This window comes from Pseudomonas deceptionensis (genome assembly GCF_900106095.1).
GTDB lineage: Bacteria > Pseudomonadota > Gammaproteobacteria > Pseudomonadales > Pseudomonadaceae > Aquipseudomonas > Aquipseudomonas deceptionensis.
In genome coordinates this window covers 1223805-1339147 of sequence record NZ_FNUD01000002.1, presented here as the reverse complement: position 1 = coordinate 1339147, position 115343 = coordinate 1223805, and the positions used below count along the sequence as shown (strand labels likewise).

The window sequence follows — 115343 nt, the reverse complement described above, 5'->3', positions numbered from 1 at the left end:
CTGCCGTGGGTCTCGCTGGTCCTGGCGCTCAGCTTTGGTTTTTACGGACTGATCCGCAAACAGGCGCCGGTCAAGGCGTTGCCGGGGCTGGTAGTCGAAACCTGGATTCTGGTGCCGGTCGCCATTGGCTGGTTGCTGATGCATCCCGAAGCCAACAGTGCCCATGCGGCATTCTGGAGCACCTCGCAAGCCTGGTTACTGGTGGCCGCAGGCCCGGCCACGCTGATACCGCTGGTGTGTTTCAACGCCGCTGCACGGCATTTGCCCTACACCACCTTGGGCTTTATGCAGTACATCGCACCGACGCTGGTGTTGATTCTGGCGATATCGGTGTATGGCGAGCACCTGTCCGAAAGTACCCTGCTCGCCTTTGCGTTTATCTGGGCCGGCCTGGTGGTGTACAGCCTCGATGCCTGGTTCAGCATGCGCCAGCGCGGCTGAACCCTACTCCTCGGTGCTGAACTTAAGATCAACCACCAGTTCATCCGCCAGGGTTTCCAGGCGCTTCTGCAGTACATCCAGAGACAAGGTCAGGGGCACTGCCAAAATCGCCTCGGCATGAAACAGCGGCTCGTTGCTCATCGGCGCGGGCCGCACATCGGTCACCAGCCGCTCCAGGTTCACCCCCTGCTCCGTCAGTACCCGGGTAATGTCGCGCACAATGCCGGGGCGGTCGTTGCCCACCAGTTCCATGGCGATGGGCTTCCAGGTGCAGGATTGCTCGATGCCGCTTTCGGCAATCAATACCCGAATCCCTTCTTTGGCCAGACTGTGCAGCGCATCGACCAGCTCATCATGGGCTTCGGCAGGCACGCCTACGCGCAGAATCCCGGCAAATTGCCCTGCCATCCGCGACATTCGACTCTCCAGCCAATTACCGCCATGCTCGGCGATGCACTGAGCAATGCGCTCGACCTGCCCGGCCTTGTCCTGGGCAAAGACCGTTATCACAAGATGGTTCATGGCGGGGGTCTCTCTTATTAGGGGGGTCGGGTGAGTATAGGCCGCTATGCAATACCTGTAGCCGCTGCCGAAGGCTGCGATGGGTTGCGAAGCAGCCCTGCGGTTTAAAGGCCCTGTGGTCCTTATCGCAGCTTGCGGCCGCGGCTACAGAAACAAATTGTGTACTGTTTTTAGAATTATCTGGAACAACCTGCATGTTTCTTGAGAACATCTGGTTCTTCTGCGTGACCGATAGCGTAAAAATGGTCGCAGAACGACGTGATTAGTCTGATTTTCACATCTGCAATTGATCATGTAGTATGCCTCAGCGACCACTACATAATTTGCAACATGGTCCGCCAAGGCGTCTGCTACACCCCGCACAACCCCGCCAGCATGAGCCACGCGGTGTTTTAAGAAGCGCTCCAGGCTTTAAATAAAAATGAGTGAGGCAAGCAATGACTGAACACGTTCACGTCGGTGGCCTGCAGGTCGCCAAAGTCCTGTTCGACTTCGTAAACAACGAAGCTATCCCCGGTACCGGCCTCACCGCCGATCAGTTCTGGGCCGGTGCCGACAAGGTCATCAATGACCTGGCACCCAAGAACAAAGCACTGCTCGCCAAACGCGATGATTTGCAGGCGCGGATCGACGCCTGGCACCAGGCTCAGGCCGGCAAGGCCCATGACGCCGTGGCTTATAAAGCCTTCCTCCAGGACATCGGGTATCTGCAGCCAGAAGCCGCAGATTTCCAGGCAACGACGCAAAACGTCGATGACGAAATCGCCCGCATGGCAGGCCCCCAATTGGTGGTGCCGGTGATGAATGCGCGCTTTGCCCTCAACGCCTCGAACGCCCGCTGGGGCTCGCTGTATGACGCGTTGTACGGCACCGATGCCATCAGCGAAGCCGATGGCGCCGCCAAGGGCAAAGGCTACAACAAGGTCCGTGGCGACAAGGTCATTGCCTTCGCCCGCGCCTTTCTCGACGAAGCTGCACCTCTGGTCAGCGGGACTCACGTTGATTCAACCGGCTACGCCATCGTTGGCGGCGCCTTGCAGGTCACCCTCAAGGGTGGCGCCAGCACCGGCCTGCGCGACACCGCGCAACTGATCGGCTACCACGGATCAGCCGCTGCACCGACCGCCGTGCTGCTCAAGCACAACGGCCTGCATTTCGAAATCCAGGTCGACGCCGCAAGCCCGGTTGGCCAGACCGACGCAGCAGGCGTCAAAGACGTGCTGATGGAAGCGGCCCTGACCACCATCATGGACTGCGAAGACTCGGTTGCTGCCGTCGATGCTGACGACAAAGTGGTGATCTACCGCAACTGGCTCGGCCTGATGAAGGGTGACCTCAGCGAACAGGTGTCCAAGGGCGGTGAGACCTTCACCCGCACCATGAACCCGGATCGCGAGTACACCGCGCCAAACGGCGGCACCGTCAGCCTGCACGGCCGTTCGCTGCTGTTCGTGCGTAACGTTGGCCACTTGATGACCATCGACGCGATCCTGGACAAAGACGGCAATGAGGTGCCTGAAGGCATTCTCGACGGCCTGCTGACCAGCCTGGCCGCGATCCACAGCCTTAACGGCAAGGCAACGCGCAGCAACAGCCGCACGGGCTCGGTCTACATCGTCAAACCGAAGATGCATGGCGCTGAAGAAGCCGCGTTCACCAACGAGCTGTTCGGCCGCATCGAAGACGTGCTCAAGCTGCCACGCAATACGCTCAAAGTCGGGATCATGGACGAAGAGCGCCGCACCACGATCAACCTCAAGGCGTGCATCAAGGCCGCCAGCGAGCGTGTGGTGTTTATCAACACGGGCTTCCTGGACCGCACGGGCGACGAGATTCACACCTCGATGGAAGCCGGGCCGATGGTGCGCAAGGCGGACATGAAAGCCGAGAAGTGGATTTCGGCCTACGAAAACAACAACGTTGATGTCGGATTGAGCACCGGCCTGCAAGGCCGTGCGCAAATCGGTAAAGGCATGTGGGCCATGCCCGACCTGATGGCCGCCATGCTGGAGCAGAAAATCGCTCACCCGCTGGCCGGTGCCAACACCGCCTGGGTGCCATCGCCGACTGCCGCTGCGTTGCACGCACTGCATTACCACAAGGTTGACGTGTTCGCCCGTCAGGCCGAACTGGCCAAGCGCGCCCCGGCCTCGGTCGACGACATCCTGACCATCCCGCTGGCCGTTAACCCGCAGTGGACGCCGGAGCAGATCCAGAACGAACTGGACAACAACTCCCAGGGCATTCTGGGTTACGTCGTGCGCTGGATCGACCAGGGCGTGGGTTGTTCGAAGGTTCCGGATATCAACGACATCGGCCTGATGGAAGACCGTGCCACGCTGCGTATCTCCAGCCAGCACATCGCCAACTGGATGCGTCACGGCATCGTCAGCGAAACCCAGGTCATGGAAAGCCTCAAGCGCATGGCGCCGGTGGTCGACCGCCAGAACGCCAACGACGCGCTGTACCGTCCATTGGCGCCAGACTTCGACAGCAACATCGCCTTCCAGGCGGCGGTCGAACTGGTGATCGAAGGCACCCGGCAGCCTAACGGCTACACCGAGCCTGTGCTGCACCGTCGTCGTCGTGAATTCAAGGCCAAAAATGGCCTGTGAATAACGCCAAACGGTAACTAACAAAAAGCCCCGGTTTCCGGGGCTTTTTTGTATCTGCCAGCGGCAAACTGGCTAGATATTCAACTCCTTGCGGATCAGCGTCAGCAACTTGTCGGTATCGATCGGTTTAAGCAGAAAGTCCACCACACTCAGGTGCATCGCATCGATGGCATCACGCACACTCGCATCCCCCGACATGATGATCACCGGCAAGGCCGCCCGCTCTGATTCGCGCACTTTGCGGATCAGGTGCAAGCCATCGTGGGGCTGCATGCGCAGGTCGGTGAGCATCAGGTGAATCGGCTTGCCTGACGCCAGAAGCGCCAACGCCTGCGCTTCATCACACGCCTTCAGGCATTCGATTGCGTTCAGTTCCAAAAACTCGGCCAACAGATCACGGGCCAATGGATCGTCATCAACAATCAACACACAGGGCGAGGACGATTCAGACGTCTGCATCACCTCTTGTAGGGCCGCGCGCTCGGCGTCGGTCAAAATGTCATGTTCAGTCATACGTTTCTCAAATACATCCATGTAGGTGAAATTTCCCACCGGTGTACTCCGTTATTCCCACCGTGCGCCAATGTGCACGGTGGCGCATCTATTTCCAAGCCTTGCCGTACAACATTGTACAAAAATCATATCCGGCTTTTAGAAAGCATCAATAGAGCGCGGCCCCATAGACTTACGTCCAATGGGCACCCGCGCGCAGACCGCCGAGCATGAGGGATAGAAATACGCCATGGGGCCCTGCCCTGTCCGGTCATAACAACAACGGTTCACAACCAACAACGCGGTAACAGCAATGAGCAAATCGGATGCGTTTCTCCAGGCAGGGAAAACCGCGGTGCTGCAGAACATTCACGGCACCATGCAGTTTTTGCAGCGATTCCCGCCCTTCAACCAAATGGAAAACACTCACCTGGCTTACCTGGTCGAGCAGTGCCAACTGCGCTTCTATGCCCCGGGCGAAAGCATCATCCGACCGACGGACGGGCCGGTGGAGCACTTCTATATCGTCAAGCAGGGCCGTGTGGTGGGCGAACGTACCCACACCGGCCGCGAGGCCGCGCAGACCACCTTCGAGATCACTGCCGGCGAGTGCTTCCCCCTTGCCGCGTTACTGGGCGAGCGCGCCACCCGCACCGAACACCGAGCTGCTGAAGATACGTTTTGCCTGCAACTGAACAAATCCGCGTTCATCAAACTTTTTGCCCTGTCCGATGAATTCCGCGACTTTGCCTTGCGTGGCGTCAGCAGCCTGCTCGACAAGGTCAATCAACAGGTCCAGCAAAAAGCCGCTGAAACCCTGGGCACCCAGTATTCGCTCAATACGCGTCTGGGTGAACTGGCCATGCGTCACCCCGTGACCTGCGCACCGAGCACCGCACTGCGCGAAGCCGTAAGCCTGATGCATGAACAGCAAGTGGGCAGCATCGTCGTTGTCGACGACCACAAGGCCCCGCTGGGGATCTTTACCCTGCGCGACCTGCGCCAGGTGGTGGCCAATGGCATTGAGGATTTCTCCCAGGCCATCGAGCTGCACATGACCCCCGAGCCGTTTTACCTGAGCCCCGATCACAGCGCCTTCGACGCGGCCATCGCCATGACCGAGCGGCACATTGCACACGTCTGCCTGGTCAAGGATCAGCGCCTGTGCGGCGTGGTGTCAGAACGAGACCTGTTTTCCCTGCAGCGGGTCGATCTGGTCCATTTGGCGCGCACCATCCGCCACGCGCCACGGCTGGACACCCTGATCAACCTGCGCGGCGAAATCGGGCAACTGGTAGAGCGCATGCTGGCCCATGGCGCGTCCTCCACACAAATCACCCACATCATCACCCAACTCAACGACCACACCGTATGCCGGGTGATCGAGCTGGTACTGGCCGACAAGGGCGACCCGGGTGTGCCGTTCACCTGGCTGTGTTTTGGCAGCGAAGGGCGACGCGAGCAAACCCTGCATACCGACCAGGACAACGGCATCCTGTTCGAAGCCAAGGACGCCACCCAGGCAGCGGAGATTCGCCAGCGCCTGCTGCCCATCGCACAACAGATCAACCATCACCTGGCAGCCTGCGGTTTCACCCTGTGCAAGGGCAACATCATGGCCGGCAACCCCGACCTGTGCCTGTCACGTACCGAATGGGCGCGCCGTTTTGCCGCCTTTATTCGTGAGACCTCACCCGAAAACCTGTTGGCATCGAGCATCTATTTCGACCTGCGCGTGGTCTGGGGCGATGAGCAGGGGTGCGCGCAACTGCGTCGCGGCATCCTTGAACAGGTGGCCGACAACCGTCTGTTCCAGCGCATGATGGCCGACAACGCATTGCGCCATCGCCCGCCCGTGGGGCGTTTCCGTGAGTTTGTGCTGGAGCGCAAAGGCAGTGACAAAGCCACCCTCGACCTCAAGGTCCAGGGCCTTACGCCTTTCGTTGACGGTGCCCGCTTGCTGGCGCTGGCCAACGGGGTCGAAGCCAACAACACGCTTGAGCGCCTGCGCCAACTGGTCGCCCTCGAAGTGATCGAGCCGCTGGACGGCGCCGCGTATGAAGAGGCCTACCACTTTATCCAGCAGACCCGCATGCAGCAGCACCAACTGCAGACCCGGGAAAACCGTCCGTACTCCAACCGAGTCGACCCGGACAGCCTGAACCAGCTGGACCGGCGCATCTTGCGTGAAGCCCTGCGCCAGGCCCAGCGCCTGCAAAGCAGCCTGGCCCTGCGGTATCAGCTATGAGCCTGCTGTCATGGTTGTTGCCGCGCAAAAAACCGGTGCTGAGCCCTGAGCAGCAACAACACCTGCTGCAACTGCCGCCCGCATCGGGGTTGAGCGACACCACACTGCGCAAGCAGCGCTGGGTCGTGGTTGACCTGGAAACCAGCGGCCTGAACCTCAACCGCGATCAAGTGCTGTCGATTGGCGCGGTGGTGATTGAAGATGGCGCGATCGACTTGGGCCAGGCGTTTGAACGCACCTTTCTGCGCCCGGACGCCCCCCTCAACCCCAGCGTGCTGCTGCATGGGCTGGGGCCCGCCGCCATTGCCGCGGGCAGCGATCCGGCAGATGCCCTGCTCGATTTCATGGCCTTTGTTGGTGACAGCCCTCTGCTGGCGTTCCATGCGCCGTTTGACCAGCACATGCTTACCCGCGCCCTTAAAGAAAGCCTGGGCTACCGTCTGCAACACCCGTTCCTGGATGTAGCCGCACTGGCCCCGATGCTTTGCCCGCAGGTCAATTGGCGGGACGCCGGGCTGGACCAGTGGATCAACCACTTCAGCCTCCAGATCGAAGACCGCCACAACGCCAGCGCCGACGCCCTGGCCACTGCCGAACTGGCGTTGATCCTGTTCAGCCGCGCCCGCGCCCAGGGCATCGACAGCCCACAGACCCTGCAACAACGGTTGAACCAGTGGCAGCGGCGCAAGCAGGTGCACAGTTTTTAAATGACACACGCCCTGTAGCCGCTGCCGCAGGCTGCGATTGAGCCCGAAGGGGTCATGCCTTTCAAAGAGCGAAGGTCCTGCGGCCCTTATCGCAGCCTCCGGCAGCGGCTACAGGCTCTTTGCCTCCATCCGATGAGCGTCAATTGCGTAGGACCATTCCCTCTGACACAATCGCGAATAATTATCGTTAGTTAAAACTTGCAGTTGGTGAAGTCTTTGTCGTCAGTCCAAAACCCACACAGTGAGCTGGTTGGAGCGCTTTATCGCGACCATCGCGGCTGGCTGCTGTCGTGGTTGCGGCGCAACGTGGCCTGCCCGCAGCGGGCTGAAGACCTGAGCCAGGACACCTTTTTGCGCCTTCTGGGCCGCACCGAACTGCAAGCCCCCCGCGAGCCCCGAGCCTTTTTGGCGGCCATCGCCAAAGGGCTGCTATTTGACTACTTTCGCCGCGCCGCACTGGAGCAGGCCTGGCTCAACGAACTGATGCTGATCCCCGAGGCCGAGCAACCCTCGCCCGAAGAACAGCAACTGATCCTCGAAGACCTCAAGGCCATCGACCGCCTGCTGGGCAAGCTGTCCAGCAAGTCCCGCGCAGCCTTCCTCTATAGCCGCATCGACGGCCTGACCCACGCTGACATCGCCGAGCGCCTGGGCGTATCGGTGCCCCGCGTGCGCCAGTACCTGGCCCAGGGCATCCGCCAGTGCTACATCGCGCTGTATGGCGAGCCGACATGAAGCCGGTCAGCTCGAAACCGGTCTCGGCCCAGGTGCTGGACGCCGCCATCGCATGGCAGCTGTGCCTGGATTGCGGCAATGGCAGCGCCGTGGAGCAGGCCGAATTCACCAAGTGGTACAGCGCCAACGACGAACACGCCCGCGCCTGGCTGCAACTGGGCATGCTCGACCACCGATTCAGCACCGCCAGCGTCCCGGCACGTAATGCCTTGCTCAAAGCCCGCACCGGCGTGCAGGAACGGGTGCGCAAAATCGGCAGCGGCCTGGCCAGTGTCGCTCTGGCGTGCGGGCTGGCGTTGTTTGCCGGCAAAAATTACCTGCCGGTCGATTACTGGATGGCCGACCAACGCACCGCCACCGGTGAACAGCGCCAGTTGCGACTGGCGGATGGCACGCTGCTAAACCTCAATACCCACAGCGCAGTCGATGTGCGGTTTGATGACACGACCCGGCGAATCATCCTGCAAGAAGGCGAAATCATGGTTGAGACCGGCCATGGCGATCCCCGACCGTTTATCGTACAAACCCGCGATGGCAGCCTGCGGGCATTGGGCACACGGTTCATGGTCAAGCGCGAAGACGACGGCACGCGCCTGAGCGTGCTGCAATCGCGGGTCGAAGCGCACCCTGAAAACAGCGTCGAGCTGACCGTGTACAACGAAGGCCAGCAAGTGCTGATGCACCGCGACCGGCTTGGCCAGATGCTGGCCGTCAGCCCCGGGGCCGACGCCTGGACACGCGGCATGCTGGTACTCGACAACGTGCGCCTGGCCGACATGGTCAGCGAACTCAATCGCTACCAACGGGGACACCTGGGCGTAGACCCCGAAGTGGCCGACCTGCGCATCACCGGCAGTTTCCCGCTGAACAACATCGAACTGGCGCTCAATGCCCTGATACCGACCTTGCCGGTACAGATCCAGCAGCGCACACCGTGGTGGGTCACTGTCAGCCCCAAGCCTTTGGCGAACTGAATCTAAATTATTTTCAATCAGCCCTATCACTTTTCATATCTCATCCGGCAGATAGGCATTGAGAAACATTTCCATTCAGGAACCCGCCGAATGTCCCGCACCCTCGACACGTTTTTGCGCCCCAGCCTGTTAGCCGTCGCCATTGCCCTCAGCGCCCCGCTGACCAGCACCCTGCTGATCGCGGCCGAGCAGGCATCGTCTGCGCGCAGCTACAACCTGCCATCCGGACCTTTGGCGGCCACCCTGAACCAGATTGCCAGCCAGGCCGGCATCACCCTGGCCATCAACTCGTCCCTGCTGGCGGGCAAAACATCGGCGCCGGTCAACGGCCAGCTCGAAGCCACAACGGCACTGCGCGAAGCGTTGCGGGGGAGTGGGTTGCAGTTGCAACAGAGCGGCAGCGGCAGTTACACCCTGGTGCCCGTGGTTGAAGGTGCCTTGACCCTGGGCGACGTGAACATCAACGCCAGTGCGGTGGCAGAAGGCTCGGAAGCGGCCGGTTACGTCAGCGAAAACCTCAGCAACGTCGGCGCTCTGGGCGGGATGAAGCTGCAAGACACGCCGTACTCCATGAGCGTCACCTCCCAGGCCCTGCTCAAAAACATGCAGGCCACCTCACTGGACGACGTGTTCAAGCGCAACCCGTTCACTCAGATGTTTTCCCCCACCGGTGCGGGCTATGCCAGCGCAGTGAACATTCGCGGCTTCAGTGGCGCAGGCAACCTGAACATTGCCAACGACGGTTTGCGTTTTTCCACCCTCGCCGATGCGGGCAACTACCTGGAAGAAACCGAACAACTGGAAGTTATCACCGGCCTTACCGGTTTTTTGTATGGCCCCGCCTCACCCGGCGGCTTGGCCAACTACGTGCTTAAACGCCCAACCTACGAAAACTATCGCAGCGTGACCCTGGGCAATGCCGGTGGTGAGAACTATTACTTGCACGGCGACTTCGGCGGCAAAATCGACGATGAAGGCAAATTCGCCTATCGCCTGAACTTGCTGACTCAAGACGGCGAAACCGCCATCGACATGCAGAAGCGTCGCCGCGAGCTGATCAGCCTCGCCGTGGACTGGAACGTCAGCGACGACCTGCAAATCCAATTCGACGCATCGCACAAGAAAACCCAGATACGTGGGCTAACCAGCTATTGGTACTTTGGTGACCAAGCTCTGCGTCCACGGGCTTCGCAGCTCGACAACAACAAGCTGTACAGCCAAAAATGGTCGTTTTCGGATAACGAAACCGACAAGGGCGGTGTCCGGGCCAAGTGGCGCCTGAACGACACCTTCACCCTGCGCGGGGCTTTTGCCACCCAAAAGTTCACCGAAGAAAACACCTACACCGGCCCGACAGTCTCCAGCCCCGGGGTTTACACCCAGCCGCTGTACGCCTTCGCGCCGATTGAACATGTCGAGAACTCCGCCTACCTGTTCCTGGATGCCGCCTTTGCGACAGGTTCTATTGGCCACAAGATGACCTTGGGCTATCAGGGTAATAACTCGCGAATTCGTCAATACGAAGACCATGTTCCCAGCTCACCTCCGCAATACGTCGACGTGGGCGGCGGCGCCTTGCCGTTTGGCAGCAGTGAGCAAGTCGGCAAACCCAGCTACTCGATCGGCAATGGCAATCAGCGGCTGGCGAGCACCTCCGAAACCAACAACTTCCTGATCGGCGATGTCATCACGTTCAACGATCAATGGTCGAGCATCCTCGGCGTGACCCGCACCCAGATCAAGTCTTACGCCAATGACTTCATCTACTCCACGCCTGAGAAGAAAACCCGCTACGACGAGAGCAAAACTTCGCCCAGCGTATCGCTTATCTACAAACCTGTGCCTTGGCTGACCACCTATGCCACTTACATTGAAGGGCTACAAGCAGGTGGAACGGCTCCTTGGAACGCAATCAACGCAGGCGAAATATTTGCGCCCCAAGTCAGCAAGCAATACGAAGTAGGCGCCAAGGCCACCGTGGGCGAAACACTCTTTACCCTGGCCTTGTTCAACATCGAAAAGCCTAACGGTTTCCTCAACGAAACGATGACCTACACCGAAAGCGGCAAGCAGGTGAACAACGGACTGGAGTTCAGCGTAACCGGCAAGGTCACACCAGAGTTGACGGTGGTAGGCGGTTTTACCCTGCTTGATCCGAAGGTCAAGGACGCCGACTCCAAGGCCAACGATGGCAACGCCCCGGTGGATGTGGCCAAACAACTGGCCAAGGTCTACGCCGAATATGACATCAATACCGTCCCCGGCCTTGCGCTGACTGGTGGCGCGTTCTACACCGGCAAGCAATACACCGACGTCGCCAACGACTACCAACTGCCGTCGTTCACCACCTTCGATGCCGGTGCGCGTTACCGCATGAAGATTTCGGAAAACGATCTGACCTTGCGCATGAACGTCAGCAACCTGGCCAACAAAGAATATTGGCTCAACAGCCATTACATTGGCGACCCGCGCACCGTGCAATTTTCGGCGCAGCTGGAGTTCTAAACCACTCTGTTGAAATGTCCCCCGTGGGAGCGAGCCTGCTCGCGATGCAAACAACTCGGTGTACCTGACAAACCGGGGGAGATGCTTTCGCGAGCAGGCTCGCTCCCACAGAGACGTTATGGAGCTTCATGAAAAGCAAAACCATCCGCCGCTGGTCCTTTATCCACACCTGGACCAGTCTGATTTGCACCGCGTTTTTGCTGATGCTCGCGCTGACCGGCCTGCCGCTGATTTTTCACCATGAAATCGATCATCTGCTGGGTAACAGCCCCGAGCTTCAGGAGATGCCCGCCGATACGCCGCGCCTCAATCTGCAACAACTGGTCAGCGCCGCCCAGGCTCATCGTCCCAATGAGGTGATGCAGTACTTTGGCAGTGAAGACGACGAACCCAACGCGATCATCGCGATCATGGCCGCCACCGCAGGCACCGAGCCCAATTCGTCCCACACCTTTATGCTCGATGCGCGCACCGGCGAAGCACTGGAGCTGCCGTCAGCCAACGGCGGAATCATGATGGTCATACTGCGCCTGCACGTGGACATGTTTGCCGGGCTGCCCGGCAAGCTGCTGCTGGCCTTCATGGGGTTGTTGTTTGTGCTGGCGATCATCTCCGGCGCGGTGCTGTACCTGCCGTTTATGCGCCGCCACGAATTCGCAACCGTGCGCACCGACAAGTCCACGCGCCTGCGCTGGCTCGACCTGCACAACCTGATTGGCGTCGTGACCCTGACCTGGGCCCTGGTGGTGGGCGTGACCGGTGTGATCAGCGCCTGCGCCGACCTGATCATCGCCGCCTGGCGCACTGACAGCCTCAGCGCCATGACCGAGCCCTACCGGGGTGCTCCGCCGCTGACGCACCTGGCCCCCGCCGATCGCCTGCTGGACATCGCTGGCGAAGCAGCCCCCGGCATGCGCCCGGACTTTATTGCCTTCCCCGGCACCCGGTTCTCCAGCGAGCACCATTACGCGGTCTTCATGAAAGGCGGGACCCACCTGACTGCGCACCTGCTGACGCCGGTACTGATCGACGCCACCACCCTCAAGGTCACCGCCGTGGGCGAACGCCCGTGGTACATGGATGCCATGGGTATGTCCCAGCCGCTGCACTTTGGCGACTACGGCGGCATGCCGATGAAAATCCTGTGGGCGGCCCTCGACTTGCTGACCATTGTGGTGCTCGGCAGCGGCCTGTACCTGTGGTGGGTGAGGCGACGCGCGGCCAAGGAGTGCGCTCAATGAAACCGCGTCAGTCGAACTTCTGGAAGGTGTTCTCCATCCCGCTGGCGATCGGTCTCGTCAGCACGACGGGCTTGTTCAGCGCACTACTGGGGGATGGCGCCTGGGACGTGCTGAGCTGGATCGGGCTGGGAATCCCGGTGTGGATCAGTGTGCGCGGTTTGCTCAAGCGCTGAGCTAACCCGGTCAAGTAAGGAGAAGGTTGCGTAGCCGCTGACGAGCTCTGCGAGGCTGCGTTCGGCTGCGTAGCAGTCGTGAATTCAGCTTCCACGGGGCATCAGGTTAACCTCGTACGGAGCATTCTCGACCGCTGCACGCTCGGACGCAGCCTCGTTCCACTCGTCAACTGCTACGAAGCGCAATAGGACAAATCTGTAGTCGTGCCGAGGGCCCGTGTTATCAGCAATCCGGCTTGTCCGCCGTATAGCGACGCGCCGGGTTCACTGCTGCACCAAACTCACGCAAGGCCTTGGCGCCGATCAGCAGCGGGTAGTTGAAGCTGCTGCGGTCGGTGAGGTTGACCTCTACCGTGCGCTTGACGTTGCCCAGGCACATTTCCAGATCGACCACCGGGCGCTTGGCGCTTTCGGGGGTGTCTTTTTCGTCGTCTTCATCCGCGCGGCTTTTGATTTTGCTGATGCGCGCCACTTTGTGCTCGTACACCTTGTTGCTCGCGCCCTTGGTGGCGAGCTGGAAACGCACCCACTCATCACCATCGCGGGTGAAGGTCTGGATATTCCTGGCCGACAACGACGCGGTCAGGGCCCCGGTGTCCATCTTGGCCTGCAGGGTCTCGCCGATTTCCGGCAATTTGATGTATTCGTAACGCCCGTAAAGGGTCGGCTCGGCGGCCATCACCGGCAACGCCAACAGGGACAGCAAGGCTAGAACAGACTTCATGGAGGCAGTTTCCTTTTGAACGTGTTGAACGTGCAGGTTAGACACTCAGGCCGGATTTGGTTCGACCGCTCAAGCTCGAGACGGACGGCGCAGCGTTTGTGCTGACAGCGATGGGTGAACAACTGGATGCCGTTGTGGCAGGGCGATTACGAAAACGATCCGGTATTTCGTGAGCATGTCCAGAGCCGGGTCAACCCGCTCTGGATCAAGAAAGACCAGCGCATCGGCACCTTGCGTGCCGAGCGCGGTTAATCCTTAGACGCCCCAGGCACTGCCCAGTTTGCCCAGCAGCGAAGTGCCTACGCCCTGACCACCCAGGTACTGAAGAATGATCGGTGCGAATTGGCCAATCATGCCGCTGTCCATGCCCAGGGCTTTGAACGCGTCGTCCAGTTGTGCGGTGTTAGACACGTTGCTGACCGCACTGGTGGCAGCCGAGCTGACGCCATCGGACTTGCCCAGCAAGCCACCCAGCTGGCTCAACTGACCCAGAGCGCCTGCGCCAGACAGTTTGTTGATGCCCGGGACTTTATCGGTCAGTGCCGAGTAGTCCGTCGGCGCCAGCTGGTTCTTGGCCAGGCTCAACATCGCGCCCACACCGCCCGCAGCCTGTTCAGGCTTGACGTTCAACTTGGTCAGCTCGCTCAACAGACCCGCCGCCTGCATCGACTTGTCCGTGCTCGCGCCATTGCCGTTGCCGCCCTGCACCTGAGCGGCGATACCCGCCACATCGCTCATGCTGAAACCTGCAAACACCGGGCTCGCCGCCACAGTCATCAATGTTGCCAGTGCTACGCCGCTCAACTTTTTCATCGCATCAACCTCAGATAAACCAAAAAGCTGCCCGCAGCGGAGCAGCCAAACTAAAAAATAAGACCCGAAATCCCGGCAGATGTTCCCAAGTGCCATCATTGGATCAAAGGGTGCGCAATCTTAATTGAAAAATAGTTCAACCGCGCTGCATCCACTTGCCCCTTGCCTGCGTATATCAAGCACGGACAGACCTTACTGACCGCCTGATAACCGACAAGGACACACACCATGAAACGCACTTCGATCAAAGCCCCGTTGATTGCCAGCCTGCTGACCCTGGCCCTTGCCGGCGGTGCGCTCATCAATACCGTACACGCGGCTGACATGGGCATGAACCATGACAGCGTGATGGTCGGCGGGCAAAGCATGCTGCCCAGCAAAGACATCATCGACAACGCCGTAAACTCCGCCGATCACACCACCCTGGTGGCCGCCGTTAAAGCCGCAGGCCTGGTCGACACCCTTAAAGGCAAAGGCCCGTTCACCGTGTTTGCCCCGGTCAACTCCGCCTTCGCCGCCTTGCCTGCCGGCACTGTAGACACCCTGCTCAAACCTGAAAACAAAGCCACTCTGACCAAAATCCTCACCTACCACGTGGTGCCCGGAAAACTCGACATGATGGAATTGGCCAAGCGCATCAAGGCCGGTGGCGGCAAGGCTGAGCTCAGCACCGTCAGCGGCGGCAAGCTGTGGGTGATGATGAACGGCCCGCACAACATCGTTATCAAGGATGAAAAAGGCAACGTTGCCGACATCACCACCTACGACGTCAATCAGTCCAACGGAGTGATTCAAGTGATCGACAAAGTGCTGATGCCTCAATAACGGCAAGCCTGCCTGACCGGTTCGCCGCGTGCGACCGGTGCAGGCATCGAGGAACCGGCCATGAATGGAACAACCGCGTATCGTGGACTACGCTCAGCCTGCACCAGGGCCGATGCCACCGCCACGACTGACTGGAGAACGGTTATTACCATCGCCGACACCGATCACCTCACGCAGCTTTTGGCCCAGTGCGCACTGGGCAACAGACGCGCTTTCGAAAGCCTGTATCGCAACGTTGCTCCGTATCTGCACAGCGTTGCACTGCGCTGCATGGGCCGTCGCGATCTGGCCGAAGAGGTGGTGCAGGAAAGTTTTGTGCGCATCTGGCACAACGCCGTGCGCTACCAGGCGCACCTGTCTGCGCCCATGACCTGGATGGTCACTATCACCCGTCATCAGGCCATCGACCAACTGCGCAAATACCGCGAGCAGCCTCTGAGCGATGTGCAACAGGATGCCCTGGCCGACGAAACCCCCAGCGCCCACGACCAGTTGAACAGCGCCCGCGAAGCCAGCGCCCTCAACCATTGCCTGGAGTTACTCGACCGCCAGCAGCGCCAGTCCATCACCATTGCCTATTTTCACGGGCTCAGCGCCAGCGAGCTGGCAGAGCAACTGGCTGCGCCCCTGGGCTCAGTCAAATCGTGGATTCGTCGGGGCATGGAGCGTCTGCGCAGGTGCCTGGAATCATGAACTACCAAACCCCCAGCCTGCGCCGTGCGCTGGCCGCCGATTACGCCATCGGCCTGATGCCAGCCAGCGCCCGCAGACGCTTTGAAGCGTTAATGCTGGACGATGCAGCCCTGCGTGCCGAAGTGGCCGAATGGGAAGCCAGCCTGGTCAGCCTGACCGAACCGCTGGCCGAGCAACCGGTGCCTGAACATGTGTGGCAGGCCATCGTCGCCCGCATCGAGCCGCAAAAGCTCCACGTGCCTGAAAAGCGTCCGTTCTGGACCGGGCTGCGTATCGGCGCGGCGGCGTGTGCATTGGTCATCGCCGCGACCCTGGGCCTGCTCTACAACCACGACAGCGTTCAGTACAACGCCACCTTGCTCAGCGGCACGGCACACCCTGGCCTGCGCATCGAAGCACACGCCGATTACTTGAACATTGAGCCGCTGGAACTGGCCAGCGTAGAGGCAGGGCGTAGTCTGGAGTTGTGGGCGATCCCGGCGGATGGAAAACCGGTGTCTCTGGGGCTGATTCCCCACGAAGGTGGAGGCCGGCTGGCGCTTGGCCAAAGCCAGCAGCAATTGATCAGGTCTTCGGTGGTACTGGCCGTGAGCCTTGAACCGCAAGGTGGGTCGCCGACCGGGCAGCCAACCGGACCCGTTTTGTATCAGGGGCCGCTGGCGGCACTGTAAAACCCGTAGCCGCTGCCGCAGGCTGCGATGGGTTGCGCAGCGACCCTGAAAACTGAAGGTCCTGCGGCCCTTATCGCAGCCTGCGGCAGCGGCTACAAGGTCATGTTCAACTGAACATTTTGTGCGGGTCGATCACAAATTTCTTCGGTACACCGGCATCGAACTCGCCATAACCCCGTGGCGCGTCGTCAAGGCTGATGACTTCAACGCCGACGATGTCAGCGATTTTGATCCGGTCCCACATGATGGCCTGCATCAGTTGGCGGTTGTATTTCATTACCGGGGTCTGGCCAGTGTGGAAGCTGTGGGATTTGGCCCAGCCCAGCCCAAAGCGAATGCTCAGGCTGCCCATTTTCGCGGCGGCATCGGCTGCACCCGGATCTTCGGTGACGTACAACCCCGGAATACCGATTTTGCCTGCCACCCGCACCACGCCCATCAACGAGTTGAGCACGGTGGCCGGAGCCTCGTGTTTGACCCCGTCATGGCCGTGACCGCGCGCTTCGAAACCCACCGCATCCACCGCGCAATCCACTTCCGGCTCGCCCAGCAAATCGGCGATTTGTTCGTGCAGCGGAGTGTCTTTGGACAGGTCAGCAATTTCAAAACCCTGAGCCTTGGCATGGGCCAGGCGAATAGGGTTCACGTCACCGACAATCACCACCGCCGCACCCAGCAAGCGCGCCGATGCCGCTGCGGCCAGACCGACCGGGCCTGCGCCGGCGATATACACCGTGCTGCCGGGGCCAACGCCCGCAGTCACTGCGCCGTGGTAGCCGGTGGGCAGAATGTCGGAGAGGCAGGTCAGGTCGCGAATTTTTTCCATCGCGGCATCGCGGTCCGGCAACTTGAGCAGGTTGAAATCGGCATAGGGCACCAATACATATTCAGCCTGACCGCCGACCCAGTCGCCCATGTCCACGTAACCATATGCGCCGCCGGGACGGGCCGGGTTGACGGTCAGGCATACACCGGTGTTTTGCTCCTTGCAGCTGCGGCAACGCCCGCACGCCACGTTGAACGGCACCGACACCAGATCACCGACTTTCAGATGTTCCACATCGCGCCCGGCCTCGATCACCTCGCCGGTGATCTCATGCCCCAGTACCAGACCGGTTTGCGCCGTGGTACGGCCGCGCACCATATGCTGGTCGGAACCACAGATATTGGTCGACACCACACGCAAGATCACGCCGTGATGAATGGCCTTGCCTTGAGGGTTCTGCATCTTCGGGAAAGGAATGCTTTGCACTTCAACCTGGCCATTGCCCAGGTACACCACACCGCGGTTGTCAGCCATCGTATTCACCCTTAGTTGTTATTGGAGGGAATTACTTGCAGCTTGCTGCGTGCAGCTTAGAACTTGCGGTTGGCGTCAGAGCACCACCGTACGACCTCCATTTAGGAAAACGCGCCGCTCTATGTGATAGCCCACACCTCGGGCCAGTGTCTGGGCTTCGATGTCCCGCCCCTTGGCGATCAGGTCTTCGGGGTAATAGCTGTGATCAACCGCCTCGACCCCCTGAGCGATGATCGGACCTTCGTCCAGGTCGTTATTGATGTAATGCGCCGTGGCGCCTACCAGCTTGACCCCCTTCTCGTAGGCCTGGTGATAGGGCTTGGCGCCTTTGAAACCGGGCAGCAACGAGTGGTGGATATTGATCGCCTTGCCGTCGAGCTTGCGGCACAGCTCGGGGGACAGCACTTGCATGTAACGGGCGAGAATCACCAGTTCGGCGCCGGTGTCTTCGATCACTTGCCACACCTTGGCCTCTTGCGCCGGTTTGTTGGCCGGGTCCAGCGCGAAGTGGTGGTAAGGGATGCCGTGCCAGCTGGCCAGCGGTTCAAGATCGGGATGATTGGAGACCACGGCCACCACGTCCATCGACAACTGGCCGATGCGCTGGCGATACAGCAGGTCGTTAAGGCAGTGATCGGCCTTGGACACCATGATCAGCACTTTGGGCCGGTGATGGGGCGGCGTCAGTTCGAAAGTCATGCCGAAGGCCTGGCCACGCTCGGCCAGGCCCGCGCGAAACTGGTGTTCGTCGAAGCCGTCGGGCTGGCGGAACTCGACGCGAATGAAAAAACGCGACGAGCGCTGGTCGTCGAAAGAGTGGTGCTCGGTGACGTAGCAACTGTGCTCGAACAGATAACGCGTGACCGCATCCACCGTGCCCAGGAGGCTCGGGCAGTCCGCGGTAAGAATCCAGGTATCAGGGGCGCGGCTCATGACGGGAGTCCTTGTTGTTTTTTATGTGAAAAGCCAGAGCCCCTCACCCTAGCCCTCTCCCGGAGGGAGAGGGGACTAAAAGCAAAAGCAGGTTTGTGGCGCTGCACACATCAAGCCCCCTCACCCTCCGGGAGAGGGTTGGGGTGAGGGCCAGCCGTTACTCAGGCCTCGACACTCAACCCATACTCCGCCGCTGCATCCTGCAACCATAGCCACCAATAATCCGAAAAGCTGCGCCGGATAAGCAGTTCCCAGGTGTCTTCGCCGGTATGGCGGATCACCAGCTGCGACTTGGCGAACACCGTGCCCACCGCTTTGCCCACCGGGAAGTTGTCCGGATGTACGTCGTAGCTGGTGGACTTCATCAGCACTTCGCGCACCTTTGGCCCGCTCAGCTCCAGCAGTTGTTGCCCGCCGCTGACGTTCACCACCGAGATATGCAGCCCGGCCAGTGCCGCCCGCAACGCTTGTTCCACGGCGAATTCCTGGCCGCCGGGTACGATCAGCAACCACTCATCCGGCCCCATCCATTGCAACGAGGTGTCGTCCTTGGCCACCAGGCTCAGGGCAACGGGCAATTCCAGCCCCAGGGCCTTGTGCACGCCTTCGGCAAAAGCCGGATCTTTGGCGTCGCCGCGCAGGGTCAGATGGCCCAGCAATTTTTTCTCGCGCACGGTCACACCAGGGTTTTTTCGGCCCTTGCCGATCAGGCCCGCAAGATTGGCCTGGTGCAACGAAGACTCGGCTTTGGCGCCCGAGTCCGGGCGTTGTTGGTATACGTTGGCTGTGGTCATGGATCACCCGTTAGCAATGTTGTGTTGATTGACTCCCACCATTCACCGTGGGAGCGAGCCTGCTCGCGAAAGGGCTCCACTCAAATATTCTGCCGCTCGCCTTTCGGGTCGAAGAACACCGAAGACACGATCTCGGCCTCGATCACGCTGCCATCGGCCTGAGGCGAAAACACACGCTCACCGATGCGCTTCAAACCGCCTTTGACCACACCCATGGCAAACGAATAACCCAGTGAGTTGTGGGCATAGCTGGACGTCACGTGACCGACCATCGTCATCGGGATCGTCTGCTTCGGATCGAACACCAGTTGCGCGCCCTCCGGCAGCCATTGGGTCGCGTCAACCGGTTTAAGCCCCACCAGCTGCTTGCGCTGGTCACGCACGCAGTCTTCACGGTTCATACCGCGCCAGCCGAGCCACGAGAACGGTTTGGTGCGGCCCACGCACCAGCCCATGTTCAAGTCATCCGGGGTCATGGAGCCGTCGGTGTCCTGGCCGACGATGATGAAACCCTTCTCGGCCCGCAGCACGTGCATGGTCTCGGTGCCATAGGGGGTGAGGTTGTATTGCTTGCCCGCCTCGACGATTTTTTCCAGTACGCCCATCGCGTAGTCGGCCTGGATATTGACCTCGTACGACAGCTCACCGGTAAACGAGATACGGAAGACCCGCGCCGGTACACCGCCGACCAGACCTTCCTTCCAGGTCATGAACGGGAAAGCTTCGCGGTCCAGATCGATGTCGGTCACTTCGCTCAGCAGCTTGCGGCTGTTGGGGCCGGACAGGGTCAGGGTCGCGTAGTGGTCGGTGACCGACGTGAAGTACACCTTCAGGTCAGGCCACTCGGTCTGCTGGTAGATTTCCAGCCATTGCAGCACGCGGGCCGCACCGCCGGTGGTGGTGGTCATTACAAAGTGATTGTCGGCCAGGCAGGCCGTTACGCCGTCATCGAAGACCATGCCGTCTTCTTTGCACATCAGACCGTAACGCGCCTTGCCGACGTCCAGTTTGGTCCAGGCGTTGGTGTAGATGCGGTTGAGGAATTCCCGAGAATCCGGGCCCTGGATATCAATTTTGCCCAGGGTCGAAGCATCGAGAATGCCGACGCTGTCACGCACCGCCTGGCACTCGCGCTTGACCGCCGCGTGCAGGTCTTCGCCGTTACGCGGGAAGTACCACGGGCGTTTCCATTGGCCGACGTCTTCAAACTCGGCGCCCTGTTTGACGTGCCAGGCTTGCAGCGCGGTGTAACGCACCGGCTCAAAAATATGCCCGCAATGCCGGCCCGCCACGGCGCCGAAAGTCACCGGCGTGTAGTTGGGGCGGAACATGGTGGTGCCCATCTGCGGGATGGTCACGTTCAGCGAACGCGCCGCGATGGCCAGCCCGTTGACGTTGCCCAGCTTGCCTTGATCGGTGCCAAAGCCCAGCGCGGTGTAGCGTTTGACGTGCTCGACCGACTCGAAACCTTCGCGGGTTGCCAGTTCGATTGCAGCGGCAGTGACGTCGTTTTGCAGGTCGACAAATTGCTTCGGCGCCCGTGCAGTGCCCTTTTCGTGAGGCACGTGAAACAGTGCCAGCGTTGGCTCCTGATGCTGGTTCAGGGCTTTGGGCAACACGCCCTCCACCGCTTTGAAGCCGGCTTCGCTGGCAGCACGCACGCCACCTTCAAAACCATCGGCCAGGCTGTCGCCCAGCCCGTAGACACCATTGATACCGCCTACGCACACACGCTTTTGCGGGGCTTCGCCGGGTACAAAACCCAGAATATCTTCGCGCCAGGTCGGTTTGCCGCCCAGGTGCGAGGCCAGATGCACCACCGGGCTGTAGCCGCCAGACGTGGCAACCAGGTCGCACTCCAGCCATTCACCAGGGCTGGCGACACTGTTGGATTTAAGATCAATCGCCGCCACACGGGCGCCGGTCACGTGCTTGCTGCCACGGGTTTCGATCACCGCACTGGCGGTCAAAATGCGGATGCCTTTGGCACGCGCGGCCTCGACCAATGCGCCGCGAGGGTTGCTGCGCGCATCGGCGACAGCCACCACCTGCTGACCCGCATCGAGCCAGTCCAGCGCAACGCGGTAGGCATGGTCGTTGTTGGTACTGAGCACCAGTTTTTTGCCCGGCGCCACGCCGTAGCGGCGTACGTACGTAGACACTGCGCCCGCCAGCATATTGCCCGGCACGTCGTTGTTGCCGTACACCAATGGCCGCTCGCAGGCGCCGGTAGCCAGTACTACGCGCTTGGCCCGAACCCGGTGGATGCGCTGACGCACCTGGCCAATCGGGGCACGGTCGCCAAGATGGTCGGTGAGGCGCTCGTGGATGGTCAGGAAGTTGTGGTCGTGATAGCCGTTCACTGTCGCCCGAGGCAACAGCGTCACGCCCGGCAGTTCCTTGAGTTCAGCAATAACTTTGCCGACCCACTCCATGGCCGGTTTGCCGTCCAGGCTTTCACGGCTGTCGAGCAGGGTGCCGCCGAACTCTTCCTGCTCATCGGCCACGATCACGCGGGCGCCGCTGCGTGCCGCCGCCAGTGCCGCGGCCAAACCCGCCGGGCCTGCGCCGACGATCAGCACGTCGCAGTGGTGGTTCATGTAGTCATAGGTATCGGGATCGTTCTGCGTCGGCGAACGGCCCAGGCCTGCAGCCTTGCGGATGTACTTCTCGTAAGTCATCCAGAACGACTGCGGGTACATGAAGGTTTTGTAGTAGAAGCCCGGCGGCATCAGCTTGCCGCCCACCTTGCCCAAAATCCCCATCACGTCGTTGTTCACGTTGGGCCAGCCGTTGGTGCTGGTGGCAACCAGGCCCTGGTACAACGCCTGTTGCGTGGCGCGCACGTTAGGGATCTGGGTGGCTTCGGTGGCGCCGATTTGCAGCACCGCGTTGGGCTCTTCGGCACCGGCGGCATAGATGCCACGAGGCCGGGAATATTTGAAGCTGCGACCAATAACGTCGACACCATTGGCCAGCAACGCTGCGGCCAGGCTGTCGCCCTCATAGCCTTTGTACTGTTGACCGTTGAAGGTAAAGGTCAGCACTTTGCTGCGGTCTACGCGGCCGCCATTAGGCAAGCGATGGGTCTGGCTCATACCTTTTCTCCCTGCTCGCGGGTGGCCGTGGTGGTCAGTGGCGCCGCCTGTTCAGTGAACTGCGGCTGGGTGCCAATCAGGTAAGTTTCAAGAATTTCGTAGGTCACGGTGTTGCGCGTGGCGTTGAAGAACTGGCGGCAACCGGCGACGTGGTTCCACAGTTCGTGGTGCAGGCCCCGGGGGTTGTCGCGAAAGAACATGTAGTCGCCCCACTCGGCGTCGGTGCAGGCGCCAGGGTCGAGCGGGCGCGGGATGTGCGCCTGGCCGCTGGCATGAAATTCCTCTTCGGAGCGCAATTCGCCGCAATGGGGACAGAAGATATGGAGCATGGGTAATTCCTCTGTTAGTGGGCGACAGCGGCAGCGCCGTGTTCGTCGATCAGGGCACCGGTGTGGAACCGGTCAATGGAAAAAGGGGCAGCCAACGGGTGCATTTCACCCTTGGCCAAACTGGCGGCAAATACGTTGCCCGAGCCCGGCGTAGCCTTGAAGCCACCCGTGCCCCAGCCGCAGTTGAAAAACAGATTCGGCACCGGGGTTTTGGAAATGATCGGGCACGCGTCGGGGGTGGTGTCGACGATGCCGCCCCACTGGCGGTTCATGCGTACGCGGGACAACACCGGGAACATTTCCACAATCGCCTGGATCGTGTGTTCGATCACCGGGTACGAGCCGCGCTGGCCGTAGCCGTTGTAGCCGTCGATCCCGGCACCGATCACCAGGTCGCCCTTGTCGGACTGGCTGATGTAGCCGTGCACCGCGTTGGACATGATCACGCTGTCGATGATCGGCTTGATCGGCTCCGACACCAGCGCTTGCAGCGGGTGCGATTCGATCGGCAGGCGGAACCCGGCCTGGCGCGCCATGTGTCCGGAGTTGCCAGCCGTGACCACGCCCACGCGCTTGGCGCCGATAAAACCCTTGCTGGTTTCAACGCCGATGCACACGCCGTTTTCCTTGCGAAAACCGAGCACTTCGGTTTGCTGGATCAGGTCCACGCCCAGCGCGTCTGCGGCACGGGCAAAGCCCCAGGCCACGGCGTCATGGCGGGCCACGCCGCCACGGCGTTGTACGGTGGCGCCGATGATCGGGTAGCGGGTATTTTTTGAGCAATCGAGGTACGGAATCTCGTCCGCCACTTGTTTGCCGTTAAGCAGTTCGCCGTCTACGCCGTTGAGGCGGTTGGCGCTGACCCGGCGTTCCGAGTCGCGGATGTCTTGCAGGGTATGGCACAGGTTGTACACACCCCGCTGGGAGAACATGACGTTGTAGTTCAAGTCCTGGGACAAGCCTTCCCAGAGCTTCATCGCGTGTTCGTACAGGTGCGCCGACTCGTCCCACAAGTAGTTGGAACGCACGATAGTGGTGTTGCGCGCCGTGTTACCGCCGCCCAGCCAGCCCTTTTCGACCACCGCCACGTTGGTAATGCCATGTTCCTTGGCCAGGTAGTAGGCCGTCGCCAGCCCGTGCCCGCCACCGCCGACGATGATCACGTCATAGACCTTTTTCGGGGTCGGGGTGCGCCACATCTTCTGCCAGTTTTCGTGGTGGCTGAGGGAGTGTTTGAAGAGGCCGAAGCCTGAATACCGTTGCATAGGGTTTACTCCAAAAACGCGCTCAGCGATAAACCGGGAAGTCTTTGCACAGCGAGGTCACCTGGCGGGCAACGTCGGCCTCAATGTCGGCATCGCCCAAGTGATCGAGGATGTCGCAGATCCAGCCTGCCAGCTCCGTGCATTGCGCCACTTTGAACCCGCGCGTGGTCACTGCCGGAGTACCGATGCGCAGGCCCGAGGTCACGAACGGCGATTGCGGATCATTGGGAACGGCGTTTTTGTTGACCGTGATATGGGCACGGCCCAGGGCAGCGTCGGCGTCTTTGCCGGTCAGGCCCTGACGGATCAGGCTGAGCAGGAACAGGTGGTTGTCGGTACCGCCCGAAACCACGTCGAAGCCGCGCTTGATAAACACTTCGGCCATGGCCTGGGCGTTTTCAATCACCTGCTTCTGATAGGTTTTGAAGCCCGGTTCCAGCGCTTCTTTAAAGCACACCGCCTTGGCCGCGATCACGTGCATCAGCGGGCCGCCCTGACCACCGGGGAACACCGCCGAGTTGAGTTTCTTTTCCAGGGCTTCGTTGGCCTTGGCCAGAATCAGACCGCCGCGGGGGCCGCGCAGGGTTTTGTGGGTGGTGGTGGTCACCACGTCGGCGTAAGGCAGCGGGTTCGGGTACAGACCCGCCGCAACCAGACCGGCCACGTGAGCCATGTCCACAAACAGGTAGGCGCCCACCTTGTCGGCAATCTGACGAAAGCGTGGGAAATCGAGGAATTTGGAGTATGCCGAGAAGCCGGCAATGATCATTTTTGGCTGATGCTCAACCGCCAGACGTTCCACTTCGTCGTAGTCGATCAGGCCGGTAGCGGTGTCGATGCCGTACTGCACCGCGTTGTACAACTTACCGGAGAAGCTGACGCTGGCGCCGTGGGTCAAATGCCCGCCGTGGGCCAGGCTCATGCCCAGCACGGTGTCACCGGCATTCAGTAACGCCAGATACACCGCCGCGTTGGCCTGGCTGCCGGAGTGTGGTTGCACGTTGGCATAATCGGCACCGAACAGTTGTTTGGCGCGGTCGATGGCCAATTGCTCGACTTTATCCACATGCTCGCAACCGCCGTAGTAGCGTTTGCCGGGGTAGCCCTCGGCGTACTTGTTGGTCAGGCCGCTGCCCTGGGCTTGCATCACGCGCTGGCTGGTGTAGTTCTCGGAGGCGATCAGCTCGATGTGATCTTCCTGACGCTGATCTTCGGCATTCATGGCCGCTAACAAGGCATCGTCGTAGCCCTGGATCTGATCCTGCTTGCTGAACATTGCGTGTCTCCCAGCGCCAGCGCGCCTTTGGTCTCGGTGGGGCTTGTGCCCTTTGAGCCAGATGGTAGAGCCGGCGCAGGCAGATCAAATGCCTATGGACGCCACGCAATGGTGCGTTTACGACATGGGGCAAAAGCAGATACCTGTGCGATGTCTCTTTGTAGCCGCTGCCGAAGGAGCGAGGCTGCGTCCGGCTGCAAAGCTGTCGTAAAACCATACAACCCGGCATTTCAGGTATACCGCGTTTGTCGGATTTGCGACGACTTCGTCGCCGGACGCAGCCTCGTACCTTCGGCAGCGGCTACAGGTTTAGCGGGGTTAATGAGTAATTCTTTTGTAGGGCTTTTCCGCACTTTGAGTCGTGCCTGTGCACCCGTCAAAATCTTGGATAAAGTGCACCACGAACTTCGACCAAGGAACCGGGAAATGACTGACAAGAGCCAACAATTCGCCAGCGACAACTACTCCGGTATCTGCCCTGAAGTCTGGAACGCCATGGAACTGGCCAACCACGGCCATCAACGCTCATATGGCGATGACGAGTGGACCCTGCGCGCCGCAAACGACTTTCGCAAACTGTTCGAAACGGACTGCGAGGTCTATTTCGCCTTCAACGGCACCGCCGCCAACTCCCTGGCGCTGTCGTCGTTGTGCCAGAGCTTCCACAGCGTGATCTGCTCCGAGACTGCCCACGTCGAAACCGACGAGTGCGGCGCCCCGGAGTTCTTCTCCAACGGCTCCAAGCTGCTGATCGCCCGTACTGAAAACGGCAAGATCACCCCCGAGTCGATCCGCGAAATCGCCCTCAAGCGCAAAGACATCCACTACCCAAAACCGCGGGTGGTCACCATCACCCAGGCCACTGAAGTCGGAAGTGTGTACCGCCCTGAAGAAATCCGCGCCATCAGCGCCACGTGCAAAGAGCTGGGCTTGTTGCTGCACATGGACGGCGCCCGCTTCTCCAACGCCTGCGCCTTCCTGGGCTGCACGCCGGCAGAGCTGAGCTGGAAAGCCGGCGTGGACGTGCTGTGCTTTGGCGGGACCAAAAACGGTATGGCGGTGGGTGAAGCGATTCTGTTCTTCGACCACGACCTGTCCGTGGACTTTGACTACCGCTGCAAACAGGCCGGGCAACTGGCATCGAAAATGCGTTTCTTGTCGGCACCCTGGGTGGGCTTGCTGGAAAACGACGCATGGCTCAAACACTCCCGCCACGCCAACCACTGCGCCCAATTGCTGAGCCAGTTGGTGAGTGACATTCCGGGGGTTGAGCTGATGTTCCCGGTGGAGGCCAACGGCGTGTTCCTGCAACTGTCGGAACCGGCGGTGGCTGCGTTGACCGCCAAGGGCTGGCGTTTCTACACCTTTATCGGCAAAGGCGGCGCACGCTTCATGTGCTCGTGGGACACCGAAGAGGCGCGAGTGCGGGAATTGGCGGCGGATATTCGCGAAGTGATGGCGGGGTAAACAACCGAGATCACTGTAGCCGCTGCCGCAGGCTGCGATAAGGTCCACAGGACCTTTAAAATCTTGGGTCGCTTCGCAACCCATCGCAGCCTTCGGCAGCGGCTACAGAGTTTGGCGAATAATCAGGATTGCCCGATCGTTCGCTCAATCACATCGACCGTGGCGCTGACTTGCTCTTGATAACGGTCGAGTTCCTGTTTGTGTTGCTGCTTGAGCTCAATCTGCTGTGAACACAGATTCAGCGCCGCCAGCACCAGCAATTTGTCCCCGATCAAGCTCGGGTACTTTCTTTTCGTGTCGGCCAGGGCGGCTTTCAACATGACCGTGGCGGCCATCAGGGTTTGTTGCTCCCCCTCAGGCGCTTTGATCGTGTAGTCGTTACCCAGAATCGAGACGACATTTACTCCGTCTCTGTCCACGCTCATGCGCTGACAGGGCTCGCGCGCTCAACCAGTGCCTGGATGCGGGCAGCGGTTGCACCTTGCTTCTCTTCCTGTTCCATCAGGCTCAGTTGCAGGCTTTCGTTTTCGTCTTTGGCCTGGGTCAGTTCAGCGTTCAGCGCAGCGTTGGTGTCCAACAGCTCTTGCTTTTGTTGAACCAGGTCGCTGACCAGTTGTTCCAGTTTGCTAAGGGATGATTCCATCATGGTAGTGATCTCAAGCAGTTTCAGAGGGCGCGTACGATAAAGAAAAGTCACCGGCTAAGCTAGCGGCAACCTGCCTTTCAGAGCCCTAAAGACTGTGGTTTCGGGTCTTTGTTCCCGACTTGGCCGAGAACACCCCACAAGAACACCTCCCTGATCTAAAACTCGATCCGCACATCCCCCTTCGGCACGCTGCAGCACGACAGGATGTAGCCTTCCGCTACGTCTTCGTCAGTGATGCCGCCGTTGTGCTCCATCTCGACTTCGCCACCCAGTTTCAACACCTTGCACGTGCCGCAAATGCCCATGCCGCATGCCTTGGGGATCAACAGCCCCAGCTTGGCTGCCGCCGCATGCACGGTTTCGGCCGGGCCCACACGGATGCTTTTTCCAGAGGCGGTGAATTCCACCTGGTTCAAATCCGCCAGGTCCAGCTCCGGCGCGTCAGCGGCCTGTTCGGCTTGCTCCACCGCATCGGCCCGGGCTTCGGGCGGGGTCGCGCCGAAAGACTCTTCGTGATAACGGCTCATGTCAAAACCGTTGGCGTCCAGCAGGCGCTTGACCGCACTCATGTACGGCGTCGGCCCGCAGCAAAACACTTCGCGCTCCATGAAGTCGGGCGCCATCAGCTCCAGCATTTTGTGGTTCAGGTAACCGCGATACCCGGCCCAGGGTTCGCCCAGGCCATGTTTTTCGCAGATCAGGTGCAGGCTGAAGTTGTCGATGCGCGAAGCCATGTGCTCCAGCTCGCGGTGGTAAATGATGTCTTTGGGCGAACGGGCGCTGTGGATAAACACCATGTCGACATTGGCGTTGGTGTCGTAAAACCAGCGCGCCATCGACATCACCGGGGTAATCCCCACCCCGCCACTCAGGTACAGCACCTTGGGGCTCGGGGCATCGATGGCGTTGAACAGCCCGACCGGCCCGTGAACGGCCAGCTCCTGGCCTTCAGTGAGGGTGTCGTGCAACCAGTTGGACACCCGCCCGCCCGGCACGCGCTTGATGGTCACCGAAAAGCTGTAAGGCACCGAGGGCGAGCTGGAGATGGTGTAAGAGCGCATCACCGGGTCGCCGTCGATTTCCAGCTCCAGGGTCACGAACTGCCCCGGCTTGAAAAAGAACAGAATCGGCTGGTCGGCCATAAAACAGAAGGTACGAACGTCCCAGGTTTCCTGAATCACTTTGACGCATCGCACGATGTGTCGACCGTTGGCCCAGGTCTGGGTAGTTACCGGATTCAGAAAGCTGTTGGACATGGGTTTCTCCACGGCCGACAACCGGCCTCTTGCTGGCGATTCTGCGCATGCACCGAGGCGGCCATTTACCTATTCGCGACATTCACATGCTTATGGCGACCAGCCCCTGAAAACAGGGGCTCGCGCGTCGGGAACAGATTTGGCCATGTCGCCCGCAGATATGGCATCTGCGCACTTCGAACGCACACTCAGCGCCACTCACCACATCAAATGCTTTGCCTTGCGTCGCACCCCTGATCAGCCACTTTTAGGCCACCTACGATGGCCATGAGGATTACAACGATGGACGTCACCGCAAACCTGAGCCTGGGCGATCCACTGGAACCCGCACGCAAGGCCACCGCCGAGATGCTGCAAACCCGCGAACGAACGTTTTCGCTGCCGCAGCCCTTCTATAACGACGAGCGCCTGTTCGAAATCGACATGCAGGAGATCTTCCAGAAGGAGTGGCTGATTGCAGGCATGACCTGCGAGATCCCGACCAAGGGCAACTTCCTGACCCTGCAAGTGGGCAAAAACCCGATCATCGTGATTCGGGGCGCCGAAGGTCAGGTCCACGCGTTCCACAACGTATGCCGCCACCGTGGCTCGCGGCTGTGTACCAGCGAAAAAGGCAAGGTCGCCAAGCTGGTGTGCCATTACCACCAATGGACCTACGAGCTGGACGGGCGCCTGCTGTTTGCCGGCACCGAGATGGGCGCCGACTTTGACATGAAGCAATACGGCCTCAAGCCGGTGAACGTCAAAACCGCGGGCGGCTACATCTTTATCAGCCTGGCCGAGAACCCGCCCGCCATCGATGAGTTCCTGGCCACGCTGAACCACTACATGGAACCCTACGACATGGAAAACACCAAGGTGGCGATTCACACCACCCTGGTGGAAAAAGCCAACTGGAAGCTGGTGCTGGAAAACAACCGCGAGTGCTATCACTGCAATGCGTCGCACCCCGAATTGCTGAAAACCCTGCTGGAATGGGACGACGTCACCGACCCTCGCGCTGATCAGGCATTCAAGGATCACGTCGCTGCCTCTGCCGCCGCCTGGGATGCAGAAAAGATCCCTTACGCCCACGCCAGTTTTGGCCTGCGCAACCGCATCGTGCGCATGCCGCTGCTCAAGGGCACGGTGTCGATGACCCTGGATGGCAAACAGGGCTGCGCGAAGCTCATGGGCCGGATCAAGAACCCGGACCTGGGCTCGATGCGCATCCTGCACTTGCCGCATTCATGGAACCACTGCATGGGCGATCACATCATCGTGTTCACGGTGTGGCCGATCAGCGCGCAAGAAACCGTCGTGACCACCAAATGGCTGGTACACAAGGACGCGGTGGAAGGCGTGGACTACGACGTGGAACGCATGCGAAATGTGTGGGACGCCACCAACAATCAGGACCGCAAACTGGCAGAAGAAAACCAGCGCGGCATCAACTCCGTCGCTTACCAGCCGGGGCCGTATTCCCAAACATACGAGTTTGGTGTGGTCAACTTTGTGGACTGGTACAGCGAGCGCCTGCTGAGCAATCTGGGCGCAGCGCCAGCGGCGTACCTTAAAGGGGTGTTGGCCCAATGATCCTGTAGCCGCTGCCGAAGGCTGCGTTAAGGGCCGAAGGACCTTCGCTGTTTAAGGTGCGAGGCCTGCGGGCTCGATCGCAGCCTGCGGCAGCGGCTACAGGACAACGGCAACTGTGGGAGCGAGCCTGCTCGCGAAGGTCGTTCGCGAGCAGGCTCGCTCCCACAGTAGGGCTTGACCTACAACAGAGTATCTACAGAGTTGCGTATTGGCTATTTTTTGAACAGAAGGCTACAGCCCTTGTGCGCTATGGCCCACAGCCCTTCACCAACATCTTGTCCACAGGCACACCCACAGCAATTGTGGGGAAGTGGACAAGTTGTCCTTGAAAGACGAATTGGTCGTTTTTTGTACAACACCCTGTAGACCACGTAACACGTGGCCTGTAGCCAGCCGCAAACACCTTATCCACATATCCACCAACAGAGATTGTGTGCAACTTATGCACCGCCGCCCTTTACTGTGGAAAACCCCTTAAGGCACCGATTCTTCAGGGGTTTTAAGGTTGATCTGTGGATAAAGCACTGAATTGGGTGTTTTTTGATCAGAAGTCTGCAAGCCACGGTTTATATGGCTCTTAGCCGACAGCAAACAACTTATCCACATAAGCGCTAACAGAGTTTGTGGGTAAAGGTCAGCGCACCACGCCTTCCTCAATCAATAACTTCAAAATGGCCTGAGCGCCCTCTTGCGCACTGACGCCCTTGAGGACCTGGCCCGAACCGCCAGCGGCCTTGGCTGTGGCGGCTTTCATGCGATCGGCACCACTTTTGGCCTTGATCACTTTCAAACGCTTGGGCCGAGGCTTGGCCGGTTGCAGAACCCCGATTGTGGATAACTCATCGACCTTCACTTCAACCACTTCAGCATTGACCGCCCCCCGGATCGCCGGGCCGTAGGCGCTTTGCCGAGCCTTGGGCGCCGCGTTATCCACAGTAGCAATAAAGGGCAGCCGCACTTTGAGCTGTCGCCGCTGGCCACGGGGCAGCGCTTGCAGCACCAGCGCCACACCGCTGTGGATAGATTCGATCTGCGCCACACCCACCAGCAACGGCCAGCCCAGTTGCTCGGCCAGCAGGTACGGCAACATCCCGGAACCCTCTCCGGTCTCTGCCTGGCTACCGCTGAGCACCAGCTGTACGCCAGCTTCACGGATGTAGTCGCGCAATACCGGCACGGCATCGGCACCGTCCGGTTGCTCCAGCACGTGCAATTCGTCCAGCCCCATGCCCAGATACGCCCGCAGCGCGGGTTCGTGGGGGTTGCCTGCGTGCAGCACGTGCAAGTTATCCCCGGCCAGCTCCAGGCCCAGTTCGACGGCACGGGCGTCCTGCTCGGCCCGGCGCAGACGGCCGGAGGCGGGATGGATGCCGATTGAAACCAGTGCAACGGTGGCGATGCTCATAGGTCCTTCTCCAAATCAAAAGCCCTTCACCCTCAAGGAGAGGGCTGGGGTGAGGGTGCTCTGGCGCCAGTTATCCACAGCCACAATCAAGGCTTCAAGAATCGCTGCGCCATCGCCAATGACCGACAAGTCCGCGCGTTTGATCATGTCGCAGCCCGGGTCGAGGTTGATTGCCACCACCTTGTCGCACGCACCGATGCCTTGCAGGTGCTGGATCGCGCCGCTGATGCCGACCGCCACGTAGACCCGCGCCGTGACCCAGGTACCGCTGGCGCCGACTTGCCGGTCGCGGCCCATGAAGCCATCATCCACCGCCACCCGTGAGGCCCCTTCCGTGGCGCCCAACGCAGCAGTCGCCCTGTGGAAAAGTTCCCAGTTTTTAACCCCGTTGCCGCCGCTGACGATAAATTCGGCTTCGGCCATGGGAATGGCCGCCGGGTCGACCTCCACCGCCCCCAGATCTTCAATCCGTGGCAAGCAGTCCACCACCGCTGTGGATAACTGCACCGTCACGGCTTCATGGCGGGTTTCGCTGACCGGTTCGGCGCATTCGGCAGCGGCCAGGATCAAGCGCGGCAACGGCTGCGCCACGTCCTGCAAGCCAGCGCCGGCGCGGCCGATACACGTTCCGTCCTTGACCTGCCACACCCGGGTGGCCGGGCGTTCGCCCAGGCTGGCCGCAAAACGGCGGCCCAATTCACCGCCGCCGTTGCGGCTGTCCGGCAGGAGCCAGTGCCGAGGCGAGAACTGGTTATCCACAGCCCGAAGCCCCAGTACCCGCTGTTCCGGTGCATAACCATCGCTGTCCAGAAACAGCAGTCGGTCAACGCCCGCCGTGGCGAAGGTCGTTTCCTTGGATTCGCCAAACACCACCGCCAGCACCGCGCCGTCGGCGCCCGCCAATTGATGGGCCAGGCCCAGCAGGTCGCGGTCGTGGCTGCTCAGGCGCCCGCCAACCATGTCCGGCACTACGCAGACATAAAACGCCGGGGCCGGCACCTGATGCAGCGGCAATTGCACGGCAACACTGGCCGAGCGCTTGGTTGCCCCGCCCTGCTGCGCGCCGCTGCGGTCGATCCGTTTGATACCGTTGGGGCCGATAAAGCCCACGCCGTGCACATTTTTGCGCAGCACGCCGTTTGGGCCCATCCAGCTTTGCAGGTTCGGCTGCATGGCCGCATGCAGCGGGTGCAGCCGGTTGCGGGCGATCCACTCGGCGCGTGGGTCGCGGCGGATAATGTCACTCATGCGATCACCTCCGGGGCTTCGCGCCGGGTCGATCTGGCGGACGGCGCGTCTTCAATCAGGGCGTCGGCCACCAGCTCGGCAATGTCTTTGATCAGTGGGCGCGGTTCGACCACACCTTCGAGCATCGCGGTGCATTGCGGGCAACCCACCGCTACGCGCTCGGCGCCCGTCTCCCGGATATCGTCCATGCGCATGTCGGGAATCCGCTGTTTGCCCGGGATGTCGGTAATCGGCGCCCCGCCGCCACCGCCGCAGCAACGGGAGCGAAAGCCCGAGCGCTGCATCTCTTTGACTTCAATGCCCAGCGCTCGCAGCACCGCACGCGGTGCCTCGTATTCGCCGTTGTAGCGGCCCAGGTAGCACGGGTCGTGATACGTCACGCTGCCACCCGAATCTGCCGTCAAGTTGAGCGCCCCGGCGTCGATCAGTTCGGCCATGTAGGTGCTGTGATGCTGCACGAGGTAATCGCCGCCAAAGGCGCCGTATTCGTTTTTCAGCACATGGAAACTGTGGGGATCACAGGTGACGATGCGCTTGAACCGATACTGCGCCAGGGTCTGGATATTGCGTTTGGCCAGAGCCTGAAAGGTCGCTTCATCACCCAGGCGTCGGGCCACGTCGCCGCTGTCGCGTTCTTCCAGGCCGAGCACGGCAAAGTTGACCCCGGCCGCTTTCAGTACTTTGACGAAGGCACGCAAGGTGCGCTGGTTGCGCATGTCGAAAGCGCCGTCACCGACCCAGAACAGCACATCCGCCGAAGGCTTGTCGCGCATCAGGTCGAGATTCAAATCCGCGGCCCAGTTCATCCTGCCGCCCGGTGCAAAACCGCCGGGGTTATCGGTGGCAATCAGGTTGTCCAGCACCTGGGCGCCGTTGTTCGGGGTCGCGCCTTTTTCCAGGGTCAGAAAGCGGCGCATATCAACGATGGCATCCACGTGCTCGATCATCATCGGGCACTCTTCGACGCAGGCACGGCAAGTGGTGCAGGACCACAGCGTATCCGCATCGACCAGACCGTTGACGATGGGCTGATGCGGATTGCCGCCGTGTTCGCCAATCGGTTTACCGGGGTACGGGCTGCCGGCGAAGTGCGCATCGGTGCCGCCCGCCAGACCGACCACCATGTCTTGAATCAGCTTCTTGGGGTTGAGCGGCTGCCCGGCGGCAAACGCCGGGCACGCGGCTTCGCACTTGCCGCATTGCACGCAGGCGTCAAAGCCGAGCAACTGGTTCCAGGTGAAATCCGCGGGTTTTTCCACACCCAGGGGCGCGGTACGGTCGTCCAGGTCCAGTGGTTTCAAACCTGTAGAGCGGCCGCCGCCGAAGCGCTCGGCCCGGCGATGCCAGGCCAGATGCAGGGCGCCGGCGAAGGCGTGTTTCATTGGCCCGCCCCAGGTCATGCCGAAAAACAGTTCCGACACGCCCCACAGCACACCAACGGCCAGTATCGCCGCCAGCACCCAGCCGCCAAAGCCTTCGGGCAACAAACCGGCCACCGGCAAGGTGAGGATAAAAAAGCTCACGGAGAACGCCAGCAGGCTTTTCGGCAGGCGCATCCACGGGCCTTTGGACAAACGCGACGGCGGGTTGAGGCGACGTTTGAATACAAAAAGCGCGCCGACAAACATCAGCGCCGTGGCGAACAGCAAGGCATAACCCAGGATGCGGTTATGCAGCCCCAGACCGTGCACCAGAATCGCCAGCACCGCCGCCAGCACAAAGCCGCCGGCGGTGGCGACGTGGGTGTTGGCCATGTATTTGTCACGGGCAACCACGTGGTGCAGATCGACCATGTAACGCCTGGGCATGGCCAGCAGGCCGCCCAACCAATCGACCTTGGCCGGGCGGCCGCGGCGCCACATGTTCATTCGACGGATGGCGCCGATAAAGGCGAGGACCAGTGCCGCGAATAACAGAATGGGGAGAAGAAAGTTCAGCATGGGTGGCTCCCATCAATATTCGGTGTCAACACAAAACCCTCACCCCAGCCCTCTCCCGGAGGGAGAGGGGGCTGATGTGTGGTGGCTTTGAATCCGCGTGCGGTCAGTCCCCTCTCCCTCTTGGAGAGGGTTAGGGTGAGGGCCAGGGGTGAACTCAAAAGTCCTTGCACAACCGCAGCGCGTCATAGATCGCCGCATGTACGTTGCGCTGTGCCACGCAGTCGCCGATGCGGAACAGCAAGTACCCGTCCCCCGCTTCGCTCAGGCATGGCTGCGGCTTGATTGCGAACAAAGCCTCGACATCGATCTGGCCCTTGTTGCGCGAATCCGGCTTGAGCCCGTAATACAACTCTTCATCCGGGCGCACGCCGTTTTCAATGATCACCTGATCCACTACGCGCTCTTCCTTGGCCCCGGTGTACTCGTTCTCCAGCACCGCAATCAGCTTGTCGCCCTCGCGGTAGACCTTCTCCAGCATCATGTCCCCGGTCATGATCACTTCCTTGGGGTACAGGCTGCGGTAGTAGGTGGGGAATGAAGTGCCGCCAATCGCCACGCCGGGCTTGGTATCGTCGGTGACGATCTCGACCTGGCTGCCTTTTTCGGCGGCATAGTCGGCCACCGACATGCCGGTGAATTCGCAAATGGTGTCGTACACCAGCACGTTTTTGCCCGGCTCGACCTTGCCGTCGAGTACGTCCCAACTGCTGACCACCAGGCCTTCGGCCGCACCCCAGTGTTCGTTCTGCTCCACAAACGGATGCCCGCCGACAGCCAGCACCACAATGTCGGGGCGCAGGTCGAGAATCGTTGCCGCATCGGCTGCCGTGCCCAGGCGCAGGTCAACCTTCAGGCGCGCGAGCTCCAGTTGAAACCAGCGGGTGATGCCGGCCATCTGATCCCGTTGCGGAGCTTTGGATGCGGTGGTGATTTGCCCGCCAATGGCCTCCTTTTTCTCGAACAGGGTCACGTCATGCCCGCGTTCGGCAGCCACCCGCGCCGCTTCCATCCCGGCCGGGCCGGCGCCGACGATCACCACCTTGCGTTTGACCCCGGCGGATTTTTCGATGATGTGCGGCACGCCCATGTACTCACGGCTGGTGGCAGCGTTTTGAATGCACAGCACGTCCAGCCCCTGGTACTGACGGTCGATGCAGTAGTTGGCGCCCACGCATTGTTTTATCTGGTCGATCTGGCCCATTTTGATTTTGGCAATCAGGTGCGGGTCGGCGATGTGGGCGCGGGTCATGCCCACCATGTCCACATAACCGCCTTCCAGAATGCGCGTGGCCTGGTTCGGGTCCTTGATGTTTTGCGCGTGCAGTACAGGCGCCTTGACTACTTCTTTGATACCGGCCGCCAAATGCAAAAACGGCTCCGGTGGATAACTCATGTTCGGAATCACGTTGGCCAGGGTGTTGTGGGTATCACAGCCCGAGCCGACCACGCCGATAAAGTCGAGCATGCCGGTGTCGTCGTAGTACTTGGCGATTTGCTTCATGTCCTCGTGGCTCAAGCCATCGGGGTGGAATTCGTCGCCGCACAGGCGAATGCCCACGCAAAAATCCGGGCCGACTTCAGCGCGCACGGCCTTGAGCACTTCGAGGCCAAAGCGCATGCGGTTTTCAAAGCTGCCGCCCCATTCATCGGTGCGTTTGTTGACGCGCGGGCTCCAGAACTGATCGATCATGTGCTGGTGCACGGCCGACAGTTCCACACCGTCCAGCCCGCCTTTTTTGGCCCGGCCAGCGGCGCTGGCGTAGTTGCCGATCACGCGCCAGATTTCTTCGGGCTCGATGGTTTTGCAGGTGGCGCGGTGCACCGGTTCGCGCACGCCGGAAGGTGACATCAGGGTTGGCCAGTTGAAGCCGTCCCAGCGCGAGCGGCGGCCCATGTGGGTTATCTGGATCATGATCTTGGCGCCATGCTTGTGCATGGCGTCGGCCAGGTTCTGGAAGTGCGGGATGATGCGGTCGGTGCTCAGGTTGACCGAACTCCACCACTCTTGCGGGCTGTCGATGGCCACCACCGATGAGCCGCCGCAGATCGCCAGGCCAATACCGCCCTTGGCCTTTTCTTCGTAGTACTGCACGTAACGCTCGGTGGTCATGCCGCCATCGGTGGCATAGACCTCGGCGTGGGCGGTGCTGAGCACACGGTTGCGGATGGTCAGTTTGCCGATTTGAATCGGCTCAAACATTGCTTCGAACGCCATATCCCGATCCTCGCCTTACAACGGTTTGACGATAAACAAGCCGTGGTCATGGCCTTCTTCCGAGCCGCTATAAACCTGTTCGGCCACCGTGCGAATGTGGCTGCCGCGCGCTTGCAGAATCTGGTCCATGGCGCCGGCAAACCAGCCGGTGAACATGTAGTCGACCTTGCGCCCGACCTTGCCGTACACGTAGACGAAGCAGGAGTGTTCAAGCTTGATGGTGGCGGTGCCTTTATCCAGGTCGATGTCCTGGATAGTGAACAGGCCCCAGCCGCGCTGGGACAGGCGTTTCATGTAGTGTTCGAACACCGCGACGCCTTCGATGCCGTGGCATTCGGCTTCTTTTTCGCACCAGTGCCAGGCGGATTTGTAGCCGGCCTTGTAGAGGATTTCGGCATAGGCGTCAGCGCCCAGGACTTCTTCGATGCCCATGTGGTTGTTGACGAAAAAATGCCGGGGCACGTAGAGCATCGGCAGGGCGTCGGAGGTCCAGACGCCGGTTTCGCTGTCGACTTCGATAGGCAATTGCGGGGCGATTTTAGCCATGACATCAAACTCCAAATATTGAGTAACCCTGTAGCCGCTGCCGAAGGCTGCGATAAGGGCCGAAGGACCTTCAGAATCTGCGGGGGCGCTTCGCACCCCATCGCAGCCTTCGGCAGCGGCTACAGGGCACAAAGCAACTGATTGACGGCGCTTATTCGCCCCAGACGTCCTTAAGGACGTTGACCCAGTTCTCGCCCATGATCTTGCGCACCACGCGCTCGGGGTGGCCGCGTTTGAGCAGGGTTTCGGTGAGGTTGGGGAACTCGCCCACGGTGCGGATGCCCAGCGGGTTGATGATCTTGCCGAAGCTGGTCAGACGGCGGGCATAGCCCTTGTCGTGGGTCAGCATCTCGAAGAAGTCCTGACCGTGGCCCTGGGTGAAATCGGTGCCAATGCCAATGGCGTCTTCACCGACGATATTCATCGTGTACTCGATGGCTTCGGCGTAGTCGTCGATGGTCGAATCGATGCCCTTGGCCAGAAACGGCGCGAACATGGTCACGCCGACAAAGCCGCCATGGTCGGCAATGAATTTGAGTTCAGCGTCGGATTTGTTGCGCGGGTGTTCTTTAAGGCCGGACGGCAGGCAATGGGAGTAGCAGACCGGTTTTTTCGATTCCAGGATCACCTCTTCCGAGGTTTTGGAGCCCACGTGGGACAGGTCGCACATGATCCCGACACGGTTCATTTCAGCCACCACCTCGCGGCCAAAGCCCGAGAGCCCGCCATCGCGTTCGTAGCAACCGGTGCCCACCAGGTTCTGGGTGTTGTAGCACATCTGCACCACGCCAACCCCGAGCTGCTTGAAGATCTCGATGTAGCCGAGCTGGTCTTCAAAGGCATGGGCGTTCTGGAAGCCGAAGATGATCCCAGTTTTGCCCAGCGCCTTGGCACGCCGAATGTCGGCGGTGGTCTTGACCGGGATCACCAGGTCGCTGTTTTCACGGATCAGGGTCTGGCTGGCGACGATGTTGTTGATCGTGGCTTGAAAGCCTTCCCATACCGAGACGGTGCAGTTGGCTGCCGTGAGGCCACCTTTGCGCATGTCTTCGAACAGTTCGCGGTTCCATTTGGCAATGATCAGCCCGTCGATAACGATGCTGTCGGCGTGCAACTCGGCTGGGCTCATCAGGCGTCCCCTTATTGGCGTTTTGTTGCGCCGAATCGTCTGCCGGCGCTTTGGGGCCAGCATAGGCCCGGGGTCAAAACCAGCCGGGTGCAAAAGCGACAGCGCAATTGCCGAAAGCGTCAATCCACGACAATGCGGTCAACGGCAATGTCATGGCCTATGCTGCGTGACTGTTCTTTGGCCGACGCATAAGCCAGAATCTGCCCCAACTATGGATTAGGAAGCCGCAATGAAATCGATTCTCCTGGCCTTGGCGTTGATCAGCAGCGGCGCCTACGCCGCCGATGATGCCGACTACAACCCGTGTGATGCGGTAGAAAACGACCAGCAAACACTGGCGTGTTCGGTGTACAGCAAGAATGCTGCCGAGCTGTTGTTGACTGAAAACTACGAGGCCTTGCAGGAGCGCATGACGTCGCTGTACGGCAATAATCCGACCCAGCTCAATAACATCATCAGCAAAATCAAGACCGCCCAGGCGCTGTGGTTGCACCAGCGAGACGCCGACTGCGCGATTGCCGTGTTCCCTGCCACTGCCGGCACCGAAACCTTCAACATCGCCCAAAACGACTGCATGGCCCGTATCAGCGACGACCGCTCAGAATTTTTGGAATCGATCGGGCAGGAGTGACCCCCGCTTTTTTGTAGCCGCTGCCGAAGGCTGCGATCGGGCCCGAAGGGGCCGCGCCTTTTCAGGAGCGAAGATCCTTCGGCCCTTGTCGCAGCCTTCGGCAGCGGCTACAGGCTTTACATCCGCCCCCAGGAAAAGGTTTTTATGACTATTTGCGGTATCGAAATCAAAGGCAGCGAAGCCATCTTCGCCCTGGCCACGCAGGGCGCCAATGGCCTTGAGCACGTGGCCAATGCCACCAAAAAGATCGCCCTCGACGACGATGAAAACGCTGCCAGCGTCAAAGCCTTCGCGGCGCAGGTTGCAGCCTTTGTGAAGGCCAACGCCATCACCCGCATCGTGATCAAAAAGCGCAGTAAAAAAGGCGAGTTCGCCGGTGGCCCGACCACGTTCAAGATCGAAGGCCTTATCCAGTTGCTGGACGATTGCGACGTGCAACTGCTGTCCCCGCAAACCCTCAACGCGCAATTCAAGAAACACGCCTTCGACCTGCCCGCCTCGCTGAACAAATATCAGCATGACGCGTTCAAGGCAGCGTGTGCGGCGTTGCTTAAGGGTTAGTACCCGTCACCCGATCCTGCCTCGGCGCACAGGTAAACCGTGCCCGGTAGCTGCGGGTGAAATACGACGGTGATTCGAAGCCGCACGCAATGCTGATGTCCAGCACGCTCATGTCGGTCTGGCGCAGCAGTTGCCGGGCTTTTTCCAGGCGCAGGCCCAGGTAGAAGTTGCGCGGGGTGTCGTTCAGGTGCAAACGGAACAGGCGCTCCAGCTGGCGCCGGGTAACGTTGATGCCCAGCGCCAGTTGCGAGGTGCTCAGCGGCGGCTCGCTGTGTTGTTCCATCTCGCCAATCACCTGCACCAGTTTTTTGTTGTGGATGCCATAACGCGTGGCAACCTGCATGCGCTGGTGGTCTTTGCGGGGCCGGATGCGCCCGAGCACGAACTGTTCCGATACCTGAATCGCCAACTCCGGCCCATAGGCCTGGGCAATCAGATCCAGCATCAGGTCGATGGAGGCAGTGCCACCCGCACAGGTGATGCGCTGGCGGTCAATTTCAAACAGTTCCTGAGTCACGTGCAGCTTGGGGTATGACTCCTTGAACGCTTCCAGCGCCTCCCAGTGCAGGGTGAGGCGATAGCCGTCGAGCAGGCCCGCCTGTGCCAGAACCACGCTGCCCGTGTCGATGCCGCCCAAGGTTACGCCGTCGTTGTCCAGGCGCCGCAGCCACTGGATCAAGGCCGGGGTCACGTGGGTCAGCGGATCAAAGCCGGCCACCACCAGCAACGTCGCACCGGCTTCAAGTGCCCCCAGCCCGCCCTCGGCATTGACCGACATGCCGTTGCTCGCCAACACGGCGCCCCCCTCGCAGCTGAGCACGTGCCAGCGATACAGCTCACCGCGAAAACGGTTCGCCACCCGCAGCGGCTCGATGGCCGAAATAAAGCCCATTGAGGAAAAGCCGGGCAGCAGAAGGAAGTAAAAATCCTGGGCCATAGGGGCGCTCGCAAATCGGTTCAGCGGATTGAAACACAGTCAGGTCGCTGCAGTGCAAATCCACGTCGCCCCAGTGCGGTTGCGCAGCACCCAGCCTGCGTACCTTGGCATCACGGCGCACAAAGACGCCGATACCCCCAATAACAACCTGCCGAGGCCCCACCCATGAAACGACTGATCAGCTGTTGCCTGTTGGTACTGAGCCCCTACGTGTTGGCGGCTGAGGATGCATCGTGCAAGAACGTACGCATGGGCGTGGTCAATTGGACCGACGTGATCGCCACCAGCGCCATGGCGCAAACCCTGCTCGACGGTCTCGGCTATAAAACCAAACAAACCAGTGCCTCACAGCAAATCATCTTCGCCGGCATGCGTGACAAGCGACTGGACATGTTTCTGGGTTACTGGAACCCGATCATGAACCAGAGCATTACCCCGTTTGTGGACGCCAAACAGGTCACGGTACTGGCCGAGCCGAGCCTTAAAGACGCCAAGGCCATGCTCGCCGTACCGACCTATATGGCGGACAAGGGGCTCAAGAGCTTTGCCGACATTGCCAAGTTCGAGAAAGAGCTGGGTGGCAAGATTTACGGGATCGAACCGGGCTCCGGCGCCAACACCCAAATAAAGGCCATGATCGAGAAAAACCAGTTTGGCCTGGGCAAGTTCCAGCTGGTGGAGTCCAGTGAGGCCGGGATGCTCTCGGCGGTAACCCGCGCGGTGAATCGCAACGAGCCGATTGTGTTTTTCGGCTGGACCCCGCACCCGATGAACATCAATCAGGACATGACCTACCTCACCGGCAGCGAAAATGCCTTGGGCCCTGATGAGGGCCTGGCCACGGTATGGACCGTCACCACCCCGGACTACGCCAGCCGCTGCCCGAACGTCAGTCGTTTGCTCAGCAACCTGACTTTCAGCGCTGAAGACGAGAGCCGCATGATGCAGCCGCTACTGGACCACAAGGATGCCCAAGTCTCGGCCCGCCAGTGGCTCAAGGACCATCCGCAAGACCTGCAGCGCTGGCTTGAAGGCGTCACCACCGTGGATGGCAAACCCGCTGCCGAACACCTGAAGCTCAGCGCTAAATAATTCAACACCGAGCCCACCCTCGCAGCCCGCAATGGCTGCGGTGTGGCGCTCTACGCCCCAAGGAAATGCCCCATGAACCACGACGTCATCATCACCTGCGCACTCACCGGTGCCGGCGACACCAGCGGGCGCAGCCCTTTAGTGCCGGTCACGCCCAAACAAATTGCCGACGCTGCCGTGGAAGCGGCCAAGGCCGGAGCCACGGTGGTGCATTGCCATGTGCGCGATCCAAAAACCGGGCAGTTCAGCCGCGATGTGGCGCTGTACCGCGAACTGATGGAGCGCATCCGCGAGGCGGACATCGACATCATCGTCAACCTCACGGCCGGGATGGGCGGTGACTTGCATATCGGCCCCGGCGAGAACCCGATGGAGTTTGGCCCCAATACCGATCTGGTCGGCCCGCTGACCCGCCTGGCTCACGTCGAGGAGCTGCTGCCGGAAATCTGCACCTTGGACTGCGGGACCCTGAACTTTGGCGACGGCGACACGATTTACGTGTCCACCCCGGCACAGCTGCGGGCGGGCGCCAAGCGTATCCAGGAACTGGGCGTGAAAGCCGAACTGGAAATTTTCGACACCGGCCATCTGTGGTTCGCCAAGCAAATGATCAAGGAAGGTTTGCTTGATGACCCGCTGTTCCAGCTGTGCCTGGGTATCCCGTGGGGCGCGCCGGCGGACACCACCAGCATGAAAGCCATGGTCGACAACCTGCCCGCCAATGCGGTGTGGGCCGGTTTCGGGATTGGCCGCATGCAAATGCCGATGGCCGCGCAGGCGGTTCTGCTGGGCGGCAACGTGCGGGTTGGGCTCGAAGACAACTTGTGGCTGGACCGCGGGGTGCTGGCCACCAACGGCCAACTGGTGGAACGCGCCGCCGAGATCCTCAGCCGCCTTGGCGCCCGCGTGCTGAGCCCGGCAGAAGGCCGGGTGAAGATGGGGCTTAAAGAGCGCCGCTGAGCAGCTACGCAGCACCATTGCCTGTGGGAGCGAGCCTGCTCGCGAAGGTCGTCAACGATAACGCCTGTTAACCGAGTTATCGCGGCGCCCTTGGGGCCTTCGCGAGCAGGCTCGCTCCCACGGCATCACATTGTTTATATCCAGGAACAGACCATGACCTTTATCACCCACATCAAAACCTTCGCCGCCCTTGGCAGCGGTGTAATCGGCAGCGGCTGGGTCGCTCGCGCCCTCGCCCACGGGCTGGACGTGGTGGCCTGGGACCCGGCCCCCGGCGCCGAAGCAGCCCTGCGCAAACGCGTCGCCAAAGCCTGGCCAGCCCTGGTAAAAAGCGGCCTCGCTGAAGGTGCATCCCAGGACCGACTGCGGTTTGTCAGCACCATTGAAGAGTGCGTGCGCGACGCCGATTTCATTCAGGAAAGCGCCCCCGAGCGACTCGATCTGAAACTCGAACTGCACAGCAAAATCAGCGCCGCCGCCAAACCCGATGCATTGATCGGTTCCAGCACCTCGGGCCTGCTGCCCAGCGAGTTCTACGAAACATCCACGCACCCGGAGCGCTGCATCGTCGGGCACCCGTTCAACCCGGTTTACCTGCTGCCACTGGTCGAAGTGGTGGGTGGGCAAAAAACCGCTCCCGAGGCGATTCAAGCGGCGATCAAGGTCTATCAATCCCTGGGCATGCGCCCCCTGCATGTGCGCAAGGAAGTCCCCGGTTTTATTGCCGACCGCCTGCTCGAAGCCTTGTGGCGCGAGGCGTTGCATCTGGTCAATGACGGGGTGGCCACCACCGGTGAAATTGACGACGCCATACGTTTTGGCGCGGGTTTGCGCTGGTCGTTCATGGGCACCTTTTTGACCTATACCCTGGCCGGTGGCGATGCCGGGATGCGTCACTTCATGAACCAGTTCGGCCCGGCCCTGCAACTGCCCTGGACCTATTTACCCGCACCGGAACTCAGCGAAAAACTGATCGACGACGTGGTCGAAGGCACCACTGAGCAACTGGGTAGCCACAGCATTGGCGCGCTGGAGAGCTATCGTGATGACTGCCTGCTGGCAGTGATGGAAGCGGTCAACGCGACCAAACTCAAACATGGCATTGCCATCAACGATTGACCGAGGTTCCCCATGCCCAGCCTCACCACCTACAGCACCCCCATTCGTGAAGAATGGGTCGATTACAACGGCCACTTGCGCGACGCGTTTTACCTGCTGATATTCAGCTACGCCACCGATGCGCTGATGGACCGCCTGGGGCTCGACAGCCAGAACCGCGAAGCCAGCGGTCATTCACTGTTCACCCTGGAGGTGCATCTCAATTACCTGCACGAGGTGAAACTCGGCGCCCAGGTTGAAGTGCGCACCCAACTCATCGGCCACGATAAAAAACGCCTGCACGTTTATCACAGCCTGCACCTGGTCGGTGATGAGCGGGCTTTGGCGGGCAATGAACAAATGCTGCTGCATGTCGACCTGGCGGGCCCGCGGTCTGCGCCGTTCGGCGAACATACGCTGACCTTGCTGCAGGCGATTGAGCGCGAGCAACGCGATCTGCCAACGCCCGCGTATGTGGGCCGCACGATCGCCTTGCCTTAAAACGACCTGTTCTTAGGCGTATCAGACATATCGCCAAACCGGCCTTGCCCACTGACCAAAGCCCTACCAGAATCAAGCTTCGATCGCGCCTCATATAAAGGACAAAAAATCATGATGCACGCGGATTTGATTGATGAGCAGGATCTGGTGAGCGAGCTGCGCGCGCTGGGGTTCGAGGTATCGGGCAATGCCGAGCAAGCCTGTACAGCCGTGGTCTGCGGGCTGAATGAAACCAATGCTCGCGCACTCAAGGGCCTGGTCGAAAAACTCTACACCGGCAGCGCGACGATTCTGCCAGCGGTACGCCAGGCGATTGACCAGCAGTTGCTGCCGGGGTTGATGAAGTTCAAGCAAAGCAAGGCCGGATAAAGCAAAAAGCCCCTCACCCTACCCCTCTCCCAAAGGGAGAGGGAACTAAAGACAGAAGCCGATCTGCACTACCCCACCAATCGGCGCCCTCTCCCTCCGGGTGAGGGCGTTCTTGATTGTTAGAGCCTCACACTGGCAAACGTCGATTCGTTGCGCGCCTGGTTCAAGGCTGACATCGGCCCGGCCAGCGGGGTTATCAGCAGGGACTGCGGGATCTGCACCAGAGTGGTTTGCTGTGCAGTGTTGGAACCCACGCGCTCGTCCCGTGGCGGTATGCCGAAGTATTCGCGGTAGCACTTGGAGAAGTGCGGCGTCGACACAAACCCGCAGACCGCCGCCACCTCGATAATCGACATCGGTGTTTGCTTGAGCAACTGCCGCGCCCGCACCAGCCGCAGCTTGAGGTAGTAACGCGACGGCGAGCAGTGCAGGTACTTTTGGAACAGCCGCTCCAGCTGACGCCGCGACACGGTGACGTAAACCGCCAGCTCGTCGAGGTCGATAGGCTCTTCGAGGTTGGCTTCCATCAGTGCGACGATTTCCTGCAGCTTGGGCTGGTTGGTGCCCAGCATGTGTTTAAGCGGTACACGCTGGTGGTCCTGCTCGTTGCGAATGCGTTCATACACAAACATTTCAGAGATGGCCGCCGACAGCTCGCGACCATGATCGCGGCTGATCAGGTGCAGCATCATGTCCAGCGGCGCGGTGCCGCCCGAACTGGTGAAGCGGCTGCGATCAAGGGTAAACAGGCGGGTGCTCATGACTACACGCGGGAAGGCTTCCTGCATCGAAGCCAGGCACTCCCAGTGCACGCTGCAATCAAAACCGTCGAGCAAACCCGCGTAGGCCAAGGCCCAACTGCCCGTGCATACCGCACCCAGGCGGCGAGACTGGCGCGCCTGGCTTTGCAGCCATGACACGTGTTCACGGCTGACAGTGCGTTGAATACCGATACCGCCGCACACGATGACCATGTCCAGTGCCGGGGCCTTGTGCATGCTGGCGTCGGGGGTCACTTGCAGGCCGTCACTGGCCCATACCTGGCTGCCATCCGCACTGAGGGTGCTCCAGCGATACAACTCACGACCCGACAACTGGTTGGCCATGCGCAAAGGCTCTATCGCAGAGGCCAAAGAAATGAGCGTGAAATTGTCCAGCAGCAGAAAGCCGATGGATTGAGGCGTACGGTTCTGGGGTTGGGCCCCGGAGTTGAACGACGTCATCGCGGTATCTCCTCACACAAAGCGGGTGATGGCCTCAGGCACAGGCTCTTGTTATGGCCTCCATTTCATGGGGCTTTGACATGACAACGCAAATGCCATGCCTAAACTTGAATGGCCATTCAACAAAGCCTGAAAACGACGTCGCAATGTGTCTAGTCAGCTTGTAACAAAACACGAATTAAACGCGCGCTATACGCTTGGCGCGCACTTTAAACGCCGCTGTTGAGCACATTGGTATCACTTGTGGGAAGGCGGCCGAAAAGGAGCCGTAATGGAATGTCACGAAAAGTACGAATGCGCTAAAAGAGGTCGGCATGCGCTTTAATGGCTCAGCACTCCACCGCACTGACCGCCAACCCGCCGCGTGAGGTTTCCTTGTATTTGTCATGCATGTCGGCGCCGGTGTCGCGCATGGTACGGATCACACGGTCCAGGGAGATAAAGTGCTGGCCGTCGCCACGCAAGGCCATTTGTGCGGCGTTGATCGCTTTAACTGCCGCAATGGCGTTGCGCTCGATGCACGGCACTTGCACCAGCCCGCCCACCGGGTCGCAGGTCAAACCCAAGTTGTGCTCCAAACCGATTTCAGCGGCGTTGCACAGCTGCTCGGGCGTGGCACCGAGGATTTGCGCCAGCCCGGCAGCCGCCATGGCACAGGCCGAGCCGACTTCACCCTGACAGCCCACTTCCGCGCCGGAAATCGAGGCGTTCTTTTTACACAAAATGCCGATGGCCGCCGCGCTCAGCAAGTAGTCCACCACATGGGCTTCGCTGACTTCATCGCTGAATTTCATGAAGTAGTGCAGCACCGCCGGGATGATCCCGGCCGCGCCGTTGGTGGGCGCCGTGACCATGCGCCCGCCTGCGGCGTTTTCTTCGTTGACCGCCAGTGCAAACAGGTTGACCCACTCCATGGCGCTGAGGGTGGAACCGATCACATTGGGCTTGCCGATTTCCTGCAGGCTGCGGTGCAAACGGGCGGCGCGACGGCGCACATTCAAACCGCCAGGCAGGATGCCTTCGTGCTTCAAGCCTTGCTCGACACAGTCCTGCATGGCGCGCCAGAGTTTGATCAGGCCACAACGGATTTCGTCTTCACTGCGCCACGTGCGTTCGTTGGCCATCATCAATGCAGCCACGCTCAGATGATGTTCACGGCACAGCTCGAGCAGTTCGGCGGCGCTGCAAAAGTCATAAGGCAACGCGGTGCGATCCATGTCCAGCACCCCGCTGGCTGCTTGCGCGGCATCCACTACAAAACCACCGCCTACCGAGTAGTAGGTATCGCAGTGCAATTCGCCCTGCCCGGTGTGCGCCACCAGGGTCATGGCATTGGGATGAAACGGCAGGTTTTCGTCGATCAGGCGCATGTCCTGCGCCCACACAAACGGGATCGGCAAAGAGCCGTCGAGTAACAGGGTCCCGGTTTCGCGCAGCTCGGCGATACGCGGACCGATGCAGGACGGATCAATGGCGTCCGGCCATTCCCCCATCAGGCCCATGATCACGGCGTTGTCGCTGCCGTGGCCAATGCCGGTGGCGGACAGGGAGCCGTAAAGCTGCACTTCGATACGGCGCACCTGCTGCAACTGGCCACGCTCGCGCAAGCCCTGCACAAACAGCGCTGCGGCGCGCATCGGGCCCACGGTGTGGGAACTTGAGGGGCCGATGCCAATCTTGAACAGGTCAAACACGCTGATAGCCATGAGCACGAGCCTCGCAAGGAATGCACTCATCATGGGGGGTTTGTGATCGGCAAAAACGTCCAGCTACGACTCGCCTTTGCCTGCCAGCGCCCTCGACGTTTTAGAGGGTGAATATGCATGAAAAGGGCAGTTTTTAAGCATCATTCGTCTAGATACGACCTCGCAGGTATCAGATACGACCCTCCCTGTACTGGATGCGACTCCCCCTGTAGGCGTTTGATTTTCACTGTTACATGATCAGTCTCGACTCGATTGCTGGATGCACCGGCAACACGCCTGCCGGGCATCGCCCAACCGCAACTGATTACGTGCGGCTTTTCGATCGAAAACCGCCACCTAGACGCCAGGAGTCCCCACATGAAAGGTTCCCCATTGTTGTTGGCTGCATTGCTGAGTCTGCCCGTCATCACCCAGGCTGCAGAACCGGAGCAATGCAACACGGTTAACTTCTCGGATGTCGGCTGGACCGACATCACCGTCACCACCGCGGTCACCAGCGAGGTGCTCAAGGCCCTCGGTTACAAAACCAAAACCACCATGATTTCCGTGCCGGTCACCTACAAGTCGCTGGCCGACGGCAAGAACATGGACGTGTTCCTGGGCAACTGGATGCCGACCATGGAAAACGACATCAAGGCCTATCGCGACGCGGGTACTGTCGAAACCGTGCGTGCCAACCTGGAGAACGCCAAGTACACCCTCGCCGTACCCGAAGCGCTCTATAACAAGGGCCTCAAGGACTTCTCCGACCTGCCTAAATTCAAGAAGGAACTGGACGGCAAGATCTACGGCATCGAGCCGGGCAACGATGGCAACCGCATGATCCAGACCATGATCGACAAGAACGCGTTCGGCCTCAAGGACGCAGGCTTCAAGATTGTGGAGTCCAGCGAAGCCGGGATGCTGTCCCAGGTTGACCGCGCCCAGCGACGCGACACCGACGTGGTGTTCCTGGGCTGGGAACCGCACCCGATGAACACCCGTTTCAAGATGAAGTACCTCACCGGTGGCGATGATTTCTTCGGCCCCAACTACGGCCAGGCAACCATCTACACCAACACCCGCAAGGGCTACAGCGAGGAATGCAGCAACGTCGGCCAACTGCTGAAAAACCTCGTCTTTACCCTCGACATGGAAAGCACCCTGATGGGCAAGGTGCTGGATGACAAAACCAAACCGGACGTCGCCGCCCGAGCCTGGCTCAAACAGAACCCGCACGTGCTCGATACCTGGCTCGCGGGCGTGACCACGATCGATGGCAAACCGGGCCTTGAGGCCGTGAAAGCCAGCCTCGCGAAATAATCGCGGGCGCCAGACGGCTTGCCCGTCTGGCTCCGTTTCAATCCCCCTGCATGCGGACGTTCACTACCATGCTCATCGATCAAAAAATCCCTCTGGGCGAATACATCGCAAGCTTCGTCGACTGGTTGACCAAACACGGTGCCAGCACCTTCGATGCCATCGCGAGCACGCTGGAAGCAATGATCCACGCCGTGACCTTTGCGCTGACCTGGTTCAACCCTTTCGTGTTTATCGGGCTGATTGTCCTGCTGGCACACTTTATTCAGCGCAAGTGGGGGCTCACCGTTTTTGTCGCGCTGTCGTTTCTGCTGATCCTCAACCTGGGTTATTGGCAGGAGACCATGGAAACCCTGGCCCAGGTGCTGTTCGCCACCTTTGTGTGCGTGATCATCGGGGTACCGCTGGGGATTCTCGCCGCGCACAAACCGATGTTTTATACCTTCATGCGCCCGGTACTGGACTTGATGCAGACAGTGCCCACCTTCGTTTACCTGATCCCGACCCTGACCCTGTTTGGCCTGGGCGTGGTGCCGGGGCTGATCTCCACCGTGGTGTTTGCGATTGCGGCACCGATCCGCCTGACGTACCTGGGCATTCGCGACGTCCCCCATGAACTGCTCGATGCCGGCAAGGCATTTGGCTGTTCGCGCCGCCAGTTGCTCACGCGCATTGAACTGCCCCACGCCATGCCGAGCATCGCGGCCGGGATAACCCAATGCATCATGCTGTCACTGTCGATGGTGGTGATCGCTGCCCTGGTAGGCGCTGATGGCCTGGGCAAACCGGTGGTCAACGCACTCAATACCGCCGACATCGCCCTGGGCTTTGAAGCCGGGCTGGCGATTGTGTTGCTGGCCATCATGCTCGACCGCATCTGCAAACAGCCGGAAGCCAAAGCGGGAGCTGACGCATGAGTATTATTCGCTTCGACAAGGTTGACGTAATCTTCGCCAAAGACCCCCGCGAGGCACTGAGCCTGCTGGACCAGGGGCTGTCGCGGGATCAGATCCTGAAAAAAACCGGGCAGATTGTAGGCGTCGAAAAAGCCAGCCTGGACATCGACAAAGGTGAAATCTGCGTGCTGATGGGTTTGTCCGGTTCGGGCAAATCCAGCCTGCTGCGCTGCATCAACGGGCTCAACACGGTCAGCCGTGGCCAGTTGTTTGTGGAGCACGAAGGCAAGCAGATCGACATCGCTTCGTGTACCCCCGCAGAGCTGAAGATGATGCGCACCCAGCGCATCGCCATGGTGTTCCAAAAGTTCGCCCTGATGCCCTGGCTGACCGTGCGCGAGAACATCAGCTTCGGCCTGGAGATGCAGGGTCGCCCTGAAAAGGAACGGCGCAAGCTGGTGGACGAAAAGCTGGAGCTGGTAGGCCTGACCCAATGGCGTAATAAAAAGCCCGATGAATTGAGCGGCGGCATGCAACAGCGTGTTGGCCTGGCGCGGGCACTGGCGATGGACGCCGATATTCTGCTGATGGATGAGCCCTTCTCGGCCCTTGATCCGCTGATCCGTCAAGGCCTGCAAGACGAGTTGCTGGAGCTGCAACGCAAGCTGAACAAGACCATTGTGTTTGTGAGCCACGACCTGGATGAGGCGCTGAAACTGGGTAGCCGCATCGCAATCATGAAAGACGGCAAGATCATCCAGTACAGCAAACCCGAAGAGATCGTGCTCAACCCGGCGGACGACTATGTGCGCACGTTCGTGGCCCACACCAACCCGTTGAACGTTCTGTGCGGGCGCAGCCTGATGCGCACACTGGACAACTGCAAACGCATTAACGGTTCGGTATGCATTGATCCGGGGGATGACTCGTGGATTGACCTGGCGGAGGGCAACACCATCAAGGGCGTGCGCCAGGGTGCCAGTGTCGTGGACTTGCAGCACTGGACTCGCGGGCAGGCGGTAGAGGGATTAGGGCGCGGGCCAACCCTGGTGGACAGCGGGATCGGCATGCGCGATGCGCTGCAAATCCGCTACCAGACCGGCAACAAACTGGTGCTGCACGACAATCACAAAGTGGTGGGGATACTGGGGGATACAGAGCTGTATCACGCGCTGTTGGGCAAGAATCTGGGGTGACGTGCAAACACAAACACTGTGGGAGCGAGCCTGCTCGCGAAGGGCTTTAACAACGTAGCGCTCTCGAGAGCCTCGCGAGCAGGCTCGCTCCCACAGGAGGTTATCAACTGTTTTTAGCTATACACCCTGCCAAGGAGCTGGCGATGGCTTTCAAACTGATCGAGCACGTCACGGCTGATTTGCTCCTGGGTGAAGCCCATCAGGTCGTACTCCTGGTTACCGTTGTGCAAATACACCTCGGCCCGGTAGTAACGGCTGCGCACTTCATCCTGTTCAGACTCGCTCGGCGCGGCCAGGTAGCCGTCCAGGCTGACTTCGTAGACAAACGGGTTGCCTTCCTCCATCTCCACCCGCACGCCCATGCAACGCTTGGCGCTGCCCAGCAGGGTCTGCACGTCCAGGCCCTGGCTGCGCAGTTGCACCGCCGCATCTTCCAGTGCCGGGGTCACGTGCTTGTCCATAAAGCGCTGTACCACGGCCTGGGTCGGCTGCAGGTCTTGTGCGCTCAACCGCTCGCTGAAACCACGACGGCCACGGGCAGCCAGCTCGGCTTGTTCCTGTTCCATCTGGGTGTCCTGACGCATGGCTTTGTGCAGGCCAAACATAAACAGGATCAACACCACCGAGAACGGCAGACCGGCCAGTACCACCATGGTTTGCATGGCCGCAAAGTTACCCGCGAACAGCAGGCCGATGGTCACCAGGGTGATCACCGCCGACCAGAAGATCCGCAGCCAGTGCGGCGCGTCTTCGTCCACATCGCCGCCTTTGCACGACAAGTTGGCCATCATCACCGCGCCGGAATCCGCCGGGGTCAGGAACAGGACGAAGCCGACAAAGATCGATACGCCGATCACGATTTTCGACGCCGGGTAGTGCTCAAGCAGTTGGTAAATCGCCATGGACGGCTGCTCAAGCGCTGTTCTGCCCAGCTCCACCGCACCGTGGTTAACCACCAGGTCCAGTGCCGAGTTACCGAAGATCGACAACCACGCCAGGGTGAAGCCCAGCGGAATCAGCAACACGCCCGCGACCAGCTCACGCACGGTACGACCACGGGAAATACGCGCGATAAACATGCCGACAAACGGGGCCCAGGAAATCCACCACGCCCAGTAGAACAGGGTCCACAGGCCCAGCCAGCCTTCCGTCTTTTTGGTGTCGCCGGTGTACACGTACAGATCGAAGGTTTTCATGACGATACCGTTGAGGTAATCGCCGGTGTTTTGCACAAAACCGTTGAGCAGGTGCAGGGTCGGGCCAAACAGCAGCACGAAAATCAGCAGGCCGCTGAACAGTACGATGTTCAGGTTGGACAGGCGGCGGATGCCGTTTTCAACGCCCGACACTGCGGCAATGGTCGCCACGGTGCTCATCACGATGATCACGATCAGCAGGTTGGTATTGCTGTGCTCCATGCCGAACAGGTTCTCAAGCCCGGACGACACTTGCATCGAGCCGATTCCCAGGTTCGTCACCAGGCCGAGCAAGGTCACGAACATGCCGAAGCCGTCGACCGCATGCCCCGCAGCACCTTTGACCCAGCGTTCGCCCATCAACGGGTACAGCGCCGAACGCAATGCCAGCGGCTGGTTGTGACGGTAGGCAAAGTAAGCCACGGCCAGACCGACCAGTGCATAGATCGCCCAGCCGTGCAGGCCCCAGTGCAAGAAGGTCAGCTGCAACGCCTGGCGCGCCGCTTCATGGCTGCCCGACACGCCTTCAGGCGGGTTGAAGTAGTGGTCCAGCGGCTCGGAAGCGCCGAAGTACAGCAGCGAAATACCGATACCGGACGAGAACAGCATCCCGGCCCAGGCGCCATAGCTGAAGTCCGGGGTGTCTTGCTTGGTCCCCAGTTTCAATTTGCCGTAGGACGAAAACGCCAGCCCGACCACAAAGATCAGGTAAGCGGCGATCACCACCATGTAGTACCAGCCGAAACTGCGCGACAGCCACTCTTGGGCGATGCCCAGAATGCGGCCTGCTTCTTCGGGGGCAGCGATCAAAATGGCAGTCAGCAAAAGTATCAAGGCAGTGGAGGTGTAAAACACCCAACCGTTGACCGTCACCTTTTGCGGTGGGGTCTTTATAAGAGAAGCAGAACTCATGGCACGGATGCTCCAGGCAGCGCGAGAGAAGAACTTGATGCAAGGCAACACTCGACTAAACGCTTAGTTAGCGACCAACGGTCGAGTGATATAAAGACACCGCTAAAAAACCGGACCCGCCCAGACAGATGCCGTCTGTGGGAGCGAGCCCGCTCGCGAAGGCATCAAGGGCACCGCGCCTATTCCATTAGAGTGCGTATCGCTGACAGCCTTCGCGAGCAGGTTCGCTCCCACAAGGGTTTCGGAGCTTTTGCCGTGTCGTTTTGCGCCATTCATGCGTAGGGAAACGACATAAATCGCGACGAATTGTCGCAGAGCTTATTCTTTGTTGATTGAACGTTCAATCAAAACAAAATAGACTGGCCTTCGCTCAGTGATCGTTATGCACTGCTCGCAGGCCTAAGGAGATTTGCAAAATGCCCAAGGTCGGTATGCAACCCATACGCCGCCAGCAGTTGATCGAAGCCACGTTGACGGCTGTCGATCAGGTCGGCATGGCAGATGCCAGCATTGCGCTGATTGCCCGTTTGGCCGGTGTGTCTAACGGCATCATCAGTCACTACTTCAAAGACAAGAACGGTCTGATTGCCGCCACCATGCGGTACTTGATGAACGCCTTGATCGACAACGTTACCGAGCGGCGCCAGGCGCTAAGCGATGAAAGCCCACGGGCTCATCTGCAGGTGATTGTTGAAGGCAACTTCGACGCCAGTCAGGTCAGTGGCCCGGCGATGAAAACCTGGCTGGCCTTTTGGGCCGCCAGCATGCACCAACCGTCGCTACACCGATTGCAGCGGATCAACGATCACCGCCTGTACTCGAACCTGTGCTGTCAATTTCGTCGTGTCCTGCCGTTGGCCGAAGCCCGCAACGCAGCACGCGGCCTTGCTGCGCTGATCGATGGTCTATGGTTGCGGGGTGCCCTGTCGGGAGACGCTTTCGACACCGAGCAGGCACAACGCATCTGCTACGAATATATGGATCTACAACTGGCGAAACAGGTGAGTTAGGCCCCAATCAACGCTTAACCCCTGAACTGTCGTGAGTTTGAGTTGCCCCAACCAAATGGCACCTGACTCACGATCAACGCCAACCACTTATGCACTTGCGAGGATTTTATGGCCCGTTTCGAACTGCAAAAACTCTACATCGACGGCGGTTACACCGACGCCAGCAGCGATGCAACCTTCGATGCCATCAACCCGGCTAACGGCGAAGTCCTCGCTCAAGTGCAACGCGCCACCAAAGAAGACGTTGAGCGCGCCGTTGTCAGCGCTGAAAAAGGCCAGAAAATCTGGGCTGCCATGACCTCCATGGAGCGTTCGCGCATCCTGCGTCGCGCCGTGGACATCCTGCGCGAGCGCAACGATGAACTGGCTGCTCTGGAAACCCTGGACACCGGCAAGTCGTACTCCGAAACCCGCTACGTCGACATCGTGACCGGCGCTGACGTGCTGGAATACTACGCAGGCCTGGCAACCGCCATTCAGGGCGAGCAAATCCCGCTGCGCGATACTTCGTTCGTTTACACCCGTCGCGAGCCGCTGGGCGTTGTGGCCGGTATCGGCGCATGGAACTACCCGATCCAGATCGCTTTGTGGAAATCCGCTCCAGCGCTGGCCGCCGGTAACGCGATGATCTTCAAGCCAAGCGAAGTCACTTCCCTGACAACCCTGAAACTGGCTGAGATCTTCACCGCAGCCGGCCTGCCAGACGGCGTGTTCAACGTCCTGACCGGCAGCGGCCGTGAAGTCGGCACCTGGCTGACCGAACACCCGCGCATCGAAAAAGTGTCGTTCACCGGCGGCACCGAAACCGGCAAAAAAGTAACCGCCAGCGCCACCAGCTCCTCGTTGAAAGACGTGACCATGGAACTGGGCGGCAAGTCGCCACTGATCATTTTTGACGACGCCGACCTGGATCGCGCAGCTGACACTGCAATGATGGCCAACTTCTACAGCTCGGGCCAGGTGTGCACCAACGGCACTCGCGTGTTTATCCCGACTGCAATGAAAGCCGCATTCGAGGCCAAGATCCTGGAGCGTGTTGCACGCATCCGCATCGGTAACCCGGAAGACGAAAACACCAATTTCGGCCCGCTGGTCAGCTTTGCTCACATGGAAAGTGTGCTGGGCTACATTGCCAAGGGCAAGGAAGAAGGCGCCCGCGTACTGTGCGGCGGTGAACGTCTGACCCAGGGCGACCTGGCCAAGGGCGCATTCGTTGCACCTACCGTGTTCACTGACTGCACCGACGGGATGACCATCGTCAAAGAAGAAATCTTTGGCCCGGTGATGAGCATCCTCACCTACGACACCGAAGAAGAAGTGATCCGCCGCGCCAACGACACCGAGTTCGGTTTGGCTGCCGGCGTCGTGACCAAGGACCTGAACCGCGCCCACCGCGTGATTCATCAACTGGAAGCGGGCATTTGCTGGATCAACGCCTGGGGCGAGTCCGACGCAAAAATGCCGGTAGGCGGTTACAAGCAATCGGGCATCGGCCGTGAAAACGGCATCAGCTCGCTGGCGCAGTACACCCAGATCAAATCGGTACAGGTCGAGCTGGGCGACTACGTTTCGGTGTTCTAAACCGACTCGTGCGCACACCCCCCGTGGGAGCGAGCCTGCTCGCGATGCAGGCGACGCGGTGTATCAGTTGCACCGCGCTGATGCAATCGCGGGCAGGCCCGCTCCCACCGGGCCAGGTTTGATCTGACCAACTTCAAAGAGGGTGCATTTTATGTCCCAAGAATTCGATTACATCATCATCGGTGCCGGCTCTGCCGGTAACACCCTGGCGACCCGTCTGACTGAAGACCAAGGCGTCACCGTGCTGCTGCTTGAAGCAGGCGGCCCGGACTACCGTTTCGACTTCCGCACCCAGATGCCTGCGGCGCTGGCGTTTCCGCTGCAAGGCCGTCGCTACAACTGGGCCTTCGAAACCGATCCAGAGCCACACATGGACAATCGCCGCATGGAATGTGGCCGTGGCAAAGGTCTGGGCGGTTCGTCCCTGATCAACGGCATGTGCTACATCCGCGGTAACGCGATGGACTACGACGGCTGGGCAAAACTGCCAGGCCTCGAAGACTGGGATTACCTGAACTGCCTGCCGTACTTCCGCAAAGCCGAAACCCGCGACATCGGCCCCAACGATTACCACGGCGGCGATGGCCCGGTCAGCGTGACCACGCCCAAGCAGGGCAACAACGTATTGTTCCACGCCATGGTTGAAGCAGGCGTACAAGCCGGCTACCCGCGCACCGAAGACCTGAACGGCTACCAGCAGGAAGGTTTCGGCCCGATGGACCGTACCGTGACGCCAAACGGTCGTCGCGCCAGCACCGCGCGCGGTTACCTGGACACGGCCAAGCAGCGTTCGACCCTGACCATCGTCACCCACGCCCTGACCGACAAGATCGAATTTGAAGGCAAGCGCGCTGTTGGCGTTTCCTACATGGTCGGCGACAGCAATACCCGGATTCTGGCCAAGGCCCGTAAAGAAGTCCTGCTGTGCAGCGGCGCAATCGGTTCGCCAACCGTGCTGCAACGCTCCGGTGTGGGCCCGTCCGAACTGCTGAAAAGCCTCGACATTCCAGTGGTCCACGACCTGCCGGGTGTTGGCCAGAACTTGCAGGATCACCTTGAGCTGTACCTGCAGTACGCGTGCACCCAGCCGGTTTCGCTGTACCCGTCGCTGCTCTGGTACAACCAGCCGGCCATTGGTGCCGAGTGGCTGTTCCTGGGCAAAGGCATTGGCGCCAGCAACCAGTTTGAAGCCGGTGGTTTTATCCGCACCCGTGAAGAATTCGAATGGCCGAACATTCAGTACCACTTCCTGCCGGTAGCGATTAACTACAACGGCAGCAATGGCGTGAAAGAGCACGGTTTCCAGGCGCACATGGGTTCCATGCGTTCGCCGAGCCGTGGCCGGATCAACGTGAAGTCCAAGGACCCGCGTGAGTACCCGAGCATCCTGTTCAACTACATGGCCGCCGAGCAAGACTGGCAGGAGTTCCGTGACGGCATCCGCCTGACCCGCGAAATCATGCAACAGCCTGCGCTGGATGCTTACCGTGGCCGCGAAATCAGCCCGGGCATCGACAAGCAGACCGACGAAGAGCTGGATACCTTTATCCGCGAACACGCCGAGACGGCCTTCCACCCGTCCTGCTCGTGCAAGATGGGCACCGACGAGATGGCTGTAGTAGACGGCGAAGGCCGTGTACACGGGATGCAGGGTCTGCGTGTGGTCGATGCCTCGATCATGCCGCTGATCACCACCGGCAACCTGAACGCGCCGACGATCATGATCGCCGAGAAAATCGCCGACAAGATCCGTGGCCGCCAGCCACTGCCGCGCAGCACTGCCGACTACTACGTAGCAGGCGATGCTCCGGTACGCGGCAAGCCACTGCGTGAAGTGAGCCTTACCGCGCAGTAACCGCATCACCCTGTAGCCGCTGCCGCAGGCTGCGATCGAGCCCGAAGGGGTCGCGCTTTTCAAGAGCGAAGGTCCTTGGGACCTTATCGCAGCCTGCGGCAGCGGCTACAGGCTATTTGTTTCATCTTGCCCCGCTTGCCCCGGCCTCAACGCAGGCCTACTCTAGTGCCTCGCTTCGCGCCACACCCCCCCGCCCCACCCGTCACGCCAGCCTTGCCTGGCCAAGAGGTTTTCTATGTTTGATGTCGTCTCTTCGAGCAAATGGCCGACCGGCTTCCTGATTAATCCAAACGCAGAACCTCTCGATCCAAAATGGCTCACAGAATTCAGCAAAATCCCGGCAGCCGCTGTCAGTGACTGTCTGGGCCGTAACGTCGGCGGTCTGGGCCTCAAGCCGTTCCACGGCACCCGTCCGATGCTGGGCAGCGCACTGACCGTCCGGGTTCGTCCGGGCGACAACCTGATGATCCTTAAAGCCATGCAGATGGCCCGCCCGGGCGATGTGCTGGTGATCGACGGCAGTGCCGACCTGACCCGTGCCGTGTTCGGCGGCATCATGCGCGCCATGGCCCTCAAGGCAGGGATTGTCGGCGTGGTGATCAACGGCGCCCTGCGCGACCTCGACGAATGGCAAACCGGTGAACTGCCGGCCTATGCCATCGGCGGCGTACACCGCGGCCCGAGCACTGACGGCGGCGGCGAAATCAACGTGCCGATCTCGTGTGCCGGCATGCTGGTAATGCCCGGTGACCTGATGATCGGCGACGGCGACGGCGTGGTCGCGGCTTCTCGCTCCGAGCTGCCAGAACTGCTCAAGCGCTGCCATGACCTGCTGGCCCGTGAACAGGCGACGCTTGCCGCCATCGAAGCCGGTACCCTGGACCCTGATCGCTTTGACGCCATCCTGCGCGCCAAGGGTTGCCCGGTTTAAAGCACAGCCCGCACCACAACCCTCTCCCGGAGGGAGAGGCGTGGTGAGGGCTGTTTCGCTCTCTACAAGGAGGTCTGTGCATGTTCGATTTCTACCCTCAGCTCAAGCAGCGCTTTGCCGCGCTGCGCACCCGGGCCGAGTTCTTTTCGCTGCGCTATGTACGTGAGTCCGGGCAATACCTGTCGGTACGCAAGAACGTCGCAGAACCTCCTTCATTCAATCACGACCAGGGCGCCATGCTGACGGTGCGGCTCAAGGGCGTCGAAGCCTACGCCGCCACCAATGACCTGTCCCTGGCCGGGTTGCAGGCGGCCCTCGAACGTGCCGAAGCCCAGGCGCAACTGATTGCCGCCCATGCACTGCTCGACCTGAGCCAGGAGCCGGTGTCCCACGAGCGCGCTGACTACTTCTCACCCGATCTCGATCAGACCTTCCCGTCACTCAACCAGTGCTTTGAGCTGCTCGGTGCCGAATCCGCCGCCGTGCCCAAGGACGAGCGGCTGGTGAGCTGGGACGTATCGCTCGGCCTCAATCACGTCGAGCAAATCTATCTCAACAGCGCAGGCGCCGAGTTGCGCCGGGCGCAGCGTTTTGTATTCCCGGGCATGAGCGTCACCGCCTATGACGGCAACGACAGCCAGACCCGCAGCCTGGGCCGCGAAAACTTTGGCCAGCAAGGCGGCGCCGATGTCATCAGCCGCTGCGGGCTGATCGGCGCTGCCCCCAAAGTCGCCGATCAGGCCCTCAAGCTGCTGCTGGCCCCCAACACCCCGGCGGGCAAACGCGACCTGCTGCTGATGCCCGACCAGATGATCCTGCAAATCCACGAGTCCATCGGCCACCCGCTGGAACTGGACCGCATCCTCGGTGACGAACGCAATTACGCCGGCACCAGCTTCGTCAAAACCAGCGACTTCGGCAGCCTGCAGTACGGCTCCAAACTGCTGAACGTGACCTTCGACCCTGATATTCCGGAGCAGCTGGCCAGCTACAGTTTCGATGACGACGGCACCCCGGCGCACAAGGAATACCTGATTCGCGAAGGTTTGCTGTTGCGCCCGTTGGGCGGCGCGCTGTCGCAGTTCCGTTCGGGCCTTGAAGGCGTGGCCAACAGCCGCGCGTGTGGCTGGAATCGACCGCCGATTGACCGCATGGCCAACCTCAATATCGAACCCGGCGATCAGTCGATGGACCAATTGATTGGCGGGATCGAAAACGGAATCCTGATGGCCACCAACCGCTCATGGTCGATTGACGATGCGCGCAACAAGTTCCAGTTCGGGTGTGAGTGGGGTCAGTTGATCGAGAACGGCGAGCTCAAGGGCGTGGTGAAAAACCCGAACTACCGCGGTATTTCCGAGCAGTTCTGGCGCAACCTCAGCGCCGTGGGCGACGCCAGTACCTTCAAGGTGCTGGGCACCCCGAACTGCGGCAAGGGCGAACCCAACCAGGTAATCCGCGTGGGGCATGCGTCCCCGGCGTGTGTGTTCAGCAATATTGACGTGTTTGGAGGCGATGCCTGATGAGTACCCCATTGAGTCAGGCCGAGCAGTTCAAAGCATTGGTGCAGTGGCTGGGCGAAGCGATCCGCCCGCCTGAGCAGTTCACCCTGGGCTATGACGCCGAGGCCTCGGAATTTATCCGTTTCAACAAGGGCAAGGTGCGTCAGGCCGGGCTTGTGCAGCAAGCAAGCCTGAGCCTCAAGCTGATCAACGACGGCCGCCACGCTGATGTCAGCCTCACCCTGGCAGGCGAGCTGGACGTCGACTGCCAACGCCTGGCCGACGCATTGCAGCAACTGCGCGATACCCTGCCGATGTTGCCCGCCGACCCTTATTTACTGCTGAACCCGCAGCCCTGGCACAGCGATAACGTTCAGGGCCGACCACTGCCGGACACCGCCCGGGTACTGGAAGAAATCCGCAGCGCCTGCGAGGGTGTGGATCTGGTGGGCTTTTATGCCAGCGGCCCTATCAGCTACGGCTACGCCAGCTCCGAAGGCGCATTCGGCTGGCACCAGGCCAACAGCTTCAACTTCGACTGGAGCCTGTTTCACAGCAACGGCCAAGCGGTGAAAGCCAGCTACGCCGGAGCCGACTGGGACAGCGAGCGTTTCGCCCGGCGCATGCAACTGGCCCGCGAGCAACTGAGCTTTCTGGATCGCCCGCTGCATGCCCTGGCCCCAGGCGAGTACCGCGCCTACCTGGCCCCGGCGGCGCTGGAAGAAGTGATGAGCATGCTGTGCTGGGGCGGTTTTTCGGCCCAGGCACTGGCCAGCAAGTCCAGCCCGTTGCAAAAGCTCTACGCCGGGGATGCACAACTAAGCCCTCTGGTGTCTTTTGACGAGCAGGTCAGCCAGTCCCTGAGCCCGGCGTTTTCCGGTGAGGGTTACCCGCGTCAGGACTTGTCGCTGGTCAAACACGGCAAAGCCAACCAGCAACTGGTGGGCTCGCGCAGCGCCGCCGAATATGGCCTGCAGGTCAACGGCGCACCGTGGGGCGAAGCACCGAGCGCACTGGCAATGGCGGCGGGTACGCTGGAGCAGGCCGATATCCTCAAGCAATTGGGCACCGGGCTGTACATCAGCAACCTGTGGTACTTGAACTACTCGGACCAGCCGGCGGCGCGTCTGACCGGCATGACCCGCTTCGCGACGTTCTGGGTCGAAAACGGCGAGATAAAGGCCCCGGTCAACACCATGCGCTTTGATGACAGCGTCTATAGTCTGCTGGGCTCGCAACTCGAAGCGTTGACAGTCGAGCGCGAATTGTTGCTGTCGTCCAGCACGTACGACCAGCGCCAGACGGCCTCGAACCTGCTGCCGGGAGCGTTGGTCAAGAAGCTGACATTGACGCTGTAGACATCACCAAACTTTGTAGCCGCTGCCGCAGGCTGCGATAAGGACCGCAGGGCCTTCAATATCCGGGGGGCCGCTTCGCGCCCCATCGCCGCCTGCGGCAGCGGCTACGAAAGTCAGGAAAATCCAATAACAAAGAGGTCCTATGCCCGTACGCCCGGTTCTGAGCCCTGAAACCCTGCGTTGGCTGCCATGGGTAGTAGCCATCGCATTTTTCATGCAGTCCCTCGACGGCACCATCCTCAACACCGCCCTGCCCGACATGGCCAGCGACCTGAAAGAAAACCCGCTGCGCATGCAAGGGGTGATCGTTGCGTACATGCTCACCGTGGCCCTGCTGATCCCCGCTTCGGGCTGGATCGCCGACCGCTTCGGCACCAAAAAAATCTTCTTCAGCGCCATCCTCCTGTTCAGCTTCGGCTCGTTGCTCTGTGCCTTGTCCAGCACCCTCAACGAGCTGATCGGCGCACGGATCGTCCAGGGCCTGGGCGGTGCCTTGATGCTGCCCATCGGGCGACTGGTAGTGCTCAAGGCTTACCCGCGCTCGGAACTGGTGCGCATCATGGGCTTTATCACCATCCCCGGCCTGCTCGGCCCGCTGATCGGCCCGACCATGGGCGGCTGGATGGTGCAGTACCTGAGCTGGCACTGGATCTTCCTGATCAACCTGCCGGTGGGCGTTCTCGGTTGCTGGGCGGTGTGGCACTTCATTCCGGATTTGCGCGGCAGCGAGCGCACCCGTTTCGACGGGCTGGGCTTTGTGCTGTTCGGTGCAGCGATGATTTTCATCACCATTGCCATGGAGGGCCTGGGTGAGCTGCACATGCCCCATCTGCGCGTAATGCTCTTGCTGTTCGCCGGTATGGCGTGCCTGGCCGCCTATTGGCTGCGGGCGGGCAATATCAGCAACCCGCTGTTCTCGCCGGCCCTGTTTAAAACCAAAACCTTTGCGGTGGGCATTCTGGGCAACCTGTTTGCGCGCCTGGGCAGCGGCGCCCTGCCATTTCTGGTGCCGCTGCTGCTGCAAGTCGCCCTGGGTTACTCCCCGTCACAGGCCGGGATGAGCATGCTGCCGCTGGCAGCCGCCGCCATGCTGGCCAAGTGGGTCGCCCGACCGCTGATTGAACGCGCGGGTTATCGCACTGTGCTTACCGCCAACACCTTTGCCCTGGGCCTGATGCTCGCAAGCATGGGCCTGGTCACCGAGCACACGCCTTACCCGCTGTTGTTGTCGATGCTGGCGGTGTTGGGGGCGATCAACTCGTTGCAGTTCACCGCGATGAATACCGTCACCCTGATCGACCTCGATGACGCCAGCGCCAGCAGCGGCAACAGTTTGCTGTCGGTGGTGGCGCAATTGTCCCTGAGCCTGGGCGTTGCCTGCGCCGGGGCCTTGCTAGGCGGTTTTACGGGCGATGGCGGTGGCGACGGGGTGGATACAGTGCTCGGCGCGTTCCAGCTGACCTTCCTGACAGTCGGGATCATGGCAATGCTGGCAGCGGCGATTTTCCTGCAACTTTCACCGCAGGACGGCCGTAAACCCAAAGCCAATTCGGAGCATGACCTGGAACATTAAGCGACTTTTTAAGCAGAACTGGATGACATCTCGTCCAGAATGTTCAGGCGAAGGGCATGGGACTGGTACACTGCGCGACATTTTGTTTTGCAGGCCAGTCTCGTGACCACCATTGCCACCGCTTTTAACACTCTGCCTCTGTCCGCCGCCATGCTGGCTAACCTCGACTCCCTCGGTTATGCCCAGATGACGCCGATTCAGGCGCAGAGCTTGCCGGTGATCCTCAAAGGCATGGATCTGATCGCCCAGGCGAAGACCGGCAGCGGCAAAACTGCCGCCTTCGGCATCGGCCTGCTGAACCCGATCAACCCGCGCTTCTTTGGCTGCCAGGCCCTCGTGATCTGCCCGACCCGCGAACTGGCTGACCAGGTTGCCAAAGAAATCCGCCGTCTGGCCCGCGCTGAAGACAACATCAAAGTGCTGACTCTGTGTGGCGGCGTGTCTTTCGGCCCGCAAATCGGTTCGCTGGAACACGGCGCGCACATCATCGTCGGCACCCCGGGCCGTATCCAGCAGCACTTGCGCAAAGGCTCGCTGGTACTGGACGGTCTGAACACCCTGGTCCTCGACGAAGCTGACCGCATGCTGGACATGGGCTTCTACGACGCCATCGAAGACATCATTGTAAAAACCCCGGAACGCCGTCAGACCCTGCTGTTCTCGGCCACCTACCCGGCCGGTATCAAGCAGCTGTCGTCCAAGTTCATGCGCAACCCTCAGCAAGTAAAAGCCGAGGCGCTGCACACTGACAGCCAGATCGAACAGCGTTTCTACGAGATCTCGCCTGAAGAGCGCATGAGCGCTGTGACCAAGGTGCTGGGCCACTTCCGCCCGCAATCGTGCGTCGCGTTCTGCTTCACCAAGCAGCAGGTTCAGGAAACCGTTGATCACCTGACGTCCAAGGGCATTTCGGCAGTCGGCCTGCACGGCGATCTGGAACAGCGCGACCGTGACCAGGTGCTGGCGATGTTTGCCAACCGTTCGACTTCGGTACTGGTTGCTACTGACGTTGCGGCCCGTGGTCTGGACATCGACGCCCTGGATATGGTGCTCAACGTTGAACTGGCCCGTGACTCGGAAATCCACATTCACCGTGTTGGCCGTACCGGCCGCGCTGGCGAAAAAGGTGTTGCGATCAGCCTGGTTGCACCGTCCGAAGCGCACCGCGCCCAGGCCATCGAGCAGCTGCAGAAAGCCCCTCTGAACTGGGAAACCCTGGACACCCTCACCTCTCAGGGCGGCGCACCTTTGCTGCCGGCCATGAGCACACTGGTGATCGGTGCAGGCCGTAAAGACAAGGTTCGCCCGGGCGACATTCTGGGTGCACTGACTGGCGACGCGGGCATCCCGGGTGCCCAGGTCGGCAAAATTGCGATCTTTGACTTCCAGGCCTACGTGGCTGTTGACCGCACCGTGGCCAAACAGGCTGCACAGCGCTTGAGCGAAGGCAAAATCAAAGGCCGCGTATTGCGCGTTCGGGTTTTGTAATTATCTGCACCTGCTAAAACCTGTAGCCGCTGCCGCAGGCTGCGATAAGGACCGAAGGGCCTTCTTTTAGAAGCGCGACTCCTTCGGGCTCGGTCGCAGCCTGCGGCAGCGGCTACACGTCAATTTGCACCACTGAATTTGTTTGAGGACACCGCTTTGCGCTCTACCGACGTTGTGATTATTGGCGCTGGCGCCGCAGGTTTGATGTGCGCGCTGACTGCTGCCGGCCGTGGGCGCAAGGTCATGTTGATCGACCACGCCAACAAGGCGGGCAAAAAGATCCTCATGTCGGGCGGTGGCCGCTGCAACTTCACCAACATGTACACCGAACCCAACAATTTCCTGTCGCAGAACCCGCACTTCTGCAAGTCGGCCCTGGCCCGCTACACCCAGTGGGACTTTATCGAGATGGTCGCCAAACACGGCGTGCCCTATCACGAGAAGAAACTCGGCCAACTGTTCTGCGATAACAAATCCAGCGACATCCTCGAAATGCTCCTCGATGAGTGCCAAAAAGCGGGCGTGAGCCTGCACCTGGACACCTCGGTTGAACAGATCGAAAAGACCGACAACGGCTACAGCCTCAACACCACCCTGGGGCCGATTGACTGCCAGTCGCTGGTCGTCGCCACCGGCGGGCTGTCGATCCCGACCCTCGGTGCTACCGGTTTTGGCTATCAAATCGCCAAACAGTTTGGCCACACCTTGCTGCCCACCCGTGCAGGCCTGGTGCCGTTCACCATCACCGATCAGCTCAAAGAGATCTGCACCGAACTGTCGGGCACCTCGGTGGACTGCCTGGTGAGCTGCAACGATCAAAGCTTTCGCGAAAACATCCTGTTCACCCATCGGGGCTTGAGCGGGCCGGCGATCTTGCAGATTTCGTCGTTCTGGAACACCGGCGACACGGTTGAAATCAACCTGCTGCCCGACCTCGATGCGCTGAGCTGGTTGCAGACCCAACAGGCCGAACGCCCCAACAGCGAACTGAAAACCCTGCTTGGCGAGATCTTCACCAAGAAGATGGCCAACCTGCTGGCCGAGCACTGGTTCGAGTCCAAGCCCATGAAGCAGTACACACCGGGTGAACTGGCGCTCGTGGCTGAAAAACTGGCGAGCTGGAAAGTGGTACCCGCCGGCACCGAAGGCTACCGCACCGCTGAAGTGACCCTGGGCGGGGTCGACACTCGCGAAGTGTCTTCCAAGACCATGGAATCGCTGAAAAGCCCCGGCTTGTACTTTGTGGGTGAAGTGCTGGATGTGAGCGGCCATCTGGGTGGCTTCAACTTTCAGTGGGCGTGGGCTTCGGGCTATGCGGCGGCGCAGTACGTCTAGTCCGAAACCGTATCGCGGCTTTCGCGAGCAGGCTCGCTCCCACAGGTAAATTGCACCGCTCTTGTGGGAGCGAGCCTGCTCGCGATGGCAACCCCAAAAAATATTTTGTGTTCGATGTGACAGTGCCATTGCGCTGTCGTCTTATCTGGCTCAAGTTAGCGAATCACGAGCCAGGCACCGCCACTCCATGTCATCGAAAAGCTTTCAGCATTCCCTGCGCCGCTTGTGGGCACTGGACAAGTTCAGTTACAGCGTCCGGGTGTTTGTTGCCCTGACCGGCAGCATGGCTTTTTGCTGGTATCAGGATGAAATGTCGCTGCTTATCCCGCTGTTTTTGGGGATTATCGCCAGCGCGCTGTCTGAGACCGATGACAGTTGGCAAGGCCGACTAAACGCTTTGCTGGTAACGCTGGTGTGCTTCACCGCCTCGGCGCTCAGTGTCGAACTGCTCTTCCCCTATCCCTGGTTGATGGTCTGCGCGCTTGCGCTGGCCAGCTTCGGCCTGACCATGCTCGGGGCGCTGGGCGAGCGCTACGGGGCGATTGCCTCGGCCACGCTGATTCTGGCCGTGTACACCATGATTGGCGTCGACCAGCGTGGTGGCGAAGTCACCAACTTCTGGCACGAGCCCTTGCTGCTGGTGGCGGGCGCGGCCTGGTACGGGATGCTGTCGGTCCTGTGGCAGGCGCTGTTTTCCAATCAACCGGTGCAGCAAAGCCTGGCGCGACTGTTCTGGGAGCTGGGCCTGTACCTGAAGATAAAATCGTCCCTGTTCGAGCCGATCCGCAAGCTGGATGTCGAAGCGGGCCGACTGGAACTGGCGCGGCAAAACGGTCGGGTCGTCGCCGCGCTGAACACCGCCAAAGAAATCATTCTGCACCGGGTCGGCAACTCCCGGCCGGGCTCCAAGCTCAGCCGCTACCTCAAGCTGTACTTCCTGGCCCAGGACATCCACGAGCGCGCCAGTTCCTCGCACTACCCCTACAACGCCCTGGCCGAGGCCTTTTTCCACAGTGACGTGATGTTCCGCTGCCAACGCCTGCTGCGCCAGCAAGGCGTGGCCTGCCAGCGCCTGTCGGAGTCGATCAAGCTGCGCCAGCCGTTTGTCTATGACGACAGTTTTGCCGAGGCGCTGAGCGACTTGCACGCCTCCCTCGAACACCTGCGCATCCAGAGCAACCCGGCCTGGCGCGGGTTGCTGCGCTCACTGCGGGCGCTGGCCGCCAACCTGGGCACACTCGACCGTTTGTTGAGCGACGCAAGCAACCCCGACAACCTCGCGGATGCCACCGACAGCAGTTTGCTGGACCGCTCGCCCCGCAATCTCAAGGATGTCTGGTCACGCCTGCGCCAGCACCTGACGCCAACGTCGCTGATCTTCCGTCACGCCTTGCGCCTGCCTTTGGCGCTGAGCATCGGCTTTGCGATGGTGCATTGGATTCACCCGAGCCAGGGTTACTGGATCATCCTCACCACGCTGTTCGTATGCCAGCCGAGCTACGGCGCCACGCGGCGCAAGTTCAGCCAGCGCATCATCGGCACCGCCATCGGCCTGGCTGTGGGCTGGGCGCTGTTCGATCTGTTCCCCAACCCGCTGGTGCAGTCGATGTTTGCCGTGGTGGCCGGGGTGGTGTTCTTTATCAACCGCACCACGCGCTACACGCTGAGCACCGCGGCCATCACCCTGATGATCCTGTTTTGCTTCAACCAGGTGGGCGACGGTTACGGGCTGTTCCTGCCGCGGCTGTTCGATACCCTGGTGGGCAGTGTCATTGCCGCGGCGGCGGTGTTCCTGTTCTTGCCGGACTGGCAGGGCCGTCGCCTGAACCAGGTGCTGGCCAATACCTTGAGCTGCAACAGCCAGTACCTGCGCCAGATCATGCAGCAGTACGCCCAGGGCAAAAGCGACAACCTGGCGTATCGACTGGCGCGACGTAACGCCCACAACGCCGATGCCGCCCTGTCGACCACCCTGGCCAATATGCTGATGGAGCCGGGGCACTTCCGTAAGGATGCCGACATGGGCTTCCGCTTTTTGGTGTTGTCCCACACCTTGCTCAGCTACCTGTCTGGCCTGGGCGCACACCGCGACACCGAGTTGCCCGGCGAAGTACGCGAGCAACTGATCGAAGGCGCAGGGCGCAAGATTGCCGACAGCATCGACCAGATCGCTCAAGACCTGGCCAGCAAACAAGCGGTGGCGGTACAGAGTGACGAGGAAGAAACACTGGCCAACGAGCTTGAACAAATGCCGGACGAGCTCGATGAAAACCAGCGACTGGTGCAAACCCAACTGGCGTTGATTTGCCGTCAGCTCGGGCCGCTGCGCACCCTGGCAGCGCATTTGGTCAAAGCACCATAGAACTTGGCGCCAGTCAGCATCGCGCCTACTATCGGCTCATCACCTCTTCAACAAGGACAAGACCGTGACCACTGACTGGCTCTGCAAACACCACAACGACCTGGGCAAGGAACAGCTCTACGCCATTCTGGAGTTGCGCTCAAAGGTATTCGTCGTCGAGCAGAAATGCGCCTACCAGGATGTCGACGGGCAAGACCTGACGGGCGATACGCTGCATGTGATGGGCTGGCAAGACGATCAGCTGGTGGCATACGCCCGCGTGCTGGACCCGGACTCCCAGGGCGGTGACGTGGTGATTGGCCGCGTGATCATTGCCCCTGAAGGTCGCGGGCAAAAACTGGGGCATACCCTGATCGAGCAGGCCCTGGAAAACATCGAAGAGTACTGGTCGGGGCAACCCGTGTTCCTTTCTGCCCAGGCGCATTTGCAGCCGTTTTATGAGCAACACGGGTTTCGCGCCGAGGGCGACATCTATCTTGAAGATGACATCCCACACATTGGCATGCGCCGCGGCTAAGCCCCTTCAGGGATAGCCCAGCACCTGCCTGATCTGCACCAGGTGCTCGCCGACCCAAGTTTTGTCAATCGGGCCCCAACTGTGAATCTGATAGCGCCCGGCATGGTTGCGGGCGCCGTCCAGTTGTTCAAACTCGCAGACAATATCCAGATCAGCCAGGGCGGCAATGGTGTCCTGCGCCGTACGACGCGGCATACCGGTCACTTCTGTCAGTGCCGGCACGCTGCTGGCGGTCTGGCTGTCGATCAACCAGGCCACGTACAAGCGCCGGTAAAAGCTGCTTTTGGTTTTACTGACGTCCATTCAGAACTCCGTTCAAGTGGTACTCGAAATGTGTAGCCGCTGCCGCAGGCTGCGATAAGGACCGAAGGGCCTTCATTCTTTAGAACCGCGAACCCTTCGGGCTCGGTCGCAGCCTGCGGCAGCGGCTACAAAAATCAATCCGCGTGCTTACCCTGCATATCCCGCCACGTCAGATACACCCGCAGGTCAAACTCCAGCTGGTGATAACCCGGCAGCATGTGCTCGCACAACTTGTAAAACGCTTTGTTGTGGTCTGACTCCTTGAGATGCGCCAGTTCGTGAACCACGATCATCTTCAAGAACTCAGGCGCAGCCTCCTTGAACAACGAAGCTACGCGCAGCTCTTTCTTGGCCTTGAGCTTGCCACCCTGGACCCGCGAGATGGCAGTGTGCAAACCCAGCGCACGGTGGGTCAAGTCGAGCTTGTTATCAAACAGCACCTTGTCAAAAGACGGCGCATTGCGCAGGTGTTCCTGCTTGATATCCTGCGCATAGGCGTACAGGGCCTTGTCACTTTGCACCGCGTGACGCTGCGGGTAACGCTCGCTCAGGTAACTGCCCAGCTGATCGCGCTCAATCATTTGGCGCACCTGGTCTTGCAAGGTCTGGGGGTAAGCCTGGAGGTATTTGAGAACAGTCATGGGCGCCAACGCACAGCGTAAAAGTGCGCCAGTGTAGCGAATTCACTCCCTGAGCGCCCACGTCAGACTTTTACGCAGCCATAAGCCGGACATTTCCGAGAAAACCCGGTGTCCACAAGCGCCACTTGCAGCCCGGAAAGCCGCAGGGCTATCTTCACCAGTCGCCGATGATCCCCGTGGAACCGACATGAAAAAGACGCCGCCCGACGATCCAAAAGCAAGCCGCATCGAGCGCGATGATCATCAGCACGATGACGCCACCGGGCAAATCCTGGGCATCCTGCAACTAGCCCCGCCTGCTTCTCTCGACAGCCTCAAGCCCACGCGGGCGCACCTCATAAGCCCAAAATCACCTTTTGCCGTGCTGCCTGATATTCGTGCGATAGAAGCGTTGTCCCATGTATCGCTCATGCTCAAAAGCGCAGAAGAGGTCTCGGACGAAATCACCGTATTCGCCAGCGGCATTGAGCGCGGGCTGGTGTGGTCGCTGGTGCATTCGGTCGAGATGTCTCGCTCGCTGGTGGATGCGCTGCTCAGGGCAAACGGCGTCGATCCCGAGCAAATACACCGGTCCGCGTAAAACCCGCGCCCACAAAAAAGCCCGCATCGCTGCGGGCTTTTTTTATAACGCCGGGGGTCTTAGTTGACCTTGGCGTTCAGCTCACCTTTGAGGTAACGCTGGTACATGGCTTCCAGAGAGATCGGTTTGATCTTCGAAGCGTTACCGGCAGTACCGAAGGCTTCGTAACGAGCGATACACACGTCACGCATGGCAGTTACGGTTGCGCCGAAGAACTTGCGCGGGTCGAACTCGCTCGGGTTGGTAGCCATCAGGCGACGCATGGCGCCAGTCGATGCCAGACGCAGGTCCGTGTCGATGTTGACCTTGCGCACGCCGTGCTTGATGCCTTCAACGATTTCTTCTACCGGCACACCGTAGGTTTCTTTGATGTCGCCGCCGAACTCGTTGATGATCGCCAGCCACTCTTGTGGAACAGAGGACGAGCCGTGCATCACCAGGTGAGTATTCGGGATGCGCTTGTGGATCTCTTTAATGCGGTCGATCGCCAGCACGTCACCGGTAGGTGGCTTGGTGAACTTGTAAGCACCGTGGGAAGTACCGATGGCAATTGCCAGGGCATCCACTTGAGTGCGCTTGACGAAGTCAGCAGCTTCTTCCGGGTCGGTCAGCATTTGGCTGTGATCCAGAATGCCTTCTGCGCCGATGCCGTCTTCTTCGCCAGCCATGCCGGTTTCCAACGAACCCAGGCAGCCCAGCTCGCCTTCAACCGACACACCGCAAGCGTGCGCCAAAGCAACAGTTTGCTGAGTAACGCGAACGTTGTAGTCGTAGTCAGTCGGGGTTTTGCCGTCTTCGCCCAGCGAGCCGTCCATCATGACCGAGCTGAAACCCAGCTGGATCGAACGCTGGCACACGTCAGGGCTGGTGCCGTGGTCCTGGTGCATGCACACAGGGATATGCGGGAATTCTTCGATTGCAGCCAGGATCAGGTGACGCAGGAATGGAGCACCTGCGTACTTGCGCGCACCGGCCGAAGCCTGAACGATCACCGGGGAGTCGGTCTTGTCAGCGGCTTCCATGATGGCGCGCATCTGCTCAAGGTTGTTGACGTTGAAGGCTGGAACGCCGTAGCCGAATTCGGCGGCGTGGTCCAACATCTGGCGCATGCTGATAAGTGCCATTGTGTGTGTCTCTCCCGGACAAGGGTCGTTAATCGTGCAAGCCTGCCGTAGCGGCGGCTGCTATTCAAGTTATTGCAGATCAGGGGTTTGCCCCGATTTTGCGAATTCGATTTTGCTGAAACGATACAGCTCCAGCTATAGCTGCTCGACCTAAAGGTGGGAGCGAGCCTGCTCGCGATGCAGGCAATTCGGTATATGTGCCTCATCGCGCTCAAGTTTTCGCAAGCAGGCTTGCTCCCACAAGTAGACCGCATTTCAAATCAAGGGCAACCGCGCTCTTGTGAAGCTTTGGGCGACTCGTACTTTTCCAGCGCTTCAGGCCCTGAGCGTTTATTGACCAACGGCACGCTTTGCGCCTGCCAGTCAGCCTGGTAGCAACCACTCTCTTCAGGGGTTGCAGCCTCGGGCACTGGCTGGCCGGAACTGGCACAACCGGCCAAAAAGCCCGCGACCATCAACAGCGGTAACAACTTGACCATGTCCATGCTTCCTTTCAGGGCCTGAAACACCATCAGGCTTTGGCGCGGCTTTCCAGCACTTCAACCGCAGGCAGTACTTTGCCTTCGACGAACTCAAGGAATGCGCCGCCACCGGTGGAGATGTAGGAAATCTGGTCCGCAATGCCGTACTTGTCGATAGCAGCCAGCGTGTCGCCGCCACCAGCAATCGAGAACGCCGCGCTGTCAGCAATGGCCTGGGCCAGAACTTTGGTGCCGTTGCCGAACTGATCAAACTCAAACACGCCAACCGGACCGTTCCACAGAATAGTCTTGGATGACTTCAGCAGCTCGGCGAAATGCGCAGCAGTTTGCGGGCCGATATCCAGAATCATGTCGTCATCAGCAACGTCGGCGATCAGCTTGACGGTTGCAACGGCGCTTTCGGCGAACTCCTTGGCCACGACCACGTCAGTCGGCAAAGGCACATTGACCTTGGCGGCGATGGCGCGAGCGGTGTCCAGCAGATCAGGTTCGTAAAGCGATTTGCCTACCGGGTGACCGGCAGCAGCCAGGAAAGTGTTGGCGATACCGCCACCCACGATCAGCAAGTCGCAGATCTGGCTCAGGCTGTTGAGCACTTCAAGTTTGGTCGACACCTTGGAGCCGGCAACAATAGCGGCCATCGGTTTGGCCGGGGCGCCCAGCGCCTTGCCCAGTGCGTCCAGTTCAGCTGCCAGCAACGGGCCAGCCGCCGCAACCTTGGCGAACTTGGCGACGCCGTGGGTCGAGCCTTCAGCGCGGTGGGCAGTGCCGAAGGCGTCCATCACAAACACGTCGCACAGGGCAGCGTATTGCTGGGCCAGTTCGTCGGCGTTTTTCTTTTCGCCCTTGTTGAAGCGCACGTTTTCGAACAGCACGATGTCGCCGGCCTTGATGTCGACGCCGTTGAGGTAGTCGCTGACCAGCGGCACTTCGCGACCCAGGGCCTTGCTCAGGTACTCGGCCACCGGCTTGAGGCTGTTCTCAGCCGAAAACTCACCTTCAGTCGGGCGCCCAAGGTGCGAGCAGACCATTACCGCCGCGCCTTTTTCCAACGCAAGCTTGATGGTCGGCAGCGAAGCAAGAATGCGCGCATCGCTGGTGACTACACCGTCCTTGACGGGGACGTTGAGGTCTTCGCGGATCAGTACGCGTTTACCTTGCAGATCGAGGTCGGTCATCTTCAACACGGTCATGGGTCGCAATTCCTGAGTTTCTAATGTTAGAGAGCAGTTTTGGGGTGGGTAACGTGCAGATAGTGCTCTGCCACGTCGATCATTCGATTGGCAAAACCCCATTCGTTGTCGAACCAGGCCAGCAGGTTCACCAGCCGTGGGCCGGAAACGCGGGTCTGGCTGGCATCGACAATGGCCGAATGCGGGTCATGGTTGAAATCACAACTGGCGTGGGGCAGTTCGGTATATGCCAACAAGCCTTTGAGCGGGCCGCTGGTGGCAGCCTCGCGCAGTACGCGGTTAACTTCCGCGGCGTCCGTGTCGCGCGCCGTGGTCAGGGTGATATCAAGGCACGACACGTTCAAGGTCGGCACCCGTACCGCTTTGGCCTGAATTCGGCCGGCAAGTTCCGGCAACAGGCGCTCGATGCCTTTGGCCAGGCCGGTCGAAACCGGAATCACCGACTGAAACGCCGAGCGTGTACGGCGCAGGTCTTCGTGGTGGTAGGCATCAATCACCGGCTGATCGTTCATTGCCGAGTGAATAGTGGTGATCGACACGTACTCAAGGCCAAACGCCTGGTCCAGCAAACGCAACAGCGGCACGCCGCAGTTGGTGGTGCAGGAGGCATTGGACACCAGTCGCTCTTCGCCGGTCAGGCTGTGCTGGTTAACGCCGTACACGATGGTTGCGTCGACATCCGCGTCGCTGGCCATCGGTTGCGAAAACAATACGCGAGGAGCCCCGGCATCAAGAAAACGCTGGCCGTCGGCGCGGGTGTTGTAAACGCCGGAGCATTCCAGCACCAGGTCAACGCCCAACGCGGCCCAGTCGATCCCCTCGGGGGTGGCACTGCGGAACACTTTCACGCAGTCGCCATTGATATGCAGGCAGTCGCCTTCGATCCGTATCTCGCCGGGGAACCGGCCATGAGTGGAGTCGAAGCGCGTCAAATATTCGAGACTGGCCATATCGGCCAAATCATTGAGTGCAACAATTTCAAACCCGGCAGCAGCCCCTCGCTCAAACAACGCACGCAAGACGCAACGACCAATCCGGCCGTAGCCGTTGAGTGCAACTTTGTAAGGACGCGGTTGAGGCATGGGGTTCTCGATTACCAAGGTGAATCCTTCACACTTACGCGAGCAGACTCGCTCCCACAGGGATCTACATAGTCCTGTGGGAGCGAGCCTGCTCGCGAATAGGGCAGCCGCTTTGTTACTTAGTCTTCCAGCAGCTCTTCAGCCTGACCCAGGATGTTTTCCAGGGTGAAACCGAACTCTTCGAACAAGGCAGGCGCAGGCGCCGACTCGCCGTAGGTGGTCATGCCGATCACGCGGCCTTCCAGGCCCACGTACTTGTACCAGTAGTCTGCGTGGGACGCTTCGATCGCGATACGCGCGCTAACCTGCAGCGGCAGAACCGACTGCTTGTAGCCTGCATCTTGAGCTTCGTACACGCTGGTGCATGGCATGGAAACCACACGTACCTTGCGACCCTGCTTGGTCAGCTCTTCGTAAGCCTGAACGGCCAGGCCCACTTCCGAACCGGCCGAGATCAGGATCAGCTCAGGCTCGCCTGCGCAGTCCTTGAGCACGTAACCACCACGGTTGATGTCGGCGATCTGGCCGGCATCACGGGTTTGGTGGTTGAGGTTCTGACGCGAGAAGATCAACGCGGACGGGCCGTCGTTGCGCTCCAGGGCGAACTTCCAGGCTGCTGCGGATTCCACCGCATCGGCCGGGCGCCAGGTGTCCAGGTTCGGCGTGGTACGCAGGCTGGTCAATTGCTCGATCGGCTGGTGCGTCGGGCCGTCTTCGCCCAGACCGATGGAGTCGTGGGTGAACACATAGATCACACGCTGCTTCATCAGGGCCGACATGCGGATGGCGTTGCGGGCGTATTCCATGAACATCAGGAAGGTCGCGCCGTAAGGCACCAGGCCGCCGTGAACAGCAACGCCGTTCATGATCGCGCTCATGCCGAACTCACGTACGCCGTAGTACATGTAGTTGCCGCTGGCATCTTCAGCCGTTACGCCTTTGCAGCCTTTCCAGATGGTCAGGTTGGAACCGGCCAGGTCAGCGGAGCCGCCCAGCAGCTCTGGCAACAGAGGGCCAAAAGCGTTCAGGGCGTTTTGGCTGGCTTTACGGCTGGCGATGGTTTCGCCTTTGGCTGCGACTTCAGCGATGTAGGCGTTGGCCTTGGCATCGAAGTCAGCTGGCAGCTTGCCGCTCAGACGACGGGACAGCTCGCCTGCCATTTCCGGGAACTCGGCAGCGTAGGCAGCGAAGCGCTTGTCCCACTCGGATTCAACTGCAGCACCGACTTCTTTGGCATCCCATTCGGCGTAGATATCAGCCGGGATTTCAAATGGGCCGTGGTTCCAGTTCAGCGCCGTGCGGGTCAGAGCGATTTCTTCCAGGCCCAATGGAGCGCCGTGGCAGTCTTCTTTGCCCTGCTTGTTCGGCGAACCGAAACCGATGGTGGTCTTGCAGCAGATCAGCGTTGGTTTATCGCTTTTGCGTGCAGTCTCGATTGCGGTCTTGATTTCTTCCGGGTCGTGACCGTCAACGTTGCGGATCACTTGCCAGTTGTAGGCTTCGAAACGCTTTGGCGTGTCGTCGGTGAACCAGCCTTCTACTTCGCCATCGATGGAGATGCCGTTGTCATCGTAGAACGCGATCAGCTTGCCCAGGCCCAGAGTGCCGGCCAGGGAGCCAACTTCGTGGGAAATGCCTTCCATCATGCAGCCATCACCCAGGAAAACGTAGGTGTGGTGATCGACTACGTTATGGCCAGGACGGTTGAACTGCGCGCCCATGACTTTTTCTGCCAGGGCAAAGCCCACGGCGTTGGCCAGGCCCTGACCCAACGGGCCAGTAGTGGTTTCAACGCCCGGCGTGTAGCCCAGCTCCGGGTGACCCGGGGTGCGGCTGTGCAGCTGGCGGAAACTTTTCAGATCGTCGATCGACAGGTCATAGCCGGTCAGGTGCAACAACGAGTAGATCAGCATCGAGCCGTGGCCGTTGGACAGCACGAAGCGGTCACGGTCAGCGAACGAAGGATTGCTCGGGTTGTGCTTCAGATAATCGCGCCACAGTACTTCGGCGATATCCGCCATACCCATAGGGGCACCTGGATGGCCGCTGTTGGCTTTTTGCACGGCATCCATGCTGAGTGCACGAATGGCGTTGGCACGCTCACGACGGCTGGGCATCGCTGTTCTCCTGGGTATTGAAAGTTAAATCGAAACGGAAAAAAGGCGAGCATTTTCCCTCACGCACCGCCTTCGGGGCAATGACAGATAGTCAGCTGAAACGTTTTTCCTTTGATCCGACGGTCAATCTGTTGAGGATCGGACATTTCATTTCGTTAATAAGCACATCCCATCCGACAAACGTGCCACTTATCGACCAATATCAAAACTTTTCGATATTGAACTTGCGGGGGCTTGAGCGGGTAACTAGACTGCGGCCCCATGAACTTACGCGTGCCTTCAATCCGCCATGACGATTGCGACGAGCTCTCCGCCCTGTGCAAGGCTGGAGGCGATCCGCTGCGACTCAACGTGCTGCGCGCGTTGGCCAACGATTCGTTTGGTGTGCTGGAGCTGACGCACATATTTGCAACCGGCCAATCCGGGATGAGCCACCACCTCAAGGTGCTGTCTCAAGCCAGGCTGGTAGCGACACGGCGCGAAGGCAATGCGATTTTTTATCGCCGCGCCCTGCCCCACACCGAACAACTGGGCGGCAGACTGCATGCAGCACTGCTGGAAGAGGTCGATAACCTGACCTTGCCTGCCGATGTACAGGCGCGAATCAGCGCGGTACACGAGCAACGTGCAGCCGCCAGTCAGGACTTTTTCTCTCGCATAGCCGAGAAGTTTCGCGCTCAACAGGATTTGATCGCCGGCTTGCCGCAATACCGGGACAGTGTTTTAACGCTGCTCGATAAACTGAGCTTCAATCCAGCGGCCACCGCCCTGGAAGTTGGCCCTGGCGATGGCAGCTTCTTGCCTGACCTGGCCCGCCGCTTCCATCAGGTCACAGCACTGGACAACAGCCCGGTAATGCTTGAGCTGGCCCGCCAGCTGTGTGAACGCGAGTCACTGAACAACGTCAGCCTGATCCTGGCCGACGCGCTGCACGATGCACAGCTGCAAGCCGACTGCGTGGTCGTGAACATGGTCTTGCACCATTTCGCTGCACCGGCCGAAGCTTTGAAGCAACTGGCAACTTTGCTGCAACCGGGCGGTAGCCTGCTGGTAACAGAGTTGTGCAGCCATAATCAGGCGTGGGCCCGCGAGGCTTGCGGTGATTTGTGGCTGGGTTTTGAACAAGATGATCTGGCCCATTGGGCCACCGCTGCGGGACTCGTTCCCGGGGAAAGCCTCTATGTAGGCTTACGTAATGGTTTCCAGATTCAGGTCCGCCACTTTCAGCGGCCAACTGGCGACACTCACCATCGGTAAATATTAGGAAACCGTCGAGATGAGCGAATACTCCCTTTTCACCTCCGAGTCCGTGTCTGAAGGGCATCCGGACAAAATCGCCGACCAGATTTCTGACGCGGTGCTGGACGCCATCATTGCTGAAGACAAGTTCGCCCGTGTGGCGTGCGAGACTCTGGTGAAAACCGGCGTAGCAATCATCGCGGGCGAAGTCACCACTTCGGCCTGGGTTGATCTGGAGCAGATCGTTCGTGACGTCATTACCGACATCGGCTACAACAGCTCCGACGTAGGCTTCGACGGCGCGACCTGCGGCGTGATGAACATCATCGGCAAGCAGTCCCCTGACATCAACCAGGGTGTTGACCGTGCCAAGCCTGAAGATCAGGGCGCCGGCGACCAGGGCCTGATGTTCGGCTACGCCAGCAACGAAACCGACGTGCTGATGCCAGCACCGATCACTTTCTCGCACCAGCTGGTTCAGCGCCAGGCCGAAGCCCGTAAATCCGGCCTGCTGCCTTGGCTGCGCCCGGACGCCAAGTCCCAGGTGACTTGCCGTTACGAAGACGGCAAGGTTGTAGCCATCGACGCCATCGTGCTGTCGACCCAGCACAACCCTGAAGTGTCGTACAAAGACCTGCGCGAAGGCGTGATGGAACTGATCGTCAAGCACGTGCTGCCAGCCGAGCTGCTGCACAAGGACACCCAGTTCCACATCAACCCTACCGGCCAGTTCATCATCGGTGGCCCGGTGGGCGACTGCGGCCTGACCGGTCGCAAGATCATCGTTGACACCTACGGCGGCATGGCCCGTCACGGCGGCGGCGCGTTCTCGGGTAAAGATCCATCCAAGGTTGACCGTTCGGCTGCTTACGCGGGTCGTTATGTTGCCAAAAACATCGTGGCTGCCGGCTTGGCTGAGCGCTGCGAGATCCAGGTTTCCTACGCTATCGGCGTCGCTCAACCGACTTCGATTTCGTTGAACACCTTCGGCACTGGCAAAATCTCCGACGACAAAATCATCAAGCTGGTACGTGACGTGTTCGACCTGCGTCCATACGCCATCACCACCATGCTTGACCTGCTGCACCCGATGTACCAGGAAACTGCAGCTTACGGCCACTTCGGCCGCACGCCGCAGATCAAGACCGTTGGCGACGATACCTTCACCACGTTCACGTGGGAGCGTACCGACCGCGCTGAAGAGCTGCGCGCTGCTGCCGGTTTGTAATTAAACCTGCTGCACCAAAAGCCCCGGACAGGCGACTGTTCGGGGCTTTTTGCTGCTGGCGGCCACCGCTCGGCGGATTGCTTGCGCACGGATGCTGCTAACATCCACGGTTTCGTACCACCGAAACACGCTTGCGTAGCGTTTTTTTGACCTTATTTAATCGTCATCTTTTGTCATGGAGCCATTTATGAAATTACTTTCACCGCTCGCCCTCTTTACTGTCTGCGGCCTGCTGGCAGCCCCGTTGATGGCCGCTGATGCAGCACCGGAACTCACCGGTTGCGCTGCCAAGAAACAAGCCATCACCCTGCAACTTGAGCAAGCCCGTGCCCACGGCAACGACAATCAGGTGGCAGGCCTGGAAAAAGCCCTGAGCGAAGTGACCGCTCATTGCACCGACGCGGGCCTGCGCAAGGAACGCGAAAACAAGGTGCTGGAAGCCAAGCACGAAGTCAGCAAGCGTCAGGCTGATCTGGACAAAGCCATGAAGAAAGGCGATCCGGAAAAAATCGACAAGCGCAAAAACAAGCTGGCCGAATCGCGCAAGGAACTGCAGGAAGCGCTGGATCAACTGGATAAGTGATGCGCCAGGCCCCTCTCCCTCAGAGAGAGGGGCTTTTGATCTTTACTCAGTGATTCCTGAATTCCTTGTGGCACGCGCTGCAGGTGTCTTCGACTTTCTGCACCGCAGGCGTCAGGTTGCCGGCCTTGTAAGGCTGTATCTGGCTGGCGATAACCAGCTCGCCTGTAGCGGCTTCCAGCTGGCGTGCCAGTTCCTGAAAACGCGCCTGTTTTTGCCACACATCGTCAGTGGCACTGGTTTGATCGGTCTCTTTGACTTGAGGGAAATGCTTCCACGGCTCGTGAGCCAAAGCATCCAGCTTGATCGCACCTTCGGTAAAACGCGGGCCGTCGAAGGGGATCCGGCCACGCAACATGCCGCCCAGGTCTTCACTGGTCTTTAGCATTTGCTTGAAAATCGCTTTACGCTGGCCCAACGGCGAATTGGGATCAACCCCGCCACACGCCGACAGCGTCAGGCAGGCCAGCACTACAACAGTCCATTTTTTAAGAGTCATGGTGGCTTCAGGTCACGGAATTCGGTCGCCAGTATCCTCGCGTCACCTGCAAAGACCAATACCCCTATTGAATACAAGGATTGCCTGACGGTCAGATGACCTCGGCAACCCTCGAAGGAACTTCATCTATGAGTACATTTTTCAAGCCACTGGCCTGGGCCTTGCCCGTTGTCATGTTGCTGGCCGGTTGCAATGGCACCGACAAGGACACAAACGCCACTAAACCCGAGCCCCACACCACCTACAGCAAGGCTGACTGGAGCGCACTGCCCGAAGTGACGGGCAGCGACCTGCAAAGCGGTTTTGCTTCATGGCGCAGCGCCTGTACCCGACTCAAGGCCGACGCCAACTGGGGCCCTGTGTGCAGCGATGCCGCCGCCTTGCCTGCCAGCCCGAGCGTGGCCGACATCAGCAACTTCCTGCAATCGCACCTCGACGTGTACAGCCTGCGCTCGGCCGAAGGCACCAGCGACGGCCTGATCACCGGCTACTACGAACCGGTTTACCCTGGCAGCCTCAAGCCGACTCAGGCCGCCAATGTACCGATCTATGGCATACCGCCCGACCTGATAGTGGTCAACCTGGACAGCATCTACCCCGAGCTCAAAGGCAAACGCCTGCGCGGGCGCCTTGAAGGCCGTGTGCTCAAGCCTTACGACACTGCAGAAACCATTAACAGCAAAGGCCTCGAAGCACCGGTCCTGGCATGGCTGACCGATCCGATGGATCTGCAGTTTCTGCAAATCCAGGGCTCTGGCCGGGTTCAACTCGACAATGGCCGCCAGCTGCGCATCGGCTATGCCGACCAGAACGGCCACCCGTACAAACCGATTGGCCGCTGGCTGGTTGAGCAGGGCGAACTGAAAAAAGAAGACGTGACCATGGGCACCATTCACGCCTGGGCTATGGCTAACCCGCAGCGCGTCCACGAAATGCTGGCCAGCAACCCCAGCTACGTGTTCTTCACCCAGAACCCTGACAGCAATGAAGGCCCGCGCGGCTCGTTGAATGTGCCACTAACGGCCGGTTACAGCGTGGCGGTGGACCGCAAAGTGATCCCGCTGGGCAGCCTGTTGTGGCTGTCGACCACACAAGCCGACGGCCAGCCCATCGTGCGTCCGGTGGCAGCCCAGGACACCGGCGGCGCCATTGCCGGCGAAGTGCGGGCTGACTTCTTCGTTGGCACCGGCCCTGAAGCAGGGCTGATTGCGGGCGACATGAAACAGAAAGGCAATATCTGGCTGCTGTGGCCTAAAGGGGCGGCATTGCCGCAGTAAAGGCAACGCCGATTGCTCTGTAGCCGCTGCCGCAGGCTGCGATAAGGGCCGCAGGACCTTCAACATCCGAGGGTCGCTACGCAACCCGTCGCAGCCTGCGGCAGCGGCTACAGGTTTTCATCAAGTTACATCGACACAAAAAAGAAGCTGACCACCAGCCCCATGCCGATAAACCACACGATGGAGCGCAGGATTGCCCAGTCGGCCAGGTAGCAAATGATGTACAGCAGGCGACTGGTGATAAACAGCACCGCCAGCACATCGATGGTCACGGGCTGGGCGTTGCCTACGATGTCGGCAATGATCACCGCCGCAGCAAAGGCCGGGGTCACTTCAAAGCTGTTGAGCTGGGCGCTGTGGGCACGCTTGGCAAAACCTTGAAGGTTGTCGAGATACGTACGTGGATCATGGTTTTGCTTGGGCCCGAACTTGCCATCGCTGAACTTGGCAAACGCGGTGCACACGTAGGTCAGGCAGAAGGCAATCAGTACACACCAGAAGGCAACCGTCATTGGAATTTCCTTTTTAGAGTTTCATCACGAGCATGCCGATCAGCACCAGCCCACAGGCTAAGAGCCTCGGACCGCCAAAAGGTTCTTTGAGGTAGCGCATACCAAACAACACCACCAGGATCACACTGACTTCACGCAGGGCCGCCGCCTCGGCAATCGAGCCCAGTTGCATCGCCCACAGCACCAGCGCATAGCTGGCCAGTACGCAAACCCCCACCGCCACACCCAAGCGCCATTGCGTACGCCAAAACAGTGCAAACGCGGCACGCCTGCGGGTGATCGCCAGCAGCGGAAACGGCCAGGCACTGAGCAGCGTGACCCACACCAGATAATCCAGAGGGTGCGGCCAGCGCCGGATAGCCTGACCGTCAAGGAAGGTATAGCAGCCGATGCACAACCCGATCAGCGCCACCACCGGCAGCATCGACCACGGCAAGCGATCACCGCCTCCTCCCTGCCACAGCAGGCAGGCCATGCCGCACGGGATCAGCAAAATGCCGATGATCTGCTGGCCCGTCAGCACTTCACCCGCAAAGGTCAGGGTCAGCGCCAGCACCACCAGCGGCGAAAGTCCGCGCATCAGCGGGTACACCAACCCCAGGTCACCCACCCGATACGCGCGAATCAGCAGCACCCGGTAAACCAGCTCGAATGCCACCGAAGCCAGAATCCACGGCCAGATCTCCGGCGGCGGGAATGACGCAAAGCCCACCAGTACCGCCACGACCACCAACGCCACCGTGTCCATGCAGGCGATGACCAGCAAACGCTCACCGCTGAACTTGATCAGGGTATTCCAGATCGCGTGCAACACAGCCGCGACCAACACCAACGCCGTTGCCAGCACCACAGACTCCTTGTTGTTATAGGGCCGAGCGCACATGCAACCTCAGTGCAACCCCGTGGTCAATGACCTCGGACTTCGCGTCCGTTTGCCGCACCCCGGGGATGTGCCCCTGACGCCCCCGTCTGCATCCAAACATAGCCCGACCCTATCGGGTTTCCATTCACTCTCGCCACCACAGGATCCCGGATGCTTGAGCTTGTTGCTGCGTTTATCTGCCTGACCTCACTACTGACTTACGTGAACTTCCGCTTTATCGGCCTGCCGCCGACGATTGGCGTGATGGTCACCGCCCTTATGTTTTCGTTGCTGTTGCAAGGTTTGAGTTTTATCGGTTACCCGGGCCTCGAAGAGCGCGTGCAGGAACTGATCGGCCAGATCGACTTCGGCGATCTGCTGATGAACTGGATGCTGTCATTCCTGCTGTTTGCCGGTGCCCTGCACGTGAACTTCAGCGACGTACGCAGCTATCGCTGGCCCATTGGTCTGCTGGCCACGGTCGGCGTGTTGATCGCCACCACGGTGATCGGCAGCTTGGCGTACTGGATTTTCGGCTTGTTCGGCTGGCATATCAGCTTCCTGTACTGCCTGTTGTTCGGCGCCCTGATCTCCCCCACCGACCCGATTGCCGTGCTCGGTGTATTGCGTACCGCCAACGCCTCCAAGCCGCTGAAAACCACCATCGTCGGCGAGTCGCTATTCAATGACGGCACTGCCGTTGTGGTGTTCACCGTGTTGCTGGGCATTGTGCAACTGGGCGAAACCCCTAGCCTGAGCGCCACGGCAATGCTGTTTGCCCACGAAGCCATTGGCGGCGTGGTGTTCGGTGGTCTGATCGGTTATCTGGTGTACCGGATGATCAAGAGCATCGAGCAATACCAGATCGAAGTGATGCTGACCCTGGCACTGGTGATTGGCGGTTCGGCCATGGCCAGTGAGCTGCATGTGTCGGCGCCGATTGCGATGGTGGTCGCCGGTCTGATCATCGGTAATCTGGGCCGCAACAAGGCCATGAACGAGATGACCCGTCGCTACATGGACGGTTTCTGGGAGTTGCTCGATGACATGCTTAACGCGCTGCTGTTTGCGCTGATCGGCATGGAGCTGTTGCTGCTGCCATTCTCGTGGCTGCATTTGCTGGCTGCCAGCGTACTGGCCGTGGCCATTTTGCTCTCGCGCCTGTTGACCGTGGCCCCGGCCATTGTGTTGCTGCGCCGCTGGCGCACCGTGCCCCGCGGCACCATCCGCATCCTGACCTGGGGCGGCCTGCGCGGCGGTGTTTCGGTGGCGCTGGCCCTGGCCTTGCCGCTGGGCCCGGAACGCGATCTGATCCTGAGTATCACCTACATCGTGGTGCTGTCGTCGATCCTGTTCCAGGGTTTGACCATCGGCAAACTGGTCAAGCATGTGACCAAGGATGCGCCGGTGGAGGCTGAGCAAGCGCACTGATCCGCGCCAGAGATTCCTGTAGCCGCTGCCGAGGAACGAAGGCTGCGATTTATATGACACGTCGCTGTGTCAGATAAATCGCAGCCTTTTTGTTTACGAGCACTGTGTCGCAGTTGCGCACCAACCCGATCGCAGCCTTCGTGCCTCGGCAGCGGCTACAAAGCTCCTGTCGCAGCACCTCATCCCGGTGATTTCCCCCGCCTTGGCTACACTCACTTTCCTGATGCCTGAAGGCATGAATCGGAAAGGAGAAAGGGATGAGTACTTCTGCTGCCTATGCACCGCCCAGGCGCCATCTCGGTGCCTACATCATGATCATTGCGGCGCTGGTCGCCCTGGCCATTACGGCCTGGCGATTCTTCACCCCGTTGTCCGGCGTGACCGATTCCGGGGGTGCAATGACAACGATGCTTGCCGAATTCGTGCTGTTTGTTTTGGGCGTACTGCTGGTTCAAACCAAGGCAGGGGGCCTGCGAAACTTCGTCATTTTTCTGGGTTGGGCCGGTGCCATCGGGACGATTTTCGCCGCGAGCCTGCTGCACGGTTGGTGGTCCGTTGCCGTTCTGGTGGTCTACGCCGTGGGTGTTGTCATTGAAACCTTTGGCGCCAAGCCAACAAGGAGCGCGATATGAACGGGATCAAAAAACATCTTTTGACTGCACCGGCGCTGTGCTTGCTGGCAGGTGTTTCAAACGCCCACGCGCAAGACACCTACACCGTTCCACCACCGTTGCTGGCACCGTCCAGCATCTCTGCCGAAGACGCCAAACTGCCCATTCCCAGCGGCAAGGAATGGGACAGCTTTCACGGGCAACTCAGTGCGCAGAAGTACTCGCCACTGACTCAAATCAACAAGGACAACGTCGGCAAACTGACCAAGGTCTGGCAGTACTTCACCGGCGACATGTCCACCGGCAAGGGCAAGATCCCGCCATCGGTCTGGTCCGCCACCCCTATTTTTGCCAATGACACGCTGTACGTCGGCACGCCTTTTTACCGGATCATCGCCCTTGAGCCCGAGACCGGCAAAGAGAAGTGGACCTACGACACCAAGTCGCAACTGGTCGCCGAAACACAGCCCGCGCTCAAATCACGCGGTGTGGCGTATTGGCAGGAGAAGACCCCTCAAGCGGGCGTGGCCTGCCAGAAGATGGTGTATCTGGGCAACATGACCGCGCAGCTGTATGCGGTGGATGCCGACACCGGCAAGCCGTGCGAAGGCTTCGGCAAAAACGGTGTGGTGGACGTCAACCAATGGAACACCGTCAACGCCAAATGGCCGTTATCCCAGCTGCAACCACCCACCGTTATCGGTGACAAGCTGATCGTCGGCTGGGCCGGTAAAGACTGGGAGTATGAAGTTGAATCCCCAGGTTCACTGTTTGCCCTCAACGCCCGCACAGGCGCACTGGAGTGGGAGTTCAAACCGATCCCGGATGACGAGGCAGACAAAACCGGCACCGCCAACATCTGGACCGCCATGTCTTATGACCCGGCGCTGGGCTTGCTGTATATCCCCGTGTCCTCGCCTTCACCCAACTATTGGGGCGGCAACCGGGTCAACCCGATCCCGCTGGGCACCTCAACCACCGCTCTGGATATCAATACGGGCAAGGTTGTCTGGTCTCGTCAGTGGGTTCACCACGACTTGTGGGACTACGACATAAACTCCGCGCCGACGCTGATGGACATCACCGTCAATGGCAAACCCGTGGCTGCGTTGGTGCAAGCGACCAAAATGGGATTCCTGTTCACGGTTGACCGCCGCACCGGTGAGGACGTGTGGCCGATTGAAGAACGCCCGGTGCCGCAAGGGGACGTGGCCGGGGAAGTCTACTCGCCCACCCAACCATTCCCGACCAAACCTGCACCGTTGATGGACCAGTCCAAAAAGCCACCGATCTGGAAAATTGCAGACATCGTCGGTTTTGGCCAGTGCTCGAAAATGTGGGACGGCCTGGAATACAACGGCATGTACTCGCCACCCAGCACCAAAGGCAACGGCGTACTGGCCTATCCGGACAGTGCCGGGGGCGTGCAATGGGGCGGTGTAGCGTTTGACCCGGTCAGCCAGGTCGCCATTGTGAACACCTCGCACATTGTGCAGATGATCAAACTGTGGGATCGCGCGTCCTACGACAAACAGCCGAAAACCGCGGGCAACGAAAACGGGTTCTACCCGCAGATCGGCGCACCTTTCGGGATGAGCCTGCTGAACGCGCAGAACTGGGCTGGCATGCCTTGCTGGGCTCCGCCATTCGGTGAAATCGTGGCGATCGACATGCGCACCGGTGATGTGAAATGGCGTCGTCCAATGGGTGCGGTCCAGCAATATGGCTGGTACATGCCTGAGAGCATGGGCTCGCCAACGATTGGTGGCCCTGCAGTGACCGCAGGTGGCGTGGTGTTTATCGGCGCTTCCATGGATGCCAAGGTGCGCGCCTATGCACTGGAGGACGGCAAGGAGCTGTGGTCGGACATCGTCATGGCCCCCGCCGTGGCCAACCCCGCCGTGTATGAATACAAGGGCCGGCAATACGTGGCGTTTGTCGCGGGTGGTAACTCGATCATGAAAGATCAGGTGGGCGATCAGGTGGTGGTGTACGCATTGCCGAAATAAAGCATGACTTCAACCGTGGGAGCCGGCCTGCTCGCGAATGATCTTCGCGAGCAGGCTCGCTCCCACAATTTTTAAATGCCGTTAGCCACCCGCCAACCGCTGCAACTGCTCGCTGGCCCGTTCAGCGAACAGTTGCAGCAACCCTTCCAGCATATGCGCCGGGGCTTCGTCCGCCCGGGTCAACGCATACAGCGTAATCGGCAGCGCCGGGCTCAATGGCCGGATCAACGTGCTCGCCCGTGAAGCACCCAGCGCGGTAAACGGATCAATCACCGTCAATCCGGCACCCGACTCCACCATCGCCCGCGCCAACGAATAGGTCTGTACGGCAATGCTGATGCGCGGCGGCGGATCAATTGTCTTGAGGTAGCTGTCCAGGTGCGCGAACAGCGGATCGGCACTGCTCAGGCCGATCAACGGTGCATCCGCCAGTTCATCCAGCGCCAGCGGCACGCCTTCGGTTTCATCCGGCCAGAACCCGCGCGGTGCCAGTGCCACCAGCACGCCGTGGGCCAATGCCTGGGCCTTGAGCCCTGGATGGTCAGGCAACTTGAAGGTCAGGGCCACGTCCAGTTCGCGCATCAACAGGTTCTGTATCAGCTCACGACTATGGGCACTGACCAGCTCACAGCTGATATCTGGATAACGACGCGTCCACTCACTGATCACCGGTGGCATCAACGACAGGGCCAATGCCGGCGTGCTACCGATACGCAACCGGTGCCCCGGCTCGCGCCGCAGGCTCTCGGCCAAACGCTGCACGCCTTGCAGGCTTTCAGTCACCTTGTTGACTTCACGCTCCAGCAACAACGCCTCGGGGGTGGGCTGGAGTTTGCCCCGCACACGTAAAAACAGCGCAAAGCCCAGCCGTTGCTCGGCATGCTGCAACACTTTGCTGACCGCAGGCTGCGAGACATGCAGCAGTTGCGCCGCCGCACTGACAGAACCGGTCTGGCGAATAGCCTGGAACACCTCGATATGACGCAAGCGCATGGCAGCAGTCCATAACCTTTGTTTATGGGAGGACCATCTTTATTCATTGTTCGCCGCCTGTCACCTACCCCTAACCTGAAGTCCGCTCAACAGTGGACCAAGGACAGATATGGCAAAGCGAGTGTGCATCATCGGCGGGGGGGTTATCGGGCTGGCAACGGCGTATGCATTGGTGCGCGACGGCTTTGAAGTGACCGTGATCGAAGCTCAGCCAACCCTGGGCAGCCAGACCAGCTTTGCCAATGGCGGCCAGCTTTCCTACCGCTATGTTGCTCCGCTGGCCGATGCCGGGGTGCCCTGGCAAGCAATGGGCTGGATGCTGCGCGGGGACTCGCCGCTCAAACTCCGCCCGCGCATGGACCCGGCCCAATGGCGCTGGCTGGCCTCGTTTATGGCGGCATGCCGCAGTTCGGTCAATCAGCGCAATGGTGCCCACTTGCTGCGCCTGGCGCTGCTCAGTCAAACCACGCTGCAGCAATGGCGCGAAGAGGACCACCTGGAAGGTTTCGCATGGCAGCGCAACGGCAAACTGGTGGCGTTCCGTGAGCCCGCAAACTTCGATAAAGCCCGTAAAAAAGTTATCCACAGCTCATTTCAACAAGCGCTGTCCGCCAGCGAGTGCGCCAGCCTGGAGCCGGGCCTGCAGGGGTCGGCGTTTGTCGGCGGCATCTACACGCCCAGTGAAGAAGTCGGTGATTGCCACTCTTTCTGCCAGCAACTGGCTGCCCGTTTGGAGGCCAGCGGCCGTTGCACCTTTATGTTGGGGAAAACCGTCACCCGGCTTCGGCATGCCAACGGCGTGGTGCAGGCTGTGGAGATGGGCAATGAAGTTCTGGCCGTCGATCAGCTGGTGCTCGCTGCCGGCCACAACAGCCCGGCGCTGCGCCTGCCAGGATTGAACCTGCCGCTGTACCCGCTTAAGGGTTATAGCCTCACGCTGGCCCTCACCGACCCGCAAAAAGCACCCCACGTGAGCATCACTGACTACGACCGCAAAATTGTGTACGCCCGCATCGGCGAGCAATTGCGCATTGCCGCGATGGTCGACATCGTCGGTTTCGACCCCTCGCTGGACCCCAAACGCCTGGCACAAATGCGCCAACTGGCCGCCAGTACCTTCCCGGAATCGGGCAACTATGACGACGCCATCGAGTGGGCCGGCATGCGTCCTGCAACCCCCAGTGGCGTGCCCATCCTTGGCGCCAGCGGCTATCGCAACCTGTGGCTCAACCTGGGCCACGGCGCACTGGGCTTCACTCTGGCCTGCGGCAGCGGGCGCCTGTTGAGCGAGCTGATCGCACAACGTAAAACGTCCATTGATATGCAAGGCCTGGCCGCGTGAGTGCACCACCCAACAAGAAGGAAAGACCGATGACGATTGACCGCTTCAACAGCAATGACCGTTTGAGCGCCGCCGCGACGTTCGAGGCGCTGGTATTTCTGTCCGGACAAGTGCCCACGCAAAGCGAAGATATTACGGCGCAGACTCAAGAGGTCTTGAGCAAGATCGACGCTCTGTTGGCCGAGACCGGCAGCGACAAGGACCACATTCTTAACGCCACAATTTACCTGCAAAACATTCAGCGCGACTTCGCGGCCATGAATGCAGTGTGGTCAGCCTGGCTATCCGCAGGCAAGGCGCCAACCCGCACCACCCTGCAAGCCGAACTGGCGCGACCTCAGGTGTTGGTGGAAATAAGCGTGATTGCTGTTCGTCATTAATCTGTTTTAAGGGAAAACAACAAAATGAAAAAACTTACCTTGATCAGTTGCACCCTGGGCCTGTTGATCAGCCATACCGTGCAAGCCAATGAAGCTCCGCTGCAGGGCACGCTGAAAAAAATCGCTGACTCGGGGAGTATTACCCTGGGTTATCGCGATGCCTCGGTACCATTTTCTTATGTCGGCGATAACAGCGGCAAGCCGATGGGTTATTCGGTGGAGTTGGCCAACAAGATCGTCGAACGAATCCAGCAGCAAGTGGGCGACAAACCGTTAAAGGTCAAATACAACCTGGTGACCTCGCAAACCCGCATCCCGCTGGTGCAGAACGGCACCGTCGACCTGGAATGCGGCTCAACCGGCGTGACGGCCGAGCGGCAAAAACAGGTGGCGTTTTCATATGGGTTCATTTACGTCAAAGGCCAGTTACTGACCGCCAAAGACAGTGGCATCACAGGCTTCGATGACTTGCGCGACAAGAACGTCGTCACCACGGCGGGCACCACCAACGAGCGCTTTATCAAGAGCTACAGTGCCGACCACAAGATGGGCATGAACGTAATCAGCGCCAAAGACCACGGCGAGGCCTTCAAGATGCTCGAAACCGGCCGCGCCGTAGCCTTCTACATGGACGACGCACTGCTCTACGGCGAACGCGCCAAAGCCCGCGATCCGCATAAATGGGTGGTAGTGGGTGACGAGCAATCGCGGGAAATCTACAGCTGCATGGTGCGCAAGGACGACCCGCAGTTCCTGGCGGTGGTGAACAAGACACTGGCTGACTTGTATCAATCCGGCGAAATCACCGGCATTTACCAGCGCTGGTTCGAACAACCAATCCCGCCCAACGGCCTGAACCTTGAGTTCCCGATGACCGCCGAGCTGAAACAAATCATCGCCAAGCCGGTGAGTGATCCGGTGGAGTAAACGGGGAAATCCTGTAGCCGCAGCCTGCGGCAGCGGCTACACATACGAGTCGCGGGTTCAGACACCCGTTACTCACATCCACAGGCTCAACACATCCCTGTGGGCGCTTGTCTGACTTAAAAATCACCCCACAACTGCTGGGCCACGGCCAGGGCCACAACCGGTGCCGTTTCAGTGCGCAATACCCGCGGGCCAAGGCGTGCAGGCAGGTAGCCGGCGGCTTGGGCAAGGTCGATTTCATTGTCGGTCAAACCGCCTTCGGGGCCGATCAAAAACGCCAGGCGCGCAGGTTTGGCATGGCTGGCCAAGGGTTCGGATACCGGGTGCAGCACCAGCTTGAGGTCAGCCTCGGTGGTTTTGATCCAGTCACTGAGCAACACCGGTGGATGAATCACTGGCACCCGCGAACGGCCGCATTGCTCACAGGCACTGATCGCCACCTGACGCCAGTGAGCCAGGCGTTTGTCGGCGCGCTCGTCCTTGAGCCGCACTTCGCAGCGCTCGCTCATGATCGGGGTGATCTCAGTCACTCCCAGCTCGGTGGCCTTCTGAATCGCCCAGTCCATGCGCTCGCCACGGGACAGGCCCTGACCGAGGTGAATGGCCAAGGGGGATTCGACTTGCCCGGCGAAGGTTTCGTCGAGCAGCACGCGCACACGTTTTTTGCCGACTTCCAGCAAGCGCCCTTGAAACTCGTAACCCGAGCCGTCGAACACTTGCAGGGCATCGCCCTCTGACATGCGCAGCACGCGGCCAATGTAATGCGCCTGAGCCTCAGGCAACTCATGTTCACCAAGGCTCAAGGGAGCGTCGATAAAGAAGCGGGACAATCTCATGTAAATTCTCTGAAAGTTCGAATACTGACTGTGGGAGCGAGCCTGCTCGCGATGGCATCACCACGGTTCATCCTAAAACCGCGTTGTCTGCATCGCGAGCAGGCTCGCTCCCACTGGAGATTCAGGGTGTGCCCCGGTTAGCCCGGGTCACGGAAGTCTGGATGGAAGTTCGAAGGCACGGCCACGCTGATATCGTTGCGGGTCGCAATATCGATGCCTTCACTGGCCACTTCGGCCAAAAAGTCGATCTGCTCCGGGGTAATCACGTAAGGCGGCAAGAAATACACCACGCTGCCCAGCGGACGCAACAGCGCACCACGCTCCAGTGCATGCTGGAAAACTTTGAGCCCTCGACGCTCCTGCCATGGGTAAGCGGTTTTGCTGGCCTTGTCCTGAACCATTTCGATGGCCAAAACCATACCGGTCTGGCGCACTTCAGAGACATGGGGATGGTCAACCAAATGCGCGGTCGCACTGGCCATGCGCTGAGCCAGCGCCTTGTTGTTCTCGATCACGTTGTCTTCTTCGAAGATATCCAACGTCGCCAAAGCCGCCGCGCAGGCCAGCGGATTGCCCGTGTAGCTGTGGGAATGCAGAAAGGCGCGCAAGGTCGGGTAATCGTCATAGAACGCGCTGTACACCTCGTCCGTGGTGACGCAGGCAGCCAACGGCAAATAGCCACCGGTCAGCGCCTTGGACAGGCACAGGAAGTCCGGGGTGATGCCTGCCTGCTCACACGCGAACATGGTCCCGGTGCGGCCAAAGCCCACCGCGATTTCGTCGAGGATCAGGTGAACGCCGTAACGGTCACAGGCTTCACGCAACAACGTGAGGTACACCGGGTGATACATGCGCATGCCGCCCGCGCCCTGGATCAACGGTTCGACAATTACTGCAGCAACGGTGTCGTGATGCTCGGCCAGGGTCTGCTCCATGGCCAGAAACATCGTGCGCGAGTGCTCTTCCCAGCTCACGCCCTCAGGGCGCAGGTAGCAATCGGGGCTCGGCACCTTGATTGTGTCGAGCAGCAAGGCTTTGTAGGTCTCAGTGAACAACGGCACGTCACCCACCGACATCGCCGCCATGGTTTCACCGTGGTAGCTGTTTGTCAGGGTTACAAAACGCTTTTTGTCCGGCTGGCCGCGATTGAGCCAGTAGTGAAAGCTCATCTTCAGCGAGACTTCGATGCACGACGAACCGTTATCGGCATAGAAACAGCGGGTCAGACCTTCAGGCGTCATCTTCACCAGTCGTTCGGACAGCTCAATCACCGGCTGATGACTGAACCCGGCAAGAATCACGTGCTCCAGCTGGTCGACCTGATCCTTGATGCGCTGGTTGATACGCGGGTTGCAGTGGCCAAACACATTGACCCACCAGGAACTCACCGCATCCAGGTAACGCTTGCCTTCGAAGTCTTCCAACCACACGCCTTCGCCGCGCTTGATCGGGATCAACGGCAGTTGCTCGTGATCTTTCATTTGGGTGCAGGGGTGCCATAACACGGCAAGGTCACGCTGCATCCATTGATTATTCAGGCCCATTTCCACTCTCCTGGCGCTGGCTCCCGGCGTGTGCGGGCAAACAATCGCGCAAGCCTAAGCAATGCGCGACCGTGTAACAACACATTACGATTTCAGGTATAGAACTTAAAGACGCTGGTCGGCCTGCAAGCGCGACATTAAATCTTGTTAACGTTTGCTTAATATCGGCCTCACAGGCTACAGATCGTATTTATCGATACCTTGCAGCAAAAAAATGCGCTTTCAATCGATAGGTAAACCATTAGTCTAAGACCCAAGTTCCTACAGGATGTTGGTCATGCAGCTACGTAACTCTTCTTCTCGCTATGGTGCGGTCAGCATCTTCATGCACTGGTCTGTTGCGTTGGCGGTGTTCGGGTTGTTCGCACTGGGTTTGTGGATGGTCGGTCTGGACTACTACAGCCCTTGGCGCAAAGAAGCGCCCGACCTGCATAAAAGCATTGGTCTGACGCTATTCGCTGTAATGCTGCTACGCGTTGTATGGATCTGGTTCAGCCCGGCACCACCGGCACTGGCCAGTTACAGCCGGGCAACACAAATCGGTGCCAAACTCGGGCATGGTTTTTTGTATCTGGGTTTGTTTGCCGTGATGATCGCCGGCTACCTGATTTCCACCTCTGAAGGCGTGGGGATCCCGGTTTTCGGTCTGTTTGAAGTACCTGCACTGATTTCCAACCTGCCCGACCAGGCTGATGTGGCAGGTGTCGTGCATCTGTGGCTGGCCTGGGCCGTGGTGGTTTTTGCCGGTTTGCATGGCCTTATCGCGTTGAAACACCACTTTATAGATCGTGATGCAACCCTGGTTCGTATGCTGGGGCGCAAAGCCTGATGCCCAACCTCAACTCAAAAGGAATAGAACGTATGTTGAAAAAGACCCTCGCTGCGCTGGCTCTCGGTACTGCACTGCTGACCGCAGGTCAGGCCATGGCTGCTGACTACACCATCGACAAGGAAGGCCAGCACGCCTTTATCGACTGGAAAGTCAGCCACCTGGGCTTCAGCTTCATTCACGGTACTTTCAAGGACTGGAGCGGCACGTTCTCGTGGGATGCTGCCAAGCCTGCCGACAGCAAAATTGACGTCACCCTGAAAACCGCAAGCCTGTTCTCCAACCACGCAGAACGTGACAAGCACATCGCCAGCAAAGATTTCCTGGACGTGAGCAAGTACCCGGAAGCGACCTTCAAGTCGACCAAGGTTGTACCGACTGGCGAGAAAACAGCTGACGTAACGGGTGACCTGACCCTGCACGGCGTGACCAAGCCAGTGACGTTCAAGGCAACGTTCAACGGCGAAGGCAAGGATCCGTGGGGCGGCGAACGCGCTGGCTTCAACGCGACCACGTCTGTGAACCTGAACGACTTCGGTATCAAGAGCCCGGGCGCAGACCAGACGCTGACCCTGGACATCTCGCTGGAAGGCGTGAAGGCCAAGTAATAACGCTTTTTTACGCTAAAAAAAACCCGGTCTCAGGACCGGGTTTTTTTATGCAGTGTTAACTCAGCGGTTGCGAGTCAACAGCGCAGGCTTTTCGCCACGAGGACGGTTCGGCAGTTGATCGAGCTGCTCAGGCGTCGGGAAGCGGTCGCTTTTCGACTCTTTGTGCATGATCTTCGGCTGATTCTCACGTGGGCCTTTAACCGCTGGCTCTTGACGGGCATCGTCACGAGCCGGACGGTTTTCGCGACGGGCCTGACCGTCACGTGGAGCGCCGCTGCGTGGGCCGCTGCGCTTGGCTGGCGGTGTGCCAGTGCTGGCGCCGGTGCCGGTACGCGGGGCGTTTTGACGGCCACCGGTACGCGCGGCGGGTGCTGCACCAGTACCCGTGCCCGCTGCCGGAGCGCCCGGACGGCGACCACGGCTCTGGTTGTTCTTGTTCTGGTACGGGCTGACGTAATCAGCGCGGTTACCAAAATTATCTACATCGTCATCACGGAACTCGTCCGGCGCGCGGTTGGCATTGGCTTCCGAGCGAGGAGCCGGCTGACGCTGTTCGCGGGCAGGCTGAGCTTCGCGTGGCTTTTGCTCACGAGCAGGACGCTCGCTGCGAGCAGCCGCTGGCTTCTCTTTGCTCTTTTCCTTGCCTTTGTCTTTACGACCGCCGCCACCGCCCGGGTTACCCGGACCGTCGCCGCGTGGGCCACGTGGCGGGTTGCGCGGGTTACGCACATCCGGACGCTCGCGCACTTCAGGCTTTTCGGCCTCAACGGTGCTGGAGTCAAAACCCATCAGGTCGCCATCAGCGATTTTCTGCTTGGTCATGCGCTCGATGCTTTTCAGCAGTTTTTCTTCGTCCGGAGCCACCAGCGAGATCGCCTCGCCCGAACGACCGGCACGGCCAGTACGGCCGATACGGTGAACGTAGTCTTCGTCGACGTTTGGCAGCTCGAAGTTGACCACGTGCGGCAGCTGATCGATATCCAGACCGCGAGCGGCGATGTCGGTAGCTACCAGAATGCGTACGGCACCGGCTTTAAAGTCGGCCAGGGCTTTGGTCCGTGCGTTTTGGCTCTTGTTACCGTGGATGGCCACAGCGCTGAGGCCGTGCTTGTCCAGGTATTCGGCCAAACGGTTGGCGCCGTGTTTGGTACGGGTGAACACCAGAACCTGTTCCCAGGCGCCTGCGGTGATCAAGTGCGCCAACAGGGCACGCTTGTGTGTGGCCGGCAGACGGAAAACACGCTGTTCGATACGCTCTACCGTGGTGTTCGGCGGCGTAACTTCGATGCGTTCCGGGTTGCGCAGCAGCTTGCCGGCCAGATCGGTGATGTCCTTGGAGAACGTCGCCGAAAACAGCAGGTTCTGACGCTTGGACGGCAGACGGGCGAGCACTTTCTTCACGTCGTGGACGAAGCCCATGTCGAGCATCCGGTCGGCTTCATCGAGCACCAGGATTTCAACGTGGGACAGGTCAACACTGCCTTGACCGGCCAGATCGAGCAAACGACCCGGGCAGGCAACCAGTACGTCAACACCGCGAGCCAGGGCTTGAACCTGCGGGTTGGTGCCAACACCGCCGAAAACGCAGGCGCTGACGAATTTCAAGTCGCGGGCATAGAGCTTGAAGCTCTCGTGCACCTGAGCGGCCAGTTCGCGAGTCGGGGTCAGGACCAGTACGCGTGGCTGGCGTGGGCCGTGGCGCTGGGATTTGTCCGGGTGGCCGTTGGGGAACAGCTTTTCCAGGATCGGAAGAGCGAAGCCGCCGGTTTTACCAGTACCTGTCTGAGCCGCAACCATCAGGTCGCGACCTTGCAACACGGCGGGAATGGCCCGCTGTTGCACCGGAGTAGGCTCGGTATAGCCCGCAGCTTCAATGGCGCGGACTAAAGCCTCGGAGAGACCGAGGGAAGCAAAGGACATGAGAAATCCTGTTCTAGTTAGGGCTTGGCCCAAAGGGATAGTCTTGCCTGGCGTGAATGGCGTTTAAGATGACGCAATCCCGTCCGGTCCTGCTCCAGTCCACAAGGCTCATTCGCACCGCTCGCGCGGGCAAGAGCTGCGCAGTAGCGGGGTTGAGTGACTTGTACAAGGACGAGCGGCCGGGCGTAAGCCTGGCGGAAAGCCCGGAGTATAACAGAGCAATCACGGCGCGCCGATTTCATGCTGCTGAACGGCTTTATAGAACCCCAAAACCCTGTAGCCGCTGCCGCAGGCTGCGATGGGCAGCGCAGCGGCCCCCCGCCTTGGATGCAAAGCGAAGGCCCTTCGGCCCTTATCGCAGCCTGCGGCAGCGGCTACACGTTCTGAATCAGCGCGGCAGCTTGAGGTTGTTCCAGATCGCCAGGCTCGGGTCGGCCTGGTTGAGGGTGTAGAAGTGCAGCCCCGGTGCGCCGCCAACCAGCAGGCGCTCGCACATTTCGCTGATCACCTGTTCGCCAAACGCCTGGATGCTCTGCGTATCGTCGCCATAGGCTTCAAGTTGCTTGCGGATCCAGCGCGGGATTTCAGCGCCGCAGGCGTCAGAGAAGCGCGCCAGCTTGCTGTAATTGGTGATTGGCATGATGCCCGGCACGACAGGAATCATCACGCCCGCAGCTTCCACGCGCTCGACAAAACGGAAGTAGCTGTCGGCGTTGAAGAAATACTGGGTGATCGCACTGTCGGCGCCAGCGTTGGCCTTGCGCACGAAGTTGTTGATATCGTCTTCGAAGTTGCGCGCTTGCGGGTGCATCTCCGGGTAAGCCGCCACTTCGATATGGAAGTGATCGCCGGTTTCTTCACGAATGAAGCTCACCAGGTCATTGGCGTAGCGCAACTCGCCGCTGGCCATACCCATACCCGAAGGCAGGTCGCCACGCAGTGCAACAATGCGCTTGATGCCCGCTGCCTTGTACTGGGCCAGCAGGCCGCGCAAATCGGCCTTGCTGTCACCCACGCACGACAAATGCGGAGCGGCAGGTACTTTTACTTCGCTCTCCAGCTGCAGCACAGTGTTGATCGTGCGGTCGCGGGTCGAGCCACCGGCACCGTAGGTGCAGGAGAAAAAATCCGGGTTGTAGGTCGCCAGTTGGCGAGCCGTGTTCATCAGTTTTTCATGTCCAGCATCGGTCTTGGTCGGGAAGAACTCGAAGCTGAAACGACGGTCTTGAGACATGGGAATACCCTTGCGTACGCGAAGGGGGGTTTATGGCGCCCCCTGACGCTGAACTCTCACACAAAAAAAAGGCGGTCAGTGCAAGCCTGACCGCCTTTTTTAATCAGTAGCGGTAAGCGTCTGGCTTGAACGGGCCTTCGACGGTCACGCCGATGTAGTCGGCCTGAGTCTTGGTCAGTTGCGTTACAACGCCACCGAAGCCGCGAACCATTTCCAGGGCCACTTCTTCGTCCAGCTTCTTCGGCAGAACTTCTACCGTCAGACGCTCGGCTTGCAGCTCGGCAGGCAGGTCAGCGTATTTCTGTGCGAACAGGAAGATCTGAGCCAGAACCTGGTTGGCGAACGAGCCGTCCATGATGCGGCTTGGGTGACCTGTGGCGTTGCCCAGATTAACCAGACGGCCTTCGGCCAGCAGGATCAGGTAGTCATCGTTCTGTGGGTCGAATTCGCCCAGGCCAGTACGGTGAACCTTGTGAACCTGTGGCTTCACTTCTTCCCATGCCCAGTTTTTGCGCATGAAAGCGGTGTCGATTTCGTTGTCGAAGTGACCGATGTTGCACACTACGGCGCGTTTTTTCAGCGCAGCCAGCATGTTCTTGTCGCACACGTTGACGTTACCGGTGGTGGTCACGATCAGGTCGATCTTGCCCAGCAGTGCCGCGTCGATGCTGGCAGCAGTACCGTCGTTCTGGCCGTTGATGAACGGCGAAACCACTTCGTAGCCGTCCATGCACGCTTGCATGGCGCAGATCGGGTCGATTTCCGACACTTTAACGATCATGCCTTCCTGACGCAGGGACTGAGCCGAACCCTTGCCCACGTCGCCGTAGCCGATGACCAGTGCTTGTTTGCCGGACAGCAGGTGGTCAGTACCACGCTTGATGGCATCGTTCAGGCTGTGACGGCAGCCGTACTTGTTGTCGTTTTTGCTTTTGGTAACCGAGTCGTTCACGTTGATCGCAGGGATCATCAGCTCGCCTTTGGCCAGCATGTCCAGCAGACGGTGTACGCCGGTGGTGGTTTCTTCAGTCACGCCGTGGATCTTTTTCAGCATGGCCGGGTATTTCTTGTGCAGCAGCTCGGTCAGGTCGCCGCCGTCGTCGAGGATCATGTTGGCGTCCCAAGGCTCGCCATCTTTGAGGATGGTTTGCTCAAGGCACCACTCGTACTCTTCTTCAGTCTCGCCTTTCCAGGCGAAAACCGCGATACCGGCAGCAGCGATCGCGGCAGCAGCCTGATCCTGAGTCGAGAAGATGTTGCACGAGGACCAACGCACTTCGGCACCCAGGGCAACCAGGGTTTCGATCAGTACGGCAGTCTGGATGGTCATGTGGATGCAGCCCAGAATCTTCGCGCCCTTGAGCGGTTGTTCTGCTGCATAACGGCGACGCAGACCCATCAGGGCTGGCATTTCGGACTCAGCGATGAAGGTTTCGCGACGGCCCCATGGGGCGAGGGACATATCAGCGACTTTATAGTCGGTAAAACCTGCAGGCGTGTTTACAGCGCTCATTAAGAGCCTCCATTCGTTTAATCGCGAATGGGCGCCGTTGTGCGTTTAGTGCCTGAACAGGGAGCCCTGAACAAACAACGCCCCATCCGAGCCTGACAGGTTGAACCTGCTGCAGCGCCCCTCGGACAGGTGGCGGGAACGGTACTGGGTAAATATGACCGTTTTGAAGCGGTGCTGATTATAGCCATCCGGCCGGTTCTTCCCAAGGCTTTTTCAATTGCCTTATCGAGACCATAGTCCAAGGCTAATAGAGCTAAGCGCTGTGGTCTGCCATCATGACCAGTAACTAATGGAACGACGGTCAGGAGCGAATATGAATTTTCACACCCGCAAATGGGTTAAACCTGAAGACCTCAACCCCAACGGCACCCTGTTCGGTGGCAGCCTGCTGCGCTGGATCGACGAAGAGGCCGCGATCTACGCCATCGTCCAGCTGGGCAACCAGCGCGTGGTGACCAAGTACATCTCCGAAATCAACTTTGTCAGCGCCTCACGCCAGGGCGACATCATCGAGCTGGGCATCACCGCCACCGAGTTCGGCCGCACCTCGATCACGCTGACCTGCGAAGTGCGCAACAAGATCACCCGCAAAAGCATCCTGACCGTCGACAAAATGGTCTTCGTCAACCTGGGCGAAGACGGCCTGCCGGCGCCGCACGGGCGTACTGAAATCAAATACGTCAAAGACCAGTTTCAGGACTGACAACCGGGTTTGATGCCTGACTTGTAGCCGCTGACGAGGTACGAGGCTGCGACGGACTGCGAAGCGGCCCCGTTGTTGCAGAGTGAAGCGAAGGTCCTTTGGCCCTTGTCGCAGCCTGCGGCAGCGGCTGCAGGCTTTGAGTGAACAGCTACAGTCCATGCGTGTCGTACCTTTACACACGCAACGGTCATGAAGCTCATGGATACCAAAAAGTCCGGCAAAACCCCCAACCTGTCGGCTGAAGAAGAGCACGACGTCACCAAAAACCAGCCACCGCGTGCAGCGGTCTTGCACGAAATCATCCGCTTGCAGGGCGACCAGGAACTGGAGCGCAGCATCGCCGCCTTGTTCTGGTCAGCGCTGGCCGCCGGGCTCACGATGGGCCTGTCGCTTATGGCCATGGGCTTGCTCAACTCGCGCCTGCCCAGTGGCGAAGCCTTCAAGGTCATTGCCAGCTTCGGCTACTGCGCAGGTTTTTTGGCCGTCATCCTTTCCCGCCAGCAACTGTTCACCGAAAACACCCTCACTGCCGTATTGCCGATTATGAGCAAACCCACGCTGAGCAATTTCGGGCGGCTGTTCCGATTGTGGGCCGTGGTGCTGGTGGGCAACCTGATCGGCACCTTGCTGGTGGCTTATGTGATGTTGCACCTGCCGATCTTCGACACCCAGACCGACAAGGCCTTTCTGGAAATAGGGCACAAGGTCATGGAAAACGACGTCAGTCAGATGTTTTCCAAGGGCATCATCTCAGGCTGGATGATCGCGACGATGGTGTGGATGATCCCGTCCATGGAAAGCGCCAAGATGTGGATCATTATCCTCATCACCTACCTGATGGCCCTGGGGGACTTCACCCACATCGTGGTCGGTACGGCCGAAGTGTCGTATCTGGTGTTTGCGGGCGAACTGCCATGGAAGGACTTCTGGCTGATATTTGCCGGCCCGACCCTGGCCGGCAATATCATCGGTGGCAGCTTTATTTTTGCCCTGATCAGTCACGCGCAAGTTCGCAGTGACACTAAAAAATTGCCCTGAATCAGATCACATAATGCGCGATGGCCACAAAGTGCAGCAGGCTGCCGGCAATCACGAACAGGTGCCAAATGCCGTGGGCGTGGCGCAGGCGGTGGTCCAGGGCAAAAAAGATAATCCCCACGGTGTACATCACCCCGCCCGTGGCCAGCCAGATAAAGCCGGCGGTGCCCAGTGCCGCCAGCAACGGCTTGACGGCCACCAGCACAATCCAGCCCATCACCGCGTAAATCACGATGGACAGAATGCGCGCCTCGGAGCGCGGCTTGATCTCTTGCAGCATGCCGATCACCGCCATGCCCCACACGATCCCGAACAGCGACCAACCCCAGGGCCCGTGCAACGTGACCAGGCAAAACGGCGTGTAACTGCCGGCGATCAGCAGGTAAATCGACAGATGATCGAACTTCTGCATGATCACCTTCGAGCGCCCGCGCACGCTGTGGTACACGGTTGAAACGCTGTACAGCAACACCAGCGTGACGCCATAAATCGCCACACTCACAATCTTCTGCGGGCTGCCATCGAGGCACGCCATCACCAATAACCAAATACTGCCCACTGTGGCTGCAACAGCCCCCAGCAGGTGAGTCCAGGCGTTAAGTTTTTCGCCGTGATACATGTGCAACATCCTCAAGAACTGATTGTGCGACTGCGTCACTTTGATAGGAGATAAGGGTCAAGGTTGCGAACTTAAAGGGCAATGCCACGTTCGTCGACAGCACCATCTGCACAAAACGTGTAGCCGCTGAGGAGCGTAGCGAGGCTGCGACAAGGGCCGAAGGACCTTCATCATACCTGGGCCGCTTCGCCGCCCATCACAGCCCCGCCCCTCGTCAGCGGCTACAAGGCGCTCTCCCCGCGTACCAACCTCTCCAGCGCCAGCAAGTCCGGGATCTTCGCCACGTGGTCGCCCACCTGCACCGCCGCGCGCTCCAGCGGGCATAGCGGCACGTCGACAAAACTCAGTTGGCTATCGAGCCGGTAGGAGCGCGGGATGCCTTGCACCACCATGGCGATAAATTTGAGCCGGGGATCGCCGCCCAAGGTGTTAAGCACCACGATGCGCGCCCGCTCGCCTATCACGATGGGGCTGCCACAGGCCGCTTCAAAGCTGATCAGCGGCAGTTGGTGGTCGCGCCAGGTGATCTGGCGCAGGTGCCAGGGCGGGGAGTCGCTGCTGGGGTCGCCGCGCTGCCAGCCGATCAGTTCGGCAATCGCAACGTTGGGCAACAACAGATAGCGATCCGCCAGGGGGAGCAACAGGCCGGTCAGGCTGCCCACGCGATGGTCAAGCATGGAAATTGCTCCAGTAGGCGATGCGTTCCAGCAACACCGACTCTTGATACGGTTTGCCCAGGTAGTCGTTGACGCCAATGGCCATCGCCCGGTTCTGGTGTTTCTGCCCGGTGCGCGAGGTGATCATGATGATCGGCAGGTCTTTGAGGCGCGGGTCGTTGCGCACGCGGGTGGCGACTTCGAAGCCGTCCATGCGCGGCATTTCAATGTCCAGCAGCATCAGGTCGGGGATGTGCTCTTCCAGCACGCTCATGGCATCCACCCCGTCTTTGGCCGTGATGACGTTCATGCCGTTGCGTTCCAGCAGACGGCTGGTGACTTTGCGCACGGTGACCGAGTCATCGACCACCAGTACCAGCGGCGGGCGTACGGCCGGGGTGAACTCCAGCGCCCCGACCGCCTCGTGATGCGCCCGCTGTAGCGGCTGTCGCGCTTGGTGGGCACGAATATAGGCCATCAGATCGAGGATCAGCACCACCCGGCCATCCCCCAGAATGGTTGCACCCGACAACCCTTGAACCCCGGTAAATTGCGGGCCGAGGCTTTTGACCACGATCTCGCGTGAGCCCGCCAGGGCGTCGACTTGCAACGCCACGCGCTGATCCTGGCAATGCACCAGCAACACCGGCAAGGAATGACTCTCGCCCACGAGCTTGGGTTTGCCCACGGTTTGCAACAGCTCGCCTAGGTAACGCAATTCGTAGGTTTGCCCGCCGTAGTGATACAGCGGCGGGTTGAGCTGGTAATAGCCTTCCAGCTCGTTGGGCATCACGCGCACGATGCCTTCGACGGTGTCGAGCGCGATGGCGTATTGCTCGTCAGCGCATTGCACCATCAATGCGCGGTTGAGCGAGACACTGAACGGCAGGCGAATCTGGAAGTGCACACCCTGCCCGGCCACCGAGTCGATGGTCATGCTACCGCCCAGCTGGCGCACTTCTTCGTGAACCACGTCCATGCCGACGCCGCGCCCGGAGATCTGGGTGATTTTTTCTGCGGTGGAGAACCCCGGCTGCAAGATGAACTGCAACACCTCGCGGTCGCTGGCCGGCGCATCGGGGTCCAGCAGACCGCGCAAAATGGCTTTGCGGCGCACGGCTTCAAGGGGCACGCCGGCGCCATCGTCACGCATGTCGAACACCACGTCGCCGCCCTCATACGACAGTTCCAGGCTGATCAGGCCGCGCTCCGGCTTGCCACTGGCCTGGCGGATGCCGGCGGGCTCGAGGCCGTGGTCGACGGCGTTGCGCAACATGTGTTCCAGCGGCGCAACCATGCGCTCCAGAACGTTGCGGTCGATTTCGGCTTCGGCATTGATCACGCTGAACTCAACCTGCTTGCCCAGTTCGCTGGCAACCTGGCGCACGACGCGTTTGAGGCGCGGCAACACACGCTCGAACGGCACCATGCGCGTGCCCATGAGGCCTTCTTGCAACTGGGTGTTCACCCGGGCCTGTTTTTGCAGCAGGCCATGGGCATCACTGGTACGCGCCGCCAGTGTGGCCTTTAGGTCGAGCAAGTCCGAGGCTGATTCAAACAAGGCGCGGGACAGTTGCTGCAGCAGGGAATGGCGGTCCATTTCCAGCGGGTCAAATTCGTCGTAGGCCACACCGTCGGCTTCGGTGTGCGGGCGGCTGTGCAGGCGGCCCTGGGTTTCGCTGTCGAGCCGGCGCAGTTGATCCTGCATCCGCTCAAGCGTGGTCTGCATTTCGTTGAGGGCAACCTGGCCGTCGTTGACCTGCTGCTCAATGCGCCCCCGGATGATGGAGGCTTCACCCGCCAGGTTGACCAGGTCTTCCAGCAACTCGGCCGGCACCTTGAGGGTGTCCAGCCCGGTGCGTTCACCTTCGGCCAATTGCCCGCCAGCAGGCTCAGGCTTGTGCGGCGCCGGGGGCTGTGTGCTGGCGGCTGCCTCCTGGCGGGTGTTGCGTTCAATCTGGCGGATCTGTTCGATCAGCGCCTGGGGCGAAGGCAACGGCTGGCCGCTGCGCATCGCATCGAACATTTGCGCAAGCTGGTCGTGGCAGCGCTGCAACAACAGAAACAGTTCGGCGCTGGGCGCCAGAAACCCTACGGAGATGTCTTCGAAGAGGGTTTCAAGTTCGTGGGCAAAGTCGCCAATGGCGGCAACCTCAACCATGCGCGCACCGCCTTTGAGGGTGTGCAGGTCCCGCAGCAGGTTTTCGACCTCAAGGTGGTTCTGCGGGTCGGCTTGCCAGCGCAACAGGGCCGCACCGGAGCTTTCGAGAATGTCGAAGGCTTCATCCAGGAAGATGTCCTGCAGTTCCCGGTCGCCACCGCTCTGCGCAACTTCAGGCTCAGACTCTGCCGCAATGCTGCCCGGCTCGGCAGGCGACTGGCTGTACAGACGAAACCCGCGAATGGCCTCGATCAGCTCATAAGGCTCGCGCAAGGGTTGCTGGTGCTGCAGTTGTTCGAGCATCACCGCCAGCTGTGCATGGCTGCGCTCAAGCAAGTGGCCCAGGGCCGGGCTTTCATTCAAGCGCCGGTCCAGCAGGCCCTCGTACAGATGCTCCAGTTCATGGGCCAGTTCGGCAATCGGCTCGATCCCGGCCATGCGCGCACCGCCCTTGAGGGTGTGCAAATCGCGCTGCAAGGAAGACAACGAAGCCTGACTGTCAGGAGCGCTCAGCCAGCGCTGCAGGCTCTGCCCGGCGCTTTCAAGAATATCCACCGCCTCTTCGAGGAAGATCTCGACGATTTCCTCGTCGTATTCATCATCCTGGCCGCCCCCCAACTGCTCGGTGGCGGCCCCCAGCTCGGTGATGTCCAGGGTCTGGCCGCCATCACGGCGAATCAGCCCCGTGGCATCAGGTGCCAACCCTTCATGCAGCAACGCGTGCAAGGCGTGGATCAACTTGGGTTGCGGGGTGATTTCCTGTCCCGCAGCCAGTTGATCGAGCATGTTGATCAGCCCTTCCTGGGCGTCATCGGCGGCCTGAAAAAATCGTTCACTGGCCGCCAGGCTGCTTTCTTCAACGGCGCCATACAGGTCGAGCAAGGCTTCACACAGCGCATCAATGGGCTGCAAGCCCAGCAGGTGCGCGGACTCGGCCAAGGTGGTCAGCTCGTTCAACAGGGTGTCGAGCCCGTCGCGCTGATGGGGGTTCTGCTGCCAGTTTTTCAGCAGGTCTTCGGCATCAAACAGGATGTCCATGCTCTGGGCCAGAAACTCGCTGATACGCTGTGGATCGCGCTTGGCCACCCAGTGGCTCGCAGGGGCATTGAGCAAGGCTTCCAGGCGCCTGGCGATCAGTTGCTCAGTGCGTTCAATCAAGGAACGGGCACCGTGGATCTCGGCCAGCGGATCAAGGTCCAGTTGCTTGAGACCACGATGCAGCAGGCCGTCGGCCTCCAGCAGCAACTCGATTTCATCCTGCCCCAAGGTAATGTTATGGGCCTTGTACTCACGCACCAGGTGATCCATCGCCGCGGCAAGTTCGGCCATGCGCACCACGCCCGCCATGTGCGCGCTGCCTTTGAGGGTGTGCATGGCCAGTTGCAAGTCATCACTGGCGTACAGCGGCAATTGCTCGTGGGCCTGGTCCAGAAAACGGTCAAGACGTTCGAGGTGGGCCTGGGCCTCCTGCCGGAAGATATCCAGCAACTGCGGGTCGAAGCTGTTGGTGTCCCGGGCGATCAGCAGCGGCTGCGGCTCACCCTTGGCCAGGCGCTGTGCCCGCACGGCCAACTGGTCGACGTCTTCACGCTGACGCTGGCTTTGCTCGGCAAACGCCTGGATCAGCTCCGGCAGCATCACCAACGCGTCTTCCAGCAACTGATAGGTCTGCGGCCCCGGCGCCACGCTGCCTTCGATCACTCGATTCAGCAGGTTCTCCACCGCCCACGCCAACTCGGCCAGAACCAGGGCCCGCACCATTCGCCCGCTGCCCTTGAGGGTATGAAAGCCGCGCCGCAGCTCTGCCAGTGCGGCGCTGTCCGCAGGGTTGGCCACCCATTGCGGCAAGTAATCGTGCAGCGTGATCAGTACTTCGTCAGTTTCTTCCAGAAAGACTTCCAGCAACTCTTCATCCACCGGGTCTTCATCCACCGGCGGCGGCAACAAGCTGGTGGGCATGTGTTGCGCGGGCGGATTAAGCACCGACAACGGGCTGGCCAACACCTCGGCCAGGCTCTGCTCGTCTTCGGGGCCATCGAGTGGCGGCGGGGCCTGCTGCACCAGCACATCGTCAAGCAACGGTTGCTGGCTCCGGGCCGGGGCGTACCCCAGCGCCTTCAGGCTGTCTGCGGCTCGATCCAGCACCCGCTCACCCGCGGCACCGGGGTCCAGGGCCAGACGCTCCAGGTAGTACTCGATGCTGATCAGCGCATCGGCCAAGTGGTCCAGCTGCTGAGCCGTGGGGGTAGCCGCTCCCAGCAGCACGTGCTCACCCAGATAGTCATGGCAGGCTTGCAGCAAGCTGGCGGCGCGGCTCAGCGGGATCATCGCCAATGCACCGCGGATTTGCGTCAGCAGTCCGGGCACGGGCTGCAAGTGCTGGAGGTCGCGGTCCGCCGCCAGATAGTCGGTGATCAGGTCTTTGACTTCTTCCAGACCGATCCGCGATTCCTTGATCACCAACTGATGGATTTGCATCAGGTCGGTGGTGGGCAAGCGGCTCTCTTCGCGCTGCGAAGGCTCAACGCTGCCGACCATGCCCGCCAGTGTGGCTTCGACGTAGAGCAGGGCCGCCGCGACGTCCATCAACACCGCATCAGTGGGTTCGCGCTGACCCTGGGCCATGCTCTGCACCACTGCCAATTGGTCGATGATCACTTTACGCGGCTGACCAAAACCCAGCACGGCCAGGGTATCGGCGATCTGGCGCAGGGGCGCCATCAGGCTGCTCAGCTCCGAGACGTGCGAGCGGTCGCTGCGCACAAACAGGTCAAGGCGCTCCTTGACCCGCACCAGTTCTTCGCACAATGCCGCCACAACAGAGCGCATCGCGTCGCGGTCAGGGCCGGCCAGCCGCGCCCGTTCTTCATCGACCATCGCCGCATCCGGCATGGCTTCATCCAGCTCGTAGTGGTTTTTCAGCGCAAGCATTTTCGAGGTCGGGTGCTCGGCCTTGGCGATGTAAAACAGCAGGCTGGTGAGCAGCTCTTCGGGCGCAGGCTGGTTGACAGCCACCATGCCCTGCTCCAGCAGACGCTTGAGTTCCTTGTCCGATTTTTTCAGCAGGCTGCGCAGGGCCGGGCTGTTGGGCACCCGGCCTTTGAACATGCCGTCCACCAGCGCCGCAGCGATTTTCCACAGGGCGTTGAGCGGCGAACCCTGGCACAGGGTTTGAAGTTGCGCGAACACACCGGCCATCTGCTCCAGATTGGCCTGCACCGCCTCCCCCCGTCGCAAACCCAGAAACGCGGCCTGCAAGGTGTGGCGCAGCGTGCGCAACTGACGCGGCAATTCAGCCGGCGCCAACCGGGCCAGCTCGGCCGCGCTCAGTGCGGGCAAGACCTGCAAGGGCGGGCTGAACAGGCTGGTTTCCGAGAGCAGTGCCTCGCCACGGGCGGTGCGCAAGTCGTTGAGCAACGGCAACACCACCAACGGCCAGTCCCGCCGGGCGCTGTGCACGCGGTCCAGGTACAAGGGCAATTGGCTGAAGGCTTGATGCAATAAACGCAGGGCTTCATCGAGCTGGCTGACGCGGCCCTGCTGCAGGGCAATCACCAGTTGCTCCATCTCTTCAGCCAGCAAGGCGGCACCGTAGAACTCGACCATCAGCAAGCTGCCATGCACTTGATGAATGCATGTCAGGCACTGCGCCAGCGTGTCGGCAGATGGCTGCTGCGCGTAGGCGTCCAGCGCCAGGGCGGCCTGTTTCAAGGTGTGGGCAATTTCGCCTTTAACCCACTCAAGGGCCACATAGTCGTGCCGGTCAACCATAACGACTCCAGTCAGAATTGCGCCGCACTACTTTGGCCCCTGGTCTTTTGACGGGGCGGGCAAGGTGAAGCCCGACACCGAACGCCGCAGCTGGCTGGCCATTTTGGCCAGGTTGCCAATGCTGTCTGCGGTTGCGGTGGAGCCGGACGAGGTTTGATTGGTGATTTGCTGAATCACGTTCATGGTCAAGGAAATCTGCGCGGCTGAGGTCGTCTGCTGTTGCGCCGCATTGGAGATGCTTTGAATCAGATCGGCGAGGTTTTGCGACACGCCTTCGATCTCTTCCAGCGCCACCCCGGCGTCATGGGCCAGGCGGGCACCACGCACCACTTCAGTAGTGGTTTGCTCCATGGAAATCACCGCCTCGTTGGTATCGGCCTGAATCGCCCGCACCAGGGTTTCTATCTGGCGCGTTGCAGCCGACGAACGCTCGGCCAGGCGCTGCACTTCGTCGGCCACCACGGCAAACCCGCGCCCGGCATCCCCGGCCATCGAGGCCTGAATCGCCGCGTTCAGCGCCAGAATATTGGTTTGGTCGGCAATGTCATCAATCAGGCTGACAATGTCGCCGATTTCCTGGGAAGACTCGCCCAAACGTTTGATCCGCTTGGCCGTGTCCTGGATCTGGTCGCGGATGTTGTCCATACCATGAATGGTGTTGTGCACTACTTCGTTGCCCTTGTTGGCAATGGCCACCGAACGCTCGGCCACCGCCGAAGATTCGGAAGCGTTGGCCGACACCTGGTCGATGGAGTGGGCCATTTGCTGGATCGCCCCCGACGCCTCGGCGATTTGCTGGGCCTGATGTTCTGAGGCCTCAGCCAACTGCATGGCGGTGGCCTGGGTTTCTTGCACGGCTGCTGCCACCTGGCCCGCAGTGAGGTTGATGGTCGCCACCAGCTCGCGCAACTGGTCGATGGAGTAGTTGATCGAGTCGGCGATGGCCCCCGTGAAGTCCTCCGTCACCGAGGCGGTCACGGTCAGGTCGCCATCGGCCAGGTCGGCAATCTCGTCCAGCAAACGCATGATCGCGGTCTGGTTACGCTCGTTCTTTTCGGCGGTTTCGCGCAGTTGCCGATTGGTTTCACGCACCATCACCAAGCCAATCAGGATGATCGATGCCAGGGCCAGCAAACCCAGTACATAGCCGCCGATAATGTCGAGTGAGCGCCCGCTGGCGAGGTTTTCAAAACCGTTGGCCAGGGTCGACGCTTCATCGAGCAGGGTTTGGGACAGGCTGAAAATGGTGTTCGCCGCCTCACGCACGTGAAACAGCTGCGGCGAGGTTTCGAGGATTTCATCCACCGAACCGGACACAAACTGGAACAGCTCCGAAATCTCCTGCAAGCGGGCCCGGGCGTCCTTGTCTTCGACCTGGGAAATCCTGAGCCCTTCATTGCCTTCGAGCATGCCGTTGAGCACTTGCCCGAAGCGATTGGCATCCCGCCCGAAGGCACCGGCCGCCTGGGCGGCATTTTCGTCGCCGGCCAGCACCGTATTGACCGCACCCAATATCCGCTCGGCCAACAACGACTGACGCTGGGCCAACGCCACCTGGCTGGCTGGTGCGCCACGCTGCAGGAGGATATCGACGACTTTCTCGTATTCGACCTGCAACTGCGGCACGGTCTCGGCCAGCGTCGCGGCCACCTGATGCAGCGACAGTACGGTTTGCTCACTGGCCAAAATGGCATTGACGTTGTTCAGCAGCAGCTCCCAGTCACGCTGAACGGCCTGCATTTCCTTGTGTACGGCTGGGGGCGCGGGGGGCAGGCCGGTGACCGGATCGCCTTTTTTCAGATAACCCCAGCGCTGGCTGAAATCGTTGCGCGCATCAATCAGCAGCTTGAACGCGGCGGCTTTACCGGCGGCGGCTTCAGTGGCGTTCTTGGCAATGCGCTGGGACAAGACGCGCAATTCACCCGCGTGGCTGATGTATTGCTTGTCGTAGTTGGACTGGGTATTGAGGTAAGCAAAGTTGGCGAACAACAGCATGATGAACACGATCAGGGCGATAAAAAGCACGATGATCTGCGAACGACTGCGCGACCCTTCCATTGGTTTAGCGGTATTGGCTGTGGTCATCGATCAGGTCCTGAGATCCCGTTTTAAAGCTGAAGGCAAACAGCGTTGCCGGCTCACACTGCCACCGCCCAGAACTGCGGCGCCCGGGCCAGGGCAAAGGGGCTGAACACCCACCAGGGGTGCTCTTCGGCAAAATGGCCCTGCACATAGGGCGCAAACATGGGGTGGGGCAATGCCTGCGTGCCAGTATTGAGGTCGGCGTGGGCGAAGTGCTGCATGCCCTGTACTTCATCGACCTGCAACCCGACAAACACGTCTTTGTATTCCAGCACCAGCACCCGGCGCTGTTTGCGCAAGGGCGACAGCTCAACCCCGAAAAAGCCGCACAGATCCATGATCGGCAGCAGTTGCCCGCGCAAATTGGCCACGCCCTTGACCCAGGGTTTTACCCCCGGCAACAAGGTGAACCGAGGCTCATGGAGGATTTCGGCAATTTCGCCCATCGGCGCCACAAAACAATGCTCGCCGATCCGAAAGCCGATACCGCTCCAGGTGTCGAGCTGCGCTTGCGCAGGCGCCAGGCCCGCCGCCAGCGATCGACAGCGCTGGTCGATTTCTAGCAGCAGTTCGAAGGCAGTCAGTGCGCCAGGCATAGGGTGGCCGTCATTTTGGAGGGTTTTCTTCCAGCACTTTCTTCACCTTCAGGATCAGCTTTTCTTCATCCACCGGCTTGGTCAGGTAGCCCTTGGCACCCTGGCGCTGTGCCCAGACCATGTCGGTTTCCTGGTCTTTGGTGGTCACGACGATCACCGGGATGTAGCTGGTTTCGGGGTCTTTGGTCAGTTGACGGGTGGCCTGAAAGCCATTGAGGCCCGGCATCACGATATCCATCAACACCACATCGGGTTTTTCCTGACGCGCCAGTGCGACGCCATCTGCGCCGTTTTCAGCCTTGAGTACTACATGGCCGTGCTTTTCCAGCATGCCGGTCAATTTGTACATTTCGGTCGGCGAATCATCGACGATCAGAATGCGAGCCATGGTGTTCCCCATTTATAAGATGATTAGCCGGCTGGCCGGGGTCATTGAGCAGTTTGTACGATATTGAAGGCTGGCACATGAGCCCTGATTGCGCTCAGCAGCTCATCGCGGCTGAAGGGCTTGGTCAAAAATTGATCAGAGCCCACAATCCGCCCCTTGGCCTTGTCGAACAGGCCGTCCTTGGACGACAGCATAATCACGGGGGTCGATTTGAATGCCCGGTTGCTCTTGATCAGTGCACAGGTTTGATAGCCATCCAGACGCGGCATCATGATGTCGACAAAGATGATGTGTGGATGATGGTCGACAATCTTGGCCAGCGCATCAAAACCATCGATGGCGGTAATGACTTCGCAGCCCACGTTTTTCAGCAGTGTTTCGGCGGTGCGGCGAATGGTTTTTGAATCGTCAATCACCATCACCTTCAAGGCGCTGGAATGCTTTTCCATATGTGCTCTACCATCGCCACGGCGACCCATTTTGTTACAACTATGCGGCCTAAAACCCCAACACCTTGATGGACAAGGGCTGCAAGTACTGTGCGAGCCTTTTTAGCACAGTCACGACCTTCAATCTATCGGAGGCCCCCAGGCAGTCTGGAGCAGGTGGTTTTTCCTTGACCGGGGCCACACTCAGCGCCACTCTGGCGCCACTTTTCAAAGCCTTTGCGCCCACTATTTATTTGAGGAATTAGCCATGAGCGTTCGAGTCGGGATTGTCATGGACCCCATTGCGGGCATCTCCTATAAAAAGGATAGCTCGCTGGCCATGTTGCTGGCCGCCCAGGATCGCGGCTGGACCCTGTTCTATATGGAACAGCAGGACCTTTACCTGAATGAAGGCAAGGCCCGCGCACGGATGAAGCCGCTCAAGGTGTTCGCCAACCCGGAAAAATGGTTTGAGCTGGACGCCGAGACCGACACGGCCCTGAGCGATCTGGACGTGATCCTGATGCGCAAGGACCCGCCCTTCGACATGGAGTTCGTGTACTCGACCTACTTGCTAGAGCAAGCCGAGCGCGATGGCGTGCTGATCGTCAACAAGCCGCAAAGCCTGCGCGACTGCAACGAAAAACTGTTCGCCACCCAGTTCACCCAGTGCACGCCACCGACCGTGGTCAGCCGCCGCGCCGATGTATTGCGTGAATTCGCAGCCAAACACGGCGACGTGATCCTCAAGCCGCTGGACGGCATGGGCGGGACGTCGATTTTCCGTCACCGGGTGGGCGATCCGAACCTGTCAGTGATTCTCGAAACCCTGACCGCCAACGGCACCCAACAGATCATGGCGCAAGGCTATTTGCCGGCAATCAAGGACGGCGACAAACGCATCCTGATGATCGACGGCGAGCCAGTTCCATACTGCCTGGCCCGCATTCCGGCAGCTGGCGAAACGCGCGGCAACCTGGCCGCTGGCGGCCGTGGCGAAGCCCGTCCGTTGAGCGACAAGGACCGCTGGATTGCCGCCCAGGTCGGCCCGACGCTGCGTGAAAAAGGCCTGCTGTTCGTTGGCCTGGACGTGATCGGCGAGCACCTGACGGAAATCAACGTCACCAGCCCGACCTGTATCCGCGAGATCGACAATGCGTTCGGCACCAATATCGGCGCCCTGCTGATGGACGCCATTGAGCGCAAGCTCGCCGCACGCTGATTGCAACCTCCAGAAAACGACCAACATTGCGCTATCATGCGCAGCCTGTGAAACCCGCGATGTTGGTCTTTTTGCCATGACACTCCCCAGCGACCTGCCCCCTGAGCTCAGCCATAAAGGCGTGCGCGCGGCCGATCGCCTGGGATTTACCCTGTTTATCGCAGCGTTGCTTCATATCGCGGTGATCGTGGGTGTGGGGTTCAGCATGAGCGAGCCCAAGCAGATCAGCAAAACCCTGGAGATCACCCTCTCCACCTTCAAAAGCGAAAAAGCCCCGGAAAAGGCGGACTTTCTAGCCAAGGACAACCAGCAGGGCAGCGGCACGCTGGACAAGAAAGCCGTGCCCAAGACCACTGAAATTGCGCCCTTCCAGGACAACATCGTAAAAAAGGTCACCCCGCCGCCTGCCGCCAGGCCCGAGCAGACCCAGGCCGCCCCCAAGGCCGCCGTGACCACGGTAGCGCCAACCCCGAAAAAAGCCCCGAGCCAGCCGCAAAAGGTCAAAACCGAAGCGGCGCCCAAGGCCAATATCCCGACGTTCGACAGCTCCCAGCTGTCCAGCGAGATTTCCAGCCTCGAAGCCGAACTGGCCAACGAGCAGCAGCTGTACGCCAAACGCCCGAAGATCTACCGCATGAGCGCGGCCTCGACCATGCGCGACAAGGGCGCCTGGTACAAAGAGGACTGGCGCAAGAAAATCGAGCGTATCGGCAACCTCAACTACCCCGAGCAGGCCCGCAGGGAAAAGATCTACGGCAAGCTGCGCCTGCTGGTGTCGATCAACCGCGATGGCTCGCTGCATGAAGTGCTGGTGCTTGAGTCCTCGGGGCAACCGCTGCTGGATCAGGCCGCGCAGCGCATCGTGCGCCTGGCCGCCCCCTTTGCACCCTTCACCGGCGACCTGTCAGATATCGACCGGCTGGAAATCATCCGCACCTGGAAATTCGCCCAGGGCGACCGGCTTTCCAGCAACTGAGATAAAACCTGTAGATACTCTGTTGCAGGCCAGCCCTATTGTGGGAGCGAGCCTGCTCGCGAACGACCTTCGCGAGCAGGCTCGCTCCCACAGTTGCCGTTTGATGGGGCGGGTCCTGCGGACCTTATCGCAGCCTTCGGCAGCGGCTACAAAGGCTTTTATCACTCGCCAACTTGTCAGTTCCGCTTGCCAGCGCCACACTAATACTCATGAAGAACCACGCCCCGACCTACCTCAAGCATCAATTCCTGATCGCCATGCCGCATATGGCTGACCCGAACTTTGCCCAGACCTTGACCTACATCGTCGAGCATACGGCCAATGGGGCCATGGGGCTGGTGGTCAACCGCCCGCTGGAGCTGAGCCTGGCGGATATTCTTGAGCAGTTGCGCCCGGAAAAACTCTCTTCGCCCCTCTGCCAGCACGTGCCGATTTATGGCGGTGGGCCGGTGATGATTGACCGTGGTTTTGTGCTGCACCCCTCGGGCATCAGCTTTGATGCCACGGCCGAGCTCGACGACGGGCTGGCCCTGAGCACGTCCGCCGATGTGCTGTTCAGTATTGCTGACGGGCGCGGCCCGCACCGCAGCCTGATTTGCCTGGGCTATGCCGGGTGGGAAGCCGGCCAACTGGAGGCCGAGCTGGTCGACAACGCATGGCTGACCTGCCCATATTCCGCCCACATTCTGTTTGAAACCCCAAGCGAGCTGCGCCTCGACGCGGCCGCCAAACACCTCGGAGTGAACCTCAATTTGCTAACCCGTCAAGCAGGCCATTCCTGATGGCCAGCCTTCGCTTACTGCTGGGCTTCGACTACGGCACACGATCCATCGGCGTTGCTGTCGGCCAGATGATTACCGGCCAGGCCCGCGAGCTGTGCAACTTGAAAGCCGAAAACGGCATCCCGAAATGGGAAGAGATCGAAAAACTGATCAAGGAATGGCAGCCCGACGCGATGGTGGTCGGCATGCCCCTGAACATGGACGGCACCCCGAGCGAGTTCTGCGCCCGGGCGCAAAAATTTGCCAACCGCCTCAATGGCCGTTTCAATCTGCCAGTGTTTACCCATGATGAACGCCTGACCACCTTCGAGGCCAAAGGCGAACGCCGGGCCCAGGGCGGCCAGCGCGGCACTTACCGCGACAACCCCGTTGATGCCATCGCCGCCAAACTGGTGCTTCAAGGCTGGCTCGACGCAAACCCGGTTCAATCCCAAGACTGACTCTGCGTTCGTATGAATGACGCGCCTCATTGTTTGCGCCCGCCGCTGCACACTCTGCTGCGCGGGCCTTTTAAGGAGCCACCATGATCCTGCCTGTCCCTGCTGAACTGATCTCTCAGATGGCCCTCGACCTCAAGGCCCATCTGGCCCGTCGCGGTATCACCGAGCCACGTTTTATCGGTATTCGCACCGGCGGTATCTGGGTTGCCCAGGCGCTGTTGCGCGCCCTGAACAGTGACGCACCGCTGGGCACACTGGACGTGTCGTTCTACCGAGATGACTTCAGCCAGAACGGCCTGCACCCGCAAGTGCGCCCTTCCGAGCTGCCGTTTGAAATCGAAAGCCAGCACCTGGTGCTGATCGACGATGTGCTGATGAGCGGTCGAACCATCCGCGCCGCACTCAACGAATTGTTCGACTACGGTCGTCCCGCCAGTGTGACCCTGGTCAGCCTTCTGGACCTGGACGCCGCCGAGCTGCCGATCCGCCCCGATGTGGTGGGGGCAACCTTGCCACTCAAACCGTCCGAGCGGGTAAAATTGTCCGGCCCGGAACCACTGACACTCGAACTTCAAGACCTCGCCCTCTAAGAGACCATTGCGATGACGCCTACAGACGCCAAGCGCCCGCTGCAGCTCAATGATCAGGGCCAGCTGCGCCACTTTCTGTCGCTCGACGGTTTGCGCCGTGAG

At 60.1% G+C, this 115343-nt stretch carries 103 protein-coding genes, 1 pseudogene and 1 riboswitch (2 of these 105 cut by a window edge); of the genes and pseudogenes, 57 read left to right on the top strand and 47 right to left on the bottom strand.

The window, feature by feature from the left end:
* Window positions 1–441 carry the 3' end of an EamA family transporter RarD gene (rarD, locus tag BLW11_RS06005; protein ID WP_048361155.1) on the top strand. Its footprint begins 447 nt before the window's first position, so 441 of the gene's 888 nt are visible here — the last part of the coding sequence; the start codon falls outside the window, past its left edge; its stop codon occupies window positions 439–441.
* A 3-nt stretch (window positions 442–444) separates the two neighbouring features.
* Here rarD and BLW11_RS06000 read toward each other — a convergent pair whose 3' ends face one another.
* Window positions 445–963 (bottom strand): glycine cleavage system transcriptional repressor, encoded by a 519-nt coding sequence (locus BLW11_RS06000; protein WP_048361156.1) that lies wholly within the window; start codon window positions 961–963, stop codon window positions 445–447.
* A 437-nt stretch (window positions 964–1400) separates the two neighbouring features.
* On the opposite strand from BLW11_RS06000, the gene BLW11_RS05995 reads away from it, so the two are divergent.
* Window positions 1401–3578: a malate synthase G gene (locus BLW11_RS05995; RefSeq protein WP_048361157.1), complete on the top strand. Its 2178-nt coding sequence runs from the start codon at window positions 1401–1403 to the stop codon at window positions 3576–3578.
* Window positions 3579–3650: 72 nt separating this feature from the next.
* Here BLW11_RS05995 and BLW11_RS05990 read toward each other — a convergent pair whose 3' ends face one another.
* Window positions 3651–4091, bottom strand: a complete 441-nt coding sequence (locus BLW11_RS05990; RefSeq protein WP_048361465.1) for a response regulator — start codon at window positions 4089–4091, stop codon at window positions 3651–3653.
* A gap of 292 nt (window positions 4092–4383) precedes the next feature.
* On the opposite strand from BLW11_RS05990, the gene BLW11_RS05985 reads away from it, so the two are divergent.
* From BLW11_RS05985 to BLW11_RS23970, 7 genes are all read left to right on the top strand, one after another.
* A complete protein-coding gene (locus tag BLW11_RS05985) occupies window positions 4384–6318 on the top strand; it encodes a putative nucleotidyltransferase substrate binding domain-containing protein (protein ID WP_048361158.1) in 1935 nt (644 codons plus the stop codon).
* Window positions 6315–7025, top strand: coding sequence for a 3'-5' exonuclease (locus BLW11_RS05980; protein ID WP_048361159.1), 711 nt, complete (start codon window positions 6315–6317; stop codon window positions 7023–7025). The genes BLW11_RS05985 and BLW11_RS05980 overlap by 4 nt, the downstream gene beginning before the upstream one ends.
* Before the next feature lie 216 nt (window positions 7026–7241).
* Entirely contained in the window at window positions 7242–7760 is a 519-nt protein-coding gene (locus tag BLW11_RS05975) for an RNA polymerase sigma factor (protein ID WP_048361160.1), read from the top strand.
* Window positions 7757–8734 carry a FecR domain-containing protein gene (locus tag BLW11_RS05970; RefSeq protein ID WP_048361161.1) on the top strand — a complete coding sequence of 326 codons (978 nt, stop codon included), beginning with the start codon at window positions 7757–7759 and terminating at the stop codon, window positions 8732–8734. The genes BLW11_RS05975 and BLW11_RS05970 overlap by 4 nt, the downstream gene beginning before the upstream one ends.
* Before the next feature lie 90 nt (window positions 8735–8824).
* On the top strand, window positions 8825–11239 hold the full coding sequence (locus BLW11_RS05965) for a TonB-dependent receptor (protein WP_048361162.1): 2415 nt from the start codon (window positions 8825–8827) through the stop codon (window positions 11237–11239).
* A 128-nt stretch (window positions 11240–11367) separates the two neighbouring features.
* Window positions 11368–12480, top strand: coding sequence for a PepSY-associated TM helix domain-containing protein (locus BLW11_RS05960; protein ID WP_048361163.1), 1113 nt, complete (start codon window positions 11368–11370; stop codon window positions 12478–12480).
* The gene (locus tag BLW11_RS23970) at window positions 12477–12653 is read left to right on the top strand and encodes a hypothetical protein (protein ID WP_088500161.1); all 177 of its coding nucleotides are present in this window, start codon (window positions 12477–12479) and stop codon (window positions 12651–12653) included. Before BLW11_RS05960 ends, BLW11_RS23970 begins: the two co-directional genes overlap by 4 nt.
* 223 nt (window positions 12654–12876) lie before the next feature.
* On the opposite strand, the gene rloA2 is transcribed toward BLW11_RS23970, so the two are convergent.
* Window positions 12877–13377 (bottom strand): retropepsin-like aspartic peptidase RloA2, encoded by a 501-nt coding sequence (gene rloA2, locus BLW11_RS05955; protein WP_048361164.1) that lies wholly within the window; start codon window positions 13375–13377, stop codon window positions 12877–12879.
* 132 nt (window positions 13378–13509) lie between these two features.
* On the opposite strand from rloA2, the pseudogene BLW11_RS23625 reads away from it, so the two are divergent.
* Window positions 13510–13629 (top strand): annotated as a pseudogene (locus BLW11_RS23625) (acyltransferase); the annotation flags it as partial.
* Window positions 13630–13632: 3 nt separating this feature from the next.
* Here BLW11_RS23625 and BLW11_RS05950 read toward each other — a convergent pair.
* Window positions 13633–14190 carry a DUF2780 domain-containing protein gene (locus BLW11_RS05950; protein WP_048361165.1) on the bottom strand — a complete coding sequence of 186 codons (558 nt, stop codon included), beginning with the start codon at window positions 14188–14190 and terminating at the stop codon, window positions 13633–13635.
* Window positions 14191–14418: 228 nt separating this feature from the next.
* On the opposite strand from BLW11_RS05950, the gene BLW11_RS05945 reads away from it, so the two are divergent.
* Genes BLW11_RS05945 through BLW11_RS05935 form a run of 3 tightly spaced genes read left to right on the top strand, consistent with a single transcriptional unit; the run spans window position 14419 to window position 16379 of the window.
* The gene (locus BLW11_RS05945) at window positions 14419–15015 is read left to right on the top strand and encodes a fasciclin domain-containing protein (protein WP_048361166.1); all 597 of its coding nucleotides are present in this window, start codon (window positions 14419–14421) and stop codon (window positions 15013–15015) included.
* 60 nt (window positions 15016–15075) lie between these two features.
* Window positions 15076–15708, top strand: coding sequence for a sigma-70 family RNA polymerase sigma factor (locus BLW11_RS05940; RefSeq protein WP_048361167.1), 633 nt, complete (start codon window positions 15076–15078; stop codon window positions 15706–15708).
* Window positions 15705–16379 carry an anti-sigma factor gene (locus BLW11_RS05935; protein WP_048361168.1) on the top strand — a complete coding sequence of 225 codons (675 nt, stop codon included), beginning with the start codon at window positions 15705–15707 and terminating at the stop codon, window positions 16377–16379. The genes BLW11_RS05940 and BLW11_RS05935 overlap by 4 nt, the downstream gene beginning before the upstream one ends.
* Before the next feature lie 106 nt (window positions 16380–16485).
* Here the strand turns inward: BLW11_RS05935 and fdhA are convergent, their stop codons facing one another.
* The 7 genes from fdhA to glyA all read right to left on the bottom strand — a co-directional run bounded on the left by fdhA (window position 16486) and on the right by glyA (window position 25374).
* Window positions 16486–17679 (bottom strand): formaldehyde dehydrogenase, glutathione-independent, encoded by a 1194-nt coding sequence (gene fdhA / locus BLW11_RS05930; RefSeq protein ID WP_048361169.1) that lies wholly within the window; start codon window positions 17677–17679, stop codon window positions 16486–16488.
* A 75-nt stretch (window positions 17680–17754) separates the two neighbouring features.
* Window positions 17755–18612: a formyltetrahydrofolate deformylase gene (gene purU, locus BLW11_RS05925; RefSeq protein ID WP_048361170.1), complete on the bottom strand. Its 858-nt coding sequence runs from the start codon at window positions 18610–18612 to the stop codon at window positions 17755–17757.
* Between the two features lie 161 nt (window positions 18613–18773).
* Complete coding sequence (locus BLW11_RS05920; protein WP_048361171.1) at window positions 18774–19406, bottom strand: sarcosine oxidase subunit gamma; 633 nt, start codon at window positions 19404–19406, stop codon at window positions 18774–18776.
* 80 nt (window positions 19407–19486) lie between these two features.
* A complete protein-coding gene (locus tag BLW11_RS05915) occupies window positions 19487–22504 on the bottom strand; it encodes a sarcosine oxidase subunit alpha (RefSeq protein ID WP_048361172.1) in 3018 nt (1005 codons plus the stop codon).
* The gene (locus tag BLW11_RS05910; RefSeq protein ID WP_019822974.1) at window positions 22501–22833 is read right to left on the bottom strand and encodes a sarcosine oxidase subunit delta; all 333 of its coding nucleotides are present in this window, start codon (window positions 22831–22833) and stop codon (window positions 22501–22503) included. Before BLW11_RS05910 ends, BLW11_RS05915 begins: the two co-directional genes overlap by 4 nt.
* A 14-nt stretch (window positions 22834–22847) precedes the next feature.
* The gene (locus BLW11_RS05905; protein WP_048361173.1) at window positions 22848–24098 is read right to left on the bottom strand and encodes a sarcosine oxidase subunit beta; all 1251 of its coding nucleotides are present in this window, start codon (window positions 24096–24098) and stop codon (window positions 22848–22850) included.
* A gap of 22 nt (window positions 24099–24120) precedes the next feature.
* A complete protein-coding gene (glyA, locus tag BLW11_RS05900) occupies window positions 24121–25374 on the bottom strand; it encodes a serine hydroxymethyltransferase (RefSeq protein WP_048361174.1) in 1254 nt (417 codons plus the stop codon).
* A 426-nt stretch (window positions 25375–25800) separates the two neighbouring features.
* On the opposite strand from glyA, the gene BLW11_RS05895 reads away from it, so the two are divergent.
* Entirely contained in the window at window positions 25801–26841 is a 1041-nt protein-coding gene (locus BLW11_RS05895) for a threonine aldolase family protein (protein WP_048361175.1), read from the top strand.
* A gap of 122 nt (window positions 26842–26963) precedes the next feature.
* Here BLW11_RS05895 and BLW11_RS05890 read toward each other — a convergent pair whose 3' ends face one another.
* The 3 genes from BLW11_RS05890 to gbcB form a co-directional block, all read right to left on the bottom strand.
* Complete coding sequence (locus BLW11_RS05890) at window positions 26964–27266, bottom strand: cell division protein ZapA (protein WP_048361176.1); 303 nt, start codon at window positions 27264–27266, stop codon at window positions 26964–26966.
* Entirely contained in the window at window positions 27263–27487 is a 225-nt protein-coding gene (locus BLW11_RS05885) for a hypothetical protein (RefSeq protein WP_048361177.1), read from the bottom strand. The genes BLW11_RS05890 and BLW11_RS05885 overlap by 4 nt, the downstream gene beginning before the upstream one ends.
* A 155-nt stretch (window positions 27488–27642) precedes the next feature.
* Window positions 27643–28743, bottom strand: coding sequence for a glycine-betaine demethylase subunit GbcB (gene gbcB / locus BLW11_RS05880; protein ID WP_048361178.1), 1101 nt, complete (start codon window positions 28741–28743; stop codon window positions 27643–27645).
* Window positions 28744–29025: 282 nt separating this feature from the next.
* Here gbcB and gbcA point away from each other — a divergent pair, with 282 nt between their 5' ends.
* The gene (gene gbcA, locus BLW11_RS05870) at window positions 29026–30318 is read left to right on the top strand and encodes a glycine-betaine demethylase subunit GbcA (protein ID WP_048361179.1); all 1293 of its coding nucleotides are present in this window, start codon (window positions 29026–29028) and stop codon (window positions 30316–30318) included.
* A gap of 634 nt (window positions 30319–30952) precedes the next feature.
* On the opposite strand, the gene etfB is transcribed toward gbcA, so the two are convergent.
* The 6 genes from etfB to BLW11_RS05840 form a co-directional block, all read right to left on the bottom strand.
* On the bottom strand, window positions 30953–31723 hold the full coding sequence (gene etfB, locus BLW11_RS05865; protein WP_048361180.1) for an electron transfer flavoprotein subunit beta: 771 nt from the start codon (window positions 31721–31723) through the stop codon (window positions 30953–30955).
* A 15-nt stretch (window positions 31724–31738) separates the two neighbouring features.
* On the bottom strand, window positions 31739–32971 hold the full coding sequence (gene etfA, locus BLW11_RS05860) for an electron transfer flavoprotein subunit alpha (protein ID WP_048361181.1): 1233 nt from the start codon (window positions 32969–32971) through the stop codon (window positions 31739–31741).
* Entirely contained in the window at window positions 32968–34911 is a 1944-nt protein-coding gene (gene dgcB / locus BLW11_RS05855; protein ID WP_048361182.1) for a dimethylglycine demethylation protein DgcB, read from the bottom strand. Before dgcB ends, etfA begins: the two co-directional genes overlap by 4 nt.
* Window positions 34912–35065: 154 nt before the next feature.
* Window positions 35066–37126, bottom strand: a complete 2061-nt coding sequence (gene dgcA, locus BLW11_RS05850) for a dimethylglycine demethylation protein DgcA (protein ID WP_048361183.1) — start codon at window positions 37124–37126, stop codon at window positions 35066–35068.
* A 15-nt stretch (window positions 37127–37141) separates the two neighbouring features.
* Window positions 37142–37672: a 4-vinyl reductase gene (locus BLW11_RS05845; RefSeq protein ID WP_048361184.1), complete on the bottom strand. Its 531-nt coding sequence runs from the start codon at window positions 37670–37672 to the stop codon at window positions 37142–37144.
* A 151-nt stretch (window positions 37673–37823) separates the two neighbouring features.
* Window positions 37824–38801, bottom strand: coding sequence for a dipeptidase (locus tag BLW11_RS05840; RefSeq protein ID WP_048361185.1), 978 nt, complete (start codon window positions 38799–38801; stop codon window positions 37824–37826).
* A gap of 229 nt (window positions 38802–39030) precedes the next feature.
* Here BLW11_RS05840 and BLW11_RS05830 point away from each other — a divergent pair, with 229 nt between their 5' ends.
* Window positions 39031–39432, top strand: a complete 402-nt coding sequence (locus BLW11_RS05830; protein WP_048361186.1) for a lysozyme inhibitor LprI family protein — start codon at window positions 39031–39033, stop codon at window positions 39430–39432.
* Between the two features lie 144 nt (window positions 39433–39576).
* Window positions 39577–39993 carry a DUF3010 family protein gene (locus BLW11_RS05825; RefSeq protein ID WP_048361187.1) on the top strand — a complete coding sequence of 139 codons (417 nt, stop codon included), beginning with the start codon at window positions 39577–39579 and terminating at the stop codon, window positions 39991–39993.
* Here BLW11_RS05825 and BLW11_RS05820 read toward each other — a convergent pair.
* Window positions 39983–40930 (bottom strand): GlxA family transcriptional regulator, encoded by a 948-nt coding sequence (locus BLW11_RS05820; protein WP_048361188.1) that lies wholly within the window; start codon window positions 40928–40930, stop codon window positions 39983–39985. The genes BLW11_RS05825 and BLW11_RS05820 overlap by 11 nt on opposite strands.
* Before the next feature lie 165 nt (window positions 40931–41095).
* Here BLW11_RS05820 and BLW11_RS05815 point away from each other — a divergent pair, with 165 nt between their 5' ends.
* From BLW11_RS05815 to BLW11_RS05795, 5 genes are all read left to right on the top strand, one after another.
* On the top strand, window positions 41096–42022 hold the full coding sequence (locus tag BLW11_RS05815) for a choline ABC transporter substrate-binding protein (protein ID WP_048361189.1): 927 nt from the start codon (window positions 41096–41098) through the stop codon (window positions 42020–42022).
* A gap of 72 nt (window positions 42023–42094) precedes the next feature.
* On the top strand, window positions 42095–42982 hold the full coding sequence (cdhC, locus tag BLW11_RS05810; RefSeq protein WP_048361190.1) for a 3-dehydrocarnitine:acetyl-CoA trimethylamine transferase CdhC: 888 nt from the start codon (window positions 42095–42097) through the stop codon (window positions 42980–42982).
* Window positions 42983–43135: 153 nt separating this feature from the next.
* Window positions 43136–44101, top strand: coding sequence for an L-carnitine dehydrogenase (locus tag BLW11_RS05805; RefSeq protein ID WP_048361191.1), 966 nt, complete (start codon window positions 43136–43138; stop codon window positions 44099–44101).
* 12 nt (window positions 44102–44113) lie between these two features.
* On the top strand, window positions 44114–44581 hold the full coding sequence (locus BLW11_RS05800; protein ID WP_048361192.1) for a thioesterase family protein: 468 nt from the start codon (window positions 44114–44116) through the stop codon (window positions 44579–44581).
* A gap of 111 nt (window positions 44582–44692) precedes the next feature.
* Window positions 44693–44950 carry a hypothetical protein gene (locus BLW11_RS05795; RefSeq protein WP_048361193.1) on the top strand — a complete coding sequence of 86 codons (258 nt, stop codon included), beginning with the start codon at window positions 44693–44695 and terminating at the stop codon, window positions 44948–44950.
* Window positions 44951–45069: 119 nt separating this feature from the next.
* Here BLW11_RS05795 and gbdR read toward each other — a convergent pair whose 3' ends face one another.
* A complete protein-coding gene (gene gbdR, locus BLW11_RS05790) occupies window positions 45070–46173 on the bottom strand; it encodes a choline metabolism transcriptional regulator GbdR (protein WP_048361194.1) in 1104 nt (367 codons plus the stop codon).
* 329 nt (window positions 46174–46502) lie between these two features.
* Entirely contained in the window at window positions 46503–47879 is a 1377-nt protein-coding gene (locus BLW11_RS05785; RefSeq protein ID WP_048361195.1) for an L-serine ammonia-lyase, read from the bottom strand.
* 357 nt (window positions 47880–48236) lie between these two features.
* Here BLW11_RS05785 and BLW11_RS05780 point away from each other — a divergent pair, with 357 nt between their 5' ends.
* The 3 genes from BLW11_RS05780 (at window position 48237) to choV (ending at window position 51270) form a co-directional block, all read left to right on the top strand.
* A complete protein-coding gene (locus BLW11_RS05780; protein WP_048361196.1) occupies window positions 48237–49181 on the top strand; it encodes a choline ABC transporter substrate-binding protein in 945 nt (314 codons plus the stop codon).
* A 68-nt stretch (window positions 49182–49249) separates the two neighbouring features.
* The gene (gene choW, locus BLW11_RS05775; protein WP_048361197.1) at window positions 49250–50095 is read left to right on the top strand and encodes a choline ABC transporter permease subunit; all 846 of its coding nucleotides are present in this window, start codon (window positions 49250–49252) and stop codon (window positions 50093–50095) included.
* Entirely contained in the window at window positions 50092–51270 is a 1179-nt protein-coding gene (choV, locus tag BLW11_RS05770; protein WP_048361198.1) for a choline ABC transporter ATP-binding protein, read from the top strand. The genes choW and choV overlap by 4 nt, the downstream gene beginning before the upstream one ends.
* Window positions 51271–51383: 113 nt before the next feature.
* Here choV and BLW11_RS05765 read toward each other — a convergent pair whose 3' ends face one another.
* A complete protein-coding gene (locus BLW11_RS05765) occupies window positions 51384–53321 on the bottom strand; it encodes a BCCT family transporter (protein WP_241486161.1) in 1938 nt (645 codons plus the stop codon).
* Between the two features lie 473 nt (window positions 53322–53794).
* On the opposite strand from BLW11_RS05765, the gene betI reads away from it, so the two are divergent.
* From betI to BLW11_RS05710, 11 genes are all read left to right on the top strand, one after another.
* The gene (betI, locus tag BLW11_RS05760) at window positions 53795–54388 is read left to right on the top strand and encodes a transcriptional regulator BetI (RefSeq protein WP_048361200.1); all 594 of its coding nucleotides are present in this window, start codon (window positions 53795–53797) and stop codon (window positions 54386–54388) included.
* A gap of 108 nt (window positions 54389–54496) precedes the next feature.
* Entirely contained in the window at window positions 54497–55969 is a 1473-nt protein-coding gene (gene betB / locus BLW11_RS05755; RefSeq protein ID WP_048361201.1) for a betaine-aldehyde dehydrogenase, read from the top strand.
* 151 nt (window positions 55970–56120) lie between these two features.
* A complete protein-coding gene (gene betA, locus BLW11_RS05750) occupies window positions 56121–57824 on the top strand; it encodes a choline dehydrogenase (protein WP_048361202.1) in 1704 nt (567 codons plus the stop codon).
* 235 nt (window positions 57825–58059) lie between these two features.
* Window positions 58060–58755 carry an RraA family protein gene (locus BLW11_RS05745; protein WP_048361203.1) on the top strand — a complete coding sequence of 232 codons (696 nt, stop codon included), beginning with the start codon at window positions 58060–58062 and terminating at the stop codon, window positions 58753–58755.
* 80 nt (window positions 58756–58835) lie between these two features.
* The gene (locus tag BLW11_RS05740) at window positions 58836–60278 is read left to right on the top strand and encodes a TldD/PmbA family protein (protein WP_048361204.1); all 1443 of its coding nucleotides are present in this window, start codon (window positions 58836–58838) and stop codon (window positions 60276–60278) included.
* Window positions 60278–61615, top strand: coding sequence for a TldD/PmbA family protein (locus BLW11_RS05735; RefSeq protein ID WP_048361205.1), 1338 nt, complete (start codon window positions 60278–60280; stop codon window positions 61613–61615). The genes BLW11_RS05740 and BLW11_RS05735 overlap by 1 nt, the downstream gene beginning before the upstream one ends.
* A 142-nt stretch (window positions 61616–61757) precedes the next feature.
* Window positions 61758–63188 (top strand): multidrug transporter subunit MdtD, encoded by a 1431-nt coding sequence (mdtD, locus tag BLW11_RS05730; protein ID WP_048361206.1) that lies wholly within the window; start codon window positions 61758–61760, stop codon window positions 63186–63188.
* Window positions 63189–63338: 150 nt separating this feature from the next.
* Complete coding sequence (gene dbpA, locus BLW11_RS05725) at window positions 63339–64676, top strand: ATP-dependent RNA helicase DbpA (protein WP_241486165.1); 1338 nt, start codon at window positions 63339–63341, stop codon at window positions 64674–64676.
* Window positions 64677–64832: 156 nt separating this feature from the next.
* Window positions 64833–66011 (top strand): BaiN/RdsA family NAD(P)/FAD-dependent oxidoreductase, encoded by a 1179-nt coding sequence (locus BLW11_RS05720; protein WP_048361208.1) that lies wholly within the window; start codon window positions 64833–64835, stop codon window positions 66009–66011.
* A gap of 187 nt (window positions 66012–66198) precedes the next feature.
* On the top strand, window positions 66199–68373 hold the full coding sequence (gene yccS, locus BLW11_RS05715; protein WP_048361209.1) for a YccS family putative transporter: 2175 nt from the start codon (window positions 66199–66201) through the stop codon (window positions 68371–68373).
* Between the two features lie 64 nt (window positions 68374–68437).
* Window positions 68438–68890, top strand: a complete 453-nt coding sequence (locus tag BLW11_RS05710; RefSeq protein WP_048361210.1) for a GNAT family N-acetyltransferase — start codon at window positions 68438–68440, stop codon at window positions 68888–68890.
* Window positions 68891–68896: 6 nt separating this feature from the next.
* On the opposite strand, the gene BLW11_RS05705 is transcribed toward BLW11_RS05710, so the two are convergent.
* Both BLW11_RS05705 and BLW11_RS05700 read right to left on the bottom strand, forming a co-directional pair.
* The gene (locus BLW11_RS05705) at window positions 68897–69193 is read right to left on the bottom strand and encodes a winged helix-turn-helix domain-containing protein (RefSeq protein WP_048361211.1); all 297 of its coding nucleotides are present in this window, start codon (window positions 69191–69193) and stop codon (window positions 68897–68899) included.
* Window positions 69194–69327: 134 nt separating this feature from the next.
* Window positions 69328–69834 carry a YgjP-like metallopeptidase domain-containing protein gene (locus BLW11_RS05700; RefSeq protein WP_048361212.1) on the bottom strand — a complete coding sequence of 169 codons (507 nt, stop codon included), beginning with the start codon at window positions 69832–69834 and terminating at the stop codon, window positions 69328–69330.
* 187 nt (window positions 69835–70021) lie between these two features.
* Between BLW11_RS05700 and BLW11_RS05695 the strand changes: the two genes are divergently transcribed.
* Window positions 70022–70414 (top strand): hypothetical protein, encoded by a 393-nt coding sequence (locus BLW11_RS05695; protein WP_048361213.1) that lies wholly within the window; start codon window positions 70022–70024, stop codon window positions 70412–70414.
* A gap of 59 nt (window positions 70415–70473) precedes the next feature.
* On the opposite strand, the gene fba is transcribed toward BLW11_RS05695, so the two are convergent.
* The 5 genes from fba to tkt all read right to left on the bottom strand — a co-directional run bounded on the left by fba (window position 70474) and on the right by tkt (window position 76412).
* Window positions 70474–71538 (bottom strand): class II fructose-bisphosphate aldolase, encoded by a 1065-nt coding sequence (fba, locus tag BLW11_RS05690; protein WP_048361214.1) that lies wholly within the window; start codon window positions 71536–71538, stop codon window positions 70474–70476.
* A gap of 260 nt (window positions 71539–71798) precedes the next feature.
* Window positions 71799–72017, bottom strand: a complete 219-nt coding sequence (locus BLW11_RS05685) for a lipoprotein (protein ID WP_048361466.1) — start codon at window positions 72015–72017, stop codon at window positions 71799–71801.
* A 32-nt stretch (window positions 72018–72049) separates the two neighbouring features.
* Window positions 72050–73213 (bottom strand): phosphoglycerate kinase, encoded by a 1164-nt coding sequence (locus BLW11_RS05680; RefSeq protein WP_048361215.1) that lies wholly within the window; start codon window positions 73211–73213, stop codon window positions 72050–72052.
* Between the two features lie 26 nt (window positions 73214–73239).
* Complete coding sequence (gene epd / locus BLW11_RS05675; RefSeq protein WP_048361216.1) at window positions 73240–74295, bottom strand: erythrose-4-phosphate dehydrogenase; 1056 nt, start codon at window positions 74293–74295, stop codon at window positions 73240–73242.
* Between the two features lie 119 nt (window positions 74296–74414).
* On the bottom strand, window positions 74415–76412 hold the full coding sequence (gene tkt / locus BLW11_RS05670; protein WP_048361217.1) for a transketolase: 1998 nt from the start codon (window positions 76410–76412) through the stop codon (window positions 74415–74417).
* 261 nt (window positions 76413–76673) lie between these two features.
* Between tkt and BLW11_RS05665 the strand changes: the two genes are divergently transcribed.
* The 3 genes from BLW11_RS05665 to BLW11_RS05655 all read left to right on the top strand — a co-directional run bounded on the left by BLW11_RS05665 (window position 76674) and on the right by BLW11_RS05655 (window position 79462).
* Entirely contained in the window at window positions 76674–77669 is a 996-nt protein-coding gene (locus tag BLW11_RS05665) for an ArsR/SmtB family transcription factor (protein ID WP_048361218.1), read from the top strand.
* 19 nt (window positions 77670–77688) lie between these two features.
* Complete coding sequence (gene metK, locus BLW11_RS05660; RefSeq protein WP_048361219.1) at window positions 77689–78879, top strand: methionine adenosyltransferase; 1191 nt, start codon at window positions 77689–77691, stop codon at window positions 78877–78879.
* A 187-nt stretch (window positions 78880–79066) separates the two neighbouring features.
* Window positions 79067–79462: a DUF1090 domain-containing protein gene (locus tag BLW11_RS05655; protein WP_048361220.1), complete on the top strand. Its 396-nt coding sequence runs from the start codon at window positions 79067–79069 to the stop codon at window positions 79460–79462.
* Between the two features lie 46 nt (window positions 79463–79508).
* Here BLW11_RS05655 and BLW11_RS05650 read toward each other — a convergent pair whose 3' ends face one another.
* The gene (locus BLW11_RS05650; protein WP_048361221.1) at window positions 79509–79958 is read right to left on the bottom strand and encodes a c-type cytochrome; all 450 of its coding nucleotides are present in this window, start codon (window positions 79956–79958) and stop codon (window positions 79509–79511) included.
* 128 nt (window positions 79959–80086) lie between these two features.
* Between BLW11_RS05650 and mltA the strand changes: the two genes are divergently transcribed.
* Window positions 80087–81235, top strand: coding sequence for a murein transglycosylase A (gene mltA / locus BLW11_RS05645; protein WP_048361222.1), 1149 nt, complete (start codon window positions 80087–80089; stop codon window positions 81233–81235).
* Window positions 81236–81360: 125 nt separating this feature from the next.
* Here the strand turns inward: mltA and BLW11_RS05640 are convergent, their stop codons facing one another.
* Both BLW11_RS05640 and BLW11_RS05635 read right to left on the bottom strand, forming a co-directional pair.
* The gene (locus BLW11_RS05640) at window positions 81361–81747 is read right to left on the bottom strand and encodes an MAPEG family protein (protein ID WP_019827989.1); all 387 of its coding nucleotides are present in this window, start codon (window positions 81745–81747) and stop codon (window positions 81361–81363) included.
* A gap of 13 nt (window positions 81748–81760) precedes the next feature.
* Entirely contained in the window at window positions 81761–82594 is an 834-nt protein-coding gene (locus BLW11_RS05635) for a DMT family transporter (protein ID WP_048361223.1), read from the bottom strand.
* 186 nt (window positions 82595–82780) lie between these two features.
* Here BLW11_RS05635 and BLW11_RS05630 point away from each other — a divergent pair, with 186 nt between their 5' ends.
* The 3 genes from BLW11_RS05630 to BLW11_RS05620 all read left to right on the top strand — a co-directional run bounded on the left by BLW11_RS05630 (window position 82781) and on the right by BLW11_RS05620 (window position 86660).
* Entirely contained in the window at window positions 82781–84040 is a 1260-nt protein-coding gene (locus BLW11_RS05630) for a cation:proton antiporter (protein WP_048361224.1), read from the top strand.
* A gap of 257 nt (window positions 84041–84297) precedes the next feature.
* Window positions 84298–84672: a hypothetical protein gene (locus BLW11_RS05625; RefSeq protein WP_048361225.1), complete on the top strand. Its 375-nt coding sequence runs from the start codon at window positions 84298–84300 to the stop codon at window positions 84670–84672.
* Window positions 84669–86660, top strand: a complete 1992-nt coding sequence (locus BLW11_RS05620; RefSeq protein ID WP_048361226.1) for a pyrroloquinoline quinone-dependent dehydrogenase — start codon at window positions 84669–84671, stop codon at window positions 86658–86660. The genes BLW11_RS05625 and BLW11_RS05620 overlap by 4 nt, the downstream gene beginning before the upstream one ends.
* 81 nt (window positions 86661–86741) lie before the next feature.
* On the opposite strand, the gene BLW11_RS05615 is transcribed toward BLW11_RS05620, so the two are convergent.
* Complete coding sequence (locus BLW11_RS05615; RefSeq protein ID WP_048361227.1) at window positions 86742–87653, bottom strand: LysR family transcriptional regulator; 912 nt, start codon at window positions 87651–87653, stop codon at window positions 86742–86744.
* 109 nt (window positions 87654–87762) lie between these two features.
* Between BLW11_RS05615 and BLW11_RS05610 the strand changes: the two genes are divergently transcribed.
* Genes BLW11_RS05610 through BLW11_RS05600 form a run of 3 tightly spaced genes read left to right on the top strand, consistent with a single transcriptional unit; the run spans window position 87763 to window position 90302 of the window.
* Complete coding sequence (locus BLW11_RS05610) at window positions 87763–88995, top strand: D-amino acid dehydrogenase (protein WP_048361228.1); 1233 nt, start codon at window positions 87763–87765, stop codon at window positions 88993–88995.
* Between the two features lie 29 nt (window positions 88996–89024).
* Entirely contained in the window at window positions 89025–89375 is a 351-nt protein-coding gene (locus BLW11_RS05605; protein WP_048361229.1) for a RidA family protein, read from the top strand.
* A gap of 24 nt (window positions 89376–89399) precedes the next feature.
* Window positions 89400–90302 carry a transporter substrate-binding domain-containing protein gene (locus BLW11_RS05600; protein WP_048361230.1) on the top strand — a complete coding sequence of 301 codons (903 nt, stop codon included), beginning with the start codon at window positions 89400–89402 and terminating at the stop codon, window positions 90300–90302.
* A 116-nt stretch (window positions 90303–90418) separates the two neighbouring features.
* Here BLW11_RS05600 and BLW11_RS05595 read toward each other — a convergent pair whose 3' ends face one another.
* Window positions 90419–91138: a 16S rRNA (uracil(1498)-N(3))-methyltransferase gene (locus tag BLW11_RS05595; RefSeq protein ID WP_048361231.1), complete on the bottom strand. Its 720-nt coding sequence runs from the start codon at window positions 91136–91138 to the stop codon at window positions 90419–90421.
* 137 nt (window positions 91139–91275) lie between these two features.
* On the bottom strand, window positions 91276–92682 hold the full coding sequence (locus BLW11_RS05590; protein ID WP_048361232.1) for an adenosylmethionine--8-amino-7-oxononanoate transaminase: 1407 nt from the start codon (window positions 92680–92682) through the stop codon (window positions 91276–91278).
* A 277-nt stretch (window positions 92683–92959) separates the two neighbouring features.
* Here BLW11_RS05590 and BLW11_RS05585 point away from each other — a divergent pair, with 277 nt between their 5' ends.
* Together BLW11_RS05585 and BLW11_RS05580 are read left to right on the top strand one after the other, a co-directional pair.
* Entirely contained in the window at window positions 92960–93511 is a 552-nt protein-coding gene (locus BLW11_RS05585) for a cytochrome b (RefSeq protein ID WP_048361233.1), read from the top strand.
* A gap of 32 nt (window positions 93512–93543) precedes the next feature.
* Entirely contained in the window at window positions 93544–94119 is a 576-nt protein-coding gene (locus BLW11_RS05580; RefSeq protein ID WP_048361234.1) for a YceI family protein, read from the top strand.
* Between the two features lie 63 nt (window positions 94120–94182).
* Here the strand turns inward: BLW11_RS05580 and rhlE2 are convergent, their stop codons facing one another.
* The 3 genes from rhlE2 to ahcY all read right to left on the bottom strand — a co-directional run bounded on the left by rhlE2 (window position 94183) and on the right by ahcY (window position 98789).
* The gene (gene rhlE2, locus BLW11_RS05575) at window positions 94183–96042 is read right to left on the bottom strand and encodes an RNA helicase RhlE2 (protein WP_048361235.1); all 1860 of its coding nucleotides are present in this window, start codon (window positions 96040–96042) and stop codon (window positions 94183–94185) included.
* Window positions 96043–96430: 388 nt separating this feature from the next.
* The gene (gene metF / locus BLW11_RS05570; protein WP_048361236.1) at window positions 96431–97276 is read right to left on the bottom strand and encodes a methylenetetrahydrofolate reductase [NAD(P)H]; all 846 of its coding nucleotides are present in this window, start codon (window positions 97274–97276) and stop codon (window positions 96431–96433) included.
* Window positions 97277–97379: 103 nt separating this feature from the next.
* Window positions 97380–98789: an adenosylhomocysteinase gene (gene ahcY / locus BLW11_RS05565; protein WP_048361237.1), complete on the bottom strand. Its 1410-nt coding sequence runs from the start codon at window positions 98787–98789 to the stop codon at window positions 97380–97382.
* A gap of 22 nt (window positions 98790–98811) precedes the next feature.
* Window positions 98812–98918, bottom strand: a riboswitch (S-adenosyl-L-homocysteine riboswitch).
* A 184-nt stretch (window positions 98919–99102) separates the two neighbouring features.
* Here ahcY and BLW11_RS05560 point away from each other — a divergent pair.
* Window positions 99103–99492, top strand: coding sequence for an acyl-CoA thioesterase (locus BLW11_RS05560; protein ID WP_048361238.1), 390 nt, complete (start codon window positions 99103–99105; stop codon window positions 99490–99492).
* A gap of 198 nt (window positions 99493–99690) precedes the next feature.
* Window positions 99691–100530, top strand: a complete 840-nt coding sequence (locus BLW11_RS05555) for a formate/nitrite transporter family protein (RefSeq protein WP_048361239.1) — start codon at window positions 99691–99693, stop codon at window positions 100528–100530.
* Between the two features lies 1 nt (window position 100531).
* Here BLW11_RS05555 and trhA read toward each other — a convergent pair whose 3' ends face one another.
* The 7 genes from trhA to pilG all read right to left on the bottom strand — a co-directional run bounded on the left by trhA (window position 100532) and on the right by pilG (window position 111252).
* Complete coding sequence (trhA, locus tag BLW11_RS05550; RefSeq protein WP_048361240.1) at window positions 100532–101149, bottom strand: PAQR family membrane homeostasis protein TrhA; 618 nt, start codon at window positions 101147–101149, stop codon at window positions 100532–100534.
* A gap of 221 nt (window positions 101150–101370) precedes the next feature.
* Window positions 101371–101826 (bottom strand): chemotaxis protein CheW, encoded by a 456-nt coding sequence (locus BLW11_RS05545; RefSeq protein ID WP_048361241.1) that lies wholly within the window; start codon window positions 101824–101826, stop codon window positions 101371–101373.
* On the bottom strand, window positions 101819–107737 hold the full coding sequence (locus BLW11_RS05540; protein WP_048361242.1) for an Hpt domain-containing protein: 5919 nt from the start codon (window positions 107735–107737) through the stop codon (window positions 101819–101821). Before BLW11_RS05540 ends, BLW11_RS05545 begins: the two co-directional genes overlap by 8 nt.
* 27 nt (window positions 107738–107764) lie before the next feature.
* Window positions 107765–109822 carry a methyl-accepting chemotaxis protein gene (locus tag BLW11_RS05535; RefSeq protein ID WP_048361243.1) on the bottom strand — a complete coding sequence of 686 codons (2058 nt, stop codon included), beginning with the start codon at window positions 109820–109822 and terminating at the stop codon, window positions 107765–107767.
* A 53-nt stretch (window positions 109823–109875) separates the two neighbouring features.
* Window positions 109876–110415: a chemotaxis protein CheW gene (locus BLW11_RS05530; protein WP_048361244.1), complete on the bottom strand. Its 540-nt coding sequence runs from the start codon at window positions 110413–110415 to the stop codon at window positions 109876–109878.
* A gap of 10 nt (window positions 110416–110425) precedes the next feature.
* The gene (pilH, locus tag BLW11_RS05525) at window positions 110426–110803 is read right to left on the bottom strand and encodes a twitching motility response regulator PilH (protein WP_048361245.1); all 378 of its coding nucleotides are present in this window, start codon (window positions 110801–110803) and stop codon (window positions 110426–110428) included.
* Window positions 110804–110844: 41 nt separating this feature from the next.
* On the bottom strand, window positions 110845–111252 hold the full coding sequence (gene pilG, locus BLW11_RS05520) for a twitching motility response regulator PilG (protein WP_048361246.1): 408 nt from the start codon (window positions 111250–111252) through the stop codon (window positions 110845–110847).
* Window positions 111253–111499: 247 nt separating this feature from the next.
* Here pilG and gshB point away from each other — a divergent pair, with 247 nt between their 5' ends.
* From gshB to BLW11_RS05490, 6 genes are all read left to right on the top strand, one after another.
* Complete coding sequence (gene gshB, locus BLW11_RS05515) at window positions 111500–112453, top strand: glutathione synthase (RefSeq protein WP_048361247.1); 954 nt, start codon at window positions 111500–111502, stop codon at window positions 112451–112453.
* A 76-nt stretch (window positions 112454–112529) separates the two neighbouring features.
* A complete protein-coding gene (locus tag BLW11_RS05510) occupies window positions 112530–113429 on the top strand; it encodes an energy transducer TonB (RefSeq protein WP_048361248.1) in 900 nt (299 codons plus the stop codon).
* A 209-nt stretch (window positions 113430–113638) separates the two neighbouring features.
* Window positions 113639–114211, top strand: coding sequence for a YqgE/AlgH family protein (locus tag BLW11_RS05505; RefSeq protein WP_048361249.1), 573 nt, complete (start codon window positions 113639–113641; stop codon window positions 114209–114211).
* Window positions 114211–114651: a Holliday junction resolvase RuvX gene (gene ruvX / locus BLW11_RS05500; protein WP_048361250.1), complete on the top strand. Its 441-nt coding sequence runs from the start codon at window positions 114211–114213 to the stop codon at window positions 114649–114651. Before BLW11_RS05505 ends, ruvX begins: the two co-directional genes overlap by 1 nt.
* A gap of 83 nt (window positions 114652–114734) precedes the next feature.
* Window positions 114735–115241, top strand: coding sequence for a bifunctional pyr operon transcriptional regulator/uracil phosphoribosyltransferase PyrR (pyrR, locus tag BLW11_RS05495; protein WP_048361251.1), 507 nt, complete (start codon window positions 114735–114737; stop codon window positions 115239–115241).
* Window positions 115242–115253: 12 nt separating this feature from the next.
* Window positions 115254–115343, top strand: partial view of an aspartate carbamoyltransferase catalytic subunit gene (locus BLW11_RS05490; protein WP_048361252.1) — the start only. It continues 915 nt past the right edge of the window; the window shows 90 of its 1005 coding nt (coding positions 1–90); its start codon is at window positions 115254–115256; the stop codon falls past the right edge of the window.

Coding starts and splice junctions, on each gene's coding strand:
- BLW11_RS05595 (WP_048361231.1), bottom strand. CDS start 91,138: ATGAGATTGTCCCGCTTCTTTATCGACGCTCCCTTGAGCCTTGGTGAA.
- BLW11_RS05655 (WP_048361220.1), top strand. CDS start 79,067: ATGAAATTACTTTCACCGCTCGCCCTCTTTACTGTCTGCGGCCTGCTG.
- BLW11_RS05665 (WP_048361218.1), top strand. CDS start 76,674: ATGAACTTACGCGTGCCTTCAATCCGCCATGACGATTGCGACGAGCTC.
- BLW11_RS05920 (WP_048361171.1), bottom strand. CDS start 19,406: ATGACCACAGCCAACGTATACCAACAACGCCCGGACTCGGGCGCCAAA.
- BLW11_RS05935 (WP_048361168.1), top strand. CDS start 15,705: ATGAACTACCAAACCCCCAGCCTGCGCCGTGCGCTGGCCGCCGATTAC.
- tkt (WP_048361217.1), bottom strand. CDS start 76,412: ATGCCCAGCCGTCGTGAGCGTGCCAACGCCATTCGTGCACTCAGCATG.
- BLW11_RS05510 (WP_048361248.1), top strand. CDS start 112,530: ATGACACTCCCCAGCGACCTGCCCCCTGAGCTCAGCCATAAAGGCGTG.
- BLW11_RS05700 (WP_048361212.1), bottom strand. CDS start 69,834: ATGACTGTTCTCAAATACCTCCAGGCTTACCCCCAGACCTTGCAAGAC.
- BLW11_RS05965 (WP_048361162.1), top strand. CDS start 8,825: ATGTCCCGCACCCTCGACACGTTTTTGCGCCCCAGCCTGTTAGCCGTC.
- trhA (WP_048361240.1), bottom strand. CDS start 101,149: ATGTATCACGGCGAAAAACTTAACGCCTGGACTCACCTGCTGGGGGCT.
- yccS (WP_048361209.1), top strand. CDS start 66,199: ATGTCATCGAAAAGCTTTCAGCATTCCCTGCGCCGCTTGTGGGCACTG.
- betB (WP_048361201.1), top strand. CDS start 54,497: ATGGCCCGTTTCGAACTGCAAAAACTCTACATCGACGGCGGTTACACC.
- BLW11_RS05620 (WP_048361226.1), top strand. CDS start 84,669: ATGAACGGGATCAAAAAACATCTTTTGACTGCACCGGCGCTGTGCTTG.
- BLW11_RS05545 (WP_048361241.1), bottom strand. CDS start 101,826: ATGCTTGACCATCGCGTGGGCAGCCTGACCGGCCTGTTGCTCCCCCTG.
- BLW11_RS05995 (WP_048361157.1), top strand. CDS start 1,401: ATGACTGAACACGTTCACGTCGGTGGCCTGCAGGTCGCCAAAGTCCTG.
- gbdR (WP_048361194.1), bottom strand. CDS start 46,173: ATGACGTCGTTCAACTCCGGGGCCCAACCCCAGAACCGTACGCCTCAA.
- BLW11_RS05815 (WP_048361189.1), top strand. CDS start 41,096: ATGAAACGACTGATCAGCTGTTGCCTGTTGGTACTGAGCCCCTACGTG.
- BLW11_RS05950 (WP_048361165.1), bottom strand. CDS start 14,190: ATGAAAAAGTTGAGCGGCGTAGCACTGGCAACATTGATGACTGTGGCG.
- BLW11_RS05540 (WP_048361242.1), bottom strand. CDS start 107,737: ATGGTTGACCGGCACGACTATGTGGCCCTTGAGTGGGTTAAAGGCGAA.
- BLW11_RS05785 (WP_048361195.1), bottom strand. CDS start 47,879: ATGGCTATCAGCGTGTTTGACCTGTTCAAGATTGGCATCGGCCCCTCA.
- pyrR (WP_048361251.1), top strand. CDS start 114,735: ATGATCCTGCCTGTCCCTGCTGAACTGATCTCTCAGATGGCCCTCGAC.
- metF (WP_048361236.1), bottom strand. CDS start 97,276: ATGTCTCAAGACCGTCGTTTCAGCTTCGAGTTCTTCCCGACCAAGACC.
- BLW11_RS05905 (WP_048361173.1), bottom strand. CDS start 24,098: ATGCAACGGTATTCAGGCTTCGGCCTCTTCAAACACTCCCTCAGCCAC.
- BLW11_RS05615 (WP_048361227.1), bottom strand. CDS start 87,653: ATGCGCTTGCGTCATATCGAGGTGTTCCAGGCTATTCGCCAGACCGGT.
- BLW11_RS05695 (WP_048361213.1), top strand. CDS start 70,022: ATGAAAAAGACGCCGCCCGACGATCCAAAAGCAAGCCGCATCGAGCGC.
- BLW11_RS05985 (WP_048361158.1), top strand. CDS start 4,384: ATGAGCAAATCGGATGCGTTTCTCCAGGCAGGGAAAACCGCGGTGCTG.
- BLW11_RS05820 (WP_048361188.1), bottom strand. CDS start 40,930: ATGGCCCAGGATTTTTACTTCCTTCTGCTGCCCGGCTTTTCCTCAATG.
- BLW11_RS05555 (WP_048361239.1), top strand. CDS start 99,691: ATGGATACCAAAAAGTCCGGCAAAACCCCCAACCTGTCGGCTGAAGAA.
- BLW11_RS05610 (WP_048361228.1), top strand. CDS start 87,763: ATGGCAAAGCGAGTGTGCATCATCGGCGGGGGGGTTATCGGGCTGGCA.
- dgcA (WP_048361183.1), bottom strand. CDS start 37,126: ATGGCGTTCGAAGCAATGTTTGAGCCGATTCAAATCGGCAAACTGACC.
- fdhA (WP_048361169.1), bottom strand. CDS start 17,679: ATGGCTGACAACCGCGGTGTGGTGTACCTGGGCAATGGCCAGGTTGAA.
- ahcY (WP_048361237.1), bottom strand. CDS start 98,789: ATGAGCGCTGTAAACACGCCTGCAGGTTTTACCGACTATAAAGTCGCT.
- BLW11_RS23970 (WP_088500161.1), top strand. CDS start 12,477: ATGAAACCGCGTCAGTCGAACTTCTGGAAGGTGTTCTCCATCCCGCTG.
- BLW11_RS05890 (WP_048361176.1), bottom strand. CDS start 27,266: ATGAGCGTGGACAGAGACGGAGTAAATGTCGTCTCGATTCTGGGTAAC.
- etfB (WP_048361180.1), bottom strand. CDS start 31,723: ATGAGCATCGCCACCGTTGCACTGGTTTCAATCGGCATCCATCCCGCC.
- BLW11_RS05825 (WP_048361187.1), top strand. CDS start 39,577: ATGACTATTTGCGGTATCGAAATCAAAGGCAGCGAAGCCATCTTCGCC.
- BLW11_RS05605 (WP_048361229.1), top strand. CDS start 89,025: ATGACGATTGACCGCTTCAACAGCAATGACCGTTTGAGCGCCGCCGCG.
- purU (WP_048361170.1), bottom strand. CDS start 18,612: ATGAGCCGCGCCCCTGATACCTGGATTCTTACCGCGGACTGCCCGAGC.
- BLW11_RS05735 (WP_048361205.1), top strand. CDS start 60,278: ATGAGTACCCCATTGAGTCAGGCCGAGCAGTTCAAAGCATTGGTGCAG.
- BLW11_RS05685 (WP_048361466.1), bottom strand. CDS start 72,017: ATGGTCAAGTTGTTACCGCTGTTGATGGTCGCGGGCTTTTTGGCCGGT.
- BLW11_RS05945 (WP_048361166.1), top strand. CDS start 14,419: ATGAAACGCACTTCGATCAAAGCCCCGTTGATTGCCAGCCTGCTGACC.
- BLW11_RS05915 (WP_048361172.1), bottom strand. CDS start 22,504: ATGAGCCAGACCCATCGCTTGCCTAATGGCGGCCGCGTAGACCGCAGC.
- BLW11_RS05535 (WP_048361243.1), bottom strand. CDS start 109,822: ATGACCACAGCCAATACCGCTAAACCAATGGAAGGGTCGCGCAGTCGT.
- BLW11_RS05910 (WP_019822974.1), bottom strand. CDS start 22,833: ATGCTCCATATCTTCTGTCCCCATTGCGGCGAATTGCGCTCCGAAGAG.
- BLW11_RS05625 (WP_048361225.1), top strand. CDS start 84,298: ATGAGTACTTCTGCTGCCTATGCACCGCCCAGGCGCCATCTCGGTGCC.
- betA (WP_048361202.1), top strand. CDS start 56,121: ATGTCCCAAGAATTCGATTACATCATCATCGGTGCCGGCTCTGCCGGT.
- BLW11_RS05830 (WP_048361186.1), top strand. CDS start 39,031: ATGAAATCGATTCTCCTGGCCTTGGCGTTGATCAGCAGCGGCGCCTAC.
- choW (WP_048361197.1), top strand. CDS start 49,250: ATGCTCATCGATCAAAAAATCCCTCTGGGCGAATACATCGCAAGCTTC.
- BLW11_RS05580 (WP_048361234.1), top strand. CDS start 93,544: ATGTTGAAAAAGACCCTCGCTGCGCTGGCTCTCGGTACTGCACTGCTG.
- gbcB (WP_048361178.1), bottom strand. CDS start 28,743: ATGTCCAACAGCTTTCTGAATCCGGTAACTACCCAGACCTGGGCCAAC.
- BLW11_RS05590 (WP_048361232.1), bottom strand. CDS start 92,682: ATGGGCCTGAATAATCAATGGATGCAGCGTGACCTTGCCGTGTTATGG.
- gshB (WP_048361247.1), top strand. CDS start 111,500: ATGAGCGTTCGAGTCGGGATTGTCATGGACCCCATTGCGGGCATCTCC.
- rloA2 (WP_048361164.1), bottom strand. CDS start 13,377: ATGAAGTCTGTTCTAGCCTTGCTGTCCCTGTTGGCGTTGCCGGTGATG.
- BLW11_RS05630 (WP_048361224.1), top strand. CDS start 82,781: ATGCTTGAGCTTGTTGCTGCGTTTATCTGCCTGACCTCACTACTGACT.
- BLW11_RS05600 (WP_048361230.1), top strand. CDS start 89,400: ATGAAAAAACTTACCTTGATCAGTTGCACCCTGGGCCTGTTGATCAGC.
- dbpA (WP_241486165.1), top strand. CDS start 63,339: ATGCTGGCTAACCTCGACTCCCTCGGTTATGCCCAGATGACGCCGATT.
- gbcA (WP_048361179.1), top strand. CDS start 29,026: ATGGACGTCACCGCAAACCTGAGCCTGGGCGATCCACTGGAACCCGCA.
- metK (WP_048361219.1), top strand. CDS start 77,689: ATGAGCGAATACTCCCTTTTCACCTCCGAGTCCGTGTCTGAAGGGCAT.
- BLW11_RS05680 (WP_048361215.1), bottom strand. CDS start 73,213: ATGACCGTGTTGAAGATGACCGACCTCGATCTGCAAGGTAAACGCGTA.
- BLW11_RS05840 (WP_048361185.1), bottom strand. CDS start 38,801: ATGAGCCCAGCCGAGTTGCACGCCGACAGCATCGTTATCGACGGGCTG.
- BLW11_RS05640 (WP_019827989.1), bottom strand. CDS start 81,747: ATGACGGTTGCCTTCTGGTGTGTACTGATTGCCTTCTGCCTGACCTAC.
- BLW11_RS05895 (WP_048361175.1), top strand. CDS start 25,801: ATGACTGACAAGAGCCAACAATTCGCCAGCGACAACTACTCCGGTATC.
- BLW11_RS05585 (WP_048361233.1), top strand. CDS start 92,960: ATGCAGCTACGTAACTCTTCTTCTCGCTATGGTGCGGTCAGCATCTTC.
- BLW11_RS05745 (WP_048361203.1), top strand. CDS start 58,060: ATGTTTGATGTCGTCTCTTCGAGCAAATGGCCGACCGGCTTCCTGATT.
- pilG (WP_048361246.1), bottom strand. CDS start 111,252: ATGGAAAAGCATTCCAGCGCCTTGAAGGTGATGGTGATTGACGATTCA.
- ruvX (WP_048361250.1), top strand. CDS start 114,211: ATGGCCAGCCTTCGCTTACTGCTGGGCTTCGACTACGGCACACGATCC.
- BLW11_RS05800 (WP_048361192.1), top strand. CDS start 44,114: ATGCCCAGCCTCACCACCTACAGCACCCCCATTCGTGAAGAATGGGTC.
- BLW11_RS05885 (WP_048361177.1), bottom strand. CDS start 27,487: ATGATGGAATCATCCCTTAGCAAACTGGAACAACTGGTCAGCGACCTG.
- mdtD (WP_048361206.1), top strand. CDS start 61,758: ATGCCCGTACGCCCGGTTCTGAGCCCTGAAACCCTGCGTTGGCTGCCA.
- BLW11_RS05845 (WP_048361184.1), bottom strand. CDS start 37,672: ATGGCTAAAATCGCCCCGCAATTGCCTATCGAAGTCGACAGCGAAACC.
- BLW11_RS06000 (WP_048361156.1), bottom strand. CDS start 963: ATGAACCATCTTGTGATAACGGTCTTTGCCCAGGACAAGGCCGGGCAG.
- glyA (WP_048361174.1), bottom strand. CDS start 25,374: ATGTTCAGCAAGCAGGATCAGATCCAGGGCTACGACGATGCCTTGTTA.
- pilH (WP_048361245.1), bottom strand. CDS start 110,803: ATGGCTCGCATTCTGATCGTCGATGATTCGCCGACCGAAATGTACAAA.
- BLW11_RS05980 (WP_048361159.1), top strand. CDS start 6,315: ATGAGCCTGCTGTCATGGTTGTTGCCGCGCAAAAAACCGGTGCTGAGC.
- BLW11_RS05560 (WP_048361238.1), top strand. CDS start 99,103: ATGAATTTTCACACCCGCAAATGGGTTAAACCTGAAGACCTCAACCCC.
- choV (WP_048361198.1), top strand. CDS start 50,092: ATGAGTATTATTCGCTTCGACAAGGTTGACGTAATCTTCGCCAAAGAC.
- BLW11_RS05970 (WP_048361161.1), top strand. CDS start 7,757: ATGAAGCCGGTCAGCTCGAAACCGGTCTCGGCCCAGGTGCTGGACGCC.
- mltA (WP_048361222.1), top strand. CDS start 80,087: ATGAGTACATTTTTCAAGCCACTGGCCTGGGCCTTGCCCGTTGTCATG.
- BLW11_RS05940 (WP_048361167.1), top strand. CDS start 15,076: ATGAATGGAACAACCGCGTATCGTGGACTACGCTCAGCCTGCACCAGG.
- BLW11_RS05795 (WP_048361193.1), top strand. CDS start 44,693: ATGATGCACGCGGATTTGATTGATGAGCAGGATCTGGTGAGCGAGCTG.
- BLW11_RS05805 (WP_048361191.1), top strand. CDS start 43,136: ATGACCTTTATCACCCACATCAAAACCTTCGCCGCCCTTGGCAGCGGT.
- BLW11_RS05530 (WP_048361244.1), bottom strand. CDS start 110,415: ATGCCTGGCGCACTGACTGCCTTCGAACTGCTGCTAGAAATCGACCAG.
- BLW11_RS05780 (WP_048361196.1), top strand. CDS start 48,237: ATGAAAGGTTCCCCATTGTTGTTGGCTGCATTGCTGAGTCTGCCCGTC.
- rhlE2 (WP_048361235.1), bottom strand. CDS start 96,042: ATGTCCTTTGCTTCCCTCGGTCTCTCCGAGGCTTTAGTCCGCGCCATT.
- betI (WP_048361200.1), top strand. CDS start 53,795: ATGCCCAAGGTCGGTATGCAACCCATACGCCGCCAGCAGTTGATCGAA.
- BLW11_RS05740 (WP_048361204.1), top strand. CDS start 58,836: ATGTTCGATTTCTACCCTCAGCTCAAGCAGCGCTTTGCCGCGCTGCGC.
- BLW11_RS05705 (WP_048361211.1), bottom strand. CDS start 69,193: ATGGACGTCAGTAAAACCAAAAGCAGCTTTTACCGGCGCTTGTACGTG.
- fba (WP_048361214.1), bottom strand. CDS start 71,538: ATGGCACTTATCAGCATGCGCCAGATGTTGGACCACGCCGCCGAATTC.
- BLW11_RS05990 (WP_048361465.1), bottom strand. CDS start 4,091: ATGACTGAACATGACATTTTGACCGACGCCGAGCGCGCGGCCCTACAA.
- BLW11_RS05650 (WP_048361221.1), bottom strand. CDS start 79,958: ATGACTCTTAAAAAATGGACTGTTGTAGTGCTGGCCTGCCTGACGCTG.
- BLW11_RS05960 (WP_048361163.1), top strand. CDS start 11,368: ATGAAAAGCAAAACCATCCGCCGCTGGTCCTTTATCCACACCTGGACC.
- cdhC (WP_048361190.1), top strand. CDS start 42,095: ATGAACCACGACGTCATCATCACCTGCGCACTCACCGGTGCCGGCGAC.
- etfA (WP_048361181.1), bottom strand. CDS start 32,971: ATGAGTGACATTATCCGCCGCGACCCACGCGCCGAGTGGATCGCCCGC.
- BLW11_RS05505 (WP_048361249.1), top strand. CDS start 113,639: ATGAAGAACCACGCCCCGACCTACCTCAAGCATCAATTCCTGATCGCC.
- epd (WP_048361216.1), bottom strand. CDS start 74,295: ATGCCTCAACCGCGTCCTTACAAAGTTGCACTCAACGGCTACGGCCGG.
- dgcB (WP_048361182.1), bottom strand. CDS start 34,911: ATGCTGAACTTTCTTCTCCCCATTCTGTTATTCGCGGCACTGGTCCTC.